This window comes from Buttiauxella sp. A111 (assembly GCF_014189855.1).
GTDB classification, from domain to species: Bacteria; Pseudomonadota; Gammaproteobacteria; order Enterobacterales; family Enterobacteriaceae; genus Buttiauxella; species Buttiauxella selenatireducens.
In genome coordinates this window covers 1-115,343 of the sequence record NZ_BJFN01000001.1, presented here as the reverse complement: position 1 = coordinate 115,343, position 115,343 = coordinate 1, and the positions used below count along the sequence as shown (strand labels likewise).

At 50.8% G+C, this 115,343-nt stretch carries 86 protein-coding genes; 30 read left to right on the top strand and 56 right to left on the bottom strand.

Features of this window, described 5'->3' with window-relative positions:
• The first annotated feature begins 40 nt into the window (after positions 1–40).
• A complete protein-coding gene (locus tag BSPA111_RS00425) occupies positions 41–1,540 on the top strand; it encodes an aldehyde dehydrogenase family protein (protein ID WP_183269254.1) in 1,500 nt (499 codons plus the stop codon).
• A 42-nt stretch (positions 1,541–1,582) separates the two neighbouring features.
• On the opposite strand, the gene BSPA111_RS00420 is transcribed toward BSPA111_RS00425, so the two are convergent.
• The 8 genes from BSPA111_RS00420 to BSPA111_RS00385 all read right to left on the bottom strand — a co-directional run bounded on the left by BSPA111_RS00420 (position 1,583) and on the right by BSPA111_RS00385 (position 15,956).
• The gene (locus tag BSPA111_RS00420; RefSeq protein ID WP_373925610.1) at positions 1,583–2,791 is read right to left on the bottom strand and encodes a glycoside hydrolase family 10 protein; all 1,209 of its coding nucleotides are present in this window, start codon (positions 2,789–2,791) and stop codon (positions 1,583–1,585) included.
• A 266-nt stretch (positions 2,792–3,057) separates the two neighbouring features.
• Positions 3,058–4,392, bottom strand: a complete 1,335-nt coding sequence (locus BSPA111_RS00415) for an HlyD family type I secretion periplasmic adaptor subunit (RefSeq protein WP_373925618.1) — start codon at positions 4,390–4,392, stop codon at positions 3,058–3,060.
• 2 nt (positions 4,393–4,394) lie between these two features.
• On the bottom strand, positions 4,395–6,134 hold the full coding sequence (locus tag BSPA111_RS00410) for a type I secretion system permease/ATPase (protein WP_183269252.1): 1,740 nt from the start codon (positions 6,132–6,134) through the stop codon (positions 4,395–4,397).
• A gap of 10 nt (positions 6,135–6,144) precedes the next feature.
• Positions 6,145–11,505: a peroxidase family protein gene (locus BSPA111_RS00405; RefSeq protein WP_183269251.1), complete on the bottom strand. Its 5,361-nt coding sequence runs from the start codon at positions 11,503–11,505 to the stop codon at positions 6,145–6,147.
• 875 nt (positions 11,506–12,380) lie between these two features.
• The gene (locus tag BSPA111_RS00400; protein ID WP_183269250.1) at positions 12,381–13,649 is read right to left on the bottom strand and encodes an FAD/NAD(P)-binding oxidoreductase; all 1,269 of its coding nucleotides are present in this window, start codon (positions 13,647–13,649) and stop codon (positions 12,381–12,383) included.
• On the bottom strand, positions 13,646–13,894 hold the full coding sequence (locus BSPA111_RS00395; RefSeq protein WP_183269249.1) for a (2Fe-2S)-binding protein: 249 nt from the start codon (positions 13,892–13,894) through the stop codon (positions 13,646–13,648). Before BSPA111_RS00395 ends, BSPA111_RS00400 begins: the two co-directional genes overlap by 4 nt.
• A complete protein-coding gene (locus tag BSPA111_RS00390; RefSeq protein WP_183269248.1) occupies positions 13,891–15,006 on the bottom strand; it encodes an FAD-binding oxidoreductase in 1,116 nt (371 codons plus the stop codon). Before BSPA111_RS00390 ends, BSPA111_RS00395 begins: the two co-directional genes overlap by 4 nt.
• Positions 15,006–15,956: a 4-hydroxyproline epimerase gene (locus BSPA111_RS00385; RefSeq protein ID WP_183269247.1), complete on the bottom strand. Its 951-nt coding sequence runs from the start codon at positions 15,954–15,956 to the stop codon at positions 15,006–15,008. Before BSPA111_RS00385 ends, BSPA111_RS00390 begins: the two co-directional genes overlap by 1 nt.
• A 365-nt stretch (positions 15,957–16,321) precedes the next feature.
• Between BSPA111_RS00385 and BSPA111_RS00380 the strand changes: the two genes are divergently transcribed.
• From BSPA111_RS00380 to BSPA111_RS00355, 6 genes are all read left to right on the top strand, one after another.
• Positions 16,322–17,167, top strand: a complete 846-nt coding sequence (locus BSPA111_RS00380) for an AraC family transcriptional regulator (protein WP_183269246.1) — start codon at positions 16,322–16,324, stop codon at positions 17,165–17,167.
• A gap of 194 nt (positions 17,168–17,361) precedes the next feature.
• Positions 17,362–18,282: a dihydrodipicolinate synthase family protein gene (locus tag BSPA111_RS00375; protein WP_183269245.1), complete on the top strand. Its 921-nt coding sequence runs from the start codon at positions 17,362–17,364 to the stop codon at positions 18,280–18,282.
• Positions 18,283–18,342: 60 nt separating this feature from the next.
• On the top strand, positions 18,343–19,959 hold the full coding sequence (locus tag BSPA111_RS00370; protein WP_183269244.1) for an aldehyde dehydrogenase (NADP(+)): 1,617 nt from the start codon (positions 18,343–18,345) through the stop codon (positions 19,957–19,959).
• Positions 19,960–19,979: 20 nt separating this feature from the next.
• Complete coding sequence (locus BSPA111_RS00365; RefSeq protein WP_183269243.1) at positions 19,980–21,545, top strand: APC family permease; 1,566 nt, start codon at positions 19,980–19,982, stop codon at positions 21,543–21,545.
• Positions 21,545–22,579 carry an Ldh family oxidoreductase gene (locus BSPA111_RS00360; protein WP_255459190.1) on the top strand — a complete coding sequence of 345 codons (1,035 nt, stop codon included), beginning with the start codon at positions 21,545–21,547 and terminating at the stop codon, positions 22,577–22,579. The genes BSPA111_RS00365 and BSPA111_RS00360 overlap by 1 nt, the downstream gene beginning before the upstream one ends.
• Before the next feature lie 143 nt (positions 22,580–22,722).
• Positions 22,723–23,616, top strand: a complete 894-nt coding sequence (locus tag BSPA111_RS00355; RefSeq protein WP_183269242.1) for a LysR family transcriptional regulator — start codon at positions 22,723–22,725, stop codon at positions 23,614–23,616.
• Positions 23,617–23,650: 34 nt separating this feature from the next.
• On the opposite strand, the gene BSPA111_RS00350 is transcribed toward BSPA111_RS00355, so the two are convergent.
• Positions 23,651–24,640, bottom strand: a complete 990-nt coding sequence (locus BSPA111_RS00350; protein ID WP_183269241.1) for an aldo/keto reductase — start codon at positions 24,638–24,640, stop codon at positions 23,651–23,653.
• 26 nt (positions 24,641–24,666) lie between these two features.
• On the bottom strand, positions 24,667–25,518 hold the full coding sequence (locus BSPA111_RS00345) for an aldo/keto reductase (protein ID WP_183269240.1): 852 nt from the start codon (positions 25,516–25,518) through the stop codon (positions 24,667–24,669).
• 286 nt (positions 25,519–25,804) lie between these two features.
• Between BSPA111_RS00345 and BSPA111_RS00340 the strand changes: the two genes are divergently transcribed.
• Entirely contained in the window at positions 25,805–26,605 is an 801-nt protein-coding gene (locus BSPA111_RS00340) for a MipA/OmpV family protein (protein WP_183269239.1), read from the top strand.
• Positions 26,606–26,653: 48 nt separating this feature from the next.
• On the opposite strand, the gene BSPA111_RS22775 is transcribed toward BSPA111_RS00340, so the two are convergent.
• Positions 26,654–26,791 carry a transposase gene (locus tag BSPA111_RS22775; protein ID WP_183269238.1) on the bottom strand — a complete coding sequence of 46 codons (138 nt, stop codon included), beginning with the start codon at positions 26,789–26,791 and terminating at the stop codon, positions 26,654–26,656.
• 337 nt (positions 26,792–27,128) lie between these two features.
• Here BSPA111_RS22775 and BSPA111_RS00330 point away from each other — a divergent pair, with 337 nt between their 5' ends.
• On the top strand, positions 27,129–28,439 hold the full coding sequence (locus BSPA111_RS00330) for a tetratricopeptide repeat protein (RefSeq protein ID WP_183269237.1): 1,311 nt from the start codon (positions 27,129–27,131) through the stop codon (positions 28,437–28,439).
• Between the two features lie 546 nt (positions 28,440–28,985).
• Here the strand turns inward: BSPA111_RS00330 and BSPA111_RS00325 are convergent.
• Together BSPA111_RS00325 and BSPA111_RS00320 are read right to left on the bottom strand one after the other, a co-directional pair.
• The gene (locus tag BSPA111_RS00325) at positions 28,986–29,264 is read right to left on the bottom strand and encodes a hypothetical protein (protein ID WP_183269236.1); all 279 of its coding nucleotides are present in this window, start codon (positions 29,262–29,264) and stop codon (positions 28,986–28,988) included.
• 321 nt (positions 29,265–29,585) lie between these two features.
• Entirely contained in the window at positions 29,586–29,912 is a 327-nt protein-coding gene (locus BSPA111_RS00320; RefSeq protein ID WP_183270248.1) for an EthD family reductase, read from the bottom strand.
• Between the two features lie 198 nt (positions 29,913–30,110).
• Here BSPA111_RS00320 and BSPA111_RS00315 point away from each other — a divergent pair, with 198 nt between their 5' ends.
• Positions 30,111–31,022 carry a LysR family transcriptional regulator gene (locus tag BSPA111_RS00315; protein WP_183269235.1) on the top strand — a complete coding sequence of 304 codons (912 nt, stop codon included), beginning with the start codon at positions 30,111–30,113 and terminating at the stop codon, positions 31,020–31,022.
• On the opposite strand, the gene BSPA111_RS00310 is transcribed toward BSPA111_RS00315, so the two are convergent.
• Entirely contained in the window at positions 31,023–32,141 is a 1,119-nt protein-coding gene (locus tag BSPA111_RS00310) for an alkene reductase (protein ID WP_183269234.1), read from the bottom strand.
• Between the two features lie 401 nt (positions 32,142–32,542).
• Between BSPA111_RS00310 and BSPA111_RS00305 the strand changes: the two genes are divergently transcribed.
• Positions 32,543–34,057, top strand: a complete 1,515-nt coding sequence (locus BSPA111_RS00305; RefSeq protein WP_183269233.1) for a phosphoethanolamine transferase — start codon at positions 32,543–32,545, stop codon at positions 34,055–34,057.
• 125 nt (positions 34,058–34,182) lie between these two features.
• On the opposite strand, the gene BSPA111_RS00300 is transcribed toward BSPA111_RS00305, so the two are convergent.
• Together BSPA111_RS00300 and BSPA111_RS00295 are read right to left on the bottom strand one after the other, a co-directional pair.
• Entirely contained in the window at positions 34,183–38,553 is a 4,371-nt protein-coding gene (locus BSPA111_RS00300; RefSeq protein WP_183269232.1) for an autotransporter outer membrane beta-barrel domain-containing protein, read from the bottom strand.
• Positions 38,554–38,802: 249 nt separating this feature from the next.
• Positions 38,803–39,687 (bottom strand): LysR substrate-binding domain-containing protein, encoded by an 885-nt coding sequence (locus tag BSPA111_RS00295; RefSeq protein ID WP_183269231.1) that lies wholly within the window; start codon positions 39,685–39,687, stop codon positions 38,803–38,805.
• Between the two features lie 108 nt (positions 39,688–39,795).
• Here BSPA111_RS00295 and BSPA111_RS00290 point away from each other — a divergent pair, with 108 nt between their 5' ends.
• Both BSPA111_RS00290 and BSPA111_RS00285 read left to right on the top strand, forming a co-directional pair.
• A complete protein-coding gene (locus BSPA111_RS00290; protein ID WP_183269230.1) occupies positions 39,796–40,377 on the top strand; it encodes a nuclear transport factor 2 family protein in 582 nt (193 codons plus the stop codon).
• A 255-nt stretch (positions 40,378–40,632) separates the two neighbouring features.
• Positions 40,633–42,255, top strand: coding sequence for an ABC-F family ATP-binding cassette domain-containing protein (locus BSPA111_RS00285; RefSeq protein WP_183269229.1), 1,623 nt, complete (start codon positions 40,633–40,635; stop codon positions 42,253–42,255).
• Here BSPA111_RS00285 and BSPA111_RS00280 read toward each other — a convergent pair.
• The 5 genes from BSPA111_RS00280 to BSPA111_RS00265 form a co-directional block, all read right to left on the bottom strand.
• Complete coding sequence (locus BSPA111_RS00280; RefSeq protein ID WP_183269228.1) at positions 42,250–50,841, bottom strand: GH36-type glycosyl hydrolase domain-containing protein; 8,592 nt, start codon at positions 50,839–50,841, stop codon at positions 42,250–42,252. The genes BSPA111_RS00285 and BSPA111_RS00280 overlap by 6 nt on opposite strands.
• A gap of 183 nt (positions 50,842–51,024) precedes the next feature.
• The gene (locus BSPA111_RS22505) at positions 51,025–51,189 is read right to left on the bottom strand and encodes a YnfU family zinc-binding protein (RefSeq protein WP_221200547.1); all 165 of its coding nucleotides are present in this window, start codon (positions 51,187–51,189) and stop codon (positions 51,025–51,027) included.
• Positions 51,190–51,323: 134 nt separating this feature from the next.
• Positions 51,324–52,490, bottom strand: a complete 1,167-nt coding sequence (locus BSPA111_RS00275; RefSeq protein WP_183269227.1) for a methyl-accepting chemotaxis protein — start codon at positions 52,488–52,490, stop codon at positions 51,324–51,326.
• A 203-nt stretch (positions 52,491–52,693) separates the two neighbouring features.
• Positions 52,694–53,284: a YSC84-related protein gene (locus BSPA111_RS22770; protein WP_183269226.1), complete on the bottom strand. Its 591-nt coding sequence runs from the start codon at positions 53,282–53,284 to the stop codon at positions 52,694–52,696.
• A 277-nt stretch (positions 53,285–53,561) separates the two neighbouring features.
• Positions 53,562–53,831, bottom strand: a complete 270-nt coding sequence (locus tag BSPA111_RS00265) for a hypothetical protein (RefSeq protein ID WP_183269225.1) — start codon at positions 53,829–53,831, stop codon at positions 53,562–53,564.
• Positions 53,832–54,193: 362 nt separating this feature from the next.
• Between BSPA111_RS00265 and BSPA111_RS00260 the strand changes: the two genes are divergently transcribed.
• From BSPA111_RS00260 to BSPA111_RS00245, 4 genes are all read left to right on the top strand, one after another.
• Positions 54,194–55,381: a TCR/Tet family MFS transporter gene (locus tag BSPA111_RS00260; RefSeq protein WP_183269224.1), complete on the top strand. Its 1,188-nt coding sequence runs from the start codon at positions 54,194–54,196 to the stop codon at positions 55,379–55,381.
• Positions 55,382–55,448: 67 nt separating this feature from the next.
• Positions 55,449–56,246 carry an ABC transporter ATP-binding protein gene (locus BSPA111_RS00255; protein WP_183269223.1) on the top strand — a complete coding sequence of 266 codons (798 nt, stop codon included), beginning with the start codon at positions 55,449–55,451 and terminating at the stop codon, positions 56,244–56,246.
• A gap of 171 nt (positions 56,247–56,417) precedes the next feature.
• Positions 56,418–57,380, top strand: a complete 963-nt coding sequence (locus BSPA111_RS00250) for an ABC transporter substrate-binding protein (protein ID WP_183269222.1) — start codon at positions 56,418–56,420, stop codon at positions 57,378–57,380.
• A complete protein-coding gene (locus tag BSPA111_RS00245) occupies positions 57,377–58,381 on the top strand; it encodes an iron ABC transporter permease (protein ID WP_183269221.1) in 1,005 nt (334 codons plus the stop codon). The genes BSPA111_RS00250 and BSPA111_RS00245 overlap by 4 nt, the downstream gene beginning before the upstream one ends.
• A gap of 3 nt (positions 58,382–58,384) precedes the next feature.
• Here BSPA111_RS00245 and BSPA111_RS00240 read toward each other — a convergent pair whose 3' ends face one another.
• A complete protein-coding gene (locus BSPA111_RS00240; RefSeq protein WP_183269220.1) occupies positions 58,385–58,894 on the bottom strand; it encodes an Rrf2 family transcriptional regulator in 510 nt (169 codons plus the stop codon).
• A 226-nt stretch (positions 58,895–59,120) separates the two neighbouring features.
• Between BSPA111_RS00240 and BSPA111_RS00235 the strand changes: the two genes are divergently transcribed.
• Entirely contained in the window at positions 59,121–60,320 is a 1,200-nt protein-coding gene (locus tag BSPA111_RS00235; protein WP_183269219.1) for an NAD(P)/FAD-dependent oxidoreductase, read from the top strand.
• Between the two features lie 76 nt (positions 60,321–60,396).
• On the opposite strand, the gene BSPA111_RS00230 is transcribed toward BSPA111_RS00235, so the two are convergent.
• Complete coding sequence (locus tag BSPA111_RS00230; RefSeq protein WP_183269218.1) at positions 60,397–60,681, bottom strand: VF530 family DNA-binding protein; 285 nt, start codon at positions 60,679–60,681, stop codon at positions 60,397–60,399.
• A 146-nt stretch (positions 60,682–60,827) separates the two neighbouring features.
• On the opposite strand from BSPA111_RS00230, the gene dsbG reads away from it, so the two are divergent.
• Positions 60,828–61,592, top strand: coding sequence for a thiol:disulfide interchange protein DsbG (gene dsbG / locus BSPA111_RS00225; protein WP_183269217.1), 765 nt, complete (start codon positions 60,828–60,830; stop codon positions 61,590–61,592).
• A gap of 83 nt (positions 61,593–61,675) precedes the next feature.
• Here dsbG and BSPA111_RS00220 read toward each other — a convergent pair whose 3' ends face one another.
• From BSPA111_RS00220 to ygfK, 6 genes are all read right to left on the bottom strand, one after another.
• Positions 61,676–63,127, bottom strand: coding sequence for a tagaturonate reductase (locus tag BSPA111_RS00220; RefSeq protein WP_183269216.1), 1,452 nt, complete (start codon positions 63,125–63,127; stop codon positions 61,676–61,678).
• 145 nt (positions 63,128–63,272) lie between these two features.
• Positions 63,273–64,712: a sensor domain-containing diguanylate cyclase gene (locus BSPA111_RS00215; protein ID WP_255459188.1), complete on the bottom strand. Its 1,440-nt coding sequence runs from the start codon at positions 64,710–64,712 to the stop codon at positions 63,273–63,275.
• A 148-nt stretch (positions 64,713–64,860) separates the two neighbouring features.
• Positions 64,861–65,787: a glutaminase B gene (glsB, locus tag BSPA111_RS00210; protein ID WP_183269214.1), complete on the bottom strand. Its 927-nt coding sequence runs from the start codon at positions 65,785–65,787 to the stop codon at positions 64,861–64,863.
• 87 nt (positions 65,788–65,874) lie between these two features.
• Positions 65,875–67,341 (bottom strand): nucleobase:cation symporter-2 family protein, encoded by a 1,467-nt coding sequence (locus tag BSPA111_RS00205; RefSeq protein ID WP_183269213.1) that lies wholly within the window; start codon positions 67,339–67,341, stop codon positions 65,875–65,877.
• Positions 67,342–67,360: 19 nt separating this feature from the next.
• Positions 67,361–68,686, bottom strand: a complete 1,326-nt coding sequence (gene ssnA / locus BSPA111_RS00200; RefSeq protein WP_183269212.1) for a putative aminohydrolase SsnA — start codon at positions 68,684–68,686, stop codon at positions 67,361–67,363.
• Positions 68,687–68,688: 2 nt separating this feature from the next.
• Positions 68,689–71,793 (bottom strand): putative selenate reductase subunit YgfK, encoded by a 3,105-nt coding sequence (ygfK, locus tag BSPA111_RS00195; RefSeq protein WP_183269211.1) that lies wholly within the window; start codon positions 71,791–71,793, stop codon positions 68,689–68,691.
• Positions 71,794–72,103: 310 nt separating this feature from the next.
• Between ygfK and BSPA111_RS00190 the strand changes: the two genes are divergently transcribed.
• On the top strand, positions 72,104–72,940 hold the full coding sequence (locus BSPA111_RS00190; RefSeq protein ID WP_183269210.1) for an XdhC family protein: 837 nt from the start codon (positions 72,104–72,106) through the stop codon (positions 72,938–72,940).
• 5 nt (positions 72,941–72,945) lie between these two features.
• Here BSPA111_RS00190 and arcC read toward each other — a convergent pair whose 3' ends face one another.
• The 5 genes from arcC to ygeW all read right to left on the bottom strand — a co-directional run bounded on the left by arcC (position 72,946) and on the right by ygeW (position 78,967).
• Positions 72,946–73,878 carry a carbamate kinase gene (gene arcC, locus BSPA111_RS00185; RefSeq protein WP_183269209.1) on the bottom strand — a complete coding sequence of 311 codons (933 nt, stop codon included), beginning with the start codon at positions 73,876–73,878 and terminating at the stop codon, positions 72,946–72,948.
• A complete protein-coding gene (gene hydA, locus BSPA111_RS00180; RefSeq protein WP_183269208.1) occupies positions 73,875–75,266 on the bottom strand; it encodes a dihydropyrimidinase in 1,392 nt (463 codons plus the stop codon). Before hydA ends, arcC begins: the two co-directional genes overlap by 4 nt.
• A 67-nt stretch (positions 75,267–75,333) precedes the next feature.
• Entirely contained in the window at positions 75,334–76,548 is a 1,215-nt protein-coding gene (locus BSPA111_RS00175; RefSeq protein WP_183269207.1) for a YgeY family selenium metabolism-linked hydrolase, read from the bottom strand.
• Positions 76,541–77,755 (bottom strand): diaminopropionate ammonia-lyase, encoded by a 1,215-nt coding sequence (dpaL, locus tag BSPA111_RS00170; protein ID WP_183269206.1) that lies wholly within the window; start codon positions 77,753–77,755, stop codon positions 76,541–76,543. Before dpaL ends, BSPA111_RS00175 begins: the two co-directional genes overlap by 8 nt.
• A 24-nt stretch (positions 77,756–77,779) precedes the next feature.
• Positions 77,780–78,967: a knotted carbamoyltransferase YgeW gene (gene ygeW / locus BSPA111_RS00165; protein WP_183269205.1), complete on the bottom strand. Its 1,188-nt coding sequence runs from the start codon at positions 78,965–78,967 to the stop codon at positions 77,780–77,782.
• Between the two features lie 399 nt (positions 78,968–79,366).
• On the opposite strand from ygeW, the gene BSPA111_RS00160 reads away from it, so the two are divergent.
• Positions 79,367–81,121 (top strand): sigma 54-interacting transcriptional regulator, encoded by a 1,755-nt coding sequence (locus BSPA111_RS00160; RefSeq protein ID WP_183270247.1) that lies wholly within the window; start codon positions 79,367–79,369, stop codon positions 81,119–81,121.
• Here the strand turns inward: BSPA111_RS00160 and BSPA111_RS00155 are convergent.
• The 3 genes from BSPA111_RS00155 to BSPA111_RS00145 are packed head-to-tail and all read right to left on the bottom strand — an operon-like array spanning position 81,118 to position 85,446.
• Positions 81,118–81,714 carry an NTP transferase domain-containing protein gene (locus tag BSPA111_RS00155; protein ID WP_183269204.1) on the bottom strand — a complete coding sequence of 199 codons (597 nt, stop codon included), beginning with the start codon at positions 81,712–81,714 and terminating at the stop codon, positions 81,118–81,120. The two genes, BSPA111_RS00160 and BSPA111_RS00155, sit on opposite strands and share 4 nt — an antisense overlap.
• A gap of 41 nt (positions 81,715–81,755) precedes the next feature.
• Entirely contained in the window at positions 81,756–82,220 is a 465-nt protein-coding gene (locus BSPA111_RS00150) for a (2Fe-2S)-binding protein (protein ID WP_183269203.1), read from the bottom strand.
• Between the two features lie 13 nt (positions 82,221–82,233).
• Positions 82,234–85,446, bottom strand: coding sequence for a molybdopterin cofactor-binding domain-containing protein (locus BSPA111_RS00145; RefSeq protein WP_183269202.1), 3,213 nt, complete (start codon positions 85,444–85,446; stop codon positions 82,234–82,236).
• A gap of 369 nt (positions 85,447–85,815) precedes the next feature.
• Here BSPA111_RS00145 and aegA point away from each other — a divergent pair, with 369 nt between their 5' ends.
• The 3 genes from aegA to BSPA111_RS00130 all read left to right on the top strand — a co-directional run bounded on the left by aegA (position 85,816) and on the right by BSPA111_RS00130 (position 89,599).
• Positions 85,816–87,762 carry a formate-dependent uric acid utilization protein AegA gene (gene aegA, locus BSPA111_RS00140; RefSeq protein WP_183269201.1) on the top strand — a complete coding sequence of 649 codons (1,947 nt, stop codon included), beginning with the start codon at positions 85,816–85,818 and terminating at the stop codon, positions 87,760–87,762.
• Positions 87,759–88,229 (top strand): 4Fe-4S dicluster domain-containing protein, encoded by a 471-nt coding sequence (locus BSPA111_RS00135; protein ID WP_183269200.1) that lies wholly within the window; start codon positions 87,759–87,761, stop codon positions 88,227–88,229. Before aegA ends, BSPA111_RS00135 begins: the two co-directional genes overlap by 4 nt.
• 173 nt (positions 88,230–88,402) lie before the next feature.
• Positions 88,403–89,599: a sugar transporter gene (locus BSPA111_RS00130; RefSeq protein WP_183269199.1), complete on the top strand. Its 1,197-nt coding sequence runs from the start codon at positions 88,403–88,405 to the stop codon at positions 89,597–89,599.
• A gap of 61 nt (positions 89,600–89,660) precedes the next feature.
• Here the strand turns inward: BSPA111_RS00130 and BSPA111_RS00125 are convergent, their stop codons facing one another.
• Positions 89,661–90,332, bottom strand: a complete 672-nt coding sequence (locus tag BSPA111_RS00125; protein WP_183269198.1) for a MarC family NAAT transporter — start codon at positions 90,330–90,332, stop codon at positions 89,661–89,663.
• Positions 90,333–90,530: 198 nt separating this feature from the next.
• Between BSPA111_RS00125 and marR the strand changes: the two genes are divergently transcribed.
• The 3 genes from marR to marB are packed head-to-tail and all read left to right on the top strand — an operon-like array spanning position 90,531 to position 91,622.
• Positions 90,531–90,971, top strand: a complete 441-nt coding sequence (marR, locus tag BSPA111_RS00120; protein WP_183269197.1) for a multiple antibiotic resistance transcriptional regulator MarR — start codon at positions 90,531–90,533, stop codon at positions 90,969–90,971.
• A gap of 14 nt (positions 90,972–90,985) precedes the next feature.
• Complete coding sequence (gene marA / locus BSPA111_RS00115) at positions 90,986–91,360, top strand: MDR efflux pump AcrAB transcriptional activator MarA (protein ID WP_183269196.1); 375 nt, start codon at positions 90,986–90,988, stop codon at positions 91,358–91,360.
• 52 nt (positions 91,361–91,412) lie between these two features.
• The gene (gene marB / locus BSPA111_RS00110; RefSeq protein WP_183269195.1) at positions 91,413–91,622 is read left to right on the top strand and encodes a multiple antibiotic resistance regulatory protein MarB; all 210 of its coding nucleotides are present in this window, start codon (positions 91,413–91,415) and stop codon (positions 91,620–91,622) included.
• 40 nt (positions 91,623–91,662) lie between these two features.
• Here marB and eamA read toward each other — a convergent pair whose 3' ends face one another.
• A complete protein-coding gene (eamA, locus tag BSPA111_RS00105) occupies positions 91,663–92,556 on the bottom strand; it encodes an O-acetylserine/cysteine exporter (RefSeq protein WP_183269194.1) in 894 nt (297 codons plus the stop codon).
• Positions 92,557–92,745: 189 nt separating this feature from the next.
• On the opposite strand from eamA, the gene ydeE reads away from it, so the two are divergent.
• Positions 92,746–93,945: an efflux MFS transporter YdeE gene (gene ydeE, locus BSPA111_RS00100; RefSeq protein ID WP_183269193.1), complete on the top strand. Its 1,200-nt coding sequence runs from the start codon at positions 92,746–92,748 to the stop codon at positions 93,943–93,945.
• Positions 93,946–93,990: 45 nt separating this feature from the next.
• Here the strand turns inward: ydeE and BSPA111_RS00095 are convergent, their stop codons facing one another.
• The 11 genes from BSPA111_RS00095 to BSPA111_RS00045 all read right to left on the bottom strand — a co-directional run bounded on the left by BSPA111_RS00095 (position 93,991) and on the right by BSPA111_RS00045 (position 108,782).
• Positions 93,991–95,169 carry a GNAT family N-acetyltransferase gene (locus tag BSPA111_RS00095; protein ID WP_183269192.1) on the bottom strand — a complete coding sequence of 393 codons (1,179 nt, stop codon included), beginning with the start codon at positions 95,167–95,169 and terminating at the stop codon, positions 93,991–93,993.
• Positions 95,170–95,274: 105 nt separating this feature from the next.
• Positions 95,275–95,973 (bottom strand): urea ABC transporter ATP-binding subunit UrtE, encoded by a 699-nt coding sequence (urtE, locus tag BSPA111_RS00090; protein WP_183269191.1) that lies wholly within the window; start codon positions 95,971–95,973, stop codon positions 95,275–95,277.
• 184 nt (positions 95,974–96,157) lie between these two features.
• Positions 96,158–96,955 (bottom strand): urea ABC transporter ATP-binding protein UrtD, encoded by a 798-nt coding sequence (gene urtD, locus BSPA111_RS00085; RefSeq protein ID WP_183269190.1) that lies wholly within the window; start codon positions 96,953–96,955, stop codon positions 96,158–96,160.
• Positions 96,955–98,028 carry an urea ABC transporter permease subunit UrtC gene (urtC, locus tag BSPA111_RS00080; protein ID WP_183269189.1) on the bottom strand — a complete coding sequence of 358 codons (1,074 nt, stop codon included), beginning with the start codon at positions 98,026–98,028 and terminating at the stop codon, positions 96,955–96,957. Before urtC ends, urtD begins: the two co-directional genes overlap by 1 nt.
• A complete protein-coding gene (urtB, locus tag BSPA111_RS00075) occupies positions 98,028–99,593 on the bottom strand; it encodes an urea ABC transporter permease subunit UrtB (protein ID WP_183269188.1) in 1,566 nt (521 codons plus the stop codon). Before urtB ends, urtC begins: the two co-directional genes overlap by 1 nt.
• Before the next feature lie 138 nt (positions 99,594–99,731).
• On the bottom strand, positions 99,732–101,003 hold the full coding sequence (gene urtA / locus BSPA111_RS00070; RefSeq protein ID WP_183269187.1) for an urea ABC transporter substrate-binding protein: 1,272 nt from the start codon (positions 101,001–101,003) through the stop codon (positions 99,732–99,734).
• Between the two features lie 35 nt (positions 101,004–101,038).
• Positions 101,039–104,659, bottom strand: coding sequence for an urea carboxylase (gene uca, locus BSPA111_RS00065; protein ID WP_183269186.1), 3,621 nt, complete (start codon positions 104,657–104,659; stop codon positions 101,039–101,041).
• A gap of 9 nt (positions 104,660–104,668) precedes the next feature.
• Complete coding sequence (atzF, locus tag BSPA111_RS00060) at positions 104,669–106,465, bottom strand: allophanate hydrolase (protein ID WP_183269185.1); 1,797 nt, start codon at positions 106,463–106,465, stop codon at positions 104,669–104,671.
• Between the two features lie 223 nt (positions 106,466–106,688).
• Positions 106,689–107,114 (bottom strand): glutaredoxin-dependent arsenate reductase, encoded by a 426-nt coding sequence (arsC, locus tag BSPA111_RS00055; RefSeq protein WP_183269184.1) that lies wholly within the window; start codon positions 107,112–107,114, stop codon positions 106,689–106,691.
• 12 nt (positions 107,115–107,126) lie between these two features.
• Positions 107,127–108,416, bottom strand: coding sequence for an arsenic transporter (locus BSPA111_RS00050; protein ID WP_183269183.1), 1,290 nt, complete (start codon positions 108,414–108,416; stop codon positions 107,127–107,129).
• Between the two features lie 45 nt (positions 108,417–108,461).
• Positions 108,462–108,782, bottom strand: coding sequence for a transcriptional regulator (locus tag BSPA111_RS00045; protein ID WP_183269182.1), 321 nt, complete (start codon positions 108,780–108,782; stop codon positions 108,462–108,464).
• A gap of 238 nt (positions 108,783–109,020) precedes the next feature.
• Between BSPA111_RS00045 and BSPA111_RS00040 the strand changes: the two genes are divergently transcribed.
• Entirely contained in the window at positions 109,021–109,938 is a 918-nt protein-coding gene (locus BSPA111_RS00040) for a M14 family metallocarboxypeptidase (protein WP_183269181.1), read from the top strand.
• Between the two features lie 192 nt (positions 109,939–110,130).
• Here BSPA111_RS00040 and BSPA111_RS00035 read toward each other — a convergent pair whose 3' ends face one another.
• The 3 genes from BSPA111_RS00035 to BSPA111_RS00025 form a co-directional block, all read right to left on the bottom strand.
• Entirely contained in the window at positions 110,131–110,400 is a 270-nt protein-coding gene (locus tag BSPA111_RS00035) for a hypothetical protein (RefSeq protein ID WP_183269180.1), read from the bottom strand.
• A 192-nt stretch (positions 110,401–110,592) separates the two neighbouring features.
• Positions 110,593–110,997 carry an SgcJ/EcaC family oxidoreductase gene (locus BSPA111_RS00030; protein WP_183269179.1) on the bottom strand — a complete coding sequence of 135 codons (405 nt, stop codon included), beginning with the start codon at positions 110,995–110,997 and terminating at the stop codon, positions 110,593–110,595.
• Positions 110,998–111,134: 137 nt separating this feature from the next.
• Positions 111,135–111,923: a phosphotransferase family protein gene (locus BSPA111_RS00025; RefSeq protein WP_183269178.1), complete on the bottom strand. Its 789-nt coding sequence runs from the start codon at positions 111,921–111,923 to the stop codon at positions 111,135–111,137.
• 166 nt (positions 111,924–112,089) lie between these two features.
• Here BSPA111_RS00025 and BSPA111_RS00020 point away from each other — a divergent pair, with 166 nt between their 5' ends.
• Entirely contained in the window at positions 112,090–112,788 is a 699-nt protein-coding gene (locus BSPA111_RS00020; RefSeq protein ID WP_183269177.1) for an RluA family pseudouridine synthase, read from the top strand.
• A gap of 48 nt (positions 112,789–112,836) precedes the next feature.
• On the opposite strand, the gene BSPA111_RS00015 is transcribed toward BSPA111_RS00020, so the two are convergent.
• The 3 genes from BSPA111_RS00015 to BSPA111_RS00005 form a co-directional block, all read right to left on the bottom strand.
• The gene (locus BSPA111_RS00015; RefSeq protein WP_183269176.1) at positions 112,837–113,070 is read right to left on the bottom strand and encodes a DUF2526 family protein; all 234 of its coding nucleotides are present in this window, start codon (positions 113,068–113,070) and stop codon (positions 112,837–112,839) included.
• Between the two features lie 81 nt (positions 113,071–113,151).
• The gene (locus BSPA111_RS00010) at positions 113,152–113,667 is read right to left on the bottom strand and encodes a hypothetical protein (RefSeq protein ID WP_183269175.1); all 516 of its coding nucleotides are present in this window, start codon (positions 113,665–113,667) and stop codon (positions 113,152–113,154) included.
• Positions 113,668–113,859: 192 nt separating this feature from the next.
• Positions 113,860–115,343, bottom strand: a 1,484-nt coding sequence (locus tag BSPA111_RS00005; RefSeq protein WP_183269174.1) for an autotransporter outer membrane beta-barrel domain-containing protein, incomplete at its 5' end; no start/stop codon positions are given.

Sequence of the window (115,343 nt, the reverse complement as noted above, 5' to 3'; positions counted from 1 at the left end):
CAGGCAGGGCTTCTCGCCATGACGATAATAAGGAGAAACTATGTCTGCTAATACTGTTGCTGTTCTCGAGTCGGTTCAATCTTTCCTGGCACGCAATCATGGGCTGTATATTGACGGAAAATGGCAGTCTTCTGGTTCTTCATCACGCCTGAGTGTCTATAACCCAGCGGACGGGCAACAAATCGCAACCAGCGCTGATGCCAACGAAGCGGATGTTGATAAAGCCGTGACCTCGGCCTGGCGTGCATTCACCAGCGGTGTGTGGGCCAATATGCTGCCCGCCGCCCGTGAACGAATCTTACTGAAATTTGCTGACCTGGTTGAGCAACACGCTGAGGAGTTGGCGCAGCTTGAAACTCTCGAGCAGGGCAAGTCCATTAATATTTCCCGTGCCTTCGAAGTGGGCTGTGCGCTTAACTGGATGCGTTACACCGCAGGGCTTACGACCAAAATCAGTGGGCGCACGTTAGATGTGTCGATTCCCATGCCTGAAGGCGCTCGCTACCAGGCATGGACGAGAAAAGAGCCGGTCGGCGTGGTTGCAGGCATTGTGCCGTGGAACTTCCCGTTGCTGATTGGGATGTGGAAAGTGATGCCGGCACTCGCCGCAGGCTGTTCGATTGTGGTCAAGCCGTCGGAAACCACACCGCTGACCCTTCTGCGTGTTGCAGAATTAGCCAGCGAAGCGGGTGTACCCGATGGCGTCTTTAACGTCGTGACGGGGAGCGGTGCAGTCTGCGGGCGGGCGCTTTCACAACATCCGCTGATCGCAAAAGTGAGTTTCACCGGTTCTACCGCGACGGGCAAAGGCATCGCACGCGCGGCGGCGGATCGTTTAACTCACGTTACGCTGGAATTGGGCGGCAAAAACCCGGCCATCGTGCTCAAAGATGCCGACCCGGCGATGGTGATTGAAGGGTTAATGGCCGGGAGTTTCCTGAATCAGGGGCAAGTTTGCGCGGCCAGTTCACGCATCTACATTGAATCCCCGCTGTTTGACACACTGGTGAGTGGGTTTGAGCAAGCGGTGAAATCGCTGTCCGTCGGCGCGGGCATGGATATGACCACGCACATAAATCCGTTGGTGTCTAAAACGCATCAGCAAAAAGTAGCCAGTTATCTGGATGACGCTAAGCGCAATCATGCTGAGATTATCAGCGGGAATGCTGCGCCAAAAGGTGAGGGTTACTACGTCACGCCAACACTTGTGGTCAATCCTGCGGCGGAATTGCGCTTGAATCATGAGGAAGTGTTCGGACCAGTGGTGAATCTGGTTCGGGTTAACGATGCGGAAGAAGCACTGCGCCTGGCGAATGATACCGAATATGGTTTAACGGCCAGCCTGTGGACGAATAATTTGCAGGCGGCAATGAGTTATTCATCGCGCATTCAGGCGGGCACGGTTTGGGTAAACAGCCATACGCTTATCGATGCCAATATGCCCTTTGGTGGCATGAAACAATCGGGTTCTGGCCGAGACTTTGGCCCAGACTGGCTGGATGCCTACACGGAATTAAAATCAATTTGTGTACGTTATTAATTAAAAACCCCGGAGTAATCCGGGGTTATTTTTTGACTCGCCTTAGCTGCCCCAACGGCTTTTAAGGTAGCTGACGGCTTCACGCGTCTGCGGTTGGTTGAGATAGTCTTCCCTGAACAAAATAGTGCCGTCGATGTGTGGCATTGACTCGTTCATATCAAGCTGTTTTTTCAGCTCCGGCACGCCGCCATTGATCACCCAGTCTGGCTCGACCTTCGAACGCTCACCGACTTTATACAGCGCAACGCCAATATAGAGACGCGTATGGGTAGGTTTCACCACCTCTGACCACCATTTTGCCAATACATCGTAACGGGCGGCGTCACGGGCGAACGGCCAGTACAATTGTGGGGCGATATAATCCAGCAGGCCTTGTTGCACCCACTGGCGGGTATCGGCAAATGATTCATCGTATGCTGCAGCTCCTCGCGTATCAGAACCCGCTGGGTCGAATGAGCGATTGCGCCAAACACCGGCAGGGCTAACACCGAATTCAACGCCTGGTTTCAACTGCTTAATCGTGCGAGAAACCTGCTCAATTAATTGCTGAGTATTGTGGCGTCGCCAGTCCGCTTTTGCGTTAAATGCCTGCCCATATTGTTTAAAGGTCTGGCTGTCGTTTAGCGCAGAGCCGGGGGACTCGGTGTAGAAGTAATCATCAAACTGTACGCCGTCAATATCATAACCTTTGACCACTTCAGCCACGATGCTGGTTATCCAGTCACGCGCTTCAGGAATACCTGGGTCGACGACGAAACGGTCGCCCGCCGTACGGATCCAGTCGCGATGCAGGACATAAACACTCGACGGATTCGCAGACAACGTGCGGTTGAGCCTGGCAACGGTTGACGATGTCGTGTTGGTGGAGACACGGTAAGGGTTAAACCAGGCGTGGACCTTAATGCCACGTTTATGCGCTTCTTCAATCATAAATTGCAGCGGGTCGTAGCCTGGGTTCTCACCAATATTCCCCGTAAATACATCAGACCACGGCAAAATTTTTGATGACCAAAGAGCCGTACCGTCCGGTTTAACCTGGAAGAAAACGGTGTTAATACCAAGGCTCTTCAGCTTATCAAGTTTGTCGGTGAGAGCCTTTTGTTGCACGCGTATGCGAACATCAGGGTCACTGATATCAGCAGAAGAGACCGGTGGCCAGTCGAGGCGCGACACGGTCGCAAGCCAGACACCCCGCATCGGTTCACGCGTTTGATCCGTTTTCCCATGAGCAGGAGGCGTCACAGACGGCAACGGAGTTACCAGCGATTTCGGCGGTTTGGATGAACAACTGGCGAGTAACAAAACAGCGGCAACAAGGGTGCCTAACTTTTTCGCTTTAAGAACACGGGAAACGCTGCGAGGGCTGCTGATGATAGACTCCAGTTTTTTCAGGGCGCGACTAAAAGAATTATTCTCTTATGATTTAAATTTAAGTCAATCAAACCCGCTACCCAGAATGGCTAAATCAGCCAGTTCTGGCGAGTGGGGTGACGCCCACTCACCAGACAATGCGTGTATCAGTACTCTTTAAACGCCAGTTCCAGGCGTGCGATCAGCGGTTTGAACAGGTAGCTTAAGAATGTCCGCTCGCCGGTTTTTATCGTCACACTTGCGGGCATGCCAGCTTTAATTTTGTAGTCTCCCAGTAAATGCACACCCTCTGCGGAAACTTGTACCTCGGCAAGGTAATAGGGTTGTTGTGTGACTTCATCGATTAAGCGGTCAGCGGAAATGGTTAAGACACGGGCAGGCACCGACGGTAATAAAGCGTGATTGAGGGCAGGGAATAGCACATCAACCGTTAGCCCCGGGACCAGTTTATCAATAGCGTGTACCGGTATTTTGGCATCGATTTGCAAGGGTTGTCTGGCGGCAATAATATCCATTAAATGCTCGCCTGGCTGAATGACACCGCCCACCGTGCTGACTTTGACATCCAGCACGATACCGTCAATCGGCGAGCGAATTTCCGTGTTATCCAGTTCGTGCCGCGTCGATACCAGTTCATCTTCCAGCATGGCGACTTCTTTTTGTTTTTCCGTTAATTCGGATTCCACTTCTCGCAAATATTGGTGGCGCACTTGATACGCTTTGATTTTCAATTCATTTTGTTGTGATTTTAGCTTGGCAATATTCAGAATATCCTCTGATACACTCCCGGATATTTCGGCAGCTTCACGTTCCAGTACCAGTAATTGTGCTTTGGGGTAGTAGTTTTTTTCACTGAGCGCTCTTATTGCGCCTAATTCTCTGGTGATGAGGTTGAACTGGTGATCCCGATACCCCTTTATTCTATTTAGATTTTCAGTTTGCCCCAAAAGGCCATCGAGTGTTTCCTGAATCATGGATAATTCATCCTCGATCGTTTTTTTGCGGGTATCAAATAATTTGGCTTGCAGGTTTCGCACTTCGGCCAAACGTTTATTATCGGCAAATTTCTCTGTCAGGGTATTATCGAAAGCAATAGTATCCAGGCCGTCTCTTTCCGCCAGCAAACGATCTTCAATGCTTTTTGCTGAAATATATTGCGCGTTTAATGCGCTGTACCGCATGTCGAGCTGCATTTTGTCCAGGCGAACTAGTACCTGATCCTTTTTGACGACGTCTCCTTCTTTAATAAAAATATCGGTTACCCGACCACCGCTCAGGTGTTGAATCGTTTTACGGTTACTCGAAACCGTCACCGTGCCGTCAGCCACAACACCGGCATCCAAAGGTGCCTGTACCGCCCAAAACAAGAAGCCACCGACGCCCAGAACAATGACGATTATTCCGCGCAAGATAGGCGGCCAGATGCGCGTATCCACACGGTCTGAGCCAGCTGCTTTATCGTTTTTTTCGTTATTTTTCATCATCAGGCCTCACGTTGCTGTTCATTACTCGCTGAAGGTGCGGTTGACACGGGTTTTAAAATGTTGGCTTGGCGTAGGCTGGTGAAAACCTGGTCGCGGGTTCCAAATTCCTGTATGGCTCCCTCATTAAGCAGTAAGACTTTATTGACCACACCGAGCAGCGTCGGGCGATGCGAGATAATGACTGTGGTTTGCCCCTGAGTACGCAGGGTATTAATTGCCTTAACCAGGGCAAGTTCACCGGCATCATCCAGATTGGCATTCGGTTCATCCAGTACGATGAAAGCGGGATTGTTATAGACGGCACGCGCCAGACCAATACGCTGCCGCTGCCCACCGGATAACTGGTGTCCGCCCGCGCCGAGGAGCGTGTCGTAGCCCTGCGGCAGGCGTAAAATCATCTCGTGTACACCAGCAAGAACCGCGGCGGCCACAATAAGTTCGCTATCATTTTTTTCAAAACGGGCGATGTTTTGCGCGATGCTGCCGTCAAACAATTCAACTTCTTGCGGCAGATAGCCAATGGCAGGGCCGAGTAACGCTTTATCCCATTGGCAAATATCTGCGCCATCCAGGCGAACCTTGCCAGATAACGGTGCCCATACGCCGACCAGCAGCTTCGCAAGCGAGGTTTTTCCTGATGCGGAAGGGCCAATAATGCCCAGCACTTCACCTTGTTCCAGTTGGAATGAGATATTACGCAACAGTGGTGCTTTCTGACCGGGTGCCGCAGCAAACACGCTTTCTACGCTGATATTTCCTTTTGGGCGCGGCAAAGTCAGGATGTCTTTGGGCGCCGGGTAATCCTTGAGCAAAGTCGATAACTGGTGCCAGGCGCTACGAAACTGCACAAACTGCTTCCAGCTACCAATGATTTGCTCCACCGGGTTCAGAACTCTTCCAAGAATGATGGACGAAGCAATCATCAGCCCCGGGGTAATTTGCCCCCCGATCACCAGTAATGCGCCGGCACCCAGTGCGACAGATTGCAGTAGTACGCGCACAAAGCGGCTCAAACTGCTTAATCCTGCGTTTTTATCGGCTATCTGCGTTTGTAAGACCAGCACTTTGCTGTGCTGTTCCTGCCAGTTGAGTTTCAGGGTGGAAAGCATTCCCATTGCTTCAATGGCATCCGAATTTTGCAATTGTTTATTGAGTTTGGTGGCGTTGTTGATGGTCAACGCATGAGCTTGTTGAATAGGGCGTTTGGTTGATATTTCAGAAACCACTGTCAGGGCAAATAATATGAGTATCCCCCCCAGAGCGAGATACCCGAGCAGCGGGTGGACAATAAATGCAATGAATAAATAGATCGGCGTCCAGGGAATATCAAGCAACGCAAATAAACTGTTACCGGAAAGAAACTGGCGAATTTGGTCCAGCTCTGCCAGCGACTGGGCCGGGTTATTTTCGCCAGTTGAAACCTTTCTTTTAAACGCGGCATTAAACACTAATTGGCTTAATTTTACATCCAGTCGGTTGCCAAGTCTGACCATAACACTTGAACGGGCAGACTCAATCATCGCAATCACGATATATAAACCGACTATCAGTAACGTTAACATCAGTAATGTCGTCGTATTTTTACTGACTAAAACTCGGTCATAGACCTGCAACATATAGATTGCCGGCGCCAGCATAAGCATATTAATCACACAACTAAAAAACAGCAGCATAATAAATGTGGATTTCGTTCCCTTTAATGCATTCTTCAGTTCTGTTGGCGTATGCTGGCGCGACATAGTTTTCTCCTTACGCGATCAATGAACTATTGCCATTGTTAGCGGCAAAGGTTGACGGTATTTCCAGAATAAAATCACCGATGGTGACGGTGGTTGAATTGACACCGACTAAGGTAATCGTGTCAGCGCCGACGGTGACGACGGTATTCCCACCGCTACCAGAGATCCCGACATTTGCCGCAAAATTACCCGCGGTAATGCCCAGCAAACTCAGATCGAGGTAATCCTGCCCACCTGCGGGAGCACTGTCGAAACCGGTGATACGATCCTGCCCAAAGCTTGCGCTGAAGGCGAAGATGTCTTCCCCGGTGCCGCCATCCATGTTGTCATTACCCGCTTGACCATTGAGTATGTCGTTGCCGGTTCCTCCCGCCATGACATCGGCACCTGCGCCACCAATCATGACGTCGTTGCCGTTTCCACCCTGAAGATTATCGATTCCGTCGCCGCCATCCAGGAAGTCATTGCCCCCTCCGCCTGACACCTGGTCGTTGCCGCCCATCCCAAACAGCGAGTCATTACCATTCCCGCCGGTAATAATGTTGGCGAGGGCATTCCCTGTACCGATGAAATTGCCTGTTCCGGTGTACACCAGTTCTTCAACGTTATCGGTCAAATCGTAACTGCTGAGGTTGGTTCGGACGACATCCGTCCCGCCATTCGCGCCTTCTATGACAACATCACCCGCATTATCAACGATGTAAGTGTCGTTACCGGCACCACCCGTCATACTGTCAGCACCCAGGCCGCCATCGAGTGTGTCGTTTCCGGTATCCCCTTGCAGGATATCGTTACCGGCTTCACCCAACAGGTTGTCATTGCCTGCACCACCGACCAGCAAATCGTCGCCCGCCCGTCCTTGTAGGGTATCGTTGCCACCTTCGCCGCGCAGGATGTCACTCCATGCGGTACCGTTGAGGTTGTCAGTACCGTTATTACCCACCATCAGATCGCCGACAGGCTGGGTTGTGGTAGAAGTCAGGACAACAGGGGGGTTACCCTCATCATCAACGACGGTGACGACCACCTGCAACGTCCGACCCACCGCGGCCTGGCCTGGTGTATATGTGGCAGCAGTCGCTCCGAGAATGTTGGTAAACCCGTTCCCGTTCGCGTTGCTCATTCTCCACTGGTAGCTAAAATTACCCCCGCTCAGGCCGTCAGCATCGGTAATACCGGAAACAACAGCGGTAAGCGTCAGGCTTTCGGTTGGCGTCAGGTCATTGATGACCGGCTGCCCCAGGGTTGCCTGATTTCGTGGCACAACAGCCTGTGTTTGGCTTGAAACCAGTCTTTCCGCATCACCCATCTGGTCATTGAAACTGGCAACCACGCGCAATGCCGCACCCTGGGCTGTTCCCGGCACCCGGAACTCAGCCCCGGTTGCCTGATCCCGCCATTCGCCGCCGATAAAGGCCTGCCATGTCAGTGTTATTGCGGCGTTAGCGGCAATACCGTTGCCATCACTTAAATTAGCCAGGTTGACTCGCAGAAGGTCGCCCACCTGAGGTGTCGCATTACTGATGGCGAGATTCCCGGTAGCCTGTTGTGCCGTCACCCATAGCTGCTTACCATCGCCAAACTCCAGTTTTTCGATGTTCAGCAGGCGGTCAATACCATCATTGAGGTTCAATGCGGCATTAGGCGTGGCATGGTCGACACGCAGACTGCCGTCCGCCATACGGGTGAAGACGTAGTTGCTGCTGATATCACGATAAACCGCAACGTCGATGTCTCCGCTGTTATTCTCACGCAGGATCTCACGCACAATGGAGAGTTGGTCGGGTTTTAAAGTGCCAGCCAGCATGTAAGATTTCAGCTCGTTCATGCCGTCCACACTGGTGATACCCGGCAAACCACTGACCGCAATGCGCACGTTCAGCCATGAGTCGCCATCGATGATGTCATTACCTGCTTTACCGGTTATGCGGTCGCTGCCGCCGCCGCCGAGTAAAATATCGCCGCCGTTATCGGGGTTAAACAGCACGGCATTCGGGTCAGAAGAACGTGCAACGCCGAGGATCTGTTGCAGCCCCGCAATCCGGTCAGCCCCTTCCTGAGTCAGATTATTGGAAAGCGGAACCCCCTGAACCGGCGCGGTGCCGAGAGGTTGCTCAGTGCCCGTTAACACGTCGTTGTGTTTCCAGCCCGATAGCCCTTCGACCAGGTCGAAACGATCCCGCAGGATAAATTCCTGTTGGTTGACGAAAATCGGAATACCGAGGTCAGAGTTAGCGCCATTTGGGTCGCCTTTATGGATTGCCCAGTCGAAACCGGCCATCCCATTATTGCGCTGAATACCCGCGCCCTGAACCATGATGTCGTCACCTGCTTCGCCATCATAGTCAGTATCGTTACCCTGGCCGTTCAGGACATCGTGACCGACAATCGTACTGTTGAAGAACAACTCGGAGTTCTCACCGGTAAGCGAGTCAAACCCGTCACCGCCTTCCAACCAGTCGTCACCTTCATTGCCAAGCAGGGCATCACCACCGGAACCACCCTGTACAAAGTCATTATCGCGACCTGCAAAGACTTCCTGTGCATCTTCGCCCACCACGATAAAATCACTGCCGCTGCCACCGAAGACCAGATCGTTACCGTTACCCGAGAAGATGACATCATGACCCGCATCGCCATGCAGGAAGTCGGCATCCCCAACAGGCGTCCCGGTGTCAGTAATAATGTCATCACCGTCACCACCGTGAACCACGTCAGCTTCATCACCACCATCAAGGCGGTCATCGCCCGCATCGCCCCACAGGCTGTCGATACCTTTACCGCCGATTAGCGTATCGTTACCGGCAGTACCACCCAGCACCACATGGCCGTCACCGGTATATTTAAGGTAACCGCCGTCTTTTGCACCGTCGCCGTCAACATCCGTTGTGGCATCGCGCCGAACCAGCAGCGGGCTCAGCAGATCTTTCAATGGATTACCCCATTTCGGATCGAGTTCGGTTTGCAACACACGGTTGACTTCAAAAATATGGTCCGGGGTCTGGAACAGGTTAGCGGGCAGGTGAGAGGAACCACTTTCGCCCAGGTCGCTGTTGCGCATCACCAGCGCGGAGAATGAGTTTGCTTCCAGCTCGTTGAGTAAGTTCAACCCTTGAACACGGCTTAGATAGTAGAACCGGTCGCCGTCTTGCAGCATTTCCATTTGCGTTTCAAAGACAAAGTTGAAGGTTGAACCGAGCATTCCACCAAACTCGTTTTTGCGCTCAGCAAGGCCACCAATCCAGAAATCGATCATATTCAGACCGGATTCTTTTGTCGCCCAGGCCCCGGTGCTGTTGAAGAAGTCCATCGCATCAGACGGAGGGGCTGAGTTGGCGTCGCCAAACAGCAGGAAGTTGACCGCCGCACGTTTCCCTTCAAGGGTGGTGGCATTCAAAATCAGCTCATGCTGGCCGTAGGCGGCCATAAAGTTGATGATGGAAGCCGGGTTTTTCAGGTAAGTCGTGAAATCCGCCCAACTGGTGTAAGGCCGTAACTCGCTGTTACCGGTTAACTCAAAGAATTGCTCGCGCGCCTGGTTCAGCGTCGGCATTCCTGTATCACGGCCACGGGCAATGTTAAGTGCCCCTAGATCAAGCGGAAGGCCGATTAGGTTGTTGCGCAGGGCATCGGTAATGAATTCATCAATTTCATTACCCACTTGCCGCGTCATGCCGCGAACAATTGCACCGATGGCCTGGTCATCGGAAACCGTTGCACCGTTAATTTGATTAAAGGCGACCGGATTGAGGAAGGCGGCTATCAGGCCAATATCGCCATTCTCCATATCAATGTCGGTACGCGCGACCGTTTCAGTCAGCATCGAGTGGCCAAAACGGTAAACCACATGCGCAAACTCAGCGAAGATAGCCGGATTGATGTCCGCACTGTTGGAGAAGACAAACGGATCGACCGCCGGTTGTACGGTACGAGCGAATTCTTCGAAAACAAGGTGCTGGTATTGCATCTCAGTGGTAAAACGACCTGCCTGGAATAGGTATTCGCCGTTCCAGACCAGGGTACTGGTATCGGCAGGCAGTTCAGTTATCTGGTGATTCGGCATTAACCATTGGTTAATCAGGTCAATATCACCAGATCCCAGAATGGTGGTTTTATACTCTTCGACCAGGCGGTTATGCTCGCTGTGAAACACTGCATGCACGGCGGTCAGGCCGATATTTTCGTTACCGCGCCCATCACCCGTGATGAAATGCCGATCGAGCAGTTCATCATCGTAGGTTCCTGGAGCCTGAACGCCACCAATCGCATTGTCGTCATCCGCCACCAGACCTTTCGGATTGGCAGTATGGGCAATGTCATCGAGGAAAGCGTGGCCGGTGCGGAGGGTATTTGGCGGCAAAACATCACCGTTGGCTTCAATCAAGCCGCCAGGGGCACCGTTTATGGGTGCGGTAACAATCTGCACTTTACCGTTTTCACTTAAGATCAAATTACCGTAACGGTCAGTCGCCAGCAGCGGAACGTTAAACACATCCTGATCGGTAAGTTTAATTCCGAGTAAGGTTTCAGCCTGGTTCTTAACATCTGCCCAGGTTGCCAGGCCACCGTTAGCCCCACCTAATAAATTACCCGTAGGTTCAGGTTTCCCATCAATTAATACATATTCGCGGATGAATATCTGATGGGAAGGGTGAGAGGTATAGGTTTGGTTTTGATCAATGAATGGGGTGGTGGTATTTTTAGTTTCGTGATTCTTATCAACTTCTGCCCGGGTTAATATCATGAAGTTATTAGGATTAGGGTTGTCTTTTGTAGGCTCTACAAATAAAGGGTCATCGGGTTGCAACTGAATGAAAACAATGCCATTGCCACCTTTAGGAATTAAATCCAGTCCATGGTCAAAAAACTGACCAAAGAATGTCATCCAGCCATTAAAAGCAGGGGACAGACCAATATCGGGAGACAGGTTAGGGATGGACAAGCTGCCATTTGCCGACGTTGCGCCTCCCCCTGGCGCACCAGCCAGATCTTCATGTGCTTCAACCGCAGCGGGGTTGGTGGCCGTCTGATCTGAAATTAAGTTACTGATAATACGCGGGTCTGCATCTTTGACCATTCCCCCAATTTGGGTGTAACTGGTCATGTCATCCGCATCTTGTAAGTTCAATGCGGTGAGTCTTGGCATAGTTTGATCGGCTGATCCGTAGAGTTCCTGTCCGGGCAGAAGGTTATTCCACGAACCATCTACTGTACGTAACCCGTAAGGCAATAACGGGCTGGAAACAGCATCACGCAGGGCTTCGCCATTGATACTACCGTCTGCGTTTGTTGCTCCTTCGGATATTTTGATCTGCTTAAGGATAAATGCAAGGTCGTGAAGCGTGACCGTAAAGTCATATTGTGAGGCCATAAATAATTACCCCTATTTTACTCTCAAAATCTATCATCACTCGTTTCTGCCACTTCGATAAAAAGGGCAGGAGAATGAACCGTTTTCTAAGAACAGGTTATTCAATTGCTGTTGTGTGTCTAAAATCCTTATTATTTAAATTAAACTATCGCCATCCTGTGTTGAGTAATTCTCCATGAATATTAATTAGCAGGTTAAGTTATTTATCGTATTTGCCGAGAGTTACGCATGTGCACGCGGCCTCCACATTTTGAAAATGCGGATGCATTCGAGGCAAATAAGTTTTAGAAAGTGACGTTAACAATCTGGGTGGTTTATTGAGGTTTTCATCTCACATTACATTTTTGTTATGATCATAACTATGGTTTCTCCCGGCATTACTTCTCTCATACTTTTTTATTAAAATGTAAAAATGAACATATTTTGTCATATGTATTTCACGGGGCAGTCCATTTTGACTATTAGAACCTTCAATATTAAGCAGTTAAAGTATGAATTTACACAAGCTTTGCGGCAAGTGATTCCATACCTACCTGTTTGATAAATATTGTTTTTTATTTATGTGGTAAGCGGTGTAGGAGGGATGTTTTCTTAAATGTTACAAATAAGAAATAGTCTCATTATCAATGGCCAGAGATGCGTCTTTTCATTTCTTTACATTCTGATTTGACATAAAAACTGTTTTGTTGCGGGGGTATGATTAAATATCAGTCAGGGAATAACCATTAAAGGTTATTAATTGTATTCTGGGAATAGAGGTTTTTTGTTGTTTCACTCATGCCCCTGATGGGGCATTTCGCGGTTTACCATTTGTACGCATCAATAATCGATTCAGTCAGGGATTTCTTTGGGATAATTAAAACTTATATACTCAATTAACTTATATCTTTTGGCGGGTGGGGCGTAAGGCTGACCAACGTTTCGAGCCGTACCGGAGTCAACGGTACTCTTGGTTGCGGCAGGGGCCAGTCAAGCAGATAGCGCGCGGCGGTGGCGCAAATTTTCCCCTGACAAGCCCCCATACCACAGCGGCTGTTCAGTTTGGCGGCCATCCAACCCGTTTGACGACTCATCTGTCCCAGTGAGACATCCTCACAGCGGCACAAAAAGGTGTCGGCGGTGCCCAGGGTTTTCAGCCTGGGATTAAGCACAAACGTTTGGCTCACCGCAGCGGCAAAACGTTGCCATTTACTGCGTTTTTCCAGCAGTGCCCGAGCGGACGCGATGTTACCGCTGGCGGCATACCCGGCAATGGCACCTTCCGCTAAAGCCAGTTCACTACCACCTACACCAGTACATTCACCCGCCGCATACAGATTGGTAATACTGGTTTGTTGCATATCATCGACGGCAATGGCAGCATTTTCTATTCGGCAACCCATTAACATGGCTAACTCAATATTTGCCACCAGCCCGAATCCGCAGGCTAATCGAGAGCAGGCTATTGTTCGAACCTTTCCACCCTGTTGGACACGGACAGCCGTGAGCCGTTGCTGGCCTTGCGCTTCCAGAACATAACTATTGGCTCGATAGTGTCGGTTCATTAAACGTAATGATTGCCGCACTTTTTCGGGCCAATGCCAGAGTCCACTGGCGAAACGGGCCAGGCTTGTGACAGAAGCCTGCTCGGCCAGCAACGTGACCTTACCGCCCGCTTGAGTGACGCTATCGGCAACCGCCAGTAATAACGGACCACTGCCCGCAATGACAACCCGCTCACCTTGAAGCGATAAGCCATTTTTGATTTGTGCCTGCAAGCCCCCCGCACCCGTTACGCCGGGCAGTGTCCAGCCAGGGAAGGGCAGTAACAGTTCGCGCGCGCCGCAGCATAAGATTAAACGTTGATAGTCGATAGTCCCGCAACCCTTGTCGTTCTCGTACAGGAGCTGCTGTGGCCCGCTTTGTGCCACAATTTTTGTGCCACTGAGCAAGGTGACGTTATCCAACGCCGTAATAGCTTGCCGATAAAACTGCGCGAGCGTGGGTAATACAGCCGCAGGCCCATCACGCCAGATTTGTCCGCCAGGACGAGGGTTATCATCCAGCATCACTATTTGTTGTCGGCTTTCGCTTGCGGCCAACGCGGCGGACATCCCGGCGGGGCCTGCACCGATAATCAATACTTCGCAGCGCACGTTATTCATTTGTTCCCACTCCTTTCGATTTTCATCCCGCCCTGACACAAGGTTTGGCAAGCCAGCCGTTGTATGCCATCGATGATGACCCGACATTCCTGACACACGCCCATGCCACAAAAAGCCGCACGCGGTTGCTGGCTAACGGACATCCGGCAATGATCCTGTCCGCTTGAGCTGAGGGCTGCGGCCACGGTGATACCTTCCTGTACCTGATAGGGAAGCCCGGCGATGGTTAAGGAGATCAGTTTCATAAGAGGGACTCTTCTGTGGCGAACATACGCGCAGCGAGATAAGGGGTGTCATCTATGGCTGTGCGCTGTTGTTGAATTTGTGCCGCGACCAGCGCAGCACTTCCCAACGCCGTGGTGACGCCCAATCCTTCGTGCCCGAGTGCCAACCAAAGCCATGGATAAGCAGGATGGGGACCGAGCAAGGGTAGCCCGTCGGCTGATGCGGCCCGAAATCCCGCCCAGCAGCGGATGATGCTCATTTTTGCAAGTCCAGGCAGGAAATCGGTGGCGCGTTTGAGCATGGTGGCAAGCAATGGCATATCAATTGCCGGGTCGAGCGTGTCAAACTGGCGTGAGGAGCCGATCAGCAATTGCCCGGTCGGACGAGCCTGAACGTTAAATGCCACCGAGGTACCATTTGCCGCATGCGCGCTGGCTCCGTAGCCTAGCTCTACCAATTGATGCTTCACCGTATGCGGGTAGCGATCGGTGATGGCCAGTTGGCCTTTTTTCGCTCTGAGTAGCGGAGTTGGCAAGAGCTTATCGGCTTGTAATCCACAGGCGAGCGTTATCACCGGCGCGCTAAGTCGCTGCCCGCTGGCTAAAACCACTGCCTGCTGTTCTAACGCGACCACTTCGCCATAGACCCGCTGGACGGCTTCACCCGCGTCTTCAATTAACCAACGAGCGGCATTAGGGGCATAAATAATGCCGTCCCCCGGGACGTGCAAACCGCCCGCTAATCCGCCACGCAGCATGGGTTCAAGCTGTGCAACCTGTTGTGGACTCAGAATTTCACTGTTCGCACCCAATGCCGCCATCCGTTGCTTTTTAACTTCTGCAATGGCCATTTCTTCTGGCTTTTCCGCGATCCACAGCGTGCCGCAACCGTGCCAGGCACAGTTGTCGGGCATACGGTCTACCACGCCGCGCCACAAATTCAGGGAGTAGCTGCTCAGCGCCAATTCTGCGGGATTGTCATCCATACAAACCAGATGCCCCATACCCGCCGCGGTGGCGCCAGGGCGTTGATCGTCAATCAATAACACCCTTAACCCTTGCTGTGCTAACTGCCAGGCGCAGGCAGCACCGATAATACCCGCGCCAATGACAATCGCATCGGCGGTAGCCATTAACGGATCCCCCATGCAAAAGCGTCACGTTCATGCAGCAAAAGTTGGCTATCAGCGCAGACAAAAGCCTGGCCGCGAATAAAAGGTGTCACGCGGTTACCCGTATTGGGCTGGAAATATCCGCTGAATTCACTGCCGATCACACTGGCCTGTCGCCACACTTCACCTGGCTGTAATTTACCGTCTGCGGCAAGGCATGCGAGTTTGGCGCTGGTTCCGGTGCCACACGGCGAGCGGTCGTAAGCCTTACCTGGGCACAAGACGAAATTGCGGCTGTCAGCGTGTTCATCGTCACAGAAGAGCTCGATATGATCGATGATCCCGCCGTCTTCACCGTAGATCCCCGCGTTTTCTAACGCCTGTCGAACCGCCCAACTAAAGTCCGTGAGGGCGTCCAGATTGTTTGTGGAAATAGCCAGATGATGGTCGCTGATGAGAAAGAACCAGTTTCCTCCCCATGCAATATCGCCGGTTACCACGCCATAGCCGTCAACCTGCACAGCGACCTGCTGGCGGTAGCGCCAGGCAGGGACATTTTCGATAGTGACGCTGCCATCGGTATGCAGCGTGGCGCTTACCGTGCCGACCGGGGTTTCAATCAGGTGTTCGCCAACTCCGATGCGGCCCAGGTATGCCAGGGAGGTGATTAACCCAATCGTACCGTGGCCGCACATGCCCAGATAACCCGTATTATTGAAAAAGATCACACCGGCTGCGGCCTCAGGTGAGCAAGGTTTGCAGAGCAAAGCCCCGACTAAAACATCGTTACCACGGGGTTCCAGAATGACGGCGCTGCGCCAGTCATCATACTGCTGTGCGAAGAGCGCTTTACGCTCAGCCATGCTGCCGTTACCCAGGTCAGGGAAACCATCGATAATCAGCCGGGTAGGTTCACCGCCGGTGTGGGAATCGATCGCGCGTAATGCGATGAAGGGGGATGCAGGTGTCATCGGAGTCTCTCAATGGTTAATTAAATGTTACCAATGGATGTAGACTGACCGAAAACTCGCTATCACGGCTTGACCTGTTTCGGCAAAGGAAATGCCGAAATTAGCACAATGCAAAAACGCCTGAGCTTATCCATTCTTCAGAAGCAAGCGAATTAACATGGTTAATTACTTGTTTATCAATTGGTTAATTGAATTTCAGTTGAGGCTCATGGCTCACTATCTTGAAACGCGTCAATGAAATAACAAAAGTTTGCGGCAATCCGCATAATCAATCGAACGCGCTTGATAAGTTAATGAAAAGTTAATATTGATCCAGGTGAGTTAAAAACAACCCACTATGGCCATTCGCGGGAAAAGGTATTTCTATGCGATTAACCCAAAGCTTTAATGCCCCTCCGCTGACTCCCTGCATAGCTGAGCAGGAAGCGGAGGAGTCATTTGCTGTCGATCAACTCAAACTGCTCTGTGATGGCCTGGCACAACAGCGCCCCAGTTCGTTACGGAGTATGTTGAATTCACTGGCATTGATTGCACCGCTACTTAATGCCATTCCCAATGTGGTGTTCTTTATCAAAGACCGGCAGGCACGCTATCTGCTGGCGAATCTCACATTAGCCAAACGTTGTGGTTTTAAAACGGTGACGCCGCTGTTAGGTAAAACCTCGGCAGACGTGTTCCCGACGCAGTTGGGTTCAGGCTACACCGAGCAAGATCTTCGGGTATTACACCAGGGCGTGCAGATTCAGGATCAGCTTGAAATGCACCTTTATAGCGGCCGCGAAACGGGTTGGTGTCTGACGCAAAAGCTGGCGCTGTATGACCGGCAGGGCAAGATTATCGGCATGGCCGGGATCTCACATGACCTGCAGGAAGCGAAAGCTAACCATCCGGCTTATCAACGATTGGCGGCGTTGGATATTTACATCCGCCAGCATTACGACAGGCCGATTGCGATGGACGAATTACGCACGCTGACCGGGCTTTCCGTTGCACAAATTGAGCGTTACTGCAAACGTATTTTCCACCTGACACCGCGTCAGATGATCCACAAAGTTCGGCTTGAGAAGGCCACCGAACTGCTGGCAAGCGACTTACCCATTACCGATATCGCCATACAGTGTGGCTATACAGACCACAGCGCTTTCAGCCGCCAGTTTAAAGCCATGACCGGCGCTACCCCTCGCGATTTTCGTGCCACGCTAGTTCCCTAATCCCCTGAAGTTATTCGTTTTATGATGCGGCTGCGTCAGAGTATTTTCTGCGCGCCGCCCTCCATCATTATGCCAATTTCGTCCTCGCATTCGGTGAAAACCGTCAAGCCGCTACTGAGAATACAGGTCAATCTGTTATCGAATTTCACCAAATATTAACCATCAATTAACAACTCAGGCGATAGGACAAAACGATGAGCCATAAAGCGATTAACTGGAGTGGTGTGTTCCCTGCGGTCAGTACTCAGTTCCGCAAAGATTTTTCTCTGGACCTGGATGCGACCCATGCGGTGATTAAAAACCTGGTCAAAGACGGTGTCTCTGGCCTGGTGGTATGTGGCACGGTAGGTGAAAACACCTCGATGACCACGCAGGAGAAACTGGCGGTGATTGAAGTGGCGAAAGACGCCGCTCAAGGCAAAGTGCCTGTCATCGCAGGGATTGCCGAATTTACCACCGCCTTCGCGCAGAACATGGCACGTGAAGCTGAAAAAGCCGGTGTTGATGGCGTGATGGTGATGCCTGCTCTGGTTTATTCTTCGAAACCGCATGAAACGGCAGCACATTTCCGCAGCGTGGCCAGCGCCACCGATTTGCCTATCATGGTCTATAACAACCCGCCTATTTATAAAAATGATGTCACGCCAGACATCCTGACCTCGCTGGTCGATTGCGACAACATCGTCTGTTTCAAAGACTCTTCTGGCGATACCCGTCGCTTTATCGATTTACGCAATGCGGTCGGCGATCGCTTTGTGTTATTCGCAGGCCTGGACGATGTGGTCCTGGAAAGCCTCGCCGTGGGCGCGGAAGGGTGGATCTCGGGCATGTCCAATGCCTTCCCACGCGAAGGGGAAACCTTGTTCCGCCTGGCTAAGCAAAAACGTTTCGAAGAAGCTCTGGCCCTGTATAGCTGGTTTATGCCGTTGCTGCATCTGGATGCCCGCCCGGATCTGGTGCAGTGCATCAAGCTGTGTGAAGAGCGCGTTGGCCGTGGCAGTGCGGTGACCCGTCCGCCACGTTTGGCATTGCAGGGGGAAACGTTGAAAGAAGTGACGGCGATCATCGACACCGCCCTGGCAAACCGTCCGGCTCTGCCAGACGTCGGCCTGTAATCAACCATAACGGCCCGGCATTTTACCGGGCTTTATCGGGCAATCGAACAGGGGAAACCGATGTCGACACACAGCACTAACGCCCTGAGTGGCAAACAGTTTATTGGCGGGCAGCGCATAGCCAGCGGTGACGCCGAACTCATCAGCCTACGGGCCGATAATCAACAGCCAACAGGCTACCGTTTCTATCAAGCAAGCCTTACAGAAGTTGATGCCGCCGCGCAGGCTGCGGCCCGTGCATTCAACGTCTATTCGCAAACCAGTGCCGAGCAGCGAGCAGATTTTCTTGCCGCAATCGCTGATGAACTGGATGCGTTGGGGGACGACTTTTTTGCTTTTGCCACACAGGAGACGGCACTGCCTCTCCCACGTCTGACCGGTGAACGAGGAAGAACAAGCGGGCAGATGCGTTTATTCGCCGAATTGTTACGCAGTGGCCGTGTGCACGGGGCAAAGATTGATAGCGCATTGCCCGATCGTACGCCGCTGCCAAGACCTGATTTACGGCAGTATCGCACCGCTATCGGTCCTGTAGCCGTGTTTGGCGCCAGCAACTTTCCTCTGGCGTTTTCCACCGCCGGTGGGGATACCGCAGCCGCGTTAGCCGCCGGTTGTCCGGTGGTATTTAAGGCTCATAGCGGCCATATGATCACCGCTGAATTAACCGCGCTGGCCATTGAGCGTGCCGTGCAAAAACAGCAGATGCCAGCGGGTGTCTTCAATATGGTATTCGGCGGCAGCATCGGTGCCGATTTGGTGCAACATCCGGCGATTCAGGCCGTGGGATTTACCGGTTCATTGCAAGGGGGCCGGGCATTATTTGATTTAGCTATGCAACGTCCACAACCGATCCCCGTGTTTGCCGAAATGTCGAGCATCAACCCGGTCGTTGTCATGCCGCAGGCGCTGGCTCAGCGTGGCGAAAAGATTGCCCAGGAATTGGTTTCTTCTTTCACACTCGGCTGCGGCCAGTTCTGCACCAAGCCGGGTCTCATTATCGGTAAGCGTAGCGCGGCCTTCACCCAGTTGATCGCCGATTTGCAAAAGCGAGTTAATGCCAGCCCGCCGCAGACCATGCTGAATGCCGGAACCCGGGATCATTATCTCAGCGGCTTGCAGGGATGGGATCAACATCCACAGCTGCATCATCTGGCCGGAAGCAGAGCAGAGCACGCTCACCTGGCGGTCGCCCAGCTCTATCAGGCCGATTGCCAATTATTGCTCAATGCCGATCCCCTTTTGCAGCAAGAAGTCTTTGGCCCAGTGGCGATTGTCGTGGAAGTCGCAGACCAGCAGCAGTTGCTTGCTGCGTTGGAAAACTTGCAAGGGCAGTTGACCGCCACGCTATTAGCCGATGAGGAAGACCTTGGCGAAGCAAGTGCATTGGCGCAGTTACTCACCCGTAAAGCGGGGCGAGTGCTGTTTAACGGCTACCCAACAGGTGTGGAAGTTTGCGAGGCGATGGTGCACGGCGGGCCTTATCCGGCAACCAGCGATTCGCGTGGTACTTCGGTCGGAACCCTGGCCATCGAGCGGTTTTTGCGTCCCGTCTGCCTGCAAAACTATCCCGCCGCACTGTTACCTCCAGCACTACAGGACAGCAACCCGCTGAACCTGCTGCGCTTAGTTAACGGTGAATACACTCGCGCAGCCCTGCATTCGCCTGCCACTCATTAAAAAACTGGAAAGCTAACCATATGACAACACAGGGCAAATTTAAAAAGCAGCTGACACTTACCGATTTGACGTTTATCGGCCTTGGCGCAATTTTTGGTTCCGGATGGTTATTCGCCGCAAGCCATGTGGCGTCTATCGCGGGGCCTGCCGGGATCTATTCGTGGTTGATCGGCGGGGTCGCGGTGCTATTGCTCGGCATTGTTTATTGCGAACTGGGAGCCGCACTTCCTCGCGCCGGAGGCATCATTCGTTATCCGGTGTTTTCCCACGGGGAATTGATGGGATACCTGTTGGGGTTTATCACACTGATTGCATTTTCCAGCCTGATCTCGATAGAAATCGTCGCTGCACGGCAATATGCAGCGGCCTGGTTCCCGGCACTTAGCAAGCCGGGCTCAGGCGAGCCCACCCTGATAGGTTGGGTGGTGCAATTCATCTTGCTGTGTATTTTCTTTACGCTGAATTACTACAGTGTCAAAACCTTCGCTAAATCCAATAACCTGATAAGCATTCTAAAGTTCATTGTGCCGGTGTTGGTTATCGTGGTGCTGTTCACGTTCTTCAAACCTGAAAACTTGCACAGCCAGGGGTTTGCTCCCTTTGGTTCAGCCGGAGTGGAAGCGGCTATTTCTGCCGGTGGGATTATCTTCGCCTATCTGGGGTTAACGCCCATTATCTCGGTCGCCAGTGAAGTACAAAACCCGCAGCGTACCATCCCGATAGCCCTGATTTTGTCAGTGGTGCTTTCCACCATTATCTATGTGCTGTTGCAACTGGCCTTCCTCGGCAGCATTCCTTCCGAATTGCTGAGCGGTGGCTGGCAGAACATCAGTCAACACTTCTCGCTGCCGTACCGTGATATTGCCGTAACACTGGGGATGGGATGGTTGGCCTTCCTGGTGGTGAGCGATGCCATTATTTCGCCAAGTGGCACCGGCAATATCTATATGAATGCTACGCCACGCGTCGTGTACGGGTGGGCGCGGGCAGGGACGTTCTTCAAAATTTTTACCCGTGTTGATGGCGAGTCGGGCATTCCGCGTCCGGCGCTGTGGTTAACATTTGGACTTTCTATCTTCTGGACATTGCCGTTCCCATCCTGGGAAAAGCTAATTGGGGTGGTTTCTGCCGCGCTGGTTCTGAGCTACGCCATTGCTCCGGTTACCGCCGCCGGATTACGCCGCAACGCACCGGACATGCCGCGACCGTTCTTTGTCAGGGGTTTTAGTGTATTAGGGCCGGTGTCGTTCATCATCTCGGCATTGATCGTTTACTGGTCTGGCTGGAACACCGTCTCATGGTTGCTTGGCCTGCAAATTGTGATGTTCTTTGTCTATATTCTGTTTAAAAACAAAGTGCCGACTCACACTGTCAGCCTGAAGCAGCAAGTCTGGTCGTCACTGTGGCTGATTGCTTTCTACGCATTGATTATCGTGGCTTCGTATCTGGGCAGTTTTGGTGGCATCAACGCGATTGGCCACCCGTGGGATACCCTGTTGGTGGCCAGCATCGCGCTGCTAATTTATTACTGGGGAGCTTACACCTGTTTGCCTCAGGCCAATTTTGTCGGAGATGAGGAAGAGTGATGCTAAAGGAAGAAATGGCTGTGAAAAATACCGTCAACCTTACGCTGCAAGAAGCCTGGCAGCTGGCGTATCAAGCTTTGTATCGCAATGGTTTCAGTGCCAGACATGCCGATGCGGTGGCAAAAAATGTCACCGCCGGAGAGCGCGATGGCTGCCATTCTCATGGTTTGTATCGTGTGTTGGGTTGCGTTCGTTCGCTGCAAGCTGGCAAGGTGGCGTCAGATGCTGAATCGACCCTCATCGATAGCGCCCCGGCAGTGTTGCGTGTTGATGCGCATGGCGCGTTCTCGCTATTGGCTTATCAGGCGGCGCTGCCTGAATTTGTCGCCAAAGTCCGTCACTGTGGCATTGCCGCGCTGGCAATCAATCATTGCGTTCATTTTTCCGCGCTGTGGGCGGATATCGAACCGCTTACCGAACAGGGGTTGGTTGCGCTGGCCTGCACCCCAAGCCATGCCTGGGTCACACCCGCTGGAGGAACCCAACCCTTATTTGGCACCAATCCAATAGCTTTTGGATGGCCGCGTCAGGGGAAACCTCCGTTTGTGTTTGATATGGCGACCAGTGCTGCCGCGCGGGGCGAGATTGAACTTCATCGCCGTGCGAATAAGCCGCTGCCAGAAGGTTGGGGGATAGATAGCCATGGAAATCCGTCGACCGATGCCGCCAGCGTACTGCAAGGTGCAATGTTAACGTTTGGTGGACATAAAGGATCAGCACTGGCTGCGATGGTGGAACTGATCGCCGGGCCATTGATTGGAGATATGACCAGCAAAGAATCGTTGGCATACGACCAACAGACAGGTTCTTCGCCTTATGGCGGAGAGCTGATTATTGCGATGGATCCTGAGCGTTTTCTGGGTGCTGATAAAGAGGCGTATTTAGCCAAAGCGGAAGTGCTATTCAACGATATGGCCGCGCAAGGAGCCCGCATACCTGGTGAACGGCGTTTTAAGGCGCGTCAGCACAGTGAGCAGTTTGGTGTGGAATTACCCCTGACGTTATATGAAGAGATCGTGGCGTTGGGTCAGTAACCCGGTAAAATCACGCGCTGAAAATCGTGATGCTACGTGAATTTTGACAGGGTGATGGTCTGCCAAATGTTCAGAATTCACGTAGCGCACGCATCCTTCAGGAGTTATCTTCGAGGGAGAATGCTTCAATAAGGAGATAACTCATGCTCAAAGAAAACTTCAATGAACTACAAATTTTTCTTGTGGTTGCACGAGAGCGTAGTTTTACCAAAGCAGCCGGTAAGCTTGGCGTTTCGCAATCAGCACTTAGCCATGCGATTAAGGCGCTCGAAGAACGCTTAAACCTCCGTCTTTTGACCCGGACTACCCGTAGCGTTGCGCCAACGGAAGCTGGCGAAAGAATTATTGCCTGTCTCGAGCCCCGAATTGCCGATCTTGAGCAGGAGCTGGAGTCGCTTGTTCAACTGAATGGGACAACTTCAGGCAATATACGTTTATCTGCAGGGGAACATGCCGCGCGTAGTCTGGTGTGGCCGAAGCTAAAACCTTTCCTCAGGGAATACCCGGAAATCAATGTCGAACTGGTGGTTGATAATGGTTTTGTCGATATTGTCGAAGGGCGTTTTGATGCCGGGATTCGCCTTGGTGAAAGTGTTGATAAGGACATGATCGCCGTGAGGATCGGCCCAGATATGCGGATGGCCGTGGTCGGCTCACCAGCCTATTTCGCCGCCAACCCAGCTCCTGAAACGCCGCACGAGCTACAAAATCATCGGTGCATCAATATGCGCTTACCAACTGCCGGTGGTCTGTATCATTGGGAATTCGAGAGGGAAGGGAAGCCATTGCGTGTCAGAGTTGAGGGGCAACTGACGTTAAATCTCCTGGAGCAAAGGATAGATGCTGTTTTATCCGGGTTTGGCATTGCCTGCGTACCTGAAGATAGGGTTCAGGATTATGTAGAATCAGGAGAACTTATTCAGGTTCTGCAAGACTGGTGCCCGTCTTTCCCCGGATACTACCTTTACTACCCTAGTCGCAAACAGCATCCGCCTGCTTTTGCGTTGATGATAGATGCCTTGCGATACTCGGAATAACTGGCCTGCATTGAACTGCAGACCAGTTTGAGACTTAACGGCCTACACGAGCCTGATGCTCCTTTGAGTAACGGTCGCCGACAATTTTTACCGTATCAAGCGCCTGCGTGATCTTACGTAAATCATCCTGAGAAAGAATGATTTCAACTGCTCCCAGGTTTTCTGCCAGCCGGTGCAGTTTGGTGGTGCCAGGGATGGGAGTAATCCACGGCTTTTGTGCCAGCAACCATGCAAGCGCAATTTGCGCAGATGTCACACCTTTTTCGGCTGCCAGTTCACCCAGCAATAAGATCAGCTTTTCATTGGCTTCAATCGCTTGTGCGGCAAAACGCGGCACTTTGCTACGGAAATCATCCTCACCAAATGTGGTTTCCGCCTTAATAGCTCCAGTCAGGAAACCTTTACCTAAAGGGCTGAATGGCACGAAACCGATACCCAGTTCTTCGAGTAGCGGCAGGATCTCCTGTTCAGGTTCGCGCCACCACATTGAGTATTCGCTTTGTAGAGCAGTCACCGGTTGTACGGCATGCGCACGACGAATGGTCTGCGCACCCGCCTCAGAAAGACCAAAATGTTTGACCTTACCTTCTGCAATCAAATCTTTCACCGTCCCGGCTACATCCTCAATAGGGACGTCAGGGTCAACGCGATGCTGATAGAGCAGGTCAATAACGTCAGTTTTGAGACGACGTAACGATCCCTCTACGGCTTCACGAATGTGCTCCGGCCGGCTGTTTAAAATTTGCTGTTTGTTGTCATCACCGAAGGTAAAACCAAATTTGGTGGCAATGACCACGCGCTCGCGAAACGGTTTTAAGGCTTCGCCGACAACTTCTTCATTGACATACGGGCCATACACTTCGGCAGTGTCAAAGAAAGTGACGCCACGTTCAACCGCTGCACGAATGAGTTCGACAGCCTGACGGGTATCTGTCGCAGGGCCGTAGCCGTGACTGAGCCCCATACAACCGAGTCCAAGAGCCGACACTTCAAGTCCGGACTTACCCAGATAACGTTTTTGCATTTACTGAATACCTCTTTTGTCGTGACTTAAACGTCGAGTTTGCGGCCAGTCAGCCATTCCACCATCGCCGGGTCACGATGGGAGAAGAATGCACTGGTTGCAGTATCAAGGGCGGTAATCTGCAGCATATCTTCAGTACTGAGTTCAAAATCAAGGATGTTGATATTCTCAGCCATTCGCTCTTTGCGAACTGATTTTGCCAGCGAAACGATGCCGCGCTGAAAGATCCAACGCAGGACAACCTGACCCACGCTTTTGCCGTATTTCTCACCCATCGCTGTTAATACGGGGTGCTGGAACAGACCATTTTTGCCTTCAGCAAAAGGCGCCCAGGCTTCAGGCTGAATGCCACGGCTTTGCATCCACGGAACGGCGTGTAGCTGCTGGTTGAAGGGGTTTACTTCAATCTGGTTTACGGCAGGGGTAACGTTGTTGAAAGCGATAAGATCGGCAAGTCGGTCAGGGTGGAAGTTGCTTACGCCAATGGCGCGGATTTTTCCTGCGCGCTGAAGTTCTTCCATTGCGCGCCAGGCACCATGGACATCGCCATACGGCTGGTGAATCAGGTACAGGTCAACATAGTCCAGTTGAAGCCGGTTCAGGGAACGTTCGAACTGCGCTTTAGCGCCGTCGTAATTTGTATCCTGCAGCCACAATTTAGTCGTTACAAAGAGTTCGTTACGTGAGATGCCGCTGCGTTTCAGTGCGTTCCCGACCTGAGTTTCATTCTGGTAGGACGCAGCGGTATCAATCAGGCGATAACCCGTTTCGATGGCATCAATTACAGCACGTTCGCATTCGGCAGCATCCGTCATTTGAAACACACCAAAGCCCAGAAGGGGCATTTCAATACCGTTGTTCAGTTTTACTGTTTGCATGACGTTATCCTTCAACTGTTGTTCAGGAGAAGCATAATGCAAAGTGATTTATTCGATTAGATGGGGTAATCCGCTAGGGCTTATTAGGAACATTCATCAATTGCAATTATCCGGATGCCACTGATGCTAGATCAATGAGTTACTTGCAACGGCTCAATCCAAAGGGGACTTCGATCTCTTTATTGTGTTTATGAGGTAGAATCATCAACTCAATTGATATCGATCGAACCTTTACCTATGTCGGTCGATAAAGTTTCATGCTAACTGGTTGTATTCAGGGAAAATAATGACAGTAAACCGCAATGCCGTGGCTGCGATGATCGCATTTTTGTTGTTCAGTACATCAGTCTGCGCCGACATGGATCTCGGCTCTTTAGATATTCTGGCAAGAGATAACCCGCAAAGTCCGGTACCAAAAGGCCTTGTTGTCGGTGCTGCGGGGCTGGGCGGGCAGGCTCGTTACCAGGGGCAGGATAACAGTACTTACCTGATTCCTGGCGGCCTCTATTTTGGCGACCAACTGATGTATCTGGGCGACCGCGCTCGCTACTATTTTCATCTGGATGATAACGTGGCGCTGTATGGTTACGGACGCTATCGCTTCGGGAATCTCGATCCGAGTGACGCTGATTCGCTGCATGGGATGCATAAGAGAAAAGGGGAGTTGGAAGCCGGGGTCGGTGGTACGATCATTACGCCTTACGCATTGTTGAGCGCACGTTTTGCCACGGATATCACCGGTCGCAGCAACGGACAAGAGCTGCTGTTGTGGGCTGATTTTCCGATTATCAAAGGCAATCTGCTAGTGATGCCGGGCATGGGGATGATGATCCGCAGCGATAAAATGGCGAATTACTACTTCGGTGGCGTCTCGTCAGCGGAAGCGACTCCACAGCGCCAGGCCTGGGACACCGGAACCACGTTTTCACCGATGGCGGCGGTGGTCACCAGTTATCGTTTCAGCCCACACTGGATGGGTCTTTTTGCCGCCAACTATGAACTGTACGACAAAAGTATTGCTGACAGTCCTATCGTTCAGCATAACGGCGAGTTATATGTCATTGCCGGGGTCGGCTATACCTGGTAGCAAACGAGATAGCGTACAGCCCACCGATACATTTCAGGGCTTCTTCCGTCAGCGTCGATGGCAGACCCGCCCTTCATGTTGCCAGAGCCTTATCCATTTAAAGAGCAGGTTGTCATTAACGTCATGTTGTCGGGCCAGCGCATCAACACTTCCTTCTTTTTCAAGTACCAGCCTGACCAGTTCCATTTTAAACTCAGGGGAATATCGTTTTCGGGGACGTCTTTCTTTGGCGCGCACTACAAAAATAAGTGGGGGCTTAAGTTACAGGATCGTGGTTTCAGAACCAGACGGTATTGAGACGACGCTTACGTTTTATCAAGTCAACGACTCATAGTTCTGATACAGATCACAACCGTTGGTCAAACGGGTTGGATTGTTAGTGTGCCATCTCCATTATGTGCATTTTTCTTAACAAGGATTACGTTATATGAACATTCGACCTCTCTTTGCCTTAACTTTCATCGGCTTATTATGGGGCGCAGGCGCATCGCAGGGACACGCAAAAGAGTGGAAAAAGGAGCCTATGACTGTTTTACAGCAAGGTGCAGAGGCGGGGGATGCGGAGGCTCAGTTTGTTCTTGCGGCCGTTTATTTAAAGGGAAAAGAGGTGCCGGAGGACCTCAGCAAAGGGCGCGAGTGGTTAATCAAATCTGCGGAGCAGGGAAACGCGGATGCGCAGCACCTTCTTGCGCTCATGTATTACGAGGGAAAGGGGGAGCAGAAGGATGACAAGAAAGCGGCCGAGTGGTTTAGCAAAGCGGCTGAGCAAGGGAAGGTTGATGCACAGTACTACCTTGGTATCATGTACTTTGAAGGTCAGGGCGTACAGCGGAACGACAAGCAAGCCGTTGAATGGCTGACCCAGGCAGCGGAACAGGGAAATGCCGATGCACGCTATTTCCTCGCCCTGATGTACTTCGATGGCGAGGGGGCTCGGTGGTATGACGGCAAGATCATTGAGTGGTTCAACAAAGACGCTGAACAGGGAAACAAGAAAGCGGTTGAGTGGCTTAGTCAGGCGGCCGGACGGGGAAACTATCTTGCGATAGAGTGGCTTCACCGGGCGGTAGAACAAGGAAATCCCGATGCGAAGCATTTTCTTGAAAGCAATAAAGCGCTGTTAGAGGGTTACAACACCGTCAAGGCATTGGGTAAAGCGGCTGGGCAGGGAGATGCTAAGGCGCAGGCATTACTCGGCAGAAAGTACTTTGAGGGTGATGGCGTCGGTATGGATCATAAAAAAGCGCGTGAGCTGTTGACGCAAGCCGCCAGTCACGGTGATGCACTGGGTCAGAGCATGCTGGGTGTTATGTATTACATTGGCGAGGGCGTCGGTGTTGCTCAGAATTACCAGAAAGCGTTTACGTTGTTTAACCAGGCCGCTCCCCAGGGCGATATGCTGGCGCAGGGCATGCTCGGCTCAATGTACTTAAAGGGAGAGGGAACCGCTCAGGACAATAAGAAAGCGCTGGAGTGGTTTAGCAAGGCCGCTGAGCAGGGAGACACTGGCTCTCAGACGGATCTTGGGATGATGTACTTAGAAGGTAAAGGTGTCGCCCAGGACGATAAAAAAGCCAATGAATGGTTTGATAAAGCCGCCAGGAAGGGAAATGCAAAGGCTCAGGGTCTGCTGGGAAGCATGTTCCTGGAAGGGAAAGGGGGGAAGCAGGATTATGCACAAGCCTATATCTGGAGTGCGGTGGCCGTCGCCAATGGAAATTCTGATGCGCAGACCTCTATGGAGAGCGCAAAGCAGAATTTAACGCCTGCCGCTTTTAAAGACGCGGACGATAAGGCGAGAAACTATTTCGAACAGCACCGCGATCAATCGTAAGCGTCAGCCACTGACGCCTGTGATTCAGGTCCCGGAATCGTTAGCTTAGAGCTCCGTCTAATTTAGGGATTTGAAGCCCAATGGGCCGAAAATGTACGCTAAGGACGTAATCATATGATTTTAAGTTTATAAAGTCATCGTGTTGTCGATCAGGTTTACGTTGATTTGATTACCGAGTTTATTAACTCAGGAAGTACTGAAAACCGCATGACCACTGGCATCAACGAAAAGAGTAAACAAAACCCTCGTTTTCTTTACTCGACTAATCTGCTTAAAAAACACACTTAGCGTACAGTTTCGCACGGTTGGGCTTCAGACCCCGCATCTTACGGTGCAAATCGGGCACGTTGTGGAGCATAAGTTATCTCCTTCATCTGTTTTAACTGATTCTCAGAATGAGTCCCGGTGAAGGACAACTGACAATGAATTACTGGTGCCGGTTTCACTATAGAAGTGGCTATGGAACATGAAGTTGTGTATCGTGGCAATCTATTTAACATAATATACATTATGCGCACCAACGTAAGATAAGACAGAATCCAGTGATTAATCAGCCTCATTGCCCTGGTTGCTGATGGCTTCTGAAAGTTCCTTCTCCGGCGCTGATACCATCACTTTAGCCATCTCATAGGCCGACAAGCCACCACGACTGGTTTTCCAGGCATTACGCTCACGGCGTGCACGTTCCAGTTCATACTCAATTTTTTCGACTGTACGCATCGTTCTTCTTTCCTCAATAATCACTGGCCGTTCTGCCAGAAAATCTGCATCTGCTTTATCAACGACATTGTACGACAGCCAGTCATGACTCTGTTTATCCGACATCACAGTCCTCCAGATTTGCGTAATGTGCAAATATGTACACTAATTTAGGCTCCAGTTCAGTTGCCCTGAATGATCCTGATTACCCAGAAGCAACTGAGCGTAATATGAAAACTGATTACAGCTCAATAACGGCAAGATTAAATCACCACGTCTAATCCGCTAAAATGTTCATCAGAAAATGGCACGATAATGGTATTTACCCTTATCGTGTTTGTTTTCGTTAATACTCTCTCATGCTCTTTTCAAACCAGCTTAATCTCTTTGGCCGGTCACTTCCCTACTCCACCTATAATGGCTTCTCATAAACCCGCGAAGGAAAAGTTACAGTTTTCGAATTTCAGTAATATAAGTTATGGCAGCGCGCTCAACGAAATTGGGCACGTCTTCGTATGCTTCCTTACCGACAGGTGAATCAAAAGCCGCAATTGCATCTTCTATCGAATCAAACCACAGTTCAGAGAAACCATCGACCGGTGAATCAGGGTATTTTTCACGGTCAATTGGATTGAGCACATAACCTCTCAACCCGGGGAGTTTGAGAGTGATCGCAGTGTGAACTTCCTCCCAGTGTTTAACGAAATCTTCAAAGCTTTGGCCTTTTTTACGGGTAAGAAATCCCACGTGTTTGAAACCTTTAACTGACGCCATCATGTTCTCCGTTGAGTTAAAAATGGTGAAGCTGTTAATGAGGAAATAACTATGATTGTTTTTTTATCCACGATAAACCGCGTTTAGTTCGCTACAATGCGGACATAGATTCAACAATAAGAGTGCTGATTTGGGTTATCTTATGGCTATCTGACCATTCGGCATGCCACGCGGGACTGAGGCGTCTGACGGAAAATTATGAGAAGAACAGATCATCTTGGCGGTATCACTGCTTTTGTTACGACAGCTCAGCAGGGAAGTTTCACTTCTGCTGCCGAAAAACTTGGACTGACTAAATCCGCAGTCGGGAAAAGTGTCGGACGCCTTGAGGAGCGTCTCGGGCTGAAACTTTTTCAGCGTTCGACACGACGGCTTAGCCTGACGCCGGATGGCGAGAAATTTCTCGCCAGTTGCCAGTGTGCGATAGATATCCTGGAAAAGGCTGAAGCGGAACTGACGTCTCATATCTGTCAGCCTTCCGGGAGACTCAGGGTTGATTTACCTGCGGCCTTCGGACGACAGCGCATATTGCCCATCCTTCTCGATATTACCCAACGTTACCCGGAGCTGGCACTGACAGTCACATTCAGTGAACGTCTTGTTGATCTTATCGAAGAAGGAATTGACCTTGTCATCCGCATTGGGGAACTGGCAGACAGCAGCGGTCTGGTCGCCAGAAGACTGACAACACAAAAACTGGTTATCTGTGCATCACCCAATTACCTACTGTCTCATGGAGAACCCGTCAGTCAGAATGAGTTGAGCCAGCATCAGTGTGTTGTCGGATTTCGCCGTAATCAGCCTATTTCCTGGTTGCTGAAGGAGAGTGATGACAAAATCAGCCGCTTTACGCCACCTCCGACACATGAATTTGGTGATGGTGACGCTATGCTTGCTGCTACGCTGGCGGGGTGCGGGTTGTCACAATTACCCGTGTGGCTGGTCGGTAAACACATTGAGAGTGGTGAGTTGAAGGAGGTTCTTCCTGGGCACTCCGGGGGTGAAATGCCTATCAGTGCGCTGTGGCCGAAAAGCCGTCAATTGCTGCCTAAAATACGCTATGTTGTGGATACGCTAGTTAAGGCAGCAGAAGACGGCTTGCTCGATTAATTACGCCAGGTTTTGTTGGGTATCGGACCAGAACGGATAGTCTGTATACCCTTTTTCATCCCCGCCATACATTGTCGCCCGGTTAACCTCATTCAGTGGCCAGTCATTTGCCAAACGTTCTGCAAGGTCAGGGTTCGCAATATAAGGGCGACCAAAGCCGATCAGATCGGCCTTTCCTTGCTGTAGATATTCCTCGGCGCGTTGCTTGTCAAACCCACCGGCAATAATCAACGAGCCGTCATATGCGGCGCGAAATTTCTCAATAAACCCGGCAGGAATTGCCTGTTCGCCAAGTGTTTGCTGGTCACTCAGATGAACATAGGAAAGAGAGCGTTGACTGAGTTTATTTGCCAGTAGTATCCAGGTTTCTTCTTCACCTTCAAAGGCATGCATATCAAACAAGCGTCCAAACGGTGCCAGACGAATACCCGTTTTACCTGCACCAATCGCCTGTGAGACGGCATCAGTCACTTCAAGCACAAAGCGAAGACGATTTTCAGGATCTGCACCGCCGTATTCGTCCTGGCGGGTATTTAACCCTCCATTGATAAACTGCTCAAGGAGGTATCCATTAGCGGCGTGTATTTCGACGCCATCAAAACCTGCCCGCATGGCATTTTCTGCAGCCTGGACGTAATCGCGAACGATGTCCTTGATCTCAGCGACTGACAATGCGCGTGGTTCAGAGACCGGCACGGGGCCAAGCTGGCCTGCTTCATTACGGGCATAGCAGGTTGAATTATTAGCTTTCACCGCAACTGAACTGACAGGTGACTGTCCATCAATTTGCAGACTGTGATGAGAAATACGGCCAACATGCCAGAGCTGGATGTAAATTTTCCCGCCAGCGTCGTGTACTGCTTTAGTCGTCAGCTCCCAACCTTTAACCTGCTCCTCGTTATAAATTCCGGGAGTAAAGAGATAACCCTGCCCCTGCATGGATATCTGAGCCCCTTCCGTGATAATCACTCCTGCCGATGCACGCTGTTGGTAGTATTTTGCTGTCAGTTCGTCAGCAGTATCACCTACCGTTGCTCGTGAACGTGTCATTGGTGCCATCACGACACGGTTTCGCAGTGTGGTGTCTCCAGCTTTGAATGGTGTAAACAGCTTGTCCATTTTTATCTCCTTTAAATAAAAGAACAATAATGGTTGCTGTGATGCCGTAAGGGAACATCTGTATACTCCGAACAGATGTTCCATAAATTCTACTTTAACGCGCAGAATCCACCGAATTGCACAACAAGGTTGTGGGCCATTATGCGAACAAACATGGTTACTAATAAAGTGGCCCCCTCCCCTGAATTTGCATGAATTATATTGACATGGATCATAAAACAGAAAAATAGCCACAGCAGTACATCCAATTGACACTAACATTTGGATCAATAAACAGTACATCCGCACCCATGGTCAGCAATTTCTGCATGTGGGTGATGGCGGTCACCAACAACGATGTATCTTAGAATAAGTAGATAATAAAAATGTATAAACCGTCATGGCTATATAGCAGAAAAGATATGTTTATTATATTAAAGGATAACTTAGCATGGGTTATTCCAGCGTTAATTTTATCGATACTTATCCCACTAAATACCGGGTATGAAAAACCCTTAAACATGGTGTTGACATTTATATCGCTATGTATTGCAAGAAAAAACAAAATTGCTTTCTATCTGACGATAATTTCTTTTTTTATTATTTGCTTATACATCCCTATAGGACATGATTTTGGGCAGATTAGCTTTGGTTATATTGCTTCTGCGTTTCAAACGAATAAAGGTGAAATGACTGAATTCATAAAGAGCGTGAGCTCTAATGCTTTGCTGATATTTTCTATAAGCATCTTCTTTTTGATTTTATATGTTATTAAAGGTAAAGGATTTAGTCAAAAATATAGTCTTATTTATCTTCTTTTATTTTGCATTGTAAATGTAAAATCAATTCCGGCCAGAATGCTGGTTTCGACTATTGGTTACTCAAACCAGTATACGACGGAATTGAAGTCTCTTGAATCGCAGAAAAACATCCCTGATGATTTCACTACCTCTGACATTAAGAAAAAATATCAGAACATTGTTGTTGTGATAGGTGAAAGTGCTGGTAGAGATTACATGTCATTGTATGGTTATCAGCATGACACCACCCCATGGTTAAAAAATGCACCTGGTTATTTCTTCGCAAATTATATCTCTGCGGCCCCTGATACCTATCTTTCACTGCCAAGAACAATGGCCATGACTAATGGTGATCAAACTGATATTAAAAACAATATAGTCGCCCTGGCTAATAAAGCAGATTTCAATACCTTCTGGCTTTCCAATCAGGGTTATATTGGTGAATATGATACGCTATCAACCGTTATTGCAGAGTATGCACAGCATAAAACCTTCTTAAAAAAAGGGGATTTTGATTCAAACAATGCCGATGATATGCAGCTGTTGGATGGTCTACAACAAATTGTAGATAATGAGCACGATCAAAAAGTGATTTTTATTCACATGATAGGTTCTCATCCTGATTCGTGTGAACGGCTGAATGGTTTCCCGATCAATTTCAATGTTAAAAATAATAAAGAAATAAACTGTTATCTGGCAAGCATTCAAAAACTAGATAGTTTTATCGAGCGCGCAGTGTCAATCCTGAAGAATAAAGGAGAGAGTTACTCTCTTGTGTATTTTTCGGACCATGGCTTGACTGTCAGGCAAACGTCTCGTCATTTAATATTAGGTCAGGATGTTCAGTATATCCTGTTTGGTAAGGATTCTCGCTCAGTTCTGCATGGTAGAGAATCAAAACAAAACTATAATGTCCCCTTCTTTATCATTGCCAGCGATATACTCACACACAATACATATTATAACTACCTGAGCGCAAATAATTTCATGGCAATCTTTGAGTGGCTGGCTGGTTTTAATTCCAATAAAATTAAACCGTTATCACCCATAGAACATTCAGATGAAAACGTGTCAATTTATGATGGCGAGGCAAGCATCCCTTATAACAGTCTGAAGGATAACGAAATCATTAAGTAATTGAGTTAACTGGCTAATATAATTTCATGCTGGGTTTTCACTAAAGGGTACATGTTTAACATGTACCCTTTTATTCATTAATAACCAGTGAGACTATCAGCGACGTGTTACATAACTGGGATCAGTTAGAAACTATACTTCGCCCCAATCATGGCTGACGTATCGCTGTATCCTTTATCGCCAATCTGCACGCCCACATTTCCCCATACGTTCAGATGCGTGTTCAATTGACCTTCAACACCGGTTTTCAATTCCCCAATATTACGAGCGCCCGCCTGGGAAATATTTATACCATCCATGCGCGTTCCGAAATCATGGGTATTGTGGATCCAGTTCGCTTCCACAAAGGGTTGGAAGCTGCGATTTTTGCCTGCATCCATTTTGCTGTGGCCTTTGAGGTAAGTGCGAATCCCCAGACGCGTCTGGATATTATCTTCTCCCAAAGCGCTCACCTTCGTCCCGTTACTTTCCTGATGGTCATCTGCGGTCACTCCCATCCAGATTGCCTGGGCCTGCGGTTGAATAAACCATTCATTGACGGAACCCTGGCTGCCGCTATATTCACCCAGTTTGTGCGTATATCCCAGCTCAAGCGACGCGTTGATGCCGCTTGAGTCATACGATTCGCCCTGGATATCCTGGCCTTTGACATCATTATTAAACCAGCCATATTGCGCCCAGCTATCCAGATATGCGCCCTGTTTCGTCTCGTCATTTTCATGCCAGGTCACGTACAGCCCGGTGCTGTAGCCACTTACCGAACCCTCAGAATGGTAGCCGGTGGCACTTGAGCGAGAATTGCTGTCATTACTGCCGTAACCTGCCATTACGCCAAGATGCCAGCGCTGCAAACCATCGGGACTCCACTGCGCCACATCTCCGCCGAGTTGCGTGACATAGCGGTTACCCTGCGTATCAAGCTGACCCGTGCTGTCCTTCCAGCGATTGTGCCCTCCTACCTGCCTCAGCCACAGGCTGGTGACTTTCTTTTCACCTGTTAGCGCATCGATATACTGGGTTTCCCCCTGACGATCGTGCAGTCGGGTGATAAACATCGTATTAGCTGCCGCCAGGTTGGAGGTATAGCTCGCAGATTCCGGACGTACTAAGTAATGGCTGGCCAACGACCAGTCAGCCCCTGTTTTCACAATATCGTAGTCATAAACGCCTGCGACAATACGGCCTGACTTCGTGAAGGTCCCCTCCGAGAGTCCCTTAACCTCGACCAGACGAATTCCTTCAACAGTCTGCGCGCCTTTGCCGCCAAGGTTATTCACTTTGATAAACGTGTTGCCGCTGGTATTGCCATTAACCACAATCTTATCGGAGATGGTCGTATCATCATTCAAAACGGTATTCATAATCACCGTGCCGTTTTGCCCACTCCAGTTTGTGGCCGTCAGCGTTTTCCCTGCCACCATCGGTGACGAAGTCGGGGCAACAAAATTGAGCGTACCGGCGAGGTTAACGTCATCAACCAGCGAATCGGCGGTCATATTCCAGCGACTAAATTTATCAATATTAATGTCAGTGGGATCGATCGAACCGGTCAGGCTGGCACCGTTGTGTAACGAGAGCGTGGTATTGTCTTTTGCGACGATGTTGCTGACCAACTGAGCGCCACCTTTAGTGCCATCCAACACCAGTTCACCACCATCGAGATGAGTGTCACCAGTCCATCCGGTGTTACCCGTCAGGGTCAGTGAACCATCGCCGCTCTTAGTTAAATTACTTTTACCGGAGCCATCGACAATATCACCGGCGAAGGTGGAGTTATCTGCAATAGTGGCATTGTTTGCTGTCATCGTGGCGCCATTCAGACGGACCTCACCTCCTGTGCCAGCCAGCTTGTTGAGCTTTTGGTCATGACCATTCAGGTCGAGCACGCCACCATTAATGGTCACGTCACTGCTGCTGGCAATGCTGTCAGCCACGTCGGTACGCAATGTGCCGCCATTGATGGTGCTCTTGCCGGTATAGGTATTCACGGCCGACAATACCAACAAACCGTTACCAGCCTTGGTCAGACTTTTACCGTCCCAGCCGCTGTCAAAAGAACCGCCCTGGTCAGCAAGCACGGTATCAACATTAAATCCGGTTCCATCTGCGACAGTAAAGGACCCCGTCCCCTTCGTCTGAAGACCTTCAGTCCACGCCATGCGGAAGCCAAGGTTATAATCCTTACCGTTCGTTGAGACATGCCCGTCATGCAACAAATACTCAATTCCGGCCGATGACAGTGGGTTATTCGCGAAATCACCTGTAATACCATTCGCTGTATGGAGCACGGTATAGGTATTTTTAGTCACGTCGCTGGCCTTGACTGGTGCCGGGCCATCGACAAAACCATTGATGACAAGTTGCCCCCCAAGGCTTGCTGTATCCGCCTGAATTTCAGGTGACGTGCCGAGGGTGATATTCAGGTTCGAACCCGCAGCCTGGGTGAATGCGCTTCCAACGACCAATGTTGAATTTGCTTGCCCAATGCTGGTCGTGGCTCCCGCCTGAGTCGTGTAGTTCCCCGATGTGGTAAACGCGCCTGCCTGTTCGAACTTCAGAGTTCCGCCAGTAACATTAACACTGTCGACCGTATTGTTAGCGCCGCTCAGAATTTGCGTCAGGGATCCTGCTTTCGTAAGCTGGCCGATATTGTTCAATGCACCTGCGAAACGGGCTTCATCAACAAGACTGCCGTTACCCGTCTGATTATTACTCCCCAGAGTGAGCTGGCCGCCTGCGCTGCTGGAATTGACCGCGCTGGAAGTATCGCCCTCAAGTGATCTAAGAATCACTCCTGCCGCGTCCGTCTTCAGAACCGCACCTGTATCGAGAAGAATGCGCGAACCGGCTGCATTAGCACCAGACAAAACAATGCTGCTGCCCGCACCCGTTGCCCACAACCCGGTGCCGCCGGTGCCGCCGCCATTGACGGTGACCAGACCACCAGCTTCAGACTTGATGCCCCAGGTATTCGCAGAAGCTGCACCATGGATATCAAGCGTCTGGTTGTTCAGCGTAATTTGGCTACCGGCTCCATTCGCATCGAGCATGGCTGACCCTGCGCCCGTGACGGTAATTGACGGCAGAATATTGCCCGCAGAGCCATCAAAGATCCTGGTCGCGCCGCCGGTTGCGGTGAAGCCATGGGAACCCGCCCCAGAGGTCGTAATGCTGCCGCCATTGCTGTTTATATTGGCTGTTCCATCCTGTCGCATGCCATGTGCGCCATCGCCCGTGGTCGTTACCGTCGTCGCAGCCGTCAGATCGATAACAGACCCTGTACCATTCGCGTAAATACCAGTGGCGCCAGCGCCTGCAGTGTTCACCGTAGTGCTGGTCCCCGCGTGAAGGGTACCGCCGTTAGTTGCCTGCAAACCATAGGCATTGTTGCCTGTCGTTTGAACTGCCGTCGCCCCGGTGCTGGTAATCTTACTTCCGACGCCGGTAGCAAGCAGGCCTGCGGAATTATCTCCAGCCACCGTCACATCAGTATTAACTTGGTTAATAACACCACCATCCTCGGCGAATAACCCTGAGTTATTCTCGCCGGTTATATTCACCCTGGTGAGGCCGTTGCTGGAAATAGAAGAACCAGAACTATCGGCATTCAATCCGTGGGAGTGACCGTCACCTGCAATAACAATATCTGCGTCGGAGAGATGTACCGCACCACCAAGAAGAGCCATAACCCCAGTGTTATAACTGGAAAAGTCATACTGTTTATCCATCCGGATAACGGTCTTACCGGTAATATTAATCGTGCCAGGGAATGCGGCAATACCGCGGGTAGTATCCCCTGTGCCTGTTATATTGACATCATTCAGATTGACGGTGGCTGTGTCCCTTTGCGTAGCAACACCATTGACGGCGCTGCCATCAACAATGTGAATCGTCGTTGTTCCGGTGACGGAAATCACACTGTCACTGCTATAAGCATTTAGCGCGGTATAGTTAACTCCCGTATTTGTGATATCCACATCAGCGAAATGAAGTTTCGCATCAGAACCGGCCCTGATGCCTCCGATCCCATTCGTCGAATTAATCGTGACCAGGCCTGTACTGGTGAAGTTTTCGTAGCTTATGATACCGAAAGAGGAATCACCCGTGGTCGTAATATTGACGTTCTTAAGATTCACATTCGTAGCATAATAACCATTGATACCATTACTGCCGGACCCGGAAGTCTTTATTACCAGATCATCATCAGAAGCGATGGTTTCGCCAAAATCAGCATCGATACCCGGTGTGCGATCAGCTGTTGTCGTTATCGTGCTGGTTTCACCGGCTGGGAAGGTAAAATCACCCGTAATGGTTGAGTTATAGTTAGCAGCATATCCGGCACTACCGAATAACATCGCAAAAACACCTACGGATAACGATCCGAGTTTCGTATTATTCACACTGCTTTTTTGTTTTTTTTGCGAGGTCGCCAGTTCTGAAACAACCATCCAACATTGATTTGCAATACTCCATATAACCCTAAAGACTTTATTCATTTCCATAAGACTCACGAATTTATAATAAGACGTGCTTTATATCTGGAAATATATCTTTACACAACATGCGAATAGGAATGTTCCCATGTACATAATTACACAAAGTTTGCGGACATATATATTTTATATAATAACATTATTTATTGTTGCTATTGAAATAGTGTAATTTAATGAATGTGAAGTGAAGTGAAGTGAAGAATAACGAAAACACTGTATCACCCTGGAAATACCATTACTTATTTATATATTTCACATTTTATATTTACGAACCTGACCAAGATAAGCCAGTACTGCGCCACTGCTCTCATTTATACGGCTGACCATCATTAAATTCGCTGACAACTCTGGCGCATCTAAAACCCGATAGACAATTCCAGGGATAGCCACCTGAACTAACGGCGCGGGAACCAGTGCTATTCCCAGTCCTGCACCAGCCATGGCGAGAACACTCAGCGTGCTGGAAATTCGATAAGCAATATGTAATTTATTACCCAGCAAGTTATGCAGTCCGGCGACTAAGTGCGACTCGACATCATCGACTGAGTAGAGAATCAATGGTTCATGCGCCAGCATATCAATTGTTAGCTTATTTTCAGCCACTAGCGGATGATCGCTACACATCACCACGACTCTTTCCCATTCACCCACTGATTCATAGACAAGCGCAGAATTATGCTCTGGCTGGTAATCAGGCATATAACCCACATCCAGCGTTCCACTCAGAATAGCCTCACTTTGCAGATGCGGAGCCATTTCCTGACAGAGCAATTCGGCATCAGGATAGGCATGATGAAATGAACGCATATCTTTCATCAATATTCCGCTGAACACCGCATTTCCTGCAAACCCTACCCGCACCCGTCCTGTTTCTCCACGCATTGAACGCTCTACAACCAGACGCGCGTGCTCAACGTTATCCAGCGTGCGTTTTGCCTCAACCTGCAAAAGTAATCCAGCCTCAGTAAGTTCGACACGGCGACTGGTGCGGATAAACAAAGGGCCACCAAGCTCCGTTTCCAGCGCTTTTATCTGCATACTCAATGCGGGTTGAACAATATTCAGGCGCTCGGCAGCCCGACCAAAGTGCCCTTCTTCAGCGACCGCTAAGAAGTATCGCAGGTGGCGTAATTCCATAAAGCGCTCCATTCATCATTAAAAATGATTAATTAGTCAATTCAATATATTTGAGTTTAACGTCTTTCGCGACCAAACTGAATCCAGTCAACTAACAGGAGTCAGAACATGCAAAACCAACTTCAGGATCGCCAGGCACTTAACGACCTTATAAATGGCTGGATGCACCGCGATCTCGGTGAATGGGAACAACTCCGCGAGTTATTCCATCCCGATGGCACGATTGAAATTACCTGGTTTGAAGGGCTGGGCAGTGATTTTGTTGAGGGTTCAATGCGGATGGGGGCATCAGATGTGCGAACCAAACACCTTATTGCGACGCCGGCCATCACATTTAACGCCACCGGTACTAAAGCGATTCTCGAAACCAATGCGATGATCATTGCTGAAAATGTAAAACTGAATCTGGGCTGTGAATGCCATAACCGGTTTTACGATAGGGTAGAAAAACGCGATGGCGTGTGGAAGCTGTCCCACCGCCAGAGTATTTACGATATGGGGACATTTACCTTCCCGATGGGCCTGGTGGAAATAGATCAGAGCGTCGTGGCGAAGTACCCGCGCGAATACGCAACGCTTGCCTATATACTGGAAAAGAGCGGATTCCCTGTGCAACGTGTGTTTGCCACACGAGGCAGTGTGCTGGAACAAGACATGAAACGTGATGCTAAAACATGGTTATCCCGTTAAGTCACTGTTCCTGATGGTATACGTAGCACGCCATCCACCAGCTTGATTGCCCCACATTACCACCCTCAGAATACGGAGCACTGGCGCAATGTTGCCGCTAACCGCTTTACTTTGTGCTCCCCTTATTTAAAATGACTCACTTCATTTCTTCTCTATAGGTATTCCGCCAATGCGCCATTGATGCTGCCGTCTGTCTGACGGCCAATTTATTGCCCCGTTTGTTCGGGTCAGTTTCTGGCATCTATGGAGTACACAATGACGAATACTTATATCGCGCTTGAATGCGTTGATTTCACATTACCTGACGGCACACCGCTATTTTCGCAGCTCAATGAAACTTTTGACACACGTCGTACTGGCCTCGTTGGGCGAAACGGCGTAGGCAAGAGCGTTCTCTCGCAGATTTTAGCCGGGCAAATTCAGCCTTCGTCCGGGCGTTGTACCCGTTCGGGTTCCACATGGTATCTGGCGCAACAGATTGACTATCCGGCAGAAGCTACTGTTGCACATCTTGCCGGTGTGCAGCCCACGATTGACGCGCTCGATCGCATCGAAATGGGCAGCGTGTCTGAGGACGATTTTGATATCGTTGGCCATCACTGGGATATCCGCCAGCAACTACAGCTTGAGCTGGAAAAATCCGGGCTCGGGCATCTTGACGCATCGACCCCGCTTAGCCAGTTAAGTGGAGGCGAAGCGATGCGTGTCTCACTGGTCGGTGCCTGGTTATCTGAGGCTGACTTTTTAATTCTTGATGAGCCAAGCAATCATATCGACAGCACGTGGCGGCAGACGCTGATTAACCAGTTACAGCGCTGGTCCGGCGGATTGTTAGTGGTGAGCCATGACCGGGAGTTGCTGGGATCCATGCAGAGAATTGTTGAACTGTCATCATTAGGTTTGAGTCATTATGGCGGTAACTATTCTTTCTACGCACAGCAAAAGGCGCAAGAGACGCAAAATGCCCTGCAACTGCTTGAGCAACGCAAACGCGAGCGCCTGCGCGAACAAAAAGCCCTGCGCGAGCAGAAGGAACGCCTTGAGAAGCGGCAATCGCGAGGGAATCGGCAAGGACGCGATGCCAATCAAGCCAACATTTTACTGGGTGGACAAAAGCAACGCAGTGAAGCGTCTGCGGGGAAACTGAATCAGCAACATCTTGCCGCACAGGCGTTACTCGATAAACGGGTGCAGGAAGCGGCAAATCAAGTGGATGAAAATACCACGATCGTGGTGCACGCTTTGGCGGTAAATTCGCCTTCTAAGCGCCGGGTTGCCGAGCTCCAGAATGTACAACTGCCCTTCGTAGCCAACTTCCCTTCCCCTTTGAATTTGACGATTACCGCCCAGCAACGCATTGGCATTGTCGGGAATAATGGATGTGGTAAGTCGACATTAGTCAAAGTGCTGGCAGGTCAGATTCAGCCGTTGTCCGGGGAGTCTCGTGCCGCACACGGTCACACCTGGCTTGATCAACATCTCACAAACCTCGATCCTGAGCGTACCGTTCTGGAACAGATGCTGGAGGCCAACCGCTCGGCGGGTGAAGCAGATTTACGCATGCGGCTGGCACAACTGGGTCTTGATGCTGACAAAATCCAGACCGCCTGTGGGTTGCTGAGCGGGGGCGAACGCCTGAAAGCCGCGCTGGCCTGTGTGCTGTATGCCGATCCTACCCCACAACTCTTATTGCTGGATGAACCCAGTAACCACCTGGATTTACCTTCAATTCAGGCGCTGGAAGCCATGCTTTGTTGTTACCAGGGCGCGTTAGTGGTTGTTTCGCATGATGCGGTATTTCTGCAAAACCTGAATTTAACCGACAGGTTAGCCATAACTGAAGATGGCTGGCATCTTCGTGCCTGGGGGCTTTCATGATTCTGCCCCGAGTCTTATCTCTACATCATGGCTGTTGCCGTCATCAATTAACGGGATAGTGTCCCCACTTAGCTCGACGCCATTAAGCAAGACCCGGTATTCCCCGTCACTGCGCATGACGTTGATGCGGTAATAGCTGTTGCCATGTTGATAAACGAGGCTGACAGACGGCCAGTCGCGAGGTAGCAAGGTATGGACGGAGATTGCGTCGCCGTGGCGCTCAATGCCCAACAGCGTGTCGACAATTAACCGGTATGCCCAACCAGCAGAACCGGTATACCAGCTCCAGCCGCCGCGTCCGGTATGAGGTGCAACGCTATAAATGTCCGCAGTCATGACGTACGGCTCCACTTTATAACGCTCAATCGCATCCGGCGTCAGGCTGTGATTGATGGGGTTTATCATCGCCCAAAACTGCCAGGCGCGTTCAATATTGCCGCTGCGAGCAAAAGCCATCACCGCCCAGATAGCACCGTGGGTATATTGCCCGCCATTTTCGCGTACACCGGGTAAGTAGCCCTGAATATAACCCGGATTTGGCCCATGGCCGTTAAACGGTGGGGTAAGCAATTTAATCAACCCAGCTTCAGGATCGACCAGGCGAGCGTCCAGCGCTTGCATCGCTTGCGCGCAACGATCGGCACTTCCCGCACCGGATAACACTGACCAACTCTGGGCGATGGCATCTATCTGGCACTCTTTGGCAAGGTGCGAACCTAACGCTTCGCCGCTATCAAAATAGCCACGACGATACCAGGTTCCGTCCCAGGCGTGGGCCTCGAGGTTTTTTTGCAGTTTTGCCGCTTCTTCCCGACATAACATCGCGGTTTCATGTTCATTGATTCGTCCGGCAAGCTTCCCGAAGCGCTGCATCACATCGTAGAGGAAGAAGCCGAGCCACACGCTTTCGCCCTTGCCTTCCAGCCCGACCAGGTTCATGCCATCGTTCCAGTCACCCGCGCCCATTAATGGCAAACCGTGCTGACCCAAGCGCAGACCATGCTGTATGGCCTTAACGCCGTGCTGCCAGAGTGTCTCTTCAAGGGCGCTGATCACCGGTTGTTCATAAGCCGACTCTTCCCCCGCCAGCAATTCACGCCCTTCCAGATATGGCAAACGATGCTCAAGCAAACCGATGTCACCGGTTGTCTCGACGTAATGGCAAATAGCGAGCGGTAGCCACAGATAATCATCCGAGCAACGGGTGCGCACGCCGTTACCTAACGGTGGATGCCACCAGTGTTGCACGTCGCCTTCAACAAACTGGCGTGATGCGCAGAGTAAAATCTGATCGCGTAGTCGTTCTGGGGCGGCGTGACTCAGGGCCAGGGTGTCCTGCAACTGGTCGCGGAAACCGAACGCCCCGCCGGACTGGTAGTAACCGCTACGCGCCATAATGCGACAAGCGATGGTCTGGTAGAGCAGCCAGCCATTGGTCAGCAAATTGACCGCAGGGTCCGGGGTGGACACGACGATTTTATCCAGCATTTTGTGCCAGTAGCGGTGAACATTCGCCAGTTCAGCGCGGGCCGCCTCTTCGTTCATATACTGGTTAATCATTGATTCCGCGTCCTGCGGATCTTGACCTACCCCCAGCACAAAGATAAAGCTGCGCTGGTCACCATCAATCAGCGTGGTGGCCGACTGCACTGCGCCACACGGATCCAGCCCTGCACCGGTTTTATCTGACAATGTGCGCATCTTCATTGCGGCGGGGTCGCTTTGTGAACCATTACGTCCCAGAAACTCTCGCCTGTCGCCGGTGACTGAGCAATGCACGCCCGTCACCGCAAAGAAGGCCGTCCGTTCTGAGCCATTGCTGCTGTAGAAGTTATTCGCCAGCACGCCGCAGCCGCGCCCGGTGGTGGACGCCCGTGTAATGACATGCATCGCTGATTTATTGCGGGATTCCCCCAGCGTCCACTCTACATAGCCGGTCACTGATATCTTACGGGTCCGCCCCGAGGTATTACTGAGCGTCAGGATGGCGATTTTTACGGGTGCCTGTTCTGCCACCAGCACCGTGAGTTCCGTGTCGATACCCGTTTCGCGATGGGCAAACACGCTGTAACCAAAACCGTGACGCGAAAGATAGTGCCCCGTTCCACGCACGGGCAGCGTGGTCGGCGACCAAACTAACCCGCTTTCTTCATCACGAAGATAAAACGCCTCACCGGAACGATCGCTAATGGGATCGTTTTCCCACGGCGTGAGTCGATATTCATGGGCGTTTTCATACCAGGTGTAGGCCTGTCCGGCTTCTGAAATCACCGAACCAAAACTGGCGTTAGACAGCACATTAGCCCACGGTGCAGGTGTCCTGTCGTTTTCACCCAGCGTGATTTGGTATTCGCGACCATCCTCAGAGAACCCGCCGCGACCGTTGAAATAGACCAGGTCACCAGTATCCGGTTGCCACGGATCGTGTTGATTTATGGGCAACCCAACGTGTGGCACAAAGGGCTGTTGCGAGGAAGTTGTGGCCTGGAGCCGTTGGTTTAGCTGCTCTTTCAGGCCACCAGATCGGTCATCCAGTACGATTTGCGCCACACTCAGCAACAACAACCGGTCTTCCGCCGACATATGTTCGCCGTTACGCACGAAAATGCCACCGGGTTTATCCATCTGGCTCGCTTCTGAGCCTGCGACAATCAGCTCAACAATTTGATTCTGTAGCTCTTGCTGGTAGCCGCCCAGACTGTCATTGAGGATAACCAGATCAACCGCAAGTCCTTTGAGACGCCAGTAATGGTGCGCCTGGATCATGGTGGTAATCAGCAAGATGCTTTCATCGCTGGTGACATTAAGAATGACAATCGGTAAATCGCCCGAGATAGACCATCCCCACAGGCCAGACTGCCCGCGACGATTACGCGCCAGGGTTTTGGCATCCGCACGCAATTCAGGGCCGGGGAACAGCACTGCGCTGGCGAGGCGGTTAAAGAGCGTAGCGTCATCTTCGTTGGCATTAATCTGGCGCAACACAATCTGGCTATGTGACCACGCCAGTTCAAATACGCGATCGGCTATCGGATGGTCGTGATATTTCTCAATCAGCGCCTGGCTATGCTGACGGCTTTCCGTCACGCCATAAATAATGTCGACGGTCACCGGTAAGCCGGGTTGCAACACAATCGACTGGCGAATGGACAGGATGGGATCCAGCACCGGCCCAACACTGTTACTGAGTGAACCACTTTGTTCCGTCGCCTGTGCATTCGCGGGCGTTCTGCCCCGCCCAAGGAATTTTGCCCGGTCAGTTTCAAATGTGCTTTCGTTTTGCGTCTGCCCATGCACAACCAGGGTATGAAACATCCACGGGCAACTCTCATTGGGCGAACGCGGGCGACGGTGGCAAAGAATGGCATTCTGCTGCGCAACAAGTTCGGTCTGAATAAATAAATTACTGAATGCAGGGTGCGCCAAATCACTCTCAAATGGCGCGAGAACCACTTCGGCGTAAGTGGTCAATTCTATGGTGCGCGGTTGGCGCCCACGGTGCAGCAACGTGACGCGGCGTAGCTCAATATCATCTTCAGGTGAGACAACAATCTGCGTTTTCACATTGATTGTCCCGGCCACCAGTTTGAATTCCGCACCTGCGTCGGTAAAGATGACGTCGTACTGACTAACCGGTTCGCCAAGCGGTTGCCAGGTATTGCTCCACACTTCTTCGGTTGCCGGGTCGCTGATATAGCAAAATGCGCCCCAGTTATCGCAGGTCGCGTCACTGCGCCAGCGTGTCAGCGCCACATCTTTCCAGCGACTGTAACCGCCGCCGGACTGGCTCACCATCAAGTGATAATCCGCATTCGACAGCAGCTGAATTTCAGGGATCAGACTATCAACGTCTGTAAATTCACGGGTTTCATACTGGACAGGCTGGAGCACCCCTTCATGGGATTCAAAGTGACGGCGCGGGCTGTAAAGCTCAATAGCATCAGGCACACGCTCTTGTAACAACAAACGAGCCGATTGAAACGCGGGGCTGGACATAAAACGATCCACCATCGGTGCTCCCAGTAGCACATGAGATAATGCCTGGAATGCCATTCCCTGATGGTGCGCCATCCATGAACGAACGACCGCATACATCTGGCCACTGGCAAGACGCGACGGTGTGTAATCCAGCGCCTCGTAAAAACCGTACTCACCTCGAGCGCCGCTTTTCTCCAGTTTCAGCAGATTTTCACAGGCTTTGTGTGGCGCAATGGTCAGCGCCATCATCGTCGCATAAGGCGCAATGACCATATCGTCGGCAAGCCCACGTCGCAGGCCCAGTCCCGGCACACCAAACGCGTGATACTGGTAATTTTGCAGGGCATCAAAAGAGTAGTAGCCCGACTCCGATATCCCCCACGGCACGCCGCGCTCTTTGCTCCAGTCAATCTGGCGTTTTACCGCCGACTGACTCATCTCTTCAAGTAAGCTGCCGGGATACGTGGGCATGACCAGGTTCGGCATCAGATATTCAAACATCGAACCACTCCAGGACATCAGCGCGGTTTCGTTATCGATGGTGGTGAACAACCGCCCTAGCGCGAACCAGCTTTTCAGCGGCAGTTGGTTAGTGGCAATCGCCAGAAAACTGGTGAGTCGAATTTCCGATGGCAGCAAGTCGTAATGGCTGTTGTCGAGCTTATTATTGTCGCAGTTGTACCCGACACTCAGCAGACTGGTCACTTCGTTGTACAGGAAGACAAAATCCATCCGCGCATGTTCATGTAAGCGCAGTTCCAGTTCAGTAATGATATCCAGCCGGGTGCGAGCCTGACGGATAGCCGACTCCGACGGCGATCCCTCGCCGGTATGTTTGGCCTGAGCAAGCCAGGTTACCCCCGGCAATGGTTTCGTGTCCCAATCTGGCGGAAGCCAACTGAGAAAACTCGTCCATTCATGGCAAACAAGGACTAACTGATGCTGAAGCATGTCTACCCAGCGCCGCACCTGCGCATTCTCATGGCTGCACAGCGCATGCAGACGATTGCATTGCGCCCGCATATTTTTCAGTTCAGCAAACAGTAATGACGGTTGCAGCGTCAGGGCCGTGTTGCAATGGTTACGTAGCTGGCGCAAAGACGTTGGCGCATTCTGCCCCCAAATTTTTTCAAGTATCTGCAACGTGTCGTCGATACCCAGCAGCACCTGGGTGCAATCGAGAATCGGTTGGTTGCGCAGCTCAGTTAAACCGGCACTCAGAGTGAGCAAATGCCCTGCCATATTGCCGCTATCCACGCTGGAGATATAACGCGGGTTAAGCGGTTGCAGGGTGCGAGTGTCGTACCAGTTATATAAATGGCCGCGGAAATGCTCCATTTTATCCAGCGTGTCGAGGGTGAGCGTAATCCGCTGCAACATCTCCCCTTGCGGGATGTAGCCGAAATCCCATGCGGTCAGGTTGGACATCAACGACAGGCCGATATTGGTGGGCGATGTGCGATGCGCAATCACCGGTTGTGGTATTTCCTGGTAGTTATCCGGCGGTAGCCAGTTTTCTTTCGCGGTGGCAAACGTTTCAAAAAAGGCCCAAATCTCGCGGCTACTTTGGCGCAACAGACGTTTTTGAGCGGCGCTAAAAGTGACAGTGTTACGTTTTGGTTCGCGGCTTAACACGCTCAGCAGCGCGGGGGCCAGGCACCACAGCAAGCCAATCGGTAGAGCAAAAAACAGCATCATCGGCGCCAGCAATGCCACGAGCGCAATTAGCGCAACACCTGAAATCACATTCAGCCACATCGCCTTATAGAAGCGTAGGGGTGACGCTTTGCTGTCCTCGTTGCTTTGGTCAAAACTGGCCCATTGATTGAGGTTGCGATGACTCACCCCGAGTCGCCATAGCGTCACCACAATGGCTTGCAGGGAATAACCCGCTTCATGGGGAAGTGACGCAAACCCGAGGCCAATACGCATCAGGCGTTTAAGTCCTCCTGAGGTAACTAATAACAGGTGTTGAAGAAAAGGTCTGCGGGCAGGTTTGTTAATCAGATCCTGGGCAATCACCAACGCGGTCGGGAGCAGCAGCACAACCGCCATTACGCCGAGCCAGAAAAGCGGATTGGGCACCAGTAAAAGGGAGCAAAACAATATTATCAGCAGTGATGGAGCCACCAGACTGCGGCGCAAGTTATCCAGCAGTTTCCAGCGAGAAAGCGTGGTTAGCGGGTTTTTATCACGCGTACCATCAGCCCTTCTGACGTTAATTTTCAGCCAGTTAAGCAGTTGCCAGTCACCACGAATCCAACGGGTACGCCGCGCAGTATCCGTCAGATAATTATTGGGATATTGCTCATAGAGCAGGACTTCGCTAAGTAAACCCGAACGGGCATAGCAACCTTCCAGCAAATCATGGCTCAGCACTAAGTTTTCTGGGCAGGTATTCAGAGTGGCTTGCACAAAGGTGCCGACATCATAAATCCCTTTGCCCACAAACGAGCCTTCACCAAACAAATCCTGATAAATATCCGACGACATCATCGAATACGGATCATTGCCCGGCACGCTGCTGCACATGGCGGCATATCGCCCCTGCCCGTTACGCGGGATCTCCTCCGCAAGTCCGGGCTGCAAAATGCCGTAGCCTTTCACAACACGCTGTTTAACCGGGTCGTAGATCGGATGATTAAGAGGATGCGCCATGGTCGCAACCAGTTTATGTGCCGTATCGCGGGGAAGCACCGTGTCACTGTCGAGGGTAATGACATATTTAACCCCTGCCGGTGGGCTAATAGCCGTGTTGTGCACATCGCGGAATTGAGCCTCAGGCTGGTGTAACCAATTGTTCAACAACGATAACTTGCCACGCTTGCGTTCATACCCCATCCATACGCCCTGTTGTGGATTCCACTGGCGCGAGCGATGGAGCAGGAAGAAAAGCGGCTGTGAAACGGGCGCGTAACGGCGATTCAGATTCTGCATTTGTGCTTCAGCCCAGTGCAGAAGGTCGCTATCCCCGGCAGAGTTTTCTTCCGTCGAATCGGCAAAATCGGTTAACAGTGCGAAGTACAAATGGGGAGTTTTGTTACCGAGATAACAAATCTCAAGACTACTGAGCAGTTTGTCGATTCCTGCTCGGCTGGTCAGCAAGCAAGGGATCACCACCATGGTACAAAATTCAGCAGGGATACCGCTTGAGAAATCCATACGCGGCAACGGCATCGGCAAGCGGAAACGGGTCGTTGTCTCATTGAGTAAATTGATGGCTAACTGGCTTACGATCACCACCAGCGGCAAAGAAAGGAGGAGTAACAGTGGCCAGCTCAATCCATGTTCATAGGTGCGCGATAAAATGTCGGCGCTGAACGCCGTCGTCAACAGGCTTAGGCTTCCCAGCCAGCTCAGCAACGGGGTTTGATTAAACGCGTGGCGCAGACGAACGATCCACGACGTATTGGCCGCGAGTTGTTCTTCGAGCTCAGGCCGCCCTTCACCAATGAGGTAATAGCCAACATGTTGAGCGGGCGTTTCCGGGTCTGCCGCTTGCGCCATTCCCAGGATGTGCCGCGCCACTTCTGGTTCACTGGAGCGACTGTGGCGCGCGAGGATCTCAATAATATGTCGATAGTGATCGCGGGTATCAAAATGCATAGCCGGGTAAATTCCCGACGGGTCTTCCCGCATCGTTTGTTCCACCAGGCTCATGGCTTCGGCAAAATCAGCCCAGTTAGTTTCACTTAGCAGGCGTAAACCGGCGATGCTGTTGCTGACGGAAAGCTGACTTGCGGCAAGCTGCTGGTTGAAGCGATGAATCAGGTAATCGGTGGTGACGCCTGTTTCTGCAAGCCGCTGTTCGACCCAGGTCAGGGGCAAAGAAAGCATATTGCCCCGCCCCTGCAAGCGACGCACCAGTTCTGCCACGAATGCACTGCTCAATGGTGGGCGGGAACGCGCCATATCGGCAATCACCATGATCAAATCCGCTGGCGTGCTTTCGGCGCATTCAAAAATTCGCGTCACCCAAACATCGGCCAGGTTACGCTCTTTTTGTGCTTCCGCGACTTCGATACTGACACGACGTAAATTTTCTATCAGCGCCAGGCGCAACATGCCCGGCAAAGCCCAAAGTTCACCCAGCGTTAAAGGGGTAACTTGCTGATAAGCAGCAATATAGCTCGTCAGACTCGCGGCATCCCAACGCCCGTCGGCATGAGCAATGGCTTCGGAAGCAATATCATAAATACGTGGGCAATTATGCGGCGGAGTCAGCGGCGGTAGGCCTTTGCCGAAGTTCTTTGGCAGATGGTGGCGGACCACACGGATCTGCTCTTCAATCAGATAGTAGTTATCCAGCAGCCACTCACCCGCAGGGGTAATGCCCGATTTCTCTCCAGCATTGAGCAGATAGCAGTTGCGGGTAATGATCGCTTCGTTATCTTCCAGACGCTTGAGCAAATAGTACGGCATCTTAGCGGGTGATAACTTATGTGAACGCGCCAGTTTTTGGCCATAACGTTCCATTTGAGCCGCAGAGAACAGCTCGGCTTTTATTGGGCTTTCATTAGCGGGTCCAGCGGACAGCCAGCCAGGCGTTTCAGGATGAAGTTCCCGTGGCTTACTCGAGGTAAACCACGGTTTAAAATTTAATTTCATGAATATGCTCATCGGGCGAGGTGAACGCGCAGGAGCAGTTGTTCAATCAGATCAGAAACGTTCTCTCAGGATGAAGTGACAGGCATCAGGGATTTAACAGCTGCAAGATTCTTTACAGTATAGGTTAAGATTTGTTCGGCTTTGCGGGAATAGCTTTCCGAATACCGTCTCTGACAAAAGGGATTAGCGCGGTATAACGAACAGCGATTTACATTTTGGGCAGAGCAGCGTTTGCCCCAGTCGGACTTTGTTTGCGGGATGTGAGGATTTGCTTCCGCAGATAGGACATGTCACCGAGCTATTTGCCGCATTACCGAAGCGCTTCATTGCGTAATCTAAGAGGGACATGATGATTAGCCATTTCAATGAATGAGGTTCATCGTATCACGCCCTGAACAAATAGCGCACAAGTTATCCTGTGCCAACTGTCTTCGGGCGGATATGGCTACAACAATGGCAATTGGGCATTCAAAAACGCTGAATTAAAACGTTTGCCATTGCCCTTCTTCTGCCTGCTTTAACGGCTTAGTGCGAACGGCTCGTGATACGACAGAAGTGACCACACGCTCTTCATCACCCAGACGTAAGTTGTTGGTTCTTTTTTGCAACTCAACCACCTGGTCTTTAAGCACATCAGAAGAGTGAGCCAGTTCGACAACCACTGCTGCGTTGCTGTGGGTGACTTTTTCCAGCTCTGACAGCGCGATGGTAATTTGCTGGATCCCCTTCTCCTGTTCATTCGTCGACAAGAAAATATGTTCCATCAACAGATTTAGATCGTCTGAACCAGAAACAATATCGTGCATATTTTTTTCTGCTTCAGAAACCAACTTCGCGCCTTGCATCACATTAATATTCGTTTGTTCAATTAAAGACTTAATATTCTTAGCGGACTCTGAGCTTTTTTTCGCTAACACTCTGACCTCACCCGCAACCACGGCAAACCCTTTACCGTGTTCTCCCGCTCTGGCCGCTTCGACCGCGGCATTTAAAGCCAGGATATTTGTCTGGAAGGCGATCCCATCGATTATGCTAATAATCTCGGTCATCTTTTTTGAGCAGTCAGTTATCGACACCATATTCTCAGTGAGTTTTTGCATTAAATCACTGCCATGCCCTGCTGACTTATGCGCTTCACTGGTGATGGTGTTTAGCTGACGGGTGTTTTCTGCGTTGCTCTTCGTTCCTGCGGAGATCTCTTCCATGCTCGCTGCGGTTTGCATCAACATGGCCGATTGTTGTTCCGTTTTTACCGAGAGATCCGCACTCTGATTCGCCAGTGTGCCGGACAGCTCGCTGGCTGAATTTGAAGACTTTCTTATATCTATCACCAAACTGGATATTTCTTTCGCCAGGCTGTTTATGCCTGGAATTAACTTTCCTGCACAGTTATTCCCGAACTCGGCTATCGATATGGATAAATTTCCGGTGTTTATTTCATCGATATTTCTTTTAACTTCGTTAATCGGTTTAACAAGATAGCGAGTCATGTAAGCCCACAAGATAAGAAGCAAAGCCACTCCAACCGCATTCAGCATAAGTAAAACGTTAGTATTTGCTAATAACAAGAAAGCCATTAAATTCATTAACGCAATTGATATTGCTGTACAAACAACAATCACGGTTCTTACGCTGTAATCTTTAAACATGCTTCAACCTATAACATATTTCACGGGTACCTATATTTATCGGTGATATTGATGAGAAATCCAGTGAGCAAATAAAATCGAAGCTAAATACTGACATAAGCAAATGAAATAGTCATTTACACTTCCTTACATCATGAGCCGGGTGTAGAGGGACAAAAAAAAAGCATAAAAAAAACGGTGCACAAGGCACCGTTTAAAATGTGTTATTTACCGTTTAGCGCATCATCTGGCCAGTATTTATAGCCATTAATCATGGCCTGCGCAGCAAGGCCTTTTTCGGTAAGTTCGTAGGAATAAAGCGGCTTAGGCAGCTCGACCGAACTTGGTGCGACAGCACCCGCCGAAGCATTGACGGCTGGCAAACCTTGATTGTCATATTTAGCTGCGGCATTCGCATCCGCGCCGACAATATAGCCATTCTTGATAAAATCGTTCAGCGCTTTGCTGTCATTGAAAATCAGAATCGTGCGTAGTTGCTTAACGCCCAAACCAACACCGGCTCCAGCCTGAGCCATTTTCATATAGGTGTCTTTGCCCGTTTTGTGATTCTTCACAACGCCGTAACCACTGCCAAATCCAAATGTCAGAATTTTACTGCTGTTGGCGGAGAATACCGCGTAGCCTTTAGATTTCAGGATTTGTTTACGCGCTTCAGGATGAGCTTGATACAACTTTGATAACGTATCAATACGCATATGTTGGATAGAGTTACGTTGCTGACTCGCGGTATCGCCTTTAGCGCTACAACCGGCAATTGCCAGAATGGCAATAAGAAGTATTTTTTTAAACTGCATGTGCATCCTAACCCATGTTAACAATCGGTGATTAAACAAACAAAATTGATTAAATTCCGAATTAAGGAGGCGGATGTTATGACACAGCAGAGGTTCTGGTTAATTTTTTTGTGCTATGAGTCACTTTTTTTGTTTAATTTTAAATTAATTAAATGTTGATTAATTTTGTTTAAGTTTAAGCGCAATGAACAGAAGTCGTGGATATTCTTTGAGCAAATATCATTAGCCACTCTTATTGTTTAGCTTTTATCCCTGTGCACTCTCAACCGCCCGGACATCAATTAAAAAGATAAATCAGCGCAAATACGATGAATGCGAAGATTGATATAAAAACGACAGAGGCGGAAAAGCCCCCTAAGGCATCCATGTTGTCGCGGGTGTTCTCGTTGAGTTTATCGATGGCCTCCTGCTTGCTCTCAGCTTCAAACTCCAGCGGGTATTTTTTAAAGCCATCTTGTTTTAACTTTTTGATCTCCTCTTTTGACAGCATGCTGCGGGCAAAAATTTTAGTGGCTTCATCTTTAACATAAAAAACATACTTTTCCATGCATCTACTCCTCAGTGCGAAGTCACCACAGATTCTGCGGAGGACTTGGTTTATCAATATGAATCAATTGACTATCACCATAAACTCGCAGCCATGTAAAAAGGTTTAACCCGGTCAAAAAGTAGCGAGAACCCACATGATTAATTGTCATTGAGGACCTTTAATTTGTCGACGTGTGTGATATAAAGACGACCTCGCGAAAAAGCGGCCACGATTTGACTACACTCTCGGTGGTCGCCACACACGTCTACAATGCGCTCCGCGCCATTTTCGACCAGCGTCCTTAAATGCCTGAACACTTTTCAGGTTTGTCACAGGTTCAGCATCTTAGTGCGCAACCTGATTACCGACGGGAACGCTTTATGAATAAACCACTTATCGTTATTTTCACGACTATTGCCCTTGATGCGGTTGGCATTGGGCTAATCTTTCCGATTCTTCCTTCGCTGCTAAAAGAGATTACGCACAGTGGGAACGTCGCTATTTATATCGGCACGCTGACTGCTTTGTATGCCGTGATGCAGTTCGTGTTTGCACCTGTGCTCGGCACACTCAGCGACCGTATTGGCCGCAGGCCCGTCATGCTGTTATCTCTTGGCGGTGCGGCAGTAAATTACGTGTTTCTCGCCTTCTCGCCCAATCTGGCATTACTGTTTGTAGGGCGCGCCATTGCAGGAATGACGAGCGCCAATATCTCCGTCGCCACCGCTTATCTCACCGATATCTCTACGCCAGACAAGCGAGCCCGGCATTTCGGTCTACTCAACGCGATGTTTGGTATCGGTTTTATCATCGGCCCAGTTCTGGGAGGCATGCTTGGTGATTATTGGGTCCGTCTGCCCTTTATCGCAGCAGCGGTACTTAACGGAGCTAATTTCCTGCTCGCGCTGTTGGTTTTGCCGGAGTCCCATCAGCCTGAACGTAAGAAACTGAATCTTTCAGCACTTAACCCTCTGCTCCCGTTTCGCTGGGTGTGCTCCATGAAAGGACTGATGCCGGTGGTGCTGACGTTCTTTATTCTCAGTGCCACAGGTGAGGCATACGGGATTTGCTGGGCGCTGTGGGGTTTTGATGCTTTTGGCTGGAATGGTTTTTGGATAGGTTTATCGCTTGGAGCATTTGGTTTGTGCCAGGCACTGGTTCAGGTGTTTCTGCCCGGCCCTGCGGCAAGGTTATTTGGTGAACGGGGTGCAGTATTCGTTGGGATCAGCTGCGCCTGCATTGCACTGGTTAGCATCGCCTTTGCACGTGAAAGCTGGATGGTATTCGCAATTATGCCGCTATTTGCATTAGGTGGCATAGGGACGCCAGCGCTTCAGGCTCTGGCAACCCGGCAAGTCGATGCGCAAAGTCAGGGGCAATTCCAGGGCGTTCTGGCCTCCGCCGTGAGTCTCGCGTCCATCATCGCCCCGCTGTTCTTCTCTGCATTCTATTTTGCAGTACAGAAACAGTGGCCCGGCGCTATCTGGCTTTCAGTCGTAGCCGTTTATTTGATAGCCATTCCTCTGGTGATGTTGGGCACACGCAGACCCACGGAGGCGACCGCCTGAGTGCATGAGAAAATTCACTTAAATTTTGATATCCTGGGAACCATTGATTCTGTAAATGATTTGTCTAATGAATGCGTCAACCTCTGAAAACATGCTATCAGTTCGCGATCTCACACTCTTTTTTACCGGTAAAACGCCGCAGGTCGATGCCGTCTCTTTTGAGGTTTACGCCGGAGAGTTTGTCTCGATTATCGGTCCAAATGGCAGTGGGAAATCGACACTCCTACGGCTCATCATCAATGAGTTGCAGCCTGCCTGTGGTGAGATAGTATTTCAGGGCAAAATGCTGCGCGCCATGACGCCTATGGAACGCGCGCGTCGCGTTGCGCTGCTAACCCAACATGACAATGCTGATTTACGACTGACGGTAAATGAGTATGTGGCGTTGGGGCGCATTCCGTGGCAGGCCGAACGCCCGAAAACGGAACATGACGATGTTATTGCCGATGCCATTCATGATGTCGGCATCGCTCACCTGAAACAGGTGGCGCTGGGGAAATTATCCGGCGGCGAACGACAACGCGCGGGTTTTGCCCGTGTGCTGGCGCAACAACCGACGTTACTCTTACTCGATGAGCCGACAAATCATCTCGACCCGCTCGCCCGCCATCAGTTACTGAGCCTCGTTAAGCGCAAAAACATCACCACCGTGGCGATATTGCACGATCTTGAATTGATTCAACCGTTTTGCGACCAGGTGATCATGATGAATGCAGGCCGTCTGGTTTGCCGTGGTACCCCTGCGGAGGTGTTGGATTCTCCCTGGCTTGAGAAAGTTTTCGGTATGCAAAGCCTGCACGTGATTCACCCAAAAAACGGCAAAACAGTGCGCATCTTTGAAGCGCTACCCTCTGAAATTGATTGATATACAAATAATTAACCATTAATTGATCTGATCGGATCTATTCACGTTATCAATTCCTGTAAGGTGCGGCGGTCTCAAGGGGACGGAGTTCTCCGCCACCGGATGATACCGTTCTGGCGAAAGTCGCGAGCCGGTAAGTGAGGAGCCACACCTCACGAATCAGGAGTTTGTATGAAAACATTAATGCTTGTTGCGGCACTCTTAGCCGCGATGACCTTCCGTGCCGGTGCCTCCGGTTTTCCGGTAACGGTCGATAACTGCGGAAAACCGCTGACCTTTACCGCCGCCCCAAAACGCATGGTCGTTCATGACATCAATATGTCTGAGATGGCGTTTGAGCTACATCTGCAACCTGAAATTGTCGGCATTACGGGCATTTCCGGTTGGTACAAAAATATCCCGGACTTTACCCGTTTGCAGGGCAACATCCCTGAACTCGCGCCCAAATATCCCTCCATGGAAACACTGCTGGCCGCCAGGCCTGATCTGGTTTTTTCCGGCTGGAACTACGGTTTACGCGGCGATGTAACGCCACAGGCGTTGGCAAAGTTCGGTATCAAAACGCTTATTCTGACCGAAAGCTGCAATCACGTTAATAACCATCGCGCACGGGCCAACATGGATTTGCTGTACGGCGATATGGAACGTCTGGGCAAAGTCTTTGGCAAAGAAGAAGATGCGATCAAACAGGTGGATAGCTGGAAAAAGCAGGTTGCCGATATCAATAAGAAAACCGCAGGACGGAAACCGGTGCGGGTTTTCCTTTACGACTCAGGCGAAGATAAACCGTATACCAGCGGTGCTTACGCTATGCCAACCGCGATTATCGAAGCGGCAGGTGGTAAAAATGTCATGGATACGCTGGATAAAAGCTGGACAACCACCAACTGGGAAAGCGTCGCGGCAACTCAGCCGGAATTCATCATTCTGATGGATTATCAGTCTGACTTTAACGGCGGCGCGGACGGCCTGGAACGGTTCCTCGAGCAGCATCCGTTAATGAAAAATACCCCTGCGGTGCTTCATCACCGTTACCTGCGACTTAAATATCAGGAGATGACGCCCGGCCCGGCCAATATCACCGCCATCACAAAAATTGCCCGTGCACTTTATCCGGACGCGTTTAACGGATGATCGCCGATAAACGTTTTTTACTGGTGTGGCTTGTGGCCCCGTTTTTACTGGCGGGACTGACTCTGGCAAGCGTTGCGAAAGGCAGTGTACCGCTCTCTTTTTCCGACGTGCTGATCGCGCTGAACGTCCTACCAGGAGACGTTTCGCCGATGATAAAAAGCATCGTGCTGGAGCTGCGTTTGCCGCGCACGCTACTCGGAATGATGGCGGGAGCGGGCCTTGCGTTAGTAGGTTCGTTGCTACAAACCACCACGCGGAATGATTTGGCTGACCCTTTTTTGTTTGGCTTATCTTCAGGGGCTTCTGCCGGTGTGGTGCTGGTGATCACCCGCCTGGGTGACAGCCTCGGGTCCTGGACAATGCCTGTCGCCGCCTTTGTCGGCGGGATGCTCTCTGCGGCAGCCGTGATGATAATCTTTATGTCTCAGTCACATAAAGGAACGGAAAAGCTGATTATCTGCGGCCTGGCCGTGTCATTTTTGTTTGGGGCTCTTACCAACTACCTGATTTTTTCCGGTGACCAACGCGCGGCCAGTAATGCGCTGTTTTGGGCTCTGGGGGGATTGGGATTGGCCCGTTGGGATAATCTTGGTTTTGCAGCCATCGCACTGCTAATGCTGACGACCTTAATTTCGTTACGCTGGCGTTCTTTGGATGGATTGCTGGCGGGTGAACAGACGGCAGGATCGTTAGGCATTAACGTTTTGCGCCTACGAACCGAAGTCTTTCTTTGCTGCTCAATCGCCACTGCAATCCTGGTTTCGCTTACTGGTGTTATCGGTTTTGTCGGGTTGATGGTGCCCCATCTGGCGCGGCCATTTTCTGGCGTACGGCATCGCAGATTGTTACCCCTGGTGGGCGTCCTGGGGGCAATTTTGCTGTCTGCCGGGGATATCCTTAGCCGAACGCTCACCGCCCCCCAGGAGCTGCCGATTGGGATCATCACCGCAGGTGTCGGCGGTATGTTCGTACTGTTTATTCTGCTGCGACGGGCGAACTAGTTGTCATGCATCATTTCGACGACGGCCAATCCACTCTTCAATCTGTATAGGCAATGCTTCCGGTGCTTTTCTGAACATACGCCGCGCTAAATCCAGCACGGTATGCTGCGCAAGCGCTTCTTCCATTCGTTGTTGAGCCACCAGCATAACTTGCCTCACGCCGCATATTCCTTCGCAAGCCCAGGCGGGGGCTGGTTCATCGAATATCGCCATGCGTTGGCGGATTTCCTTGCAGTCGAAAATCGATTTTTCGCCATCAATGGCGGCGACGATATCCAGCACGGTAATCTGGTCAGCCGGTTTCGCCAGCCGAAATCCCCCGCCTTTTCCTTCGGTACTCTCCACAAGGCTTGCTTTAGACAGTTTGGTAAAAATCTTGGCCAGATAGTCATACGGTACGTTTTGCAATTCTGCGATTTCGCGCACACTCATCTCACGGCCATCGCCTTTGCTATCAACCAAACACATTAAGCTATGGATGCCGTACTCCACGCCAGAACTGTAAAATGCCATAACTTCTCCGCCCAGTTAAATCTTAGTTAGATGATAAATCCTTCCCGATCGTGAAGCAATTCTCGCGCACGTTCTTTCTCAATGAACTTTTAAATATAAATAAAATTCAATTGGTTAATTGATTTTTATTTATCACGCATCGTAAAAGTATTGATCTTATTAACTACGACCAATATGATCGCAGTTAATAAATCACGTCACTTCCAAAACATCGGAGCAATAAAGCATGAAACAGCAAGTACTTATCTTGGGCGCAGGGTTTGCAGGAATGTGGGCGGCATTGAGCGCGGCACGCTTAACGGATCTTCACGATCGTGGTGATATTGAAATTACCGTGCTGGCTCCACAGCCTGAATTGCGTATTCGCCCGCGTTTTTATGAAGCCGGAGTAGAGAGTTTTGCCGCCCCGTTGCTGCCGCTGTTTGCTGCAACAGGGGTGAAATTTATTGCCGGTTCCGCGCGTGAAATTGATGTCGCCAGCAAACAGGTTTGGTACCACACAACACAAGATCAACTGAACGCCATTCACTACGACAAGCTGGTATTAGCGACCGGCAGCCATATCAACCCCATTTTCCCTGGCGCTAAAGAACACGCATTCGATGTAGACCAACTGGAAAGCGCCGCTCGCCTGGAAAAACACCTCAACCAGCTGGCACAACAACCCGCCAGCGAAGCGCGCAACACCGTGGTCGTTTGCGGCGGCGGGTTCACCGGCATTGAATTAGCAACCGAATTACCAGCACGCTTACGCGCAATTTTGGGGGATGCTGCGCCAATACGTGTGGTTATCGCTGACCGCAGCCCGGTCGTCGGTGGGCGTTATAGCGAAGAATTGTGCCATGTCATCAAACAAGCAAGTGACGAACTGGGTGTGGAATGGATGCTCAATGCCGAAATTGAAGCCATTGACGAACGCGGCGTTACATTTAAAAACGGCGATTTTATTGCTTCAAACACGGTGATTATGACCATGGGTGTGCAGGCCAGCCCGCTTACCGCTCAAATTCCTGCCACACGCGATGCACAGGGACGTTTGCACGTTGACCAGAGCTTAAAAGTCGTTGGCCAGCCGGACATTTACGCGACCGGAGATGTGGCTTATGCCCGCACCGATGAAAAAGGCAATACGGCTTTAATGACCTGCCAGCACGCGATTATGCTGGGGCGTTTTGTCGGTAACAACGTCGCCGCTGACATGCTGGGAGTGGCTCCATTACCCTACAGCCAGGTGAATTATGTGACTTGCCTGGATTTGGGTGGCTGGGGAGCGGTTTATACCGAAGGTTGGGATCAAGTGGTTAAATCGACGCGAGCAGAAGCGAAGAAAATTAAAATCGCTATCACCAGCGAATTGATCTACCCGCCAAAAGCCGAGAAAGAAGTGGCCTTTGCCGCGGCAGATCCGTTAGCACCGTTTGTGTGATGGTGACACTGTCACGTAAATAATAACACGATACCCTGGGTGGATTAGCCTCGCTTATCCACCCAGGCTGCCTCTGCTACTCTTTTTTACCCTGCCAGTTTGCCCACGGGCTGTCAGCAGGCACATCGTTCGTCACCTCGTTTGCTGTCTCTATCATATCGATATACAGGTCTTCGACCTCTTTACGCGCCCACGGGGTGCGGCGGAGAAACTTGAGGCTGGATTTAACGCTTGGGTCACTTTTAAAACAATTGATATTGATCCGTTTCGCCAGTTCTTCCCATCCAAAACGCGCAACTAATGCATTCACAATGGCTTCAAGTGTCATGCCATGCAGAGGGTCTTTTGATGAGTGGGTCATAATGCGTCCAATGAATCTGAATAATTGCGCATACGATAGCAAAATAACGCCCTTTCATCTTTCTATACCCGAAACTTTCCTTCCGGGCGTCCGACATGTAGCCTACCCGAGCATACATTCATCAAGATAATAATAAGGATGACATAATGAAACATGCCGTATGGACTCTGTCGCTTGCACTGCTTACCAGTACTTCGCTACTGGCAGCGGACGCAAAAATCCCTGTACCGATTAGCGCCTTACAGCAGCAAGGATTTGAACTGAAAGGTGAATTTAAAGGCCCAGGGAATTTACCGGGTTACGTGATGCAATTTCAGGGACAAGGCACAACCGTGTTCCTGACGCCTGATAAACAACACGCGATCATGGGTAATCTGGTCGATGCCGCAGGCAAAAATCTCAGTGATGCTCAGGTAGAAAAATGGGTCTATGCGCCGATGGCCAAAGAGATGTGGCAAAAACTCGAGAAGAATAAATGGATTGCGGCGGGCAAAGCTGACGCCCCACAGATTGTTTACGCCTTTGCCGATCCTTACTGCCCGTATTGCACCCAGTTTTGGCAAAATGCGCAGCCGTGGCTGAACTCCGGTAAGGTACAACTGCGCGTTTTGATGGTCGGGATGCTTCGCCCTGACAGCGGTCAGAAAGCTGCTGCGATAATGATGTCTGAAAATCCGGCTAAAACGCTGGCCGAGTATGAGAACAGCAAGGGCAAAATGCCGTTAGCCATTCCTGCGACCATCAAGCCAGACATCACAAAAGCGCTGGAATCCAATCTGGCGTTGATGGACGAACTGGGTGGTAGTGCGACCCCATCTATTTATTACCTGAATAAGGAAGGTCGCCTGCAACAACATCAGGGTCTGCCTGACGAAGCAACCATGAAAGTCATTATGGGTGACGATAAATAGCCAACTCAATGTGACGTTGTCACTTTTTAAAAGTTAAAAAAGTGCCTGTGTACAACAACCACAGGCACTCTGTTACGAATCGCTTAGCAGTATCGAGCAACAGCCGCGCGCATTCCCTGGTTCAAAATGGTCTTAAGATCTTCGCTCACTTTAGCCACCAGGCCTGCGACCTGTGTCAAATCCTGGCCCCAATGATCGCTGTCACTTAACACGGTTTCAACCAGTTGTTGTTCGGTGATTTGCTTATCGCCAAGTGCCGTCCACAACTGCTTATAACGCACTAACCAATGCTCATCATCCTGTAAAGGATAGCTTTCGTTGTTACGCTCACCTTTATAGAAAGCAATCAGTGCCGCCAGGGCGAAAGTCAGACGCGGAGGCAAAGTCCCAGTCGCCTGCTGGCCCGCCAACAGTTGCGGCAGAATGCGGGTGCGGAACTTGGTCATGCCGTTGAGCGCGATAGACAGCAACTGGTGCTGAATATACGGGTTCTGGAAACGGCTGGTGACTGCCTGGGCGAACGACTGCAATTCGTCACGCGGCAAATCCAGTACCGGAATGATCTCTTCAGCAATGGTTTTTTCTACGAAGGCGCAAACTTCAGCGTCGTTCATGGATTCGCCAACGGTGTTTAAACCAGCAAGATACGCAACCGGAACCAGAGCGGTATGAGCCCCGTTCAGAATCGCAACCTTACGTTCTTTATACGGTTTGATGTCGTCAACAATCAGCACGTTCAGCGGGAATTTATCCAGACGCAACTCTTGCGCAAGCGATGCCGGCCCTTGAATCACGAACAGGTAGAAGTGTTCCGCTGCCGCAAGGAAGCTATCTTTGTAACCCAAAGATTTTTCGATATCGGCTGCTTCATCACGCGGATAACCCGTAACAATACGGTCTACCAGCGTTGAACAGAATGTGTTGGCGTCGTTCAGCCATTGAGTGAAGGCGGTTGGCAGTTCCCATTCTTGCGCGTAACGCAGAACAAGTTCTTGTAGCGCATCACCGTTATAGTCGATGAGTTCGCAAGGAATGATCACCCAACCTTTGTCAGCAGCACCGTTGAAGTGGCTGAAACGTTCGAACAGTAAACGGGTCAACTTTGCCGGATAGCTTACTGCTGGCGCATCTTCAAATTTATCGCCCGCGTGGTAGCTGATACCCGCTTCGGTGGTGTTGGAGAACACAAAACGCATATCTGGGTTATGTGCCAGTTTAAGGAAGCTTTCATACTCTTGATAGACGTTGATTTCTCTATTCACTGAACGAATCAGACGCGCGTCGCTTACCGCTTCGCCCTGCTCGTTCAGGCCACGGATAATCGTAGTGTAAAGCCCATCCTGAGTGGATAACGACGGTGGGAATGCACTGTCTATCGGACGTACGATAACCACACCCGCATTTAAGTCCGTATGTTCATTGAGTAAATCGACTTGCCAGTCGATGAAAGCACGCAGGAAGTTGCCTTCACCAAACTGGATAATACGTTCTGGATATTGAGCGCCAGGGAAATCATGACGATTAAGTGTTTTCACTATGTTGTTCCTTGGTGTGTACAGGATGAACGACCACAAATATCCTGAACAAACTATCAGAACTCAAAGAAGTGAAACCCCGTTTTGATCAAACAAGAGTTGTTATACCAATTATTTTTGGTACAACAACTCTCGCCCAGATCGGCTAAATCTTGATGACACATTCGTTAAGCGACGCCATGCTGGTCTGATTGCGCCCATTGCGCTTAGACAAATACAGGTACTTATCGGCTTGCGCGAGTTGTGAGTTAAACGTATCCAGCAGCGTCTGGTTTTCCGTCGAGGTTGCCGCAAGACCAATACTCACGGTGATAAACAGTGTTTGTTGCTGGTAACGAAACGCCGTGAGCTCAATATCCTTACGGATTTGCTCGGCGAAGGCATAACCCTCTTCTTCGGAGCGGGTGCTACACGCCACCACAAATTCTTCGCCGCCAAGACGCGCCACCAGCCCTTCATTGCCCACGGTTTGCGATAAGCGCCTGGCAAACGCGGCCAACACGATGTCGCCACATTCGTGACCATAGTTATCATTTATACGTTTGAAGTAATCAATATCCAGCAACATGACGCAGAGCTTTTGATCGGGTTGATGCATCAGTGGCGCTTTGTTTTTCAGCGCTTCATAAAGACCTGAACGGGAGTAAATCCCCGTGAGATAGTCATAATCGGCTCGCAGCGAGGTCTGTTTAATCAGCCGGTTAATTGCATCCACGCTGACGGAAACGATGAGCGGGCAAATCGCCATAGTGGCAATCCCCAGACGTGCGGAGAACATCTCGCTCACCACCAACGGTTTATTCGGGTGAATAGCGATAATGGAGTTGGACAGTAAAATAATCTCTATCCCTCCGGTTAATAACGTCACTAACGCGGTCACGGGCAAAGGATAACGGATCGCACACCAGATAAGGGCAGGCAACGGAAACGCCAGGCTACCAGCACCACCGATGGCTACCGATGCGAGAACCGAAACGATAACACCCAATAGTGGATAGATTTTAGATATATGGAAGTCGGGCAATGTCTTCCACTGCGGCCATGTTGCCATCAGCAAGAACGGCATCATCAAAACACCCGTCGAAAATTGCTCGCCAAACCAGTCAGTAAATAATGAAAGGAATTGACGGTAATCTGACGATGGGCCAGTGGAACCTATTGAACCTAATAAAGAACTGAGAATTGACCCAATCAAGCAGGTATAAAAAAGATTAAACGCATTGAGCGCCCAATTGCTTTCATCTTGTGTCCTGGAATAGCGCAGTAATAATCGCGCAACGACAATAATAAATACCATATTCGATAAGTTTATTATCGCCGATTGCCACCCCCAATGCGTGGTGAAAGCGTCGTAAACCACCATCGCGCTGTAGCAAACAAAATAATACACAGACCGATTGAGGAAGGGATTGCGTACAAACACCGCCGCCAGCACCGCGTTGAGCGGCCAGAACAGCGACAGCTCGTCAATCAGACGAAGTGACGCACCAAAAAAATAGAACAAAGTGGTAATGGCAAATATAATAACGGCGTTTAACAAATATTTTTCTGGCGAAAATAACTTAATGTAATTTTGATTAGACATGCTGTTCTGACTCATAATTATGCATGCACTGCGTAAAGAATTTACACATTGATATTCGGGATGTGTGCAAAAAATAAAACCTAGTTTAGCATATTAAATCTGGTACAACCTGCGGCCAACCAGGCTAATGCACAGCATCCGTAATAATTTAAAAAATAGAGCGTCCAATCCGTTGTGCCAGAATTTCGAGGGCGGCGGTTCCAGCTAACGAGTTACCCGATGCATCCAATTCTGGGCACCAAACTGCAATCGACATTTCCTGTGGAACGATGGCGATAATGCCACCCCCTACCCCTGATTTGCCAGGCATTCCTACCCGATACGCAAACTCACCGGCACCATCGTACATCCCGCTGGTGACCATCAGCGCATTGATTTGTCTGGCTTGTTGAGCCGTGATAATTGGCGCATCAAGGTGCAATGCGCGCCCCTGATTGGCCAGAAAAAGAAAGGTTTTCGCCAGTTCATTGCAGCTCATTTTCAGTGCGCAATAGTGGAAATAATTCTGCAGGACGGTAATGACGTCGTTATCAAAATTACCAAATGATTTCATCAGCCAGGCGATGGCCGCATTGCGCGCCGAATGTTCGAACTCAGATTTCGCAACGCGGGAGTCGTATGCCAGATCGGGTTGTTCCGCGATGGCCCGCACAACTTCCAGCATTCGCTGTTTCGGCGCACTCAGGCGGGTCTGCAACATATCACACACCACCAGTGCCCCGGCATTAATAAACGGGTTGCGGGGTTTGCCTTGCTCAAGTTCCAGCTGGAGTAATGAATTGAAGGGTTGCCCTGAAGGCTCTTTACCCACGCGCGCCCAGATTTCGTGTTCATCATAACGTGCCATGGCAAGCGTCAGACTCAGCACTTTTGAAATGGATTGAATGGAGAACCGTTCTGCTGCATCCCCGGCGCTAAACATGTCGCCGTTGACCGTACAAACTGAAATTCCCAGTTTGTTTCCAGGAATTTCAGCCAACGCCGGAATGTAATCAGCGACTTTGCCCTGGCCAATGAGTGGACGAACCTGCGCCAGAATATCTTCGAGCAATTGATTATTTAAAAAGACGGGCACCACAGACTCCTGTACGGAATAACAAGCGCCGCGAGTATAACAGAGCCAGCGCTTGTGATGCAGATATATGCCCGTAACCCCGCGTAGTTAGTGCCCTTTTTGTATACCCATTGCCCGTTCTTGCCTTGCGCGTCTGACCAGCAACCAGACTCGTACCGTGCGAATAGCCGCACTACGCGCAGCGGTCGTGGTGTTATCCACCTCGTTGTCGTTACAGTCACAGACCGGTTCATGATGACGCCCACCGTTAAGTGCCAGGTTGGCCACAATCGCCACCGCAGTACCAATGGTGATGCCACTGTGTAAGAACATACCAATGCCTTCGGGCAAATGTTGGAAGAGTTGTGGAACCAGCACCGGCAGCAGCCCGATACTCAGCGTTAACGCAACAACCATGCCGTTATTATTGTTGCGATAATCCACCTGCCCCAGCGTGCGTATTCCCGCCACGGCCACCATACCAAACATCACGATCCCAGCCCCGCCAAGCACCGGCTTGGGAACTGCAACGACCATCGCGGCCAGAACCGGGAATAGCCCCATGACGATCAGAATGCAGCCAGCCACACCGACAATAAAGCGACTACGTACCCCTGTCATACTCACCAGCCCGACGTTCTGGGCAAAAGCCGCATAGGGAAACATATTGAAAAAACCAGCAGCCAGGGTTGCAGCGCCAGTGGCATAAAGCCCACGTTTCAGTACGTCTTTATCCGCTTTGCGCCCAACGATTTCCCCCATCGCCATCATCGAAGACATGGTTTCTACCATCACCACAATCATCACCATCGAAAGCAGTACGGCAGGCACAAGGTGAAATTCTGGTTTTGCAAAACGCATAACCGTGGGAAAAGTTATCCAGCCGATGTCATCAAGCGGGGTAAGCGTGAGTTTACCCATACAGACATACACCAGGCTGCCCACGATAATACCTAACAGCACCGCGATATTTTTCAGCATACCCGTTGAGAAAGTGTAGATAACCAGAATCACCACCAGGGTGAAGACCGCCATCACCAGTGAGCCCCAACTGCCAAAATCAGCAGCGTGGGTATTGCCGCCACCTATCCAGCCACCTGCTACAGGTAAAATCGACAGGCCAATAAGCGTGACGATGGTACCCATCACCACTTTCGGGAAAAACCGCACCAGGCGGCTGATCCATGGAGCACACAGAATGGTGAAAATCCCCGCCACGATAACCGCGCCGGAAATCCCCCCCATGCCATACTGCTGCCCGATTAGACTCAGTGGGATCAGTGCTGCAAAGGTACACCCCTGGATAATGGGCAAGCGGCTGCCAATCCAGCGACCAATACCGATTGACTGCAAAATGGTGCCGCAGCCACAGATACACAGATCGGTACTGATCAATAAAATGATCTGTGAATCGGTAAACCCTACCGCTTTACCGATGATAAGCGGCACAGCAATCGCCCCGGCATACATCACCAGCACATGCTGAAAGCCATAAATAATCATCAACCCCAGCGGCAAAATCTCGTCTACTGGCTCGACTGACCGCCTGGCGGCCAATTGCGAAGAACTGTTCATTATGTTCTCTCCGTGTGACTTACAGGCTATCCATTCTTGCCCACAGCTTTTGCGCACTATTACGTGCTTCGCGATAAAGGTTCTCCACGCTTTGCGGGAAGGCTTTATCTTCGTACACCATTTTTCCCTCCACCATCACGCTATCAACGTGGCTGCTGTTGAGCGCAAAGGCAAAATGCCCGGCGAGGTTTTCAGCCTGTAGCGGCGTTGGCGAGGTGTAATCCAGGATCGTGAGGTCAGCCTTATAACCCGCAGCCAGCTTCCCGAAACGAGCCCCGAAATTCTCTTCGAGGATGGAATTACCCTGGTACAACATGGCAAGGAAACTATTAGGCCACAGCGGCCCTCCGGCATCGCGATGTTTAAAGTACGCAAATTTCAGCTCTTCAAACATATCGGCACCAATACCATCTGTGCCTAATGCCACATGCTGCAACGCGGTGAGTTGCCGGTTGTACCCAACATGGTTGTTCATATTCGAACGCGCATTATGGGCAAGCGTCGCACCGCGCTGATTCAGCAAATTGATTTCGGTATCGCTGAGATAAAGCCCGTGGGCGATAAGCGTTTTCTTGCCGATTAAACCGGCTTCATCCAGTCGCACGATGGGGTCGCAACCGTACTTATCATGGGAGTGAGAAACATCGTAGCTGTCTTCCGCCACGTGAATGTGCAGCCCCCGCCCGGTTTGATCGACTGCCTCTTTCAGCATCTGCATGCCCGCATCCGGCAGCGTAAAGGGCGCATGTGCGCCGATATGTGCCTCGACAAGGTACGAGCCAGAAGATGCCACTTTCTGCTGGTCGATAAGCTGTGCAAAAGCAATGTTCTCTTCCACGCCTTTTTCCAACTCATCCAGCCCACCATTGCGATCGGTGGTTTCATAGCAGGTCATGCCACGCAATCCCGCCTCAACAAACCCTTTACGCAGGATGTTTAAAGATCCCTGGATTGCGCACGGTGAAGCATGGTGGTCGATAACAGCACTGCAACCGTGGCGAATGGCTTCCAGCGAGCAGATTACGCCGCTGTAATAGAGTGATTCCTCATCCAATGCGCGGTCCAGCCGCCACCAGAGGTTTTTTAACGTTGAGATGAAGTCCGGGCATGGCGCAATAGACGCCATAATTCCGCGAGCCAGCCCCGAGTAAAAGTGATTGTGTGCGCAAACCAGGCCAGGCATCACGATGCGCCCGTGCATTTCTTTGCTTTTCGCTGCCGGATACCGGGCTGAAAGGTTGTTGCCCACATCAACAATCAGGCTACCTTCAACAGCAATATCAACACCTTCAAGCACGCTTGCCGGGGCAAACTGCACTGCCGTGGCATTCTTTAGAATTAACATAGTTATTCCTCCACGCTACCCAGCAGATAGCTGTGATGCTGTTTGATGTGGGTGATAATGGCGCTGACTTCTGCAAGTTCCGCAGGAACATCGCTTAATGAGCCATCGGCCTCAACAGACAGATTCCAGATCTCCTGCTGGTGGCGAACCAGACATTCGTTGTTGCGCCACATGAAGCCGCAGTTAGTGCTGTTAATGAAGTCGTTCTCCAGGCTGAAGATGGTGAATTTGTCTTTGTAAGGTTTGCCCTGCCACGGGCAGAACTGTGAGCAGTTGCCGCATTCGTTGCAGTAAGCATCCAGATGCAGCGTCTGGAAACGATCTTTAAAGCCGGGGATGGAAATGGAAACGTTGGCGCGATTAGGACAAACATCGACGCATTTGGCGCAAACATAGTTGCACTCCAGACAACGCTGCGCTTCTTGTTGCGCAAAGGCATCACCCGCGTCAGCTTCAATCTGTTTAACGGCGACCCGCCCCTTACGTGCATAAGTGGCAACAGGATCGTTATTCAGGCAGCGTTTATCGCCTTTATCACTACGGATATTCTCTTGTGCCAGAATGGCATCCGTCGCTTTGCGCGCCCCGGCAATCGCGGAGACGATAGACAACGGTCCACTTTGCACATCACCAATCAGGAAGACTCCAGGCGCTGTGGTTTCCAGCGTTTGCGAATTAAGACGCGGATAGCCTTTATCATCCAAAGGCACGCCCATGCGAGAAAGCAGCGTGTAGTTCGGGCTTTCGCCGATGGCGGAGATCAGCGTATCCACGGCCAGGATTTCGGTTTGATCTGTGGCAACAGGTTTACGACGGCCCTTTTCGTCTGGTTCGCCCAGTTTCATCACTCTGACTTGCAATTGACCATTTTCAAGGCGCTCCGGATTGGCAAGGAAACGGAACTGCACGCCTTCCTCTACGGCCTCCTCCACCTCTTCAGGCCATGCCGGCATTTCATTTTTGCTGCGACGATAAACAATGGTGGCGCTTTCCACACCAGGAATACGCAAAGCGGCCCTTGCGCAGTCCATCGCCGTATTCCCGGCCCCGACAACCGCCACATGACGCCCCACGTTCAGTGCTTTGCCCTGGTTAAAAGCGCGCAGGAAGTCGAATGATTTATAAATATTACGGCTATCACCCTCCAGAGGGATGCCATTGTTGCTTTCCGCGCCAATCCCGATGCAAACATAGTGGAAACCCTTCGCCTTGAGTTTTTCAACCGTCAGATTTGGCTCACAGTTAAAGACAAATTCCACGCCATGGGCGGCAACAAAATCGATATCGTGGCAGATTTTCTCTTCCGGGATACGGAACTGTGGAACAATGTTTTTCACCACGCCGCCGGCATTGGCCTCACGCTCGAAAAGTGTCACCTTATGGCCGGCACGGGCGAGGAAATAACCCGCAGCAAGCCCGGCAGGACCAGCACCAATCACCGCAACAGGGTGTTTTTCACCGGAACCGGCAGGTTTATGCCAGCGACTACGGTATTCAGCCGATCCTTTAGCCACCACCAGATCTTTAATGGCGCGAATGTTCAGCGAGTTTTCGTAATCAAGACGCGTGCAGTTGTACTGGCACTGGTGGTCGCAGATATGGCCGGTAATGGCGGGCAGAGCATTGCGTTGATAAATCAGTTCAAGTGCATCTGCGTAGCGACCTTCACCCGCAAGGCGTAGATACTCCGGGATGTCCTGGTGAATGGCACAGGCGGTAACGCAAGGCGCGACGTAACAATCGGTTAAAGGAAGCGGCCCGCCCGCATTAATCTGCTCCTTACTCTTCCACTCTTTCTGCGTCCATTTTTGTGTTAATGCATCTGCGGCAAGTTTTTCGAGCTTTGCCACATCAACGGAGTGTCGTTCCCAGCCGTCTCCTGTAGCCAGAATTTCCGCACATTTCGCCAGACGCAGATAGCCGCCCGGTTTGAGCAGATCCGTTGCCATCGTGATGGGATGAATACCAGTAGCAAAGATATCGGCAATATTAAACTGGCTGGCGCCACCAGAATAAGATATAGGCAACTGCCCCTGGAAAGCATTAGAGAGCAACGCAGCCACGTTGATTGATAAAGGGTACAAGGCGCGGCCAGACATATACATCTCTTCACCTGGCAGGTGGCCTTTATGGTTGATAGTACCCAGTGTGTTAGTGAGTTTAACGCCAAATTCGCGCCCCACCGTTTTCCCTTGCGCCATCAAACGCTGTAGCATTTCCAGCGCCTGATCGAGCTTAAGATCGTGGGCGAAAGATTCTTCCTTCAGACCGATATAATCAAACCCACAGCCGTCCAGAATTTCGCGCACACGTGAATACCCCAATAGCGTTGGGTTAAGTTTCACGAAGGTATGTAATTTCTTTTCGTTCAGCATATAGCTGCATATCGATTCTATTTCGTCCGGCGGGCAGCCGTGCATCGTAGAAAGCGTGACGCCTTTTACCATCGTGGCAGGAATTCGTTCAGGCAATTTCGTTAATTCTTCGCGCCGCGCTTCCAGGCCCATCAGCGAAATAAAGGCATCGCTTGAGAGCAAATTTTTTAACTGCTGACGATAAGATGCAAATTTGGCGTTATTCGAGGCATCAATCATTTCGTCGATAAATTTTTGCATCGCAGGCTGCTTAATACCGTCGAGGTTATAGCCTACGCTCATGTTAAATATAAATGAGCGCCCTCTTATTCCATGACGAGGGGAAAATAGTTCTTCAAGCAGCCACAGCGCAAACCACGCCTTGGCATATTCGTCCCAGGCTTTTAGCAGCGTGAACTCCGTCGACCACTCCGTATTAAAGGCTTCGTCTTCTGCATCAATACAGGGTTTTTCCAGCTCCAGCCTGTCCAGAATTTGCACGGTTTTCAATTCGATAAAACTGCCGCCTGTAAGCCAGGAGGTGATGATATTCTGGGCAAGTTGGGTATGCGGTCCGGCTGCGGGGCCGACCGGGGTGTCACAGGTTTCACCAAAAATAGTGAGCTGTTTACGGGGATCGCGTGGATAAAACTCGCTTTCCGGGATGCCAAAAATAGAGCGATTCGCTTCATATTCGGCGAACACGCGCTGTAGCAGTTCGCTAAAGGGAATCGGACGCATAATATCACACATAGTCATTGCTCCTTAATAATGTGGCCTTTCGCCTTACTGGCATTTTTTACAACAGCAGAAGCAACAACCGCGCCACCGCGCAGCATCTTTGCCGCGCAGTGCAGAATATGTGAAGGGGATCGCATGACTGGGTGGATATGGCATAAATTCAAATGCCACTTTGATATTTATCGAACGTTTAATTTCAAATTAAGAAATGTTTTATCGTAATGAGACGTTAAGAGAGTCATCGCGCTGAAATAACGCTATTTATTGCAGGGCATAGTTATTGCATGAATGAAAACAAATGGTTTCTGAAACGGGAGTCGTCATGAGTATTTTTCAGCAGGCATGCCTTTGTGAAAACAAAAACCGCAGTTTTGCGCTGATCCACATTATTGAATCCAGAGGCTCCACGCCACGCCATTCGGCAAGTATGCTGGTCACCGAAACGGGTGAAACCATCGGTACTATTGGCGGCGGCATGATGGAACGGTTGGTGCTGGATAGAACGCGGCAGGCGCTGGCCGACGAGTGTTCCTGCGTTTTTCAAGGCAGAATGGCGCGACAGGGTGAGCACGCCGTAGGTTCTGACTGTGGTGGCGCGATGACAGTCCATATCGCGGTTTATCCCAGGCGACCGTCGTTGATACTTGTCGGCGGGGGCCATGTTAACCGCGCGATAGCCCAGGCAGCAGTACCTCTGAATTTTGATGTCCATGTGCTGGATACCTGGCAGGAGAGCCTTGATCACCCTGACATGCCAGCAGCCTGTCATCGCATCTATGGAAATTCGTTTACCACTTTGATATCTGACCTGCCTCTGGATGATAAAAGTCTGGTGATTATCGCCACCAATCACCAGGACAAAGAATCCCTCGACGCATTATTACCGCGCCCTGCCCGTTTTCTTGGCCTGCTGGCCAGCAGCCGCAAAGTGCATCACTTTAAACAACAATTACAGCAGGAAGGTGTGGCGCAGGAGCAGATCGCGCGTTTGCGTTCGCCTGTGGGGTTAGATATTGGCGCCGAAACGCCACAAGAAATTGCGATCAGTGTGCTCGCAGAATTGTTGCTGGCCATAAAAGGGGCTAAAAAAATGGCGTCTGGCAAGCCTGAGGCTATTCATGCTGATGAGGTAAAAATGGCGACCAGCGTCGCCATGTAATCAATCTACATATTGCGCAAGCGGGTGCCGGTCTTACCGGCAATCCCGTCACTGGCTTTTTCAAGAAGCGTAATAAGCGTTTCACGCCCGGGGGCCGATGCGGAAAAGTGCATAGCGGCTTCCACTTTTGGCAACATGGACCCTTTCGCAAACTGATCCTGTTCGATATAACGCTTAGCGTCGTCAACGGTAATGTTGTCCAGCCACTTCTGGTCAGGGCGATTAAAGTTAACGGCTACTTTTTCCACCGCAGTCAGAATGATCAGCATATCGGCATCAATCATTTCAGCCAGAACCGCGCTTGCCCAGTCTTTATCAATGACTGCGCTGGCACCTTTTAAATGGTTGCCCTGGCTGACAACCGGAATACCACCGCCGCCGACGGTAATCGCCACGTGACCGGCATCCAGAAGCGCTTTCACCGAATCTTTCTCGATAATATCCTTCGGTTTCGGAGAGGCCACAACGCGTCGCCATCCGCGACCAGAATCTTCGCGAACGTCCACGCCCTGCACCATCAGTTTCTCGGCTTCACTTTTGCTGTGGAACGAGCCAATGGGTTTGCTCGGTTCAATAAAGGCCGGGTCATGTTTATCTACCAGCACCTGAGTTATCAGCGTGGTCACCGGTTTGTTGATACATCTGTTCAACAACTCTTCACGTAAAGCATTTTGCAGATCGTAGCCGATGTATCCCTGGCTTAGTGCCACGCACACTGACATGGGTAATGTCTGGCTTCCATGCTGAAAAGCCGCCGCTTCAAAAGCCTGATGAATCATACCTACCTGTGGGCCGTTCCCGTGAGTAATGACCAGTTCATGCCCCTGGGCAATCAAATCGACAATCGCCTTTGCGGTAATTTTGACGGCGTGCATCTGCTGCTGTAGATCCTCACCGAGGGCATTGCCACCCAGCGCCAGTACAATTCTCTTTTTCATTTTAAATTCCTTGTGGTAAATGGCTTACGATGTAAAAAACGTCCATGCCCCGCATAACCTGTGAACACACCGTCGCACCACACTACCTTACCGCGTGACAGTGTCACGACGGGAATGCCACGCAATGCCATTCCTTCATAGGGTGAGTAATCCACGTTGTCGTGCAGGGATTCATGGCGAACGATGCCGGTCCTGTTCGGGTCAAACAATACGATGTCCGCGTCGGATCCCTCCTGAAGTGAGCCTTTTTGCGGCCACAGGCCAAATAATTTGGCTGGGTTGCTGCTACAGAGTTCGACAAAACGAGACGGGGTAATCCGACCCGTGGCAACGCCCTCGGTAAACATCAGCGACATACGGTTTTCAACTCCGGGCAAACCGTTTGGACAGCGAGTGAAATTACCGTTGGAAAGCGCAACGCGCTGGGAATATGGGAAGGTGCAATGGTCGGTGGCGATAGTGTCGATGGCTCCATCGAAAATCCCCTCCCAAAGCTGTTTCTGCTGGGCTTTATCACGCAAAGGTGGGCTGAGAATAAACTTCAGAGCATCCGGCTGGCGGTATTCATCTTCATCCAGCAGGAGATATTGTGGGCAGGTTTCAACCCAAACAGGCTGCCCTTTATGGCGAGCAGCACGCAATACATCCAGCCCTGCACCGTTTGACAGATGGACAATATAAAGCGGTGCGTTTCCTGCCAGTTGCGCAAGGTGAACGACTCGCGAAATTGCCTCCGTTTCGCAGGCAATTGGCCTACTACGGGCGTGCCAGATAGCTTGTGTTTTCCCTTCCTGCACAAATTGCTCAACACGGTAGCGAATGGCCGCATCATTTTCCGGATGAACGGTGACCAGCGCGCCGACGAGCTTCAGTTCACTGAGCGCTTTTAAGATGGCGGTGTCGTCAAGTTTGTACTGGTAGGTGAGATAAATTTTAAAGCTGCTGATGCCTTCATCCACCACCATTGAGGCCATTTCACTGAGAATATCCGCGTCGATATGCTGGATAACGCCATGAAAAGCATAATCAATGACGGCTTTTCCTGCTGCGTACTCGTGGTACTTTTCCAGTTGATGATGAAGGCTACAGCCTGTGGGGCCAAAACCCATGTGATCGATAATGGTGGTGGTCCCACCGCAGGCGGCTGCACGGGTGCCGGTAAAAAAATCATCGCAGCTGCGAGCCAGACCGACATCGATATTAAAATGGGTATGTACGTCAATGCCACCGGGCATGACCAGGCAACCGGAGGCGTCGATGATCTCTGTGTCATCGTCAGGCGTAATATGGCTTTCGCGCCTGGCTATCTTGCCATCTTCCAGCAGCAAATCCTGGCGATACTCGCCCCACTCATCTACAACGGTCCCGCCCTGGATTAAGCATTTCATCTTTAACCCTGCCGTGTTGGATAAACATAAAGCGGGTGAGAAACCCACCCGCTATGGCACTTCTTGTTTAATGCTTACGCTCGGCCAGATACATCAGAGGAATCGCGGCGTACATGGCAGCACAAGTCACCAGGTGGGCTTTCCAGGTTTTTTCATTCGGGGCATGCGCTTCTGGCTCTTTGCCTGGACCGAAGCCAATAACCGGAATGCCGTGGCGGCCCATAATAGAAACGCCATTCGTCGAGAAGGTCCATTTATCTACCACAGGATCTTTATTGAATAATCCCTGATAGGCCTGGCTGAGGGTTTTGACCGTAATATGGTCTTCTTCCACTTTCCAGGTTGGGAAATAGCATTCGGTAGGATAGACAAGGCCAGTCCAGGCCGGGCGTTCGTAGTTGTACATGCTAACGGTGGCTTTCGCGGCCTTCACGGCAGGCAGAGCGCGGATCTCTTCTAACGCGTTTTCCCAGCTTTCGCCCCAGGTCAGGCGACGGTCAATGGACACGGCACAGCTGTCTGCAACGGCGCAACGACTTGGTGAGGTGAAAAATATTTCTGAAACCGTGAGCGTGCCTTTGCCGAGGAAGTCGTCGTATTTAAGGTGGTTATTCAGTTCCTGCAACTCGCCAAGAATCGGCCCCATTTTGAAGATAGCGTTGTCGCCACGCTCTGGTGCGGAACCATGGCAGCTCACCCCGTGCACATCAACACGAATCTCCATGCGTCCGCGTTGCCCGCGGTAAATCTGGCAGTCTGTCGGTTCGGTACTGACGACAAATTCCGGGCGAATTTTCGATTGTTCAATAATGTACTGCCAGCACAGACCGTCGCAGTCTTCCTCCTGCACGGTCCCGGTGACCAACAGGGTGTAGTCGCCTTCCAGCCCCAGATCTTTAATGATTTTCCCGGCGTAAACCATGGAAGCCATTCCACCTTCCTGGTCTGATGAACCTCGACCGCCGATAATTTCGTCATCTTCCATCCCTTTGTACGGATCGAAGTCCCAGTTTTTGATATTGCCGATACCAACGGTGTCGATGTGCGCATCCATGGCAATCAAGTGTGGCCCATGGCCGATATAACCGAGGATATTGCCCATTGGGTCAATTTCAACTTTGTCGAAGCCCACCTTTTCCATTTCTTCTTTAATGCGGTGAACGACGCGTTTTTCATCACAACTTTCACTTGGGATAGCAATCATATCGCGCAAAAAACGGGTCATATCAGCTTTGTAATGTTCGGCTTTCGCGACGATGTCACTGAATGGAATTTTAGTCATTTTGATGCTCCTGATTGTTGCAACCTGAGATACTGTGTTTCCCTTCCCATACGACTTCCCGGTAATGCTGAACGTCGGTGTCTCCTTCGGTGCTAATCAGCAGAACGCGGGATTGTTCATTGAGACCGAGTCGTTGCATGAGGCTATTTTTTTCTGGGTGGAACATCACCGCAGCCAATACGCCCATAGTGACTGCGCCTGATTCTCCGGAGATGATTGCAGCATCACCAAGAAGCGGATTACCCAAAACGCGCATGCCCAAAGCGGCTACACGGTCGTCGCACGAGATGAACTGGTGTGAACAGTTGCGCAGTAATGGCCACCCGAGTGGATTAGGCTCACCGCAGGCCAGTCCCGCCATAATGGTGTTCATTTCGCCGCCTACTACGCTTAGGGTTCCACTACATCCTGAACGATAAATGCAATCGGCACGTTCGGGCTCTACGATGACGCTATGCAGCGCTTGCGCGCCATACACATCGACCAGATAGCCTAATACCCCAGCCGCCATAGCCCCGACACCGGCCTGCAAAAAGACATGTGTGGGGGGCTGAGGCATTTGCTCTACCGCTTCGACGGCAAGCGTAGCGTAACCTTGCATGATCCAGGTTGGGATCTGCGTATAACCTTCCCATGCAGTGTCCTGCACGACTTCCCAGCCGTGTTCGGCAGCAGTACGCATAGTCAGACGTACCGTATCGTCATAGTTCATGTCAGTGACGATGCATTCAGCACCCAGGCGGGTGATGTGATCGACGCGTTCCTGGGAAGAGCCCTTAGGCATGTAAATCACAGCATGTTGGCCAAGCTCTTTTGCTGCCCAGGCCACCCCACGACCGTGGTTACCGTCAGTTGTGGTAGCAAAGGTCATTTTTTCTTGTTTGGCATTTCGGCACTTTTCGAAAGAAAAGTGTTGAATGTCGAGGTGGTATTTTTCGCAGTACAGGCGAGCGATGGCGTACGCTCCGCCTAGCATTTTGAACGCGTTCAAACCGAAACGTTGGGACTCGTCTTTTACCCACACGTTCGCTACGCCGAGCTGGTTGGCAAAGCCACTGAGCGAATGCAAGGGCGTGGGTTGATAACCAGGTAATTGCTGATGAAAAGCCTTAGCCTGCAAGGCAGGCTCACGGGAAAACAGCGCCATACTTTCGCCGTTAAACCGGGAATTATCAGCAATCTTCATCGGAATCGAAAACCGAGACATCTCGTGCTCCTTGTTATCGTCGCATTATTTGATTCGTGGCTGTGCTTCACGCAACAGTTGCGCCAGAACGTCACCAGGGCGTGCGTATTTTCTTGCCAGAATCATGGCCGCGATGATGTATGGCTTCCAGCTCGCCTCTTTGTAAGTGGCAATGCGATAGCGTTCAAACACACTTTCTTCTACTTCGCCGGCCTCACAGGACACGCTGCTAATGTCTGCTGGCAGACAGTGCATATACAGCGCCTTGCCCCCTTTCGTACGCTTCATTAGCTCTTCCGTGCAGTGCCAGCCTTTGTGCAGAGCGTTTTGTTGCAGGCACGATTTTTCGAGGTCTTTAAGACCCTGGTCATCATTGGCATACAGAAGCTCGGTGCGTGTCTGCATGACCTGCCATGGCGCCCAGGATTTGGGATAAACGATATCCGCACCGCTAAAGGCTTCTTCCATGGAACTCACCTGGCGGAAGCTACCACCGCTTTCAGTTGCGTTCTTACGCGCAACGTCCAGCACGTCGGGTATCAGGTCATAGCCTTCCGGGTGAGCCAGGGTGACGTCCATACCGAAGCGAGTCATCAGACCGATAATGCCCTGAGGAACTGAAAGTGGTTTGCCGTAGCTAGGCGAATACGCCCATGTCATCGCGATTTTCTTGCCTTTGAGCTTATCTAACCCACCAAAATGCTCTTTCAGCCAGGCAAGATCCGCCATTGACTGAGTAGGATGGTCAATGTCGCATTGCAGGTTGATCAGCGCCGGACGCTGCGGCAGCACGCCTTGTGCAAAGCCATCATCAAGTGCTTCACCCACTTCGCGCATATAGGCATTGCCTGCGCCAAGATACATGTCGTCACGAATGCCGATGGCATCAGCGCAGAAGGAGATCATATTGGCGGTTTCACGTACCGTTTCACCGTGAGCAATTTGAGATTTACCCTCATCCAGGTCTTGCTGCGCCAGGCCTAGCAAATTCAGCGCCGAGGCATAAGAGAAACGCGTTCTGGTGGAGTTATCACGGAAAACGGAAATCCCCAGGCCACTTTGAAACACGCGGGTCGCCATATTTTCTGCCCGCATAGCCTTCAGCGCCTCAGCAATGCTCAGCACCTGCTGCAATTCGCTGTGTTTCTGCTCCCAGGTAAGTAGAAAATCTTTACTGTGAAGATCTGACGGTAGTCCATTAATTGTTTCAATTAACCCTGCAATTGAGTTCATGACACTTGACCTCTGTGATTGAAAATAGGTGCGAATTTCGCCGCATTCTGGCGCTGATAGAGAGCTAACAACATTCGTGCCAATCTCGGGTTTTAATGAACGACCCGTTTTAATATGTGAAGAAGATCGAGTTTTAATATGTAATCCAAAGAAATTGCTGATTCATTGAGAAGAAATAAAACTGAATGGTAGAAGACATGATGAATTAAAGGTGGAGCACAGTGGTAATGGAGCTTAAAAACCCGCTCAAAATGATAAATAAAAAAAGTTTCTCAATGTGATATGTATCAAAAGTTCAGATTCCCCTGGCGGAACCTGAAATGTGACGAGTTCAACCCTGAAATACAGGTATCACTTATGTCAGAGAAGAAAGCAGCCCATAAAAACATGGGAACATTAATGCGGGTACAGCCCACGGTGGCTCATTTCACCCAATTATTACACCGGGTTTTATTGCTGGAAGTTGAGGTTATTGATAATCATTTCGTTCGCGTAGCCGGAACAGGAATATACGGCAGCGGGCTGGGTGAAATTCCCGAAACGAATAACCAGTTGTTGCGTTCCGTTATTGAAACCGGGAAAGAAAAAGTGGTTCTCCACTCGAAACTAGACCCACTTTGTTCAGAGTGTAAAGGCCGCGACGGTTGCCATGAACTGGCGTTTATCGGCGTTCCTGTTCTGCATGACAATGTCTGTCTGGGGGTCATTAGCCTGATTGCTACCAACCAGGATCAGCATCAACGTTTGTGTGATAACAGTCAGATGTTTATCCAATACATCAAGCATATTTCAACATTGGTTATCAATAACCTGGCCAAAACCAATGTGATAAACGAAAGCGATACTCGCCTTTTCTCAAGGCTTATCATGGCAATGGATCAGGGGGTGGTCGTTCTTGATGATAAAAACCGTGTTGTACGCTGTAACGAAAATGCGCTGAAATACCTGGCAATTACAGAAGATCATCTGGTTGGACGGGAAATGGATCTACAACCCCTGACTAGCTCTGTAAATGCTGAATTCGACTATGTTCAGTATCGCTTGCAATGTAACCAGCTCCATAAAACCGTCACCTGCCAACTTCACCTTATTGAAAATCACCGATTATTGTTATTTGCTTTCCACCAGTCTCATCTTAAAGACAACGAAAACGAACAAAACAAAGAAACAAATATCGAACACGTTATCGGTGATTCATGCCAAATGCAGGTAGTAAAACGCCTGATTACTCAGGTGGCGAATAGCCCTTCGAGTATTATGGTGACAGGAGAGAGTGGTACGGGAAAAGAAGTAGTTGCCAGAGCAATTCATCGCCTAAGCCCACGTCAGGCAAATCCTTTTATTGCCATAAATTGCGCCGCCATTCCCGAAAACCTGCTCGAAAGCGAGTTGTTTGGCTACACAAAAGGAGCATTTACCGGTGCCGCACCGGGAGGGAAAATAGGCCTTATTCAGTCCGCTAACGGTGGGACATTATTTCTGGATGAAATTGGCGACATGCCACTTATATTACAGGCCAAGCTATTGCGTGTGTTAGAAACGCGCGAACTACAGCCTGTAGGCTCCAGTCAATATATTAAAGTTGATATTCGCGTTATTTCCGCCACCAATCAGAAACTGGATCAAAAAATAGAGGATGGCCAGTTCCGTGAAGATCTCTTTTACCGCCTGAATGTGATCCCGGTTCCCTTACCTCCCCTACGTGAACGACGGGGTGATATAGAGATGCTAATGCACTTTTTCCTTAATTTGCACACACAACGTATTGGCCGGGCCTACCCAGGCGTTAGCGAGGAAGTCATTAATGCATTTTTGCATTATCGCTGGCCTGGAAATGTACGCGAATTGAGTAACCTGATGGAGTATTTGGTCAATATTGTCCCTACGGGCTCGGTTATCGATCGTGCGATGCTCCCCCCCTCTTTTCACTCAGCTCCCGTCAGGCTTCCTGTTCATACCCATACCCAGGAAAATACAGCCAGTAATGGTGCAAATCTGAAATCCATTGAAAAGACGCTGATCGAAGAGGCGTTGATTCGCCAAACAAACAAGCGCCTGATTGCCGAAGAGTTGGGAATCGGCATCGCCACGTTATACCGTAAAATTAAGAAATATGGGCTAGAAGCGCTGGATGCGAAAAGCAATAGCCTCTAACCGTATACTTTTTCTGGCTTGCACCATTCGGCTGCAAGCTTTTGATACTGTACCGGCGTGTCCACATCTTCATGGATAGCCGGTTCATCCACCTCGATACTCCGCCGACCAAAAGTTTGCATTAACGACTTTAGCATCCCGTTGGCTGGGGTTGCGAGAATGGCTCCGCGCATAGAACCCGGCAATAACGCAGGATGGCCACGGTAACTTGCAAATTCGGGCACACAGCAATAGGGCCCACGTGATTCCCACAGCGTGGCATAAACCGCAGGACTGATCGTCGGCATATCACCTAATGCCAGGAAAAAATGTTGTCCGTGCGTCTGAGCGATTCCGCATTGCACTGAAGAGAACATTCCTTGCTGAAAATCGGGATTGTAGGCCAGTGTCACGCCGGGATGATTGCCATAACGAACATGAAGTTCATCCGCCCGATGGCCCGTCACCAGAATCACTCGTTCACAAAACCCTAGAGCGTGTTCAATCGCGCTATCCAGTACTGTGCCCTCGTCCCATGGGAGCATCATTTTCCACGCGCCCATTCTGCTCGAAAGCCCTGCCGCCAACATAACGCACTCTGGTTTGTCTTCCATCGCACACCTCGAAAAAAGGCCCCTGAAACGGGGCCAATGAATTATCCAACAGACTTCAGGACGGCTTTTATAGATTTAATCACGGGGTGGTAACCCGTACAGCGACACAGATTGCCTTCAAGCGCTTCACAGATTTCATCGTCTGAAGGATTAGGGTTACTGTCGAGCAACGCTTTGCTGCTCATCAGTATTCCCGGGGTGCAGTATCCACACTGCGTCCCCCCGTGGCGTACGAAGGCATTCTGTAGTTTTAAGCCTATAGGTTCATGATGTAGCGCTTCGACGGTCGAGATTTCAGCCCCCTCACACTGCACCGCCAGCACCAGACACGAACAGACGGCTTTACCATTCATAATGATGGTGCAGGCTCCACACTCACCCACCGAACATCCTTCTTTGGTGCCGGTGAGACGCAGATCCTCACGTAAAAAATCAACTAAACGGCGGTTATCGCTCACTTCACGGCTCACACGGATACCGTTAACTTTCAGCTCTATCGTTTTCATTTTTTTATCCTGCTCACTTTCTTTCGTTCAGCAACTCGCCCAACATCTGGCGGAACATGTCGAGATAGACCGGCATTTTGTATGCCGCTGACCAACGCTTGCCTATCGCAGCCTCCATCTTCTGATTAAGGGCTTCCGCCGCATCTTCGATGGTCTGTGCTGAAAGCACTTTACCCATGAGGCAATTTTCGACTTCGTACAACCGCTGTGGCTTACTGAACAGCGCGCCATCCACCAGTCGGCAAAACGCCAGCTTACCTTGGCTATCCAGGCTGAATTGCCCAGTCAAACTCTGGCGAGTAATGTTCAGCGCGTTTCGGCGCCCCAATTGCAGATAGCGATACTGCTGAATTTCAGGCTGTGGTTTGGGAATGAGCACCCGCGTCAGCAATTCTCCAGGTTGCAGACTTGTGCGATAACCCGCTTCTATAAAGTGACTTAACGGTAGATAGCGAATTCCTGATGAGGATTGCAGCTCCACCTCAGCATCCAGAATGATCAACGGAGGCACTGAGTCCGCACATGGTGCGGCATTGACAATATTGCCTCCAATGGTTGCGCGGTTTCGCAATTGCAGCGAGCCTATAGTGCGACAGGCGGTGACCAGCACGGGATAACGTTCGCGAACGGCTGGATGGGCGACAAGATCGCTAAAGCAGACCGCAGCACCAATCACTAAGCCGCCGTCAGCTTCTACAATCTGGCTAAGTTCTTTCAGGCCTGAAATATTCACCAGTTTAAGATTGCTGACCTGCATCCTCGCCTGCACCAGTTGATCAGTCCCCCCGGCAATCGCCATTGCGCCGGGTTCTTGCATGGCTTGCAGGGCATCATTGAGTGAAGACGGTGTACAGACGGTGAGATTGTTGAGCCGTAGCGTTTGTTTTTTCTCACCTTGCTCGCCCTGAAGTTCACTTTGGCGCTCTGGTTTTTTCAGGTTGTAGCCCAGGCGAACTTGCTCAAGGGTGAGTGGGATCTGGCGATTCCAGCGATCCAGTGCAAAGCTCACCGCGTTGTTCAACGCAGCCGCCCCCAGTTCCAGCACGGGCTCACCAATCACTTTCGCGCCATAAGGACCGGCTTTATCGTGGTTTTCCACGGTAATAACCGTTATCGGTGGAACATCTTTGATGGTTGGCAGCAGGTAGGTATCAAAGTTTTCAGATTTCACTTCACCATGGGCAATATTGAAATCTTCCAGCATGCCGTAGCCAATCATCCCTTGAACCACGCCGCCGTAGACTTGCCCTTCAATGCCAACGCGATTGATCACTTTACCTACATCATGCACCGCAGTGATGTGGTTGAGTGTTATTTTGCCAGTGCGCGTGTCCACTGCGACATCTGCAATCTGGCAGCCGTAGACCCAAGTGAAGTACGGGCTACCGGAGCCTTTATGCTCATCCCAATGAATGTCCGGGGCCACGTGCCAGCCATAGGCAGAAAGATTTTCGCCCGCAGCTTTGGTTTTACCAACGACATCATTAAATGAAAGACGCAGGTCCGGCTGCTGCCGGTTATAGACCTCACCGTTTTCCCAATTCAGTTCATCCACTGAGCTGGCATTTAAAGCTTTGCCGACCACCTTTACCATTCTGCACTTCAGCTTATTGGCAGCACTCAGCACTGCCTGCCCTCCCATCAGCGTGCCGCGCGATGCAACCGTTGAGCCACCATCGGCGATCATTGCCGTCGCGGGATCGGTAAACATTACTTGTTCAAGCGGAAGACCGAAGGCTTCAGCAGCAATCAACGACATGGTCGTTTGCAACCCCTGGCCGTTTTCTGACACAGAGGTGGAGATGTTAAGGCTACAATCAGCGTTTATTTGAATCAGCGCGGATGAGGCATCCAGCCCTTCGGCGCCAAGAGAGCAACCACGGTGGCTTAAAGCCAGGCCAATACCGTATTTTACTGGATTGTTTTGGGCGTTTAGACGCTGGTAGTGATCCCGTTTGGCACAGAACTCTGCACTGTTCAGCGCCCGGTCCAGTACCTCTTCGGCAGAAACGGTGTGTTCGCTAAAGACCTGCCCGGCCATGCTGGTATCGTTTTGCTTCAGCACATTTCGACGGCGAAGTTCTACCGGCGAAATTTTAAAGGTGGCAGCCACTTCATCCATCAGCGATTCGTTGGCAAAAATGACCTGCGGCGCACCGTAGCCACGGTATGCGGAAGTGTAATTGTTGTTGGTATAGACGCCTGTGACATCAACCCTGACGTTGGGGATATTATAAGGGCCTGCGGCCTGCACTGAACTCCGCCAGGTCACAAAAATAGTTTGGCCTGCGTAACTGCCGCCATCCGCAATGATATCTATTTTTATCGCCTGAATACGCGCATCGTCATCCAACCCTATTTTGTATTTCATCTTATAAGGATGGCGCTTATAACTTTCGCGCATAGACTGTTCGCGATTATATGTGAATTTAACCGGGCGCCCGGTCAGAGTAGTTAATAATGCCGCACGGCAGGCAAGATGATCGATAATATCATCCTTGCCGCCAAATGAACCACCCAGCACGGAACGCTTAACGTTAACCTTAGACTGCGGCAATCCAAGATATTTAGCGACAAGGCCACGAACGCGGTGCGCATTCTGAATAGAACCTGCAATAGTAATAATTTGTTCGTTAGGATCTAAATAGCTGATGATCGATTCAGGTTCTATATATGCGTGCTCCTGAAAACCGACTTCATATTCACGTTCAAATATATGTGTAGAGGCAGCGAACCCGGCGTCAATATCACCTTTTACCGTATGATGACGATTGATAACGTTGCTTTCACTGTCGCAATGGATCAACCGTGCACCCGGTGCGAGGGCTTCTTGTGGATCGGTTATCGGGGTGTATTGCGTGTAGGTTGCGCTGATTTTGTCAGCCGCCAGGCATGCGGCCTCGTAGGTTTCAGCCGCAATAATCGCAATCACGTCCCCTCGGAAGGCGATTTCATCTTTCGCAATCGGCGGGTAGTCTGGAATAATGACGCCTATTTTTTCGACACCTTTGACATCCTTAGCGGTGGCAATGTACACCACACCGGGGATTTTTTGTGCTTCACTGATATCGAGAGTTTCAAGGCGACCCGCAGCAATATCCGCGTAACGACAAACCCCGTAAAGCATACCCTGCATGACGATATCATCGCCGTAAATAGCGCTTCCTTTGACTTTTGCTACACCGTCAACGCGCGGGACTTCAGTGCCTACCAGCGTTGTATCCATACCATTCTCCATAATAAGAATAGAACTAATGTGAGTATCTTAAACGGTTAGTAATAAGCAAAGGCTGTGCCAGCACAGGTAAGAAATAAAAACACGAGTAATTTTTGCGAGCTGAATTCAAAAATTGAAAACATCTACTGTGAAATCACGCAGGCGATACAGTGGGCATTAAATAAATAGCATGCAGAGGATTAGATAATTATCAAACTGATAATTATCATCAAGCAGGTGGTAAAACCTGGCGATTAATAAAGGTGAATAAATATAGTTTTGCGAAGCACCTCTCATTATCGTTTTTACTTTCGGTTGTTTAATTTTTTGTGCACCTTTTTTGCATCATCGTGGCAAAACGCAAATCAGGAAGAAAACATGAACCGTTTTGTCATTGCGAATACCTGTGATTGTATTGGGTGCAAATCTTGCGAAATAGCCTGCATGTTGGCTCATAATGAACAACGTTACCCTGAGCCAGGGCAGCATCTGCAATCTCGCGTCACGGTGGTTAATACGGGTAGCGCGTCAACTGCCGTTATGTGCCATCAATGTGATAATGCGCCATGTGTAGCGAGCTGCCCTACCGCCGCGCTGGTTTATCAAAATGATCATGTCGTTCTTGATGAGAAACACTGTATCGGGTGTAAAAGTTGCATCCTCGCGTGCCCGTTTGGCGTGATAAGCCTAACGACCAACGACCATTCCATCGCCCAAAAATGTGATTTATGTGAACAAAAAAACAGTGCCAGCGGCCCTGCCTGTGTCAACGTCTGCCCGACTAATGCCTTGCAGCTTGTCACCCAGAAACAGCTCACTCAAATTCGTCACAAACGGCAGCAAGAGACACTCCCAGGCCTGCGCGCGGCACGGCAAACCGGCCGTGACAAACTGCTGCTCAGCCCAAAAAGAAGCGATCCGGATAAATTACCGGCCAACGAGCGACGCCACCATTTCCAGGAGATCTATCAGCCCTTTAAACCGGAACAAACATGCCAGGCTGGTGAGCGCTGTCTGGAATGCGCCGACCATGCCAACTGCCGCTGGACATGCCCTCTGCATAATGCCATCCCGGAACTTATTCGTCTGGCAAAACAGGGGCGTATCAACGAGGCCGTGGAGCTTTCTCACCGAACCAGCAGCATACCTGAAGTTTGTGGGCGCGTTTGCCCACAGGACCGGTTGTGCGAGGGTTCCTGCACACTTGAGGGCAACAGCGGATCGGTCACCATTGGGTGCATAGAGAAATACATCACTGACACCGCGTTAAAGGCGGGTTGGCGCCCGGATCTTAGCGGTGTTCGGCAGCGATCAGAACGCGTTGCAATCATTGGCGCGGGCCCGGCGGGATTAGCCTGCGCAGACGTACTTGCGCGGCACGGCGTGAAAGCGGTGGTTTACGATCGCCATCCAGAAATTGGCGGCCTGCTGACGTTTGGCATCCCCTCCTTCAAACTTGATAAGCAAGTGTTAGCAACGCGCAGAGAAATATTCACCGGCATGGGCATTGAGTTCGTGCTCAACTGTGAAATTGGTCGGGATATCAGCTTCAGCCAGGTGATTGAGGAAAACGACGCGGTGTTTATCGCCCCAGGCACTTATCAGTCAATGATTGCAGGGCTTGAGAATGAGGATGCAACAGGCGTGCTAGAAGCGTTGCCCTATTTGATAGCCAATACCCGCAATGTGATGAATATCGCCGAAGATCCTGAAAACCCGTTTGTTACGCTCAAAGGCAAACGCGTGGTGGTGCTCGGTGGTGGAGACACGGCAATGGATTGCTTGCGAACCGCCGTGCGTCAGGGCGCGACAGCGGTAACTTGCGCCTACCGGCGTGATGAAGCCAATATGCCTGGCTCACGTAAAGAAGTAAAAAATGCACGTGAAGAAGGCGTGGAATTTCAGTTTAACATCCAGCCGCAACGCATCGTGCTGGATAAAAAAGGGGCAGTAGCGGGAATCGAAATGCTACTGACCGAACTTGGCGAAATGGATGCCAGTGGACGCAGACGCCCTAAAATCATCAAAGGCTCAGAGTTTATTATTGAAGCCGATGCACTCATTGTCGCATTTGGTTTCCAGGCTCATGCCATGCCATGGCTGAAAGAAGGCCACGTAGAATGCGATAAGTGGGGACAAATTCGCATAGGCGTAAACTCTCGCTACCCAGGACAGACCACAAACCCACGCGTTTTTGCCGGAGGAGATGCCGTGCGCGGTGCAGATCTGGTGGTAACAGCAATGGTCGATGGCCGCCGCGCTGCTACGGATATTATTGATATGCTCGACTGCGAGCAGGCGAAAGCGACGAAGGCAGCATCATGAAAACAGCTTACATTCATGTTGAGACACAGCGCTGTATCGGCTGCCGCACGTGTGAAGTTAGCTGTGCGGTTAACCATCAGTCCGACGCGCACAAAGATTTTTCTCCCCGCCTGCGCGTTTACAAAACGAGTGACATCAGTTCCCCTGCCGTATGTCACCAGTGCGAAAGTGCGCCCTGCGCAAGCGCCTGTCCTACCGGAGCGCTGAGTAAGCGAAATGGGATAATTGCAGCGGATGAAGCACTGTGCATCGGGTGCAAAAGTTGCATTATGGCCTGCCCGTTCGGTGCCGTAGATGTGGTTGGGGAAGCGGTAGCGCCACAAAAAATCGCGCTATTAAAATGTGATATGTGCCAGCATGACCCTCAAGGCCCAGCTTGTGTGAGCGTTTGCCCGACCGATGCCCTTAGCATTATGACGCCAGAGAGATTAGAGCAACTCTCCATACAAAAACGCCACGCTGTTTAAAGTATTACGGGGCGGTGCATCTGCCCCGTATTCCCCCTGAATTAACAACGGCCTTTCATACGATATCAGCACAAAAAACGAGATATAAATCACAATACCGGTTGTACACCCGGATCGATGGTTTTATGATCGCCTCCTCTCCATACTTTTACTGACCAGCGCGAAACCCATTTATGACCATAAGCAACGTATCACGCAAAACGGCGTGGTTACGCGTCGTTACGCTCGCTGTCGCGGCCTTTATTTTTAACACCACGGAATTTGTCCCAGTCGGTTTGCTGTCAGACATCGCCGATAGTTTTGGCATGCAAACAGCGCAAGTCGGGATCATGCTGACTATCTACGCCTGGGTAGTGGCGCTGATGTCCCTGCCCTTTATGCTCTTGACCAGCCAGGTCGAACGAAAGCGGCTATTAATCAGCATTTTTATCTTGTTTATCGCAAGCCACGTACTCTCTTTTGTGGCCTGGAGTTTTACCGTGTTGGTGATTAGCCGCATCGGTATCGCATTTGCCCACGCGATTTTCTGGTCGATTACCGCGTCGCTGGCGATTCGTATGGCACCCGCAGGCAAAAAAGCGCAGGCGCTGAGTTTGATTGCCACCGGCACAGCGCTTGCGATGGTACTGGGTTTGCCGCTTGGGCGTATTGTCGGGCAGTATTTCGGCTGGCGCACCACCTTCTTCGCCATTGGCGTTATCGCGGCCATCACGCTGTTCTGTGTGATGAAACTGCTGCCTAAATTACCCAGCGAGCATTCAGGTTCGCTAAAAAGTTTGCCGCTGCTGTTCAAGCGACCCGCGTTAGTCAGCTTATACGCATTGGTTGCGGTGGTCGTTACCGCACATTACACCGCTTACAGTTACATTGAGCCGTTTGTGCAAACCGTGGCCGGATTGAGCGCCAATATGGCTACCTTCCTGCTGTTGGTCCTGGGGGGCGCGGGGATTATTGGCAGCGTGATGTTTGGTAAATTGGGGAATCGGCACTCATCCACGCTCGTCAGTGGCTCTGTCGGTTTATTAGTGCTGTGCCTTGCGTTGCTGTTGCCTGCCGCACAAAGCACCGCTTACCTCACGTTGTTATGCCTGTTCTGGGGTGTCGCGATAATGGTCATCACCCTCGGCATGCAGGTTAAAGTGCTGGCGCTGGCACCTGACGCAACCGATGTATCAATGGCGTTATTCTCGGGGATTTTTAATATCGGGATTGGTGCGGGGGCGTTGGTGGGTAATCAGGTGAGTTTGCATTTTGATATGTCCAGCATCGGTCTGGTCGGTGCGGTTCCTGCACTGGTTGCGCTTATCGGCTCGGTGTTAATCTTCCGCCGCTGGCCGGTATCGTTAGAAGAAAAGCCGCAGCACAGTTAATGTAGCGATGTCGGGCGGCGCAACGCTCACCCGACATCCCTTTCCTTACGTAGACGTCTGATTAACTGGCTGGGAAATGAGTAATAATTTCCAGTATGCCGTTAATAATAAACTGCACGCCCATACAAACCAGCAAGAACCCCATCAGGCGGGAAATAGCTTCAATGCCGCTTTTGCCCACCATCCGCATAATCGCGCCAGAACTGCGTAAACTTCCCCACAAGATTATCCCCACCAGGGCAAAAATAATTGGTGGGGCCACCAGCACAACCCAATTGGCAAAATCGACACCGTGTTCAATGGTCGACGACGAACTGATAATCATTGCTATGGTACCTGGCCCCGCAGTGCTTGGCATGGCGAGAGGTACAAAGGCAATGTTGGTATCCGGTTCTTCTTCCATCTCCTGGGCTTTGGTGTTTGCTTCCAGTGATTCATGCGCTTTTTGTTGTGGGAACAACATGCGGAAACCAATGAAGGCAACAATCAGCCCACCCGCAATACGCAAGCCAGGTATGGAAATACCAAAGGTATTCATCACAACCTGACCTGCGTAATACGCGACCATCATGATAATGAATACGTTGACTGACGCCATTAACGCAGTTTTATCACGGGCCTTTTTGTTCATATCTCCGGCGAGACCAAGGAACAATGCTACCGTAGTCAATGGGTTAGCTAGCGGCAACAATACCACCAGCCCCAACCCTACGGCCTTAACTAACTCCACCATCTTTAGTCCTTAACGTCGGTTGCTTATGCGTTGCTGAGTATAGCAGCCAACCCTGGCGACTTTCGTTAAAGGATGCGTCTTAATGTTAAAACTGAACCGTTTTAGCAATTTGTGGCATCACCGACTCATCACGTTGACTTATGCTTGCCTGAGCAATAATATCCACCGTGATTAAATATACTTGCCTGGGCAATCATAGTGAAAAATACAAACGATCTGTTTAACGAAGTTATTCCCCTCGGAAGACTGATCCACATGGTTAACCAGCATAAAGACCGCCTGCTAAACGAGCATCTCTCCCCGCTGGATATTACTGCTACGCAATTTAAGGTGTTATGCACTATTTATTGCGAAGCATGTGTACAACCAGTGGAACTGAAAAAAGCGTTGTCAGTCGACCTCGGCGCGCTAACGCGCATGTTAGACCGCCTGTTATGTAAAGGATGGGTCGAACGCTTACCGAATCCCAATGATAAACGTGGCGTACTGATACGGCTGACTCCCGAAGGGAAAACGTTGTGTGAGAAATGCCACCAGTTGGTGGGACAAAACCTGCATCAAGAACTGACTAAAAACCTAAAGGCAGACGAAGTGGATATGCTTTATCAACTCCTGACAAAAGTCTTGCCGCAAACCTGATAAGTGGTGAAACCATGTCCAGACGGAACAATGATTCAGTAACAATTCAAAGTATTTTGGACTGGATAGAAGAGAACCTGGAAAACCCTCTTTCGCTTGAGAAGGTTTCGCAGCGTTCAGGCTACTCAAAGTGGCACCTGCAAAGGATGTTTAAAAAAGAAACCGGCCATTCATTAGGCCAATACATCCGCAATCGCAAATTGACCGAGATCGCTCTCAAACTGAAACAAAGTGACGAGCCGATTCTCTATTTAGCAGAACAATACGGGTTTGAGTCACAACAGACACTCACCCGCACGTTCAAGAATTATTTTTCTGTACCACCTCATCGATTCCGCGTTGCGTGTTCAGGTGGTGAAGGAAAGTATATTCATCCGCTAAATCATTAATATTATTAACAAATGCTATGCAACGGCCTGTTGATTCAGGCACCGAGGATTTATGAAACGTTTTATCTCGAGCGCGAGCCTGCTGTTGATTCTGGCCTCCGCTAATGCTCTGGCAGAGCAATCGAGCCCATTCAGTGCCACGCAAGCTAATCAAGGCAACATGATTATCCCAGCCGCTGACAACTCTGGCGACAACGGCCACATGATAGGTGAAAAGTCTGAATGGCTGGGTACGCCCTACTATCAAAATAACAGCAACTGATCATCGCTGCGGCGGGATCTTCTCACCGATCCCGCCAGAATTAACTCACCACCGTCCTGCGTACCCGCAAACCAAAGACGTTAATATACAAACCGCCCATAATCAGCAACGCCCCCGCTAGCTGTGTCAGAGAAAGCGTTTCGTCCAAAAGCCATGCGGCACTCGCCATCCCAACCACTGGCACCAGTAACGATAGCGGCGCAACACGCCAGGTTTCGTATCGTCCCAGCAAACTTCCCCAAATCCCATAGCCCACAATCGTTGCCACAAACGCCAGATAGACCAACGACAACATAGTCGTCATATCAATGGCAATCAGGCTTTGCCACATCAAAGATGGGCCATCGAATAAGAGACTGGCGGCAAAGAATGGCAGCACAGGGATTAAAGCACTCCACACCACCAAAGACATAATCGGCGGACGCGCTTCTAACTGCATAATTTTCTTATTGAAGATATTGCCGCACGCCCAACTGAACGCCGCGGCTAGCGTCAGCATAAAGCCGAGCAACGCCACATGCTGCCCACCAAGACTACCTTCAATCAGTACCAGCACTCCGATAACGGCAAGGGTAATTCCCGCTAATTGCTTTCCTTGCAGACGTTCTTTAAAGACGCACGCCCCCAGAATAATGGTGAAGAATGCCTGCGCCTGAAGCACCAGCGAAGCAAGGCCTGCGGGCATGCCAAACTTAATGGCACTAAACAAAAACGCAAACTGCCCAAAGCTTATCGTCAGCCCGTAAGCGGCAAGTAAGCGAAAGGGAATTTTCGGACGAGCGACAAACAGTAATGCGGGGAACGCAACCAGCAGGAAGCGCAGACCAGCCAACAACAACGGCGGCATATTATGCAACCCCATTTTAATCACGACAAAATTCAGCCCCCACACCACGACGACGAGCATCGCCAGCAGTCCATCTTTACGCGTCATTTGCTTCCCCTGTTGTTATTGCATTTTTGTTAAAACTTAAAGCTAAATCAGCAGCGTGAATAGATACAGATGACACATTTAAGCTTCAGTACAGAAAGCAACACCTTAAAAACTGCATCTATACTTTGCCAAATCTTCATGGTAAATCTGAGTTCCCCCGATTAATCATTAATAAAAACAAACGATAAAATGGTTTCTTTAGCATCGCGATTTTCAGGCAAACATCTCTCCATCAGCGTGTTACTGCTCTCCTCCCTGTTGCTTACGGTAGGACGTGGGCTGACGCTCCCCTTCATGACCATTTACCTTTCCCGCAACTACAACATGCCACTCACCGAAATTGGTATGGCGTTGACCATTGCGCTCACCACTGGGGTCGTTTTCAGTTTATGGTTTGGCATCCTGGCAGATAAGTTCGATAAGAAAAAATGCATGCTGCTGGCGATTATTATTTTCCTGGGTGGATTTGTGGCCATCCCCCTGGTCGGTAATGCCATTTTGGTGGTGGTGTTTTACTCGCTCATTAACTGCGCTTATTCGGTCTTTGCGACCGTGCTAAAAGGCTATTTCGCCGATACGCTGGAAACTCACCAGAAACCAAAAATCTTCTCTCTCAATTATACCTTTGCCAATATCGGTTGGACGGTTGGCCCACCGATTGGCACGCTGGCCGTACTCTACAGCACGAACCTGCCATTCTGGTTATCCGGCCTGACGGCGATCATTCCGTTTATCGTCATTAGCCGTTATGTACACAGCGTTCCGGTAAGTGAAATACAGCAAAGCAGCACCAGGCTTTCTCCGAGCCTGATGCTCAAAGATAAGGCGCTAATGTATTTCACCTTATCGGCATTTCTTGGCTCATTAGTTTTTGGCTCTTTTGCCGCCTGTTTATCACAATATGCCATTGCTATCTCAGATTCAGATTTGGCTCAAAAAGTGGTCGGCGTAGTACTTCCGGTCAACGCGTTTGTAGTGGTGGTTTTCCAGTATATGGTCGGCAAACGCATTCGCCCGGACAACATCCAAAAGCTGATGTTTTACGGCACGCTATTTTTTATGGCTGGACTGGCAGGCTTTATGATTTCGGGCGACAACCTGCTTTTGTGGGGGTTATCGGCTGCGGTGTTTACCATTGGCGAGCTTATCTTCGCACCGGGCGAATATATGCTGGTCGATAACATCGCACCGCCAGGACTGAAAGCGAGCTACTTCTCCGCGCAGCAACTGGGGTGGTTAGGCGGTGCATGTAACCCGCTTTTCACGGGGTTAATGTTGACCTGGATGCCGCCATTTATGCTTTTTGTGGTGCTGATGGTGGCGATTTTGCTGGCGTATCTCATGGTTGTGAAAGGGATTGCCGTAAAACCGCAACGGGTTATGGCCTAGCTGGATATCGTGGTGGATGTCGCGACGCGAATCCACCCGACAATACTATTTCACGTCTTTCTGATACTGAATAAACCCAGACTTATCCGCTAACTTGTCGTATAACGCCTGGCCCGCCGCATTGGTTTCATGAGTATGCCAGTACACCCGTTGAGAACCTCTCGCCTGAGCATGCTGATACACCGCTTCAATCAGCGCGCGTCCAACACCTTTGCCGCGTGATTCTGGGGCGGTAAACAGATCCTCAAGATAGCAATGATCGTCTGCCGACCAGGTCCCACGGTGGTAAACCATATGGGTAAATCCAAGCATTTTACCCTGTTCATCAAACGCCCCCAACGCAAACATCGGCTCGGCAGGATCGCACATTCGTTGCCAGGTTAGCTGACTTAGTTCATCGCTCAGTTGGGTGTTGTAGAACGATAAATACCCTTGCCATAAAACCCTCCACGCCGCGTAATCACTCGCATCCAGTGCTCTTACCTGCACTGTTTGTCTGGTTGTGGGAGCCCGCACGGACACCAGGTTCTCACGAATCTGCGACAAGCCCAGCTTCTGCGCGCCATCAGGCATGTTTTCAACGGAAAGCCAGCGTTCAAATGCCTGCTCTATCGTTGGCCACTCGCTATCAAGAATCGAAAACCACGCGGTATCACGAGTACGCTGCTTATACACAACGGCCTGGCGGAACAACCCTTCATAACGGAATCCGAGGCGAATTGCCGCATGGCGCGACGGCGCATTCAGGCTGTCGCATTTCCACTCATAGCGACGATATCCCAGCCCAAAAGCATATTTCATCAGCAGAAAATGAGCTTCTGTTGCCTGTACGGTGCGTTGTAACCAAGGGGAATACATGACGAAACCGACTTCAACCACGCCGTTTGCCGGGTCGATGCGCATTAATGCTAATGTGCCGACCGCCTTACCCGTCAATTCGTCGATAACCGCATAGTGCAGCGGGTCGTGACTGCGCGCGATGGTATCAATAAAATCAACAAATTGTTGTTGCCCATCAAACGGCCCAACGTTCAAGTACGTCCAGCCGCGATCGTCCTCCGCTGTGCTCCACGCGGCCCATAAAGAATCTGCATGGTTATGGGTTAGCGGTTCGAGATGACAGTATTTCCCTTGCAAAACGATGCGTTCAGGACGCGGACAAGGTTGCCAGCCTGGTAGTGCATTGCCGATCGGTTGCTGAAATTCATTTGTTATGCCAGTCAATTCAGGCCTCCATGGGCGCAATAGCAATAAGTTACCTGAATATAAACAACTAATGGGCTCACCAAAAGGGCCATAATGTGTCTCTTTTAGTAGACCACTTTCGGCTTAAATCGCTACCAGCCCCCTCACCCCATCCGTTTCCATATCGGCTCCGGCACCACGCTGAATGATCGAACCCCGAGACATCACTAAATAGTTGTCGGCAAGATCAGCGGCAAAATCGTAAAACTGTTCAACCAACAAAATTGCCATATCCCCCTTCGCGGCTAATTGACCAATAACCTGACCGATCTCCTTAATCACCGAAGGTTGAATGCCTTCGGTTGGCTCATCCAGAATCAATAATTGCGGTTTACAGGCCAGCGCCCGGCCAATCGCCAGTTGCTGTTGCTGTCCACCGGAGAGATCGCCACCGCGTCGTTGTTTCATCTCTTTTAGCACCGGGAAAAGCTGATAGATTTCCTCCGGCACCGACTTAGCCTCCCGCCCGGAAAACCGTGAAAGCCCCATCAGCAAGTTTTCTTCCACCGTCAGACGCGGGAATATCTCGCGACCTTGCGGAACATACGCAATCCCCGCCTGTACCCGCTGGTGGGGTTTGCGGTTGGTGATGTTGTTTTGCTGCCAGTTCACACTGCCTGATTTTGCCGGGATCAGCCCCATCAGGCATTTCAGTAAAGTGCTTTTGCCAACCCCGTTGCGCCCCAGCAGGCAGGTGACTTCGCCGATTTTGGCGTCAAAGGAGACACTGCGCAGAATATGGCTGCCACCGTAGTATTGATTTAGATCGTTGACTTGCAGCATAAGCCACCCTCACCCCGGCCCTCTCCCTGAGGGCGAGGGGGAAAATAGATCGGTTCCCTCTCTTGTGAGAGAAGGGGAAATAAATCAGTTTCCTCTCCTGCGAGAGAGCGGAAAATAACTAGATCGGTTCCCTCTCCTGTGGGAGAGGGTTAGGGTGAGGGCATCAACTCCCTCACCGATAAAATTAACGCCCCAGATAAACCTCAATCACCTGCTCATTGGCCTGCACTTCACGCAGCGATCCTTGCGCCAGCACCTGCCCCTGATGCAGCACCGTCACGTGGTCGGCAATGGTTTCCACAAAACCCATATCGTGTTCCACCACCATCAACGAATGCTTGCCTGCCAGGCCGCGAAACAGCTCGGCGGTATACTCCGTTTCCGCATCCGTCATCCCAGCCGCCGGTTCATCCAGCAACAGTAAATGCGGCTCCTGGACCAGCAACATACCGATTTCCAGAAACTGTTTTTGCCCGTGTGAAAGCAAACCGGCTTTGCGATGACGTTCGGAACCCAGCCGTAACGTCATCAGCATTTCATCAATGCGGTCGCGCTGTTCGGAATTGAGTTTTGCCCGCAGGCTCGCCCACACGGATTTATCCGCTTTCTGCGCAATTTCCAGATTCTCGAACACCGTCAGCGCCTCAAAAACCGTGGGTTTCTGGAATTTTCGCCCAATGCCGCGTTTGGCGATCTCAGCGGGTTCCAGACGCATAAGGTCGGTCGATTGATCATAAAACGCCCTGCCGCTTTGCGGCCTGGTTTTGCCGGTAATCACATCCATCAGCGTGGTTTTCCCGGCTCCATTCGGGCCAATCACACAGCGAAGTTCACCGACGCCGATATTGAGCGACAAATCCGTTAGCGCCTTGAAGCCATCAAAACTGACATTAATGTTTTCCAGCATCAGTACCGGATCGGTTTGGTCACGATAACGGTCTGCTTCATGCTGCCGGGTAAAAAGCGGCTCGCCGGGTTGCATTATTTTTCTCCCTTACGCAGCAGACCAATCACGCCGCGCGGCAAAAACAGCGTAACGACGATAAATATCAGCCCCAGAAATAGCTGCCAGTACTCCGGCACCGCCATGGTGAAGTAGCTTTTCGCGCCGTTAACTAAACCCGCACCGAGGATCGGGCCGATCAACGTGCCGCGCCCGCCCAGTGCCACCCAGATTGCCGCTTCGATGGAGTTGGTCGGTGACATTTCGCCAGGGTTGATAATGCCCACCTGCGGCACATATAACGCCCCTGCCAGGCCGCACAGCACGGCGGATAACGTCCACACCAGCAGCTTGAAACCACGCGGATCGTAACCGCAGAACACCAGCCGGTTTTCTGCATCGCGCACGGCGGTTAGCACACGGCCAAACTTGCTGCGCGCCAGTGCAAACCCAATCCCCAGGCTTGCGATCAGCAATAAAACCGTGGCAATAAACAAGCCAATGCGTGTGCTCGTCGCAGTAATTGGCATACCCAGCAGCGTGGTAAATCCGGTAAACCCGTTATTACCGCCAAAGCCCGTTTCGTTACGAAAGAACAGCAGCATTCCGGCGTAGGTCAACGCCTGGGTCATAATCGAGAAATAAACCCCTTTGATTTTTGAGCGGAAAGCGAAGAAACCGAACACTAACGCCAGTATTCCCGGCACCAGCACAATCAACGCCAGCGCCCAGGCAAAATGCTGAGTGCCCCACCAAAACCACGGCAGTTGATTCCAGGAAAGAAACGACATAAACGCGGGTAGCCCGTCACCTGCGGCCTGCCGCATCAGGTACATGCCCATCGCATAACCGCCGAGGGCGAAGAAAATACCGTGGCCGAGAGAAAGCAAACCGGCATATCCCCACACCAAATCCAGCGCAATGGCGACCACCGCGTAGCATAAAATTTTGCCGACCAACGTCAGCGTGTAAGTCGAAAGACTCAGCGGATGGCTGGCGGGCAGTAGCGTCAGAAAGGGCAATGTCAGCATCAACACCACAATTAGCGACCCCAGCACGGCTGATATTCGCGGCGCTTTGCGGGTCAGGGTTAACGTCAGCGGCTGGCTCATCAGTCGATAACCCTCCCTTTCAGGGCGAACAGGCCTTGAGGCCGCTTCTGGATAAACAGAATGATCAGCACAAGGATGAGGATTTTGCCCAGCACCGCACCAATTTGCGGTTCCAGTATTTTGTTAAAGATACCCAATCCGAAGGCCGCAGCGACCATGCCCGCCAGTTGCCCGACGCCGCCCAGCACCACCACGAGGAACGAATCAATGATGTAGCCTTGCCCAAGTTCCGGCCCGACGTTGCCGAGTTGGGAAAGCGCCACGCCGCCAAGCCCGGCAATCCCGGAACCAAGGCCAAACGCCAGCATATCCACGCGTCCGGTTGGTACACCACAACAGGCGGCCATTGCGCGGTTTTGCGTAACGGCTCGAACATTCATACCCAGACGGGTTTTATTCAGCAACAGCCAGGTAAACAGCAACACCAGCATCACAAACCCAATGACTACCAGTCGATTCCACGGCAAAATCAGGTTCGGCAATACCTGCACGCCACCGGAAAGCCACGAGGGATTCGCCACCTCCATGTTTTGCGCGCCAAAGATCATGCGCACTATCTGGATAAGCATCAGGCTGATACCCCAGGTTGCCAGCAGCGTTTCCAGTGGGCGACCATAAAGATGGCGAATCACCGTGCGCTCAAGCGCCATGCCGATCCCCGCAGTCATCGCAAATGCGACGGGCAGCGCCACAATCGGGTATATCGTTAGCCACGCCGGGGCGTACTGCTGGAATGCGGTTTGCACCAGCCATGCGGAATACGCTCCCAACATCAACATTTCGCCATGCGCCATATTGATAACACCGAGTAAACCGTAGGTTATCGCAAGGCCCAGTGCGGCTAGCAGCAAAATTGACCCTAGCGAAATCCCCATAAATGCCTGCCCGAGGATCTCGCCCAGCATTAAACGATGCTGGATTTTTTGCAGCCCTTCGGTGGCGGCTTTGCGCACCTGTGCATCGGGTTCGGATTGCGCGTCGGTCAGCGGTTTTAACAGCGCCTGGGTATCGGGATCCGTTGAATGACTCAGTAACTCCACCGCATTCAGGCGCACGTTGGCATCAAGGCTTGCGAGCTGGAGACGGGCAATCGCACCTTCTAAAGCCGTGCGCACCTCGTCGTTTCGTTCGACGTTAAGCCTTTGTTCTAAACGCGGCAGGAGATCAGGCTGTGCATCGCGCTGTAACGCCTGAGCTGCTTGTAAACGCTGAGTGACGTTGTCACTTATCAGTTGGTGACTGGCGAGTGCGCTGCCTGCCAGAATGCGCAGACGGTTAGTCAGACGGATCTTCTTCACGTCACCCATGGGCGTCTTTACTTCACCCAGCGGCGTCAGCGTCGTGCCATTTTGCAAAAAAGCATGATGCTGTGAGTCAATCACCAGGTTTTCTTGCGCAAGCGAGCTAAGCAATGGGAGGCGCTTTGCATCCGGTGCTATCGCCCAGCTTTGCAGCAGTTTGGCCTGCTGCGTGCGGTTTGCCGCCGCAAAATCTTCAGCCTCTCCGGCGCGTGCGAAAAACGGCAGCAGCCAGGTGATGAAAAACAGCCAGCGTGCAAGTTTCATGGGCGTCTCCTTTGGTTTCATTGACTTCCCCCTCTCCTGGGGGAGAGGGCCGGGGTGAGGGCGACCCGCGCCTAATATTTCCCCCTCACCCTAACCCTCTCCCTCAAGGGAGAGGGGATCGATCGAGTCAATGCGAACTTAATTACTCGCCATTTTCACCGGCTCTTGCGACTTCTTGTCGTTGCCTGTAATGAACGGGCTCCATGGCTGCGCGCGGACCGGTGCATCGGTCTGCCACACCACATTGAACTGACCGTTACCTTCGATTTCGCCAATCATCACCGGTTTATGCAGATGGTGGTTGGTGGCATCCATGGTCAACGTAAAGCCAGACGGAGCTTTGAAGGTTTGCCCTGCCATCGCCGCGCGGACTTTGTCGACGTCCGTAGTTCCGGCTTTTTCCACCGCTTGCGCCCACATATGAATCCCGACATACGTCGCTTCCATTGGGTCATTAGTCACCACCGTGTCAGCATTCGGCAGCTTGTGCGCTTTGGCATACGCCTTCCACTCGGCGACAAACGCTTTGTTGGTTGGGTTTTCGACCGACTCGAAGTAGTTCCATGCCGCCAGGTTGCCGACTAACGGTTTGGTATCGATGCCGCGTAACTCTTCTTCACCCACTGAGAACGCCACCACCGGCACATCGGTTGCTTTCAGGCCCTGGTTTGCCAGCTCCTTGTAGAAAGGCACGTTGGAATCGCCATTGATGGTTGATATCACCGCTGTTTTACCGCCTGCGGAGAACTTCTTGATATTGGAAACGATGGTCTGGTAATCGCTGTACCCAAACGGGGTATAAACTTCTTCGATATCTTTATCCTGCACCCCTTTGGAATGCAGGAACGCTCGCAGGATTTTGTTGGTGGTGCGCGGATAAACGTAATCCGTGCCCAACAGGAAGTAGCGTTTCGCCGCCCCGCCGTCTTCGCTCATCAGGTATTCCACCGCCGGGATTGCCTGCTGATTAGGTGCTGCCCCGGTATAGAACACGTTTGGCGACATCTCTTCGCCTTCGTATTGCACCGGATAGAACAACAGCCCGTTCAGCTCTTCAAATACCGGCAACACCGATTTGCGCGATACCGAAGTCCAACAGCCGAACACCACTGCCGCTTTATCCTGGCTTAATAACTGGCGTGCTTTTTCAGCAAACAGCGGCCAGTTAGAGGCTGGGTCAACCACCACCGGTTCAAGCTGTTTCCCCAATACACCGCCTTTGGCGTTAATGTCAGCGATAGTCATCAACGCCACATCTTTGAGCGGCGTTTCAGAGATAGCCATGGTGCCGGACAGCGAGTGCATGATGCCCACTTTAATCGTGTCGGCGGCCTGCGCATTGAAAGCCAAACCCATGCTGATTACAGATGCGGACAGCGCAAAAACTTTAATGAAAGTACGACGTTGCATATGTTTCACTCCCAGAGTATTAAGTTTGACGGCTTTCACACCGCGTCCAACCACAACAACGCATCACCTGGCCCAACCGGACGACCCTGTTGGCAACTGATGCGGATAACGGTGCCGTCGCAGGGTGCCGCGACCATCAGCTCCATCTTCATGGCTTCCACCACAATCAGCGGCTCGCCCTGCTTCACGACTTGTCCTGGTTCAACAAGAATCTTCCAGATATTGCCGTTCAGATCGGCACTCACCAGATGGCCTTCCTGATCGTCAATCACCTCTTGTTCCGCAAGCATCGCGCTCTCAACGGCAGCACTTTCCTGCTCTTTCCAGTGCGCTACTTCGCTGTCAAACGCCCGTTTCTGACGGACGCGGAAGTCCGCGATGTCATCGGTGTTATCAATGAGGAACTGCTGGTATTCGGCGAAATCGAACTCAACTTCTTCAACGTGAACCTGCGCACGTCCTTCGCGGAAGGCGCAGCGGAACTCGGTTAGCTCCTCTTCTGTCACCGGATAGAAACGCACCTGATCGAAGAACTTCAGCAGCCAGGGTTCATCACCAAACTGATCGTTCTTGAGGAAAGTGTTCCAGATCGGCAGCGTGCGCCCGACTAACTGGTATCCACCGGGTGAATCCATGCCGTAGATGCACATGTACATACCGCCAATGCCGACGGTGCCTTCCGCAGTCCAGGTTCGGGCGGGGTTGTATTTAGAGCTGAGTAAACGGTGGCGCGGGTCAAGAGGCACAGCGCATGGCGCGCCGAGATAGACATCACCCAACCCGAGAATCAAATAGCTAGCGTCGAAGATGATCCGTTTTACTTCGTCGCGGTTGGCTAACCCATTGGTGCGTTGAATGAAATCGACGTTATTCGGCAACCACGGCGCATCGGCGCGAACCGTTTCTTTGTAACGTTCAACGGCGGCAAGCGTGGCGCTGTCTTCAAATGCCATCGGCAGATGGACAATGCGCGATGGGATTTTGAGTTGGGTGACATCCCCCAACTGCTTTTCCAGGCTCAGCAATAACGTCAGCAACTGCGCCTGCGAAATATGCTGGCTGTCGTAACGTACCTGAAGCGAACGCACACCAGGGGAAAGCTCTTCAATGCCCGACACGGCGCTCTTTTTGATAGCCTCCATCAGCAGATAAATCCGCAGGCGCAGGGCCAAATCCAGCACATTGTCGCCGTACTCAATCAGCACGTAGTTATCACCCGCCTGGCGATAAACCACGGCGGGCAAACCGCCAGCCGTGGCTAATTCTGCGAGGATTGCCGCACTTGAAGTGGTCCCAGGCGTAATTGACGGATGCAAATCCGGCAACGTCAGAACGTGCAGCAAATTAGTCACCGCCACGTCCTGGGCTATTTCCAGCGACTGCGCGTGTTCAAACGTAATCGCATGGAAACGAATTCGGTCCCCAGGTTTCACCTGCCCGACTTTCCAAAGCTCCGCTTTGGCGATCGTCACCGGGCAAACGAACCCGCCCAGGCTGGGGCCATCGCACGTCAGGATCACGGGGAAATCGCCGGTAAAATTCACCGCACCAATCGCGTATTCGCAGTCGTGAACGTTCGAAGGATGCAGCCCAGCTTCGCCGCCGTCAGCGCGTGTCCACTGCGGTTTCGGGCCAACCAGACGTACACCAAGGCGGTTTGAGTTGTAGTGAACCTGCCACTCGGCATCAAAAAAAGTCTGCATGGATTCGGGAGTGAAGAAGTCCGGCGCGCCGTGCGGCCCGTACAACACGCCAATTTCCCAGACATCGCTATATTGCGGGATAACCGCAGGCTCTGGCGTTTGCGGCAACGAAATCGGTGCCGGTGTGGTGCAGGCTGGTAAACAAGGTTGGGAAATCGCCAGCACATCCGCTACTCGCAACGTTCGTCCTGCATGGCCACCAAACTGCCCGAGAGCAAACGTCGAACGACTGCCGAGATAAATCGGCACATCAAAGCCGTTACGCACCGCCAGATAGGTACGGCAACCGGAAGTCGCACGCCCCAGCGTCAGTGTCTGCCCCGCTTTAACGATAATCGGCTGCCAGTTCGCAACCGCCTCATCATCAAGTGTCGCCGGGCAATCGGCCCCGGTTAAAGCGATAATCGCGTCACTGTGGAAACGAAGTGTCGGCCCTTGCAGAGTAAATTCAAGCCCGGCGGCTGACGGATGGTTGCCGACAATGCGGTTTGCCAGGCGGAAGGCAAAATCGTCCATTGGGCCGGAGGGCGGCACGCCAATGTCCCAGTAACCCAAGCGGCCAGGGCTATCCTGCACGCTACTCCAGGTTCCGGGGTCCAGCACCTCAATGGCATGCGCCTGATAGACAACGTTGTCCAGCAAGCGCGTCCACATGACTCCGGCTTTAAATTCCGCCAGCTGTACGATTTGACGCAGGTAATCCAGATTGGTGGCGATACCGTGCAAACGCGTGGCCGCCAGTGCCGTGTTCAGTTGACTTAACGCCTGCTGGCGGTCTTCGCCATAAACGATCACTTTGGCGATCAACGGATCGTAGAATGCGCTGACTTCGCTGCCGGTCGTCACCCAACCATCGACGCGAACATCGTCCGGGAAGAACACATCCGTCAACACGCCAGGACTCGGCTGGAAGTTTTTCAGCGCATCTTCAGCATAAATGCGCACTTCAATGGATGCGCCTTTCGGCGGTTGCACCATACGCTGCCAGTCAGGGGTCACGCCCGAGGCAACATTCACCATGCACTCGATAAGATCCAGCCCGGTGACCATTTCAGTCACCGGATGCTCAACCTGCAACCGGGTATTCACTTCAAGGAAATAGAAAGCGTCACGCGCGGCATCGTAAATAAACTCAACCGTTCCCGCGCTGCGATAATTCACCGATTCGCCGAGCGCAACCGCAGCAGCATGAATCGCTTCGCGCGTGGCCTGCGGCAAGTTGGGTGCCGGAGTTTCTTCAACGACTTTCTGGTTGCGGCGTTGCAGTGAACAATCGCGTTCCCCTAACGCCACCACATTGCCTTTACCATCGCCAAAAATTTGGACTTCGAGATGACGGGCGCGATCGACAAAACGCTCGATAAACACGCCATCATCGCTGAAAAACTGTTGCCCCATGCGTTTTACGCTCGACCAAGCATCCACTAAACTCGCTTCGTCTTCGCAGCGCGTTAAGCCAATTCCCCCGCCGCCCGCAGTAGTTTTCAGCATCACTGGATAACCGATTTCCGCCGCCGCGAGCTGCGCCTCTTTGAGCGTCTGCAACAGGCCAGTGCCCGGCGTCATCGGCACATCGGCTTTAAACGCCAGTTCGCGTGCGCGATGTTTCAGGCCAAAATCGCGAATTTGCTCGGCGGTCGGCCCGATGAAAACCAGGCCATTGTCCTCACAGGCTTGCGCAAACTCGGCGCGTTCAGATAAAAACCCGTAGCCTGGAAATATCGCCTGTGCGCCGCTGGCTTTTGCTGCTGCAATAATCTTTTCGATGTCGAGATAGCTTTCCGCCGCCTTTTCGCCACCTAGCGCGATGGCGGTGTCGGCATTCACCACATGCTGAGCGTTGGCGTCCGGTTCGGAATAAACCGCTACGCTTGCGATGCCCATTTTCTTCAACGTTTTAATGGCGCGAACGGCGATTTCACCGCGATTTGCTATCAATACCGAGCTCAACATAATTCCTCCTCAGGCGCTGTGGTGACGGGCAAGCCAGGCTTTCCAGCCGCCCCACGCGGTGATATCCGTGGCGTCCAGTAGTGCTGCGGGTTCGCAAATAAACCCCTTCACGCTCGCACCGTTTTCAAGCATCAACGTGCCGATCCCAAGCGGTGCAGGGATTTCCGCAACAAACTCACCAAACCGCGCCAGGGGGATATCCCACAGTTCGACCGCAATCGGCTGCCCTTCGGCGTGACGCACAAGGCCCGGCTTTGGTGGTTGGGTGTTGGCTAATGCATAAAGGCGGTAATGGTCAGCGGTGCGGGTTTCTTCGATAAACACCGCATTTCGCGTGGTGAGCTGGTGGTTAAGCGGCATTTCGCGCAGGTGTGCGCCTACGACCGCAACGCGAACGTGATTTGTTGAAGCTTTTGCGGTGTTGCTCACAGAAAGGGTTTTGCCGGTCGCACCCAACTGTAGGTTCAGCGCCTGCTGCCAGCTTTTGCCGAAATGGCTCAGTGCCTGGTCGTGCCATGCAGGGGCGATAAGCGTGATGCCAGCGGGTAAGCCGTCATTACGGAAATCACCCGGTAATGCAAGTGCGCAGAGATCGGCCAGATTAGTGAAGTTGGTGTAAGTGCCAAATTGCGAGTTATATCGCACGGGGTGCTGGGCCATCTCAGCCAGGGTATGAATCGTCGGTGAAGTCGGCACCAGGAGCGCATCGAACTCACGCAACTGGTCATTAATTTTTTGTGCCAGTTCAGCGCGAGTATATTCCGCCTGCCAGGCGTCGCACGCTGTGTAGTTCAGGCCATTTGCCACAATACCGCGCACGGTCGGGTCCATGGCTTCCGGCTGGTTTTTAAAAATATCCCCTATCGCCACGGTGCGCTCAGCCACCCAAGCGCCGTTATACAACTGCTCAGCGAGCTGGTTGAAGGCACTAAAATCAATCGATACCAGTTCCACACCTTGCTGTTGTAAACGTCCCAGCGTTTTGACGAATGCCACCTGACTTTGGCTATCACCAAAAAACTCAAGCGTATCGGGAACGGCAAATCGCGGTTTTTCGCTAAAACGCGCCGGAGCCGTCTGTGGGTTAGTGCGTGAATAGGGATCTTGTGGATCGTAACCACCCGCTACGGCCACAACGGTTTCCGCATCCTCAACGGTTAATGCGAATACCGATACGCAGTCATTCAGGCGGCAAGCGGGAACCACTCCCGTGGTGGAAACCCAGCCTTTGGTCGGTTTCAGGCCAACAAGATTGTTAAAACCCGCCGGTACGCGCCCGGAGCCTGCGGTATCCGTTCCCAGCGAGAAACAAACCAGCCCACGAGCCACCACCGAGGCTGAACCCGAACTTGAGCCACCGCTAACATACTCAGGATTGAAGGTGTTTTTGACTGCGCCAAAGGGTGAACGCGTGCCAACAAGCCCGGTGGCAAATTGATCGAGGTTAGTTTTACCCACGACAATCGCACCTGCGGCTTTCAGACGGGCAATGACGGTTGCGTCTTTACCCGGTTGATACGTAAAAGCAGGACACCCCGCGCTGGTTGGCATTCCGGCAACATCAATATTGTCTTTCGCCGCAAAGGGAACACCTAATAAAGCAAAGTCGCTCGCTTGTTTTTCGCCTGAATTAATCGCCTGAAAAATTGTGGTTAATTGCGCATAGATTTCGTCATGCGATGCGATATAAATCCAGGCGTTATCGTCACGAGATAAATCTGCATCTAATTGCTGATATGCCGCCACAAGTTGTTGTGGTTGCTGGCGGTAATGGGTGACCCATTCAGACAAAGTTGATACTGGCATAAACTCGCATCCCATCTGGTATACATGATGAGAGGGATAAAGCATTTACCATGCCAGTTATTTAATTTATTGTTATTCCTAAAGATAATAGAAGATATAATATTTTCTTATCTTATTTCGCACTATTTAAGCGCGTAACGCCACTTTGTTTAATTATTATGGTGCAAGGGGTAATTCCCTAAAGAATTACCCCTCTCTGAAACAGATTTATTTCCCAACGCCGTTATTTAATTGGCTTCCCTGCTTCATCAATAACTTTTTCACCGTCTTCCTTCACGAATGCCCCTTTTTGTGGCTCTGGCAAGATATCCAGCACAATTTCTGAAGGGCGACACAAGCGGGTGCCCAGTGGGGTCACAACGATGGGACGATTAATCAGAATTGGATGCTGAAGCATAAATTCAATCAGTTGCTCGTCAGTAAAATCCCCATCAGCAAGACCGAGCTGCTCGTAAGGTTCAACGTTCTTACGCAACAACGCCCGCACCGAAATCCCCATATCTGCAATCAGTTTGAGCAGTTCATCGTGAGACGGTGGAGTATCGAGATAATAAATAATTGTCGGTTCATTGCCGCTATTGCGAATCAACTCCAGCGTGTTACGTGAAGTGCCGCAGGCTGGGTTGTGATAAATAGTTATGTTGCTCATATCAATATCTCATTACAAAGTGACAGAGAGCCGCAACGCCAGCGCGGCCAGAGTGACAAACAGAACAGGCAGAGTCATGATCACGCCGGTGCGGAAATAATATCCCCAGGTGATCGTCATATTTTTCTGTGAAAGTACATGCAACCACAGTAATGTCGCCAGGCTACCAATTGGGGTTATTTTGGGACCTAAGTCGCAGCCAATCACATTGGCGTAAATCATTGCCTCTCTGACAACGCCAGAAGCCGTGCTCCCTTCAATCGACAATGCGCCAATCAGTACCGTAGGCATATTGTTCATGACAGACGACAGAAATGCGGTCAGGAAGCCGGTACCAAACGTCGCAGCCCATAATCCCTTATCTGCCAATTGGTTCAGTAGATATGAAAGATATTCCGTGAGCCCTGCATTGCGCAGACCGTATACCACCAGATACATCCCAAGCGAAAAAATGACGATTTGCCATGGCGCACCGCGCAACACTTTCCCGGTATTAATGGCATGGCCCTTTTTCGCCACTGCAAAGAGTATAACTGCGCCAACGGCAGCAATCGCACTGACTGGGATCCCCAGAGGCTCAATGATGAAGAAACCGGCGAGAAGCAACAAAAGAACAATCCAGCCCGCCCTGAATGTTGCCGGATCTTTAATTGCACTAACCGGCGCTTTCAGCAGCGAAACGTCATATGTCGTCGGAATATCCCGGCGAAAGAAGAGATGCAGCATAGCCAGTGTTGCTGCAATAGCAGCAATATCGACGGGGATCATGACTGAAGCATAGTCAGTAAAACCAAGCTGGAAGAAGTCAGCGGAAACGATATTTACCAGGTTGGAAACGATAAGCGGCAGGCTGGCGGTATCGGCGATAAATCCTGCCGCCATGACAAAGGCAAGCGTAGTACCTTTGCTGAACCCCAGTGCGAGTAGCATGGCAATCACAATCGGCGTCAGGATCAGCGCGGCACCGTCGTTGGCAAATAGCGCAGCAACTGCTGCACCCAGCAACACAATCCAGGTAAACAGTAGGCGCCCTCGCCCGTTACCCCAGCGAGAAACATGCAGTGCGGCCCATTCAAAGAAACCTGACTCATCGAGCAGCAGGCTGATAATAATCACGGCGATAAATGTCGCTGTCGCGTTCCAGACTATATTCCAGACAACCGGAATATCCTCGATGTGGATGACACCGAACCCCAGAGCCAGCACTGCGCCAATACTCGCGCTCCAGCCAATGCTAAGCCCCCTGGGCTGCCAGATGACCAGAATTAGCGTCAGTAAGAAAATACTCCCTGCCAATAACATCTCAGACTCCATTACATATGATTACGTGTATGTGTTTTGTTTAAACTAGCATGACGTACAGGCTGATTGTGCCAGCCACACGCGAACCTCTTCCCGCATACACAACCAGGCTGTGGTGATCGTTTCTGCAGCCCAGGCTGGCATGTGTGGAGACAGACGATAGTGAATCCACTTCCCTTCCCGACGATCAAGAACCAGTCCAGCCTCGCGTAAAATAGCCATGTGCCGGGATATTTTAGGCTGTGATTCTGAGGTGGCCCCACAGATATCACAGACGCATAGCTCTCCCGACTCTCTGAGAAGCATGATGATAGCCAGCCGTGTTTCATCCGACAGGATTTTGAAAAGTTGAACAGGTTGTAGCATTTGTCTCTCCGATGCACCTGGTACACACATATGATAAATCATATGTGTTAAGTTTGAAATCATCGGATTCTTTGAAGGGGGAAAAGTTAAACAGGGGTTGTGCCAGAAACATTCAAGGGAAACGACGACAACATCTATTGAAGGTAATGCTGGCAATTTCGCTTAGTATAATATTGTCTATCTGGGGACCAGGACGCTTGCGCCCCTGAAATTAATTTTTTATTCCTTTGAGTGAAATATGACAACGAATCAGTTTTATCCAATAGGTACACCAGGGCAACCCTGGACCGAACTTGAAAAGCAACAGTGGCGACAGAATCAGACACGTTACAGATTCTATAAGAATGATGTCCTGGACGTGCTCCATAAGCTTAAACACCGCTATGAGATCGTTCAGTATGGCGAATTGCGTTACGACGAAGATATTTACCCATTGATGGCGGTTAAATCACAAAACTGGGACGATAATCTGCCTGTCGCACTCATTACCGGTGGTGTTCACGGTTACGAAACCAGCGGTGTTATGGGAGCACTGGGCTTTTTATCGGAATGTCAGAATGAGTATGCGGGTAAAGTCAATCTGCTGGTTGCCCCTTGTGTCAGCCCTTGGGCATATGAACGTATTGCGCGGTGGAACTACGATGCTGTCGACCCTAACAGGCAATTTTACCCTGAAGGGAAAGCGGAAGAATCCCTGGCATTGATGGCGTTCATCTCTTCACTGAAAGCTCGGTTTATCGTGCACGTCGATTTACATGAAACGACGGATTCGGACGAAAATGAGTACCGCCCTGCTCTGGCCGCCAGAGACGGGATTGAGTTTGTACCAGGGACTATCCCTGATGGCTTTTACCTGGTCAGTGACGAGCAGAACTCAAGACTGGACTTCCAGCGTGCAATCATTTCCGCTGTCGAAGAAGTGACACATATTGCACCTTCAGATGATGAAGGCTATATGTTTGGTTACCCGGTGGCGAGCCACGGTATTGTTGAATATGACAATAACGCATACCATTTATGCGCGACGATGACTGACGCCCCCTTTACGACGACAACAGAAGTTTATCCCGACAGCGCAGCAACCTCTCCTGAGGAATGTATCAGGGCGCAGATTGTCACTGTCCGCCGAGCGATTGAATTCGCTTTATCAAACTGATTCATTAGGCCGGGTGCATATCGCCCGGTCTGTTCTTTTCGCAAGAATCCTTTTTCTTATTCGTTTTCCATCAATGAACACCCTAAACAACCGTTTCTACATTATTTGTCATGTCAGCTTCTGGCACAGAGCAAATACTAACGAGGAGCGAAACCGGTTCCGCTGCCATCCTAAACGGCATTTATGCCTCGGCTATTTTTTCCGAAATAGATAATTAGCAGCTGCCGTCAGAACTCCGATCAAAGGCAGCGATCCTGCACCGGCAAAGAAGTTATGGTGATCTATGCATTTTTCCCTGCGGATATCAGCAAAACGGGCAAGCGCGTGTTTTTCATCAGTGGCGCTGACCTCTTCAAATTGCTTTTCATAACCCTGAGCCGTGAGTTGAGAGGCTTCGTCCACGTCTGATCTTTCAAGTACAACGATTTGCTTACCTTTTTTATAAAAACAGTAATCTGGCATTTGATGCTCCATATGGAGGAGGTCATGATTAGATAATATATCCGGCCTGATTTAGTTCTTGTACACATCTGCATGTGTATTTTAGTTGATCGGAGTTCACAAATTATTGGCCCGTTTCCAGTAAGTGCCCGAAATAAAATTAAGTTCAAAGCGAAAATCTGACATTCAAACTGTCATGCTTTTAACGTCGATTTAGACCGCCTCAGTATCCAAAAGCGAAGTACCATAAGAATTGTCGATTGTACAAATCCAGCGACCATTCATTTCCTTTCGGAATACATAGGTTGCACGACGTGTTATTTCAGTATCTCCACGCAGATCCTCCGGAAAGCGAAGGACTGTTTCCATGATAACAAGAGCGGTGCCGCCACCTTCTATAACCTGCATATCCCCTTGTTCTACGGTAAGTTGATCCTGGAAATAATCAGAGATGGCAATGAAGGCTTTACGGATATTATCTTTACCTTTAACAATCATGCCTGGCTTAACCACCAGAGCAGCATCTTCAGAATAATGCTCCATCAGAGAGTCAAAGTCCCTGGCAGAGATCGCCTTGTCACACGATTCAATGATCTGGCGTAGCGGATGTGAGTGCATGAACATTTCCCTTTTTAAGTGACGACCCCGTATTAACATAACAACTCAGCGCATTTGTATAGCTACTAAATTTTATGACTTTTTGCTTTTGGCTCTCACCTGTCTCCCAAACACCTATGCATTTTGATTGAGTCAATTCAAAGCATTTTTACGGTGTTATCTAACCAGTCAGGAAGATTTTCCCTGTACCACTTGAGATAAATCGGAAAGGCAGTCTTTTGTCGCTCATCAAGCAGTGTAATCACCTCAGTAACAATCCATGCTTTGGCAATGGCGATTTCTCTCGCTAAATCATTGAGCTTGTATTGACAAGAAATACGACAATAGCGTTCTGCAAGGTCGATAAATGTTTCCTTACTTCCCATTCCCTTTACGAGTGGGGCCAGGTCAATCGCTGGGCTCCCGGTTCCGAACCTTTCCCAGTCGAAAAGCACTAAATCGCCGTTATCTCTTTTTCCCCAGTTGCCAGCATTGCTATCGCCAGAAACCAGACATTGGTTATAAAACAGGACATGACTACAGCGTTGAAAGCGTCGTAACTGTTGCGCGGTTTTGTCCGGTAACACCAAAAGAATGAGCGATTTTTCAAGCGCTGACTCTGCCCATGAATGGTGGTGGTAACGCCATTCAAAATTTGCAGGATAGCGATGTAAGCGCCCCAGTATCGCCAATACGTCATCTCCTGCCACAGCACTCTGATCAACCGGATTGGGGATATATTCCAGTCTTAACTTGCGCAGGGTGGGATCGGCAGATATCAGCTGTGGAGTGGAGATCCCTTCCTGATTAAACTCATCAGCAGTGTGTTGATAAAAAGCGAACTCAACGTCGCCGACAGGAAATTTGTCGATAACCCGATGACCCCCGTCATCAACATTAAGCGCCACTGTGGCTATGCCCATTTTGGATAATTCCCGAGTAGACATACATTATCCCTTTAGAATTAGCGGGTTGGTTTTTATTTCAGCGTTAGAGTGTAGCGCGGATTGGAAGCCATGCTGACGATTCAGCGCCCAGCAGACCAATAGCCCGATTCGTCAGTCGGCCTAAAATTCGTTATCATCCGCTCCCATTCTGAATCCGGGTTGCCTGATGTCTTCGATTATCGATACCTTTATCGCCCCACCGTGCCGAGACCTGATCGAGATTCTTTATCAGGACGATCACCTGGTGCTTGTTAATAAACCCGCCGGGTTACTCAGCCTCTCGGGGAAAAACCCGCAAAACCTAGATTCGGTGCATCATCGGCTGGTGCAGATATTCCCCGGCTGCACCCTGGTCCACCGGCTTGATTTTGGCACTTCCGGCCTGATGGTGATTGCCCGTAATAAAGCGATCAATGCAGCCCTTTGCCAACAGTTCAGCCAGCGCGCAGTGACTAAAGTGTACAGCGCACTGCTCTGCGGACATCTTGACGACAACGAAGGGGTGATAGATGCCGCGATTGCCAAAGACCCGGCGCTGTTCCCGCTGATGTCGATTTGCGCAATCAACGGTAAGCCCGCTCGCTCCGGCTATCAGGTCGTTGAGCGCTTTTATCACGAGTTGGAAGACGGGACGTTACTGCCATTGACGCGGGTACAGCTCACCCCTGAAACCGGACGTACTCATCAACTCCGCATCCACTGTCAGCAGTTGGGCCACCCTATTTTGGGCTGCGATCTGTATGGCGGTCGTTTGTTGCCAGGAACCGAACAAACTCCACGGCTGATGCTACACGCCAGTGAGCTGCACTTTGTGCATCCTGTTAGCGAAGAATGGGTCAAAGCGTGTAATACCAGCCCGTTTTGACTTGAAGATATTATTACGGTGCCGGGCGGAGCCGCCCGGCATTATTGCTTAAATAATTGTGCCGCCTTTGGTTAAATCATCACGGCGTTGCTCGGCTTCCGCTTTGTGATGATGACCTTTTTGCGCGATAGCGATGCGCAAACGTTGCTGCTGGGTGAAACGATCTTCTCGATTCAGTTCAGCATCGTCGCTCAATACAATCAGCAACTGATTCATATGCTCAATGACATTTTCGCTAATCGCCGCGTCTACGCGAGCTGTAACGTCTTCAAGATGCGCCATAATTTTCTCCTTACTTTTCGTATCGCTACCCTATCGTTTTCAGGCCAGGAATCAATGATTTTATGAATTGTAGTAGAGACATCAACCCCACTTGATAGACATCATTGCTTTTTCACCCTGTGAATAAAATTTCTCTTTATCCTTGCTCATGCAGTTAAAGGATGCGAGAAACATTTTCCCATCAATGCTGGTGAACAACATAATATTATTAACTTCACCATCGCTTGCAGGCGTCGTGACTTTAATAACGATAGATTTTCGGCCATCGATGACAGTTTCAGTAATCTCAGGGTCAAAATCATCAAATTGGACTTTCATCATATCTTTGAGTGTGCCTAAACCTTCTTCAGACACGTTATTGTCTGTCAGCGTAAATACAAATGATGATGTTGTATCAGCAGTTGCATATCCTTCCTTTGGCGTTTGCTGTGGGAATTTAGTTTTGAGTAATTTATCGCTCATTTTAGCATAGCCTTCAGGCATGGTAATATAAGCAGCACCATCCTGCACTTTTGTGCCCTGAGGTGAATCATCTTTACAAGCCACTGCAGAAAGTAAAATCATTGCTGATAAAGCGATATTTCTAATGAGTTTCATTTTTAATTTCCAATATAAATATATTTCTAAGTCAGTAAATAATTAATAAAAATCGGCAGTAAGGAATACTCCTGTGCCTCTTGTGCCAGGGTTATTAGTTTGGTCAGTTACACTCCATGAATTTAAAAATTGGCCCTGGCTATAAATCACCAGGGCCATTTCTGTTATTAAAACAGAAAATTGGCTAAGAAATTAGAAACTCATTTTGAAGCCAACTGTTGCCTGGGTATCGCTGTAACCTTCGCCACCCACTTGCTGGGCGACATTTCCCCACAAATTGGTGCTCTTGCTGAGTTTAGCTTCCACACCCACCTTCAGTTCACCAATGTCACGGGTTCCGTCCTGGTAAACGCTGACACCATCCAGGCTGGCACCAAACTCTTCCGTATTATGGATCCAGTTTGCTTCAACAAAGGGTTCAAAGGACCGTTCTTTCCCTTCATCCAATTTGCTGTGCCCTTTGATGAAGGCACGGACACCCAGTCGCGTCTGAATATTATTTTCGCCTTCAGCGCGGACGTTGGTTCCGTTGGCTTCTTTGTGGTCGTCACTGGTAACACCCATCCAGGTGACCTGCGCTTGAGGTTGAATGTAGTAGCTTTCGCGCTCATTCCTCTCACCCAGTTTCCACGTATAGCCTGTCTCTACAGAAGCGGTCACACCTTTTGACTCATAAGATTCAGAGGCGATATCCTGCCCGCTGACTTCGTTATCAAACCAGTTATACAGTGCCCAGCTGTCAACATAAGCGCCTGTTTTCGCTTCGTTGTCCTGGAACCAGGTACCGTATAACCCGGTGCTGTAGCCTTCCACGCTGCCATCAGCCTTGTAGCCATTGATATGGTTCCGGGTATGGCTGCTTTGATTGGCATAACCACCCATGATACCGACATGGAAACGATCGGTGCCATCACTGCTCCACTGAGCAATATCGCCACCCAATTGGGCCACATAGCGATTCGCCTGGGTTTTATTCTGCCCACTGCTGTCATGAGAGCGGTTGTGCCCACCAACCTGACGGAGCCACAAACTGGTGACGTGCTCCTGGCCTGTGAACGCATCAACATAGTGAGTTTCCCCCAGACGGTCGTGCAGCGTCATATTAAACAGGGTGTTAGCCGCTGCAAGGTTCGCACCATATACCGCGGCTTCCGGGCGAATAATCTGCTCAGGCTTCTCTGGATCGTTTGGCTCAGTCGGATCTGTTGGGTTGACTGGATCTACCGGGTCGACTGGCGTAATCGGATCCGCGGCATTGGTCAGGTACCAGTTGGCGTTGTTACCACCTTCACCACGCACCAGCGCGTAGTCATAAGCACCGGCCACAATACGCCCTTTCTGTTTAAATTCACCGTCAGACTGGCCACCCACACTGATAAGCTCAATGCCGTTCAGGGTCTGCGCACCGGTGCCGCCTGCGTTAGTCACGCTGACGTTAGTGGTGCCTGCGGTGTTACCCGAAACGACCAGTTTGTCGGTGACGGAGTTGTCGTCGCCTAGCACGGTGTTGAAGTTAATCAGACCGTCGTTACCGGTGTAGTTCCCGTTAACATTCAGTACGTTACCCGCCACGCTGCCGTGAGCGATATTCACCGTACCGTTGTTCACCAGGTCCTGACCGACGGTAAAGGTTTGTGCCGCACCGCTTTCATTCTGCGCGCCCACATACAGGGTGC

Bases quoted from the DNA above. Each gene is read 5' to 3' on its own strand.
- BSPA111_RS00425 (WP_183269254.1), top strand. From the start codon at position 41: ATGTCTGCTAATACTGTTGCTGTTCTCGAGTCGGTTCAATCTTTCCTG.
- BSPA111_RS00415 (WP_373925618.1), bottom strand. From the start codon at position 4,392: ATGAAAAATAACGAAAAAAACGATAAAGCAGCTGGCTCAGACCGTGTG.
- BSPA111_RS00410 (WP_183269252.1), bottom strand. From the start codon at position 6,134: ATGTCGCGCCAGCATACGCCAACAGAACTGAAGAATGCATTAAAGGGA.
- BSPA111_RS00405 (WP_183269251.1), bottom strand. From the start codon at position 11,505: ATGGCCTCACAATATGACTTTACGGTCACGCTTCACGACCTTGCATTT.
- BSPA111_RS00400 (WP_183269250.1), bottom strand. From the start codon at position 13,649: ATGAATAACGTGCGCTGCGAAGTATTGATTATCGGTGCAGGCCCCGCC.
- BSPA111_RS00395 (WP_183269249.1), bottom strand. From the start codon at position 13,894: ATGAAACTGATCTCCTTAACCATCGCCGGGCTTCCCTATCAGGTACAG.
- BSPA111_RS00390 (WP_183269248.1), bottom strand. From the start codon at position 15,006: ATGGCTACCGCCGATGCGATTGTCATTGGCGCGGGTATTATCGGTGCT.
- BSPA111_RS00385 (WP_183269247.1), bottom strand. From the start codon at position 15,956: ATGACACCTGCATCCCCCTTCATCGCATTACGCGCGATCGATTCCCAC.
- BSPA111_RS00380 (WP_183269246.1), top strand. From the start codon at position 16,322: ATGCGATTAACCCAAAGCTTTAATGCCCCTCCGCTGACTCCCTGCATA.
- BSPA111_RS00375 (WP_183269245.1), top strand. From the start codon at position 17,362: ATGAGCCATAAAGCGATTAACTGGAGTGGTGTGTTCCCTGCGGTCAGT.
- BSPA111_RS00370 (WP_183269244.1), top strand. From the start codon at position 18,343: ATGTCGACACACAGCACTAACGCCCTGAGTGGCAAACAGTTTATTGGC.
- BSPA111_RS00365 (WP_183269243.1), top strand. From the start codon at position 19,980: ATGACAACACAGGGCAAATTTAAAAAGCAGCTGACACTTACCGATTTG.
- BSPA111_RS00360 (WP_255459190.1), top strand. From the start codon at position 21,545: ATGCTAAAGGAAGAAATGGCTGTGAAAAATACCGTCAACCTTACGCTG.
- BSPA111_RS00355 (WP_183269242.1), top strand. From the start codon at position 22,723: ATGCTCAAAGAAAACTTCAATGAACTACAAATTTTTCTTGTGGTTGCA.
- BSPA111_RS00350 (WP_183269241.1), bottom strand. From the start codon at position 24,640: ATGCAAAAACGTTATCTGGGTAAGTCCGGACTTGAAGTGTCGGCTCTT.
- BSPA111_RS00345 (WP_183269240.1), bottom strand. From the start codon at position 25,518: ATGCAAACAGTAAAACTGAACAACGGTATTGAAATGCCCCTTCTGGGC.
- BSPA111_RS00340 (WP_183269239.1), top strand. From the start codon at position 25,805: ATGACAGTAAACCGCAATGCCGTGGCTGCGATGATCGCATTTTTGTTG.
- BSPA111_RS22775 (WP_183269238.1), bottom strand. From the start codon at position 26,791: ATGGAACTGGTCAGGCTGGTACTTGAAAAAGAAGGAAGTGTTGATGCG.
- BSPA111_RS00330 (WP_183269237.1), top strand. From the start codon at position 27,129: ATGACTGTTTTACAGCAAGGTGCAGAGGCGGGGGATGCGGAGGCTCAG.
- BSPA111_RS00325 (WP_183269236.1), bottom strand. From the start codon at position 29,264: ATGTCGGATAAACAGAGTCATGACTGGCTGTCGTACAATGTCGTTGAT.
- BSPA111_RS00320 (WP_183270248.1), bottom strand. From the start codon at position 29,912: ATGGCGTCAGTTAAAGGTTTCAAACACGTGGGATTTCTTACCCGTAAA.
- BSPA111_RS00315 (WP_183269235.1), top strand. From the start codon at position 30,111: ATGAGAAGAACAGATCATCTTGGCGGTATCACTGCTTTTGTTACGACA.
- BSPA111_RS00310 (WP_183269234.1), bottom strand. From the start codon at position 32,141: ATGGACAAGCTGTTTACACCATTCAAAGCTGGAGACACCACACTGCGA.
- BSPA111_RS00305 (WP_183269233.1), top strand. From the start codon at position 32,543: ATGTTTATTATATTAAAGGATAACTTAGCATGGGTTATTCCAGCGTTA.
- BSPA111_RS00300 (WP_183269232.1), bottom strand. From the start codon at position 38,553: ATGAATAAAGTCTTTAGGGTTATATGGAGTATTGCAAATCAATGTTGG.
- BSPA111_RS00295 (WP_183269231.1), bottom strand. From the start codon at position 39,687: ATGGAATTACGCCACCTGCGATACTTCTTAGCGGTCGCTGAAGAAGGG.
- BSPA111_RS00290 (WP_183269230.1), top strand. From the start codon at position 39,796: ATGCAAAACCAACTTCAGGATCGCCAGGCACTTAACGACCTTATAAAT.
- BSPA111_RS00285 (WP_183269229.1), top strand. From the start codon at position 40,633: ATGACGAATACTTATATCGCGCTTGAATGCGTTGATTTCACATTACCT.
- BSPA111_RS00280 (WP_183269228.1), bottom strand. From the start codon at position 50,841: ATGAAATTAAATTTTAAACCGTGGTTTACCTCGAGTAAGCCACGGGAA.
- BSPA111_RS22505 (WP_221200547.1), bottom strand. From the start codon at position 51,189: ATGTCCCTCTTAGATTACGCAATGAAGCGCTTCGGTAATGCGGCAAAT.
- BSPA111_RS00275 (WP_183269227.1), bottom strand. From the start codon at position 52,490: ATGTTTAAAGATTACAGCGTAAGAACCGTGATTGTTGTTTGTACAGCA.
- BSPA111_RS22770 (WP_183269226.1), bottom strand. From the start codon at position 53,284: ATGCAGTTTAAAAAAATACTTCTTATTGCCATTCTGGCAATTGCCGGT.
- BSPA111_RS00265 (WP_183269225.1), bottom strand. From the start codon at position 53,831: ATGGAAAAGTATGTTTTTTATGTTAAAGATGAAGCCACTAAAATTTTT.
- BSPA111_RS00260 (WP_183269224.1), top strand. From the start codon at position 54,194: ATGAATAAACCACTTATCGTTATTTTCACGACTATTGCCCTTGATGCG.
- BSPA111_RS00255 (WP_183269223.1), top strand. From the start codon at position 55,449: ATGAATGCGTCAACCTCTGAAAACATGCTATCAGTTCGCGATCTCACA.
- BSPA111_RS00250 (WP_183269222.1), top strand. From the start codon at position 56,418: ATGAAAACATTAATGCTTGTTGCGGCACTCTTAGCCGCGATGACCTTC.
- BSPA111_RS00245 (WP_183269221.1), top strand. From the start codon at position 57,377: ATGATCGCCGATAAACGTTTTTTACTGGTGTGGCTTGTGGCCCCGTTT.
- BSPA111_RS00240 (WP_183269220.1), bottom strand. From the start codon at position 58,894: ATGGCATTTTACAGTTCTGGCGTGGAGTACGGCATCCATAGCTTAATG.
- BSPA111_RS00235 (WP_183269219.1), top strand. From the start codon at position 59,121: ATGAAACAGCAAGTACTTATCTTGGGCGCAGGGTTTGCAGGAATGTGG.
- BSPA111_RS00230 (WP_183269218.1), bottom strand. From the start codon at position 60,681: ATGACCCACTCATCAAAAGACCCTCTGCATGGCATGACACTTGAAGCC.
- dsbG (WP_183269217.1), top strand. From the start codon at position 60,828: ATGAAACATGCCGTATGGACTCTGTCGCTTGCACTGCTTACCAGTACT.
- BSPA111_RS00215 (WP_255459188.1), bottom strand. From the start codon at position 64,712: ATGTCTAATCAAAATTACATTAAGTTATTTTCGCCAGAAAAATATTTG.
- BSPA111_RS00205 (WP_183269213.1), bottom strand. From the start codon at position 67,341: ATGAACAGTTCTTCGCAATTGGCCGCCAGGCGGTCAGTCGAGCCAGTA.
- ssnA (WP_183269212.1), bottom strand. From the start codon at position 68,686: ATGTTAATTCTAAAGAATGCCACGGCAGTGCAGTTTGCCCCGGCAAGC.
- ygfK (WP_183269211.1), bottom strand. From the start codon at position 71,793: ATGTGTGATATTATGCGTCCGATTCCCTTTAGCGAACTGCTACAGCGC.
- BSPA111_RS00190 (WP_183269210.1), top strand. From the start codon at position 72,104: ATGAGTATTTTTCAGCAGGCATGCCTTTGTGAAAACAAAAACCGCAGT.
- arcC (WP_183269209.1), bottom strand. From the start codon at position 73,878: ATGAAAAAGAGAATTGTACTGGCGCTGGGTGGCAATGCCCTCGGTGAG.
- hydA (WP_183269208.1), bottom strand. From the start codon at position 75,266: ATGAAATGCTTAATCCAGGGCGGGACCGTTGTAGATGAGTGGGGCGAG.
- BSPA111_RS00175 (WP_183269207.1), bottom strand. From the start codon at position 76,548: ATGACTAAAATTCCATTCAGTGACATCGTCGCGAAAGCCGAACATTAC.
- dpaL (WP_183269206.1), bottom strand. From the start codon at position 77,755: ATGTCTCGGTTTTCGATTCCGATGAAGATTGCTGATAATTCCCGGTTT.
- ygeW (WP_183269205.1), bottom strand. From the start codon at position 78,967: ATGAACTCAATTGCAGGGTTAATTGAAACAATTAATGGACTACCGTCA.
- BSPA111_RS00160 (WP_183270247.1), top strand. From the start codon at position 79,367: ATGCGGGTACAGCCCACGGTGGCTCATTTCACCCAATTATTACACCGG.
- BSPA111_RS00155 (WP_183269204.1), bottom strand. From the start codon at position 81,714: ATGGAAGACAAACCAGAGTGCGTTATGTTGGCGGCAGGGCTTTCGAGC.
- BSPA111_RS00150 (WP_183269203.1), bottom strand. From the start codon at position 82,220: ATGAAAACGATAGAGCTGAAAGTTAACGGTATCCGTGTGAGCCGTGAA.
- BSPA111_RS00145 (WP_183269202.1), bottom strand. From the start codon at position 85,446: ATGGATACAACGCTGGTAGGCACTGAAGTCCCGCGCGTTGACGGTGTA.
- aegA (WP_183269201.1), top strand. From the start codon at position 85,816: ATGAACCGTTTTGTCATTGCGAATACCTGTGATTGTATTGGGTGCAAA.
- BSPA111_RS00135 (WP_183269200.1), top strand. From the start codon at position 87,759: ATGAAAACAGCTTACATTCATGTTGAGACACAGCGCTGTATCGGCTGC.
- BSPA111_RS00130 (WP_183269199.1), top strand. From the start codon at position 88,403: ATGACCATAAGCAACGTATCACGCAAAACGGCGTGGTTACGCGTCGTT.
- BSPA111_RS00125 (WP_183269198.1), bottom strand. From the start codon at position 90,332: ATGGTGGAGTTAGTTAAGGCCGTAGGGTTGGGGCTGGTGGTATTGTTG.
- marA (WP_183269196.1), top strand. From the start codon at position 90,986: ATGTCCAGACGGAACAATGATTCAGTAACAATTCAAAGTATTTTGGAC.
- marB (WP_183269195.1), top strand. From the start codon at position 91,413: ATGAAACGTTTTATCTCGAGCGCGAGCCTGCTGTTGATTCTGGCCTCC.
- eamA (WP_183269194.1), bottom strand. From the start codon at position 92,556: ATGACGCGTAAAGATGGACTGCTGGCGATGCTCGTCGTCGTGGTGTGG.
- ydeE (WP_183269193.1), top strand. From the start codon at position 92,746: ATGGTTTCTTTAGCATCGCGATTTTCAGGCAAACATCTCTCCATCAGC.
- urtE (WP_183269191.1), bottom strand. From the start codon at position 95,973: ATGCTGCAAGTCAACGATCTAAATCAATACTACGGTGGCAGCCATATT.
- urtD (WP_183269190.1), bottom strand. From the start codon at position 96,955: ATGCAACCCGGCGAGCCGCTTTTTACCCGGCAGCATGAAGCAGACCGT.
- urtC (WP_183269189.1), bottom strand. From the start codon at position 98,028: ATGAGCCAGCCGCTGACGTTAACCCTGACCCGCAAAGCGCCGCGAATA.
- urtB (WP_183269188.1), bottom strand. From the start codon at position 99,593: ATGAAACTTGCACGCTGGCTGTTTTTCATCACCTGGCTGCTGCCGTTT.
- urtA (WP_183269187.1), bottom strand. From the start codon at position 101,003: ATGCAACGTCGTACTTTCATTAAAGTTTTTGCGCTGTCCGCATCTGTA.
- uca (WP_183269186.1), bottom strand. From the start codon at position 104,659: ATGTTGAGCTCGGTATTGATAGCAAATCGCGGTGAAATCGCCGTTCGC.
- atzF (WP_183269185.1), bottom strand. From the start codon at position 106,465: ATGCCAGTATCAACTTTGTCTGAATGGGTCACCCATTACCGCCAGCAA.
- arsC (WP_183269184.1), bottom strand. From the start codon at position 107,114: ATGAGCAACATAACTATTTATCACAACCCAGCCTGCGGCACTTCACGT.
- BSPA111_RS00050 (WP_183269183.1), bottom strand. From the start codon at position 108,416: ATGTTATTGGCAGGGAGTATTTTCTTACTGACGCTAATTCTGGTCATC.
- BSPA111_RS00045 (WP_183269182.1), bottom strand. From the start codon at position 108,782: ATGCTACAACCTGTTCAACTTTTCAAAATCCTGTCGGATGAAACACGG.
- BSPA111_RS00040 (WP_183269181.1), top strand. From the start codon at position 109,021: ATGACAACGAATCAGTTTTATCCAATAGGTACACCAGGGCAACCCTGG.
- BSPA111_RS00035 (WP_183269180.1), bottom strand. From the start codon at position 110,400: ATGCCAGATTACTGTTTTTATAAAAAAGGTAAGCAAATCGTTGTACTT.
- BSPA111_RS00030 (WP_183269179.1), bottom strand. From the start codon at position 110,997: ATGCACTCACATCCGCTACGCCAGATCATTGAATCGTGTGACAAGGCG.
- BSPA111_RS00025 (WP_183269178.1), bottom strand. From the start codon at position 111,923: ATGTCTACTCGGGAATTATCCAAAATGGGCATAGCCACAGTGGCGCTT.
- BSPA111_RS00020 (WP_183269177.1), top strand. From the start codon at position 112,090: ATGTCTTCGATTATCGATACCTTTATCGCCCCACCGTGCCGAGACCTG.
- BSPA111_RS00015 (WP_183269176.1), bottom strand. From the start codon at position 113,070: ATGGCGCATCTTGAAGACGTTACAGCTCGCGTAGACGCGGCGATTAGC.
- BSPA111_RS00010 (WP_183269175.1), bottom strand. From the start codon at position 113,667: ATGAAACTCATTAGAAATATCGCTTTATCAGCAATGATTTTACTTTCT.